This is a genomic window from Marimonas arenosa, assembly GCF_030848945.1.
In the GTDB taxonomy this organism is placed as follows: Bacteria; Pseudomonadota; Alphaproteobacteria; order Rhodobacterales; family Rhodobacteraceae; genus Marimonas; species Marimonas arenosa.
Genome location: NZ_JANHAX010000003.1, coordinates 565,903 through 656,426, shown reverse-complemented (window position 1 = coordinate 656,426; position 90,524 = coordinate 565,903). Strand labels below are relative to the sequence as shown.

82 protein-coding genes, 1 tRNA gene and 1 pseudogene (1 of these 84 running past the window's edge) are annotated in these 90,524 nt (G+C 62.9%); 43 read left to right on the top strand and 41 right to left on the bottom strand.

The features are described 5' to 3' along the window. Window positions 1–230: 230 nt before the first annotated feature. Complete coding sequence (gene mbfA, locus NO357_RS13355) at window positions 231–1,205, bottom strand: iron exporter MbfA (protein WP_306736172.1); 975 nt, start codon at window positions 1,203–1,205, stop codon at window positions 231–233. Window positions 1,206–1,355: 150 nt separating this feature from the next. Here mbfA and NO357_RS13350 point away from each other — a divergent pair, with 150 nt between their 5' ends. Beyond that, window positions 1,356–2,003 (top strand): TetR/AcrR family transcriptional regulator, encoded by a 648-nt coding sequence (locus tag NO357_RS13350; RefSeq protein WP_306736171.1) that lies wholly within the window; start codon window positions 1,356–1,358, stop codon window positions 2,001–2,003. 59 nt (window positions 2,004–2,062) lie between these two features. Here NO357_RS13350 and NO357_RS13345 read toward each other — a convergent pair whose 3' ends face one another. After that, window positions 2,063–3,043 (bottom strand): 4Fe-4S dicluster domain-containing protein, encoded by a 981-nt coding sequence (locus NO357_RS13345; RefSeq protein WP_306736169.1) that lies wholly within the window; start codon window positions 3,041–3,043, stop codon window positions 2,063–2,065. 48 nt (window positions 3,044–3,091) lie between these two features. Further along, complete coding sequence (locus tag NO357_RS13340; protein WP_306736168.1) at window positions 3,092–3,814, bottom strand: NYN domain-containing protein; 723 nt, start codon at window positions 3,812–3,814, stop codon at window positions 3,092–3,094. A 106-nt stretch (window positions 3,815–3,920) separates the two neighbouring features. Here NO357_RS13340 and NO357_RS13335 point away from each other — a divergent pair, with 106 nt between their 5' ends. Continuing rightward, entirely contained in the window at window positions 3,921–4,577 is a 657-nt protein-coding gene (locus NO357_RS13335) for a flavin reductase family protein (RefSeq protein WP_306736167.1), read from the top strand. A 94-nt stretch (window positions 4,578–4,671) separates the two neighbouring features. Here the strand turns inward: NO357_RS13335 and NO357_RS13330 are convergent, their stop codons facing one another. Then, complete coding sequence (locus NO357_RS13330) at window positions 4,672–5,163, bottom strand: phosphoglycerate mutase family protein (RefSeq protein WP_306736165.1); 492 nt, start codon at window positions 5,161–5,163, stop codon at window positions 4,672–4,674. 37 nt (window positions 5,164–5,200) lie between these two features. Beyond that, a complete protein-coding gene (locus tag NO357_RS13325) occupies window positions 5,201–6,313 on the bottom strand; it encodes an S-(hydroxymethyl)glutathione dehydrogenase/class III alcohol dehydrogenase (RefSeq protein WP_306736164.1) in 1,113 nt (370 codons plus the stop codon). A gap of 215 nt (window positions 6,314–6,528) precedes the next feature. Here NO357_RS13325 and NO357_RS13320 point away from each other — a divergent pair, with 215 nt between their 5' ends. Further along, window positions 6,529–8,040, top strand: coding sequence for a DUF1963 domain-containing protein (locus NO357_RS13320; protein ID WP_306736163.1), 1,512 nt, complete (start codon window positions 6,529–6,531; stop codon window positions 8,038–8,040). A 121-nt stretch (window positions 8,041–8,161) separates the two neighbouring features. Beyond that, on the top strand, window positions 8,162–8,446 hold the full coding sequence (locus NO357_RS13315) for an I78 family peptidase inhibitor (RefSeq protein WP_306736162.1): 285 nt from the start codon (window positions 8,162–8,164) through the stop codon (window positions 8,444–8,446). Window positions 8,447–8,459: 13 nt separating this feature from the next. Here NO357_RS13315 and NO357_RS13310 read toward each other — a convergent pair whose 3' ends face one another. Beyond that, window positions 8,460–8,924: a c-type cytochrome gene (locus NO357_RS13310; RefSeq protein WP_306736161.1), complete on the bottom strand. Its 465-nt coding sequence runs from the start codon at window positions 8,922–8,924 to the stop codon at window positions 8,460–8,462. Window positions 8,925–9,080: 156 nt separating this feature from the next. Here NO357_RS13310 and NO357_RS13305 point away from each other — a divergent pair, with 156 nt between their 5' ends. The 3 genes from NO357_RS13305 to NO357_RS13295 all read left to right on the top strand — a co-directional run bounded on the left by NO357_RS13305 (window position 9,081) and on the right by NO357_RS13295 (window position 12,391). Continuing rightward, window positions 9,081–9,821, top strand: a complete 741-nt coding sequence (locus tag NO357_RS13305; RefSeq protein ID WP_306736160.1) for a YqcI/YcgG family protein — start codon at window positions 9,081–9,083, stop codon at window positions 9,819–9,821. A 188-nt stretch (window positions 9,822–10,009) separates the two neighbouring features. Beyond that, on the top strand, window positions 10,010–11,662 hold the full coding sequence (locus NO357_RS13300; RefSeq protein ID WP_306736159.1) for a Y-family DNA polymerase: 1,653 nt from the start codon (window positions 10,010–10,012) through the stop codon (window positions 11,660–11,662). A gap of 387 nt (window positions 11,663–12,049) precedes the next feature. Continuing rightward, window positions 12,050–12,391 carry a DUF2794 domain-containing protein gene (locus tag NO357_RS13295; protein WP_306736158.1) on the top strand — a complete coding sequence of 114 codons (342 nt, stop codon included), beginning with the start codon at window positions 12,050–12,052 and terminating at the stop codon, window positions 12,389–12,391. Window positions 12,392–12,642: 251 nt separating this feature from the next. Here NO357_RS13295 and NO357_RS13290 read toward each other — a convergent pair whose 3' ends face one another. The 9 genes from NO357_RS13290 to NO357_RS13250 form a co-directional block, all read right to left on the bottom strand. Next, window positions 12,643–13,437 (bottom strand): hypothetical protein, encoded by a 795-nt coding sequence (locus NO357_RS13290; RefSeq protein WP_306736157.1) that lies wholly within the window; start codon window positions 13,435–13,437, stop codon window positions 12,643–12,645. Further along, a complete protein-coding gene (locus NO357_RS13285; RefSeq protein WP_306736156.1) occupies window positions 13,434–13,811 on the bottom strand; it encodes a hypothetical protein in 378 nt (125 codons plus the stop codon). Before NO357_RS13285 ends, NO357_RS13290 begins: the two co-directional genes overlap by 4 nt. 57 nt (window positions 13,812–13,868) lie before the next feature. Beyond that, window positions 13,869–14,840, bottom strand: coding sequence for a dynamin family protein (locus tag NO357_RS13280; RefSeq protein ID WP_306736155.1), 972 nt, complete (start codon window positions 14,838–14,840; stop codon window positions 13,869–13,871). Next, window positions 14,837–16,909 (bottom strand): dynamin family protein, encoded by a 2,073-nt coding sequence (locus tag NO357_RS13275; RefSeq protein WP_306736154.1) that lies wholly within the window; start codon window positions 16,907–16,909, stop codon window positions 14,837–14,839. The genes NO357_RS13280 and NO357_RS13275 overlap by 4 nt, the downstream gene beginning before the upstream one ends. Window positions 16,910–17,061: 152 nt before the next feature. Continuing rightward, window positions 17,062–18,333, bottom strand: a complete 1,272-nt coding sequence (locus tag NO357_RS13270; RefSeq protein WP_306736153.1) for a hypothetical protein — start codon at window positions 18,331–18,333, stop codon at window positions 17,062–17,064. Window positions 18,334–18,382: 49 nt separating this feature from the next. Next, window positions 18,383–19,288: a PP2C family protein-serine/threonine phosphatase gene (locus tag NO357_RS13265; protein WP_306736152.1), complete on the bottom strand. Its 906-nt coding sequence runs from the start codon at window positions 19,286–19,288 to the stop codon at window positions 18,383–18,385. Further along, entirely contained in the window at window positions 19,272–20,501 is a 1,230-nt protein-coding gene (locus NO357_RS13260; RefSeq protein WP_306736151.1) for an FHA domain-containing protein, read from the bottom strand. Before NO357_RS13260 ends, NO357_RS13265 begins: the two co-directional genes overlap by 17 nt. A 17-nt stretch (window positions 20,502–20,518) precedes the next feature. Next, window positions 20,519–21,871, bottom strand: coding sequence for a serine/threonine protein kinase (locus NO357_RS13255; RefSeq protein ID WP_306736150.1), 1,353 nt, complete (start codon window positions 21,869–21,871; stop codon window positions 20,519–20,521). A 246-nt stretch (window positions 21,872–22,117) separates the two neighbouring features. Next, window positions 22,118–22,194, bottom strand: a tRNA-Arg gene (locus tag NO357_RS13250). A gap of 170 nt (window positions 22,195–22,364) precedes the next feature. On the opposite strand from NO357_RS13250, the gene NO357_RS13245 reads away from it, so the two are divergent. From NO357_RS13245 to NO357_RS13220, 6 genes are all read left to right on the top strand, one after another. Continuing rightward, complete coding sequence (locus NO357_RS13245; protein WP_306736149.1) at window positions 22,365–23,390, top strand: LacI family DNA-binding transcriptional regulator; 1,026 nt, start codon at window positions 22,365–22,367, stop codon at window positions 23,388–23,390. A 97-nt stretch (window positions 23,391–23,487) separates the two neighbouring features. Then, the gene (locus NO357_RS13240) at window positions 23,488–24,354 is read left to right on the top strand and encodes a flagellar motor protein MotB (protein WP_306736148.1); all 867 of its coding nucleotides are present in this window, start codon (window positions 23,488–23,490) and stop codon (window positions 24,352–24,354) included. Between the two features lie 98 nt (window positions 24,355–24,452). Beyond that, window positions 24,453–25,754 carry a flagellar hook protein FlgE gene (locus tag NO357_RS13235; protein WP_306736147.1) on the top strand — a complete coding sequence of 434 codons (1,302 nt, stop codon included), beginning with the start codon at window positions 24,453–24,455 and terminating at the stop codon, window positions 25,752–25,754. Window positions 25,755–25,813: 59 nt separating this feature from the next. Beyond that, window positions 25,814–27,268 (top strand): flagellar hook-associated protein FlgK, encoded by a 1,455-nt coding sequence (flgK, locus tag NO357_RS13230; protein WP_306736146.1) that lies wholly within the window; start codon window positions 25,814–25,816, stop codon window positions 27,266–27,268. 3 nt (window positions 27,269–27,271) lie between these two features. Further along, complete coding sequence (locus NO357_RS13225; protein WP_306736145.1) at window positions 27,272–28,282, top strand: flagellin; 1,011 nt, start codon at window positions 27,272–27,274, stop codon at window positions 28,280–28,282. Beyond that, a complete protein-coding gene (locus NO357_RS13220) occupies window positions 28,279–29,388 on the top strand; it encodes a flagellar basal body P-ring protein FlgI (RefSeq protein WP_306736144.1) in 1,110 nt (369 codons plus the stop codon). Before NO357_RS13225 ends, NO357_RS13220 begins: the two co-directional genes overlap by 4 nt. A 98-nt stretch (window positions 29,389–29,486) precedes the next feature. Here NO357_RS13220 and NO357_RS13215 read toward each other — a convergent pair whose 3' ends face one another. Then, entirely contained in the window at window positions 29,487–30,083 is a 597-nt protein-coding gene (locus tag NO357_RS13215; RefSeq protein WP_306736143.1) for a DUF1285 domain-containing protein, read from the bottom strand. 69 nt (window positions 30,084–30,152) lie between these two features. Here NO357_RS13215 and NO357_RS13210 point away from each other — a divergent pair, with 69 nt between their 5' ends. From NO357_RS13210 to NO357_RS13175, 8 genes are all read left to right on the top strand, one after another. Next, window positions 30,153–31,160, top strand: coding sequence for an AAA family ATPase (locus NO357_RS13210; protein WP_306736142.1), 1,008 nt, complete (start codon window positions 30,153–30,155; stop codon window positions 31,158–31,160). Window positions 31,161–31,162: 2 nt separating this feature from the next. After that, window positions 31,163–32,053, top strand: coding sequence for a DUF58 domain-containing protein (locus NO357_RS13205; RefSeq protein WP_306736195.1), 891 nt, complete (start codon window positions 31,163–31,165; stop codon window positions 32,051–32,053). Further along, window positions 32,050–34,800, top strand: a complete 2,751-nt coding sequence (locus NO357_RS13200; protein ID WP_306736141.1) for a DUF4159 domain-containing protein — start codon at window positions 32,050–32,052, stop codon at window positions 34,798–34,800. Before NO357_RS13205 ends, NO357_RS13200 begins: the two co-directional genes overlap by 4 nt. Further along, window positions 34,797–36,848: a hypothetical protein gene (locus tag NO357_RS13195; RefSeq protein WP_306736140.1), complete on the top strand. Its 2,052-nt coding sequence runs from the start codon at window positions 34,797–34,799 to the stop codon at window positions 36,846–36,848. Before NO357_RS13200 ends, NO357_RS13195 begins: the two co-directional genes overlap by 4 nt. A gap of 176 nt (window positions 36,849–37,024) precedes the next feature. Further along, window positions 37,025–38,449, top strand: coding sequence for a circularly permuted type 2 ATP-grasp protein (locus NO357_RS13190; RefSeq protein ID WP_306736139.1), 1,425 nt, complete (start codon window positions 37,025–37,027; stop codon window positions 38,447–38,449). 4 nt (window positions 38,450–38,453) lie between these two features. Next, window positions 38,454–39,395 (top strand): alpha-E domain-containing protein, encoded by a 942-nt coding sequence (locus NO357_RS13185; RefSeq protein WP_306736138.1) that lies wholly within the window; start codon window positions 38,454–38,456, stop codon window positions 39,393–39,395. A gap of 3 nt (window positions 39,396–39,398) precedes the next feature. Next, window positions 39,399–40,196 carry a transglutaminase family protein gene (locus tag NO357_RS13180; RefSeq protein WP_306736137.1) on the top strand — a complete coding sequence of 266 codons (798 nt, stop codon included), beginning with the start codon at window positions 39,399–39,401 and terminating at the stop codon, window positions 40,194–40,196. A 7-nt stretch (window positions 40,197–40,203) separates the two neighbouring features. Then, window positions 40,204–40,935 carry a proteasome-type protease gene (locus NO357_RS13175; protein WP_306736136.1) on the top strand — a complete coding sequence of 244 codons (732 nt, stop codon included), beginning with the start codon at window positions 40,204–40,206 and terminating at the stop codon, window positions 40,933–40,935. Between the two features lie 8 nt (window positions 40,936–40,943). On the opposite strand, the gene ureG is transcribed toward NO357_RS13175, so the two are convergent. The 10 genes from ureG to NO357_RS13125 form a co-directional block, all read right to left on the bottom strand. Beyond that, the gene (gene ureG, locus NO357_RS13170) at window positions 40,944–41,555 is read right to left on the bottom strand and encodes an urease accessory protein UreG (RefSeq protein ID WP_306736135.1); all 612 of its coding nucleotides are present in this window, start codon (window positions 41,553–41,555) and stop codon (window positions 40,944–40,946) included. After that, window positions 41,552–42,199, bottom strand: a complete 648-nt coding sequence (locus tag NO357_RS13165) for an urease accessory protein UreF (RefSeq protein ID WP_306736134.1) — start codon at window positions 42,197–42,199, stop codon at window positions 41,552–41,554. Before NO357_RS13165 ends, ureG begins: the two co-directional genes overlap by 4 nt. Continuing rightward, complete coding sequence (locus NO357_RS13160; protein WP_306736133.1) at window positions 42,189–42,626, bottom strand: urease accessory protein UreE; 438 nt, start codon at window positions 42,624–42,626, stop codon at window positions 42,189–42,191. The genes NO357_RS13165 and NO357_RS13160 overlap by 11 nt, the downstream gene beginning before the upstream one ends. A gap of 10 nt (window positions 42,627–42,636) precedes the next feature. Then, on the bottom strand, window positions 42,637–44,346 hold the full coding sequence (gene ureC / locus NO357_RS13155; protein WP_306736132.1) for an urease subunit alpha: 1,710 nt from the start codon (window positions 44,344–44,346) through the stop codon (window positions 42,637–42,639). Between the two features lie 118 nt (window positions 44,347–44,464). Beyond that, window positions 44,465–45,295, bottom strand: a complete 831-nt coding sequence (locus NO357_RS13150) for a cyclase family protein (protein ID WP_306736131.1) — start codon at window positions 45,293–45,295, stop codon at window positions 44,465–44,467. A gap of 79 nt (window positions 45,296–45,374) precedes the next feature. Further along, window positions 45,375–45,683: an urease subunit beta gene (locus NO357_RS13145; protein WP_306736130.1), complete on the bottom strand. Its 309-nt coding sequence runs from the start codon at window positions 45,681–45,683 to the stop codon at window positions 45,375–45,377. Continuing rightward, a complete protein-coding gene (locus tag NO357_RS13140) occupies window positions 45,680–45,835 on the bottom strand; it encodes a hypothetical protein (protein WP_306736129.1) in 156 nt (51 codons plus the stop codon). The genes NO357_RS13145 and NO357_RS13140 overlap by 4 nt, the downstream gene beginning before the upstream one ends. 11 nt (window positions 45,836–45,846) lie before the next feature. After that, window positions 45,847–46,149: an urease subunit gamma gene (locus NO357_RS13135; RefSeq protein WP_306736128.1), complete on the bottom strand. Its 303-nt coding sequence runs from the start codon at window positions 46,147–46,149 to the stop codon at window positions 45,847–45,849. A gap of 1 nt (window position 46,150) precedes the next feature. Further along, window positions 46,151–47,098, bottom strand: a complete 948-nt coding sequence (locus NO357_RS13130; protein ID WP_306736127.1) for an urease accessory protein UreD — start codon at window positions 47,096–47,098, stop codon at window positions 46,151–46,153. A 318-nt stretch (window positions 47,099–47,416) separates the two neighbouring features. Continuing rightward, window positions 47,417–51,118, bottom strand: a complete 3,702-nt coding sequence (locus NO357_RS13125; RefSeq protein WP_306736126.1) for a choice-of-anchor O protein — start codon at window positions 51,116–51,118, stop codon at window positions 47,417–47,419. 332 nt (window positions 51,119–51,450) lie between these two features. Here NO357_RS13125 and NO357_RS13120 point away from each other — a divergent pair, with 332 nt between their 5' ends. The 11 genes from NO357_RS13120 to NO357_RS13070 all read left to right on the top strand — a co-directional run bounded on the left by NO357_RS13120 (window position 51,451) and on the right by NO357_RS13070 (window position 62,171). Next, window positions 51,451–53,166 carry a GspE/PulE family protein gene (locus NO357_RS13120; protein WP_306736125.1) on the top strand — a complete coding sequence of 572 codons (1,716 nt, stop codon included), beginning with the start codon at window positions 51,451–51,453 and terminating at the stop codon, window positions 53,164–53,166. Between the two features lie 4 nt (window positions 53,167–53,170). Beyond that, the gene (locus NO357_RS13115) at window positions 53,171–54,391 is read left to right on the top strand and encodes a type II secretion system F family protein (RefSeq protein ID WP_306736124.1); all 1,221 of its coding nucleotides are present in this window, start codon (window positions 53,171–53,173) and stop codon (window positions 54,389–54,391) included. Between the two features lie 32 nt (window positions 54,392–54,423). Further along, window positions 54,424–54,885, top strand: a complete 462-nt coding sequence (gene gspG, locus NO357_RS13110) for a type II secretion system major pseudopilin GspG (RefSeq protein ID WP_306736123.1) — start codon at window positions 54,424–54,426, stop codon at window positions 54,883–54,885. Further along, window positions 54,869–55,354, top strand: coding sequence for a GspH/FimT family pseudopilin (locus NO357_RS13105; RefSeq protein ID WP_306736122.1), 486 nt, complete (start codon window positions 54,869–54,871; stop codon window positions 55,352–55,354). The genes gspG and NO357_RS13105 overlap by 17 nt, the downstream gene beginning before the upstream one ends. After that, window positions 55,335–55,703 (top strand): PulJ/GspJ family protein, encoded by a 369-nt coding sequence (locus NO357_RS13100; protein WP_306736121.1) that lies wholly within the window; start codon window positions 55,335–55,337, stop codon window positions 55,701–55,703. Before NO357_RS13105 ends, NO357_RS13100 begins: the two co-directional genes overlap by 20 nt. Window position 55,704: 1 nt before the next feature. Next, complete coding sequence (locus NO357_RS13095; protein ID WP_306736120.1) at window positions 55,705–56,346, top strand: prepilin-type N-terminal cleavage/methylation domain-containing protein; 642 nt, start codon at window positions 55,705–55,707, stop codon at window positions 56,344–56,346. A gap of 81 nt (window positions 56,347–56,427) precedes the next feature. Next, entirely contained in the window at window positions 56,428–57,519 is a 1,092-nt protein-coding gene (locus NO357_RS13090) for a PilN domain-containing protein (RefSeq protein ID WP_306736119.1), read from the top strand. Continuing rightward, the gene (gene gspM, locus NO357_RS13085) at window positions 57,516–58,097 is read left to right on the top strand and encodes a type II secretion system protein GspM (protein ID WP_306736118.1); all 582 of its coding nucleotides are present in this window, start codon (window positions 57,516–57,518) and stop codon (window positions 58,095–58,097) included. Before NO357_RS13090 ends, gspM begins: the two co-directional genes overlap by 4 nt. Beyond that, window positions 58,094–58,600: a type II secretion system protein N gene (locus NO357_RS13080; RefSeq protein ID WP_306736117.1), complete on the top strand. Its 507-nt coding sequence runs from the start codon at window positions 58,094–58,096 to the stop codon at window positions 58,598–58,600. The genes gspM and NO357_RS13080 overlap by 4 nt, the downstream gene beginning before the upstream one ends. A gap of 345 nt (window positions 58,601–58,945) precedes the next feature. Then, the gene (gspD, locus tag NO357_RS13075; protein ID WP_306736116.1) at window positions 58,946–60,955 is read left to right on the top strand and encodes a type II secretion system secretin GspD; all 2,010 of its coding nucleotides are present in this window, start codon (window positions 58,946–58,948) and stop codon (window positions 60,953–60,955) included. Window positions 60,956–61,316: 361 nt separating this feature from the next. Next, window positions 61,317–62,171, top strand: a complete 855-nt coding sequence (locus NO357_RS13070) for a ComEA family DNA-binding protein (protein ID WP_306736115.1) — start codon at window positions 61,317–61,319, stop codon at window positions 62,169–62,171. Window positions 62,172–62,510: 339 nt separating this feature from the next. Here the strand turns inward: NO357_RS13070 and idi are convergent, their stop codons facing one another. Beyond that, window positions 62,511–63,029, bottom strand: a complete 519-nt coding sequence (idi, locus tag NO357_RS13065; RefSeq protein WP_306736194.1) for an isopentenyl-diphosphate Delta-isomerase — start codon at window positions 63,027–63,029, stop codon at window positions 62,511–62,513. A gap of 209 nt (window positions 63,030–63,238) precedes the next feature. Between idi and NO357_RS13060 the strand changes: the two genes are divergently transcribed. From NO357_RS13060 to NO357_RS13050, 3 genes are all read left to right on the top strand, one after another. Continuing rightward, the gene (locus NO357_RS13060) at window positions 63,239–63,946 is read left to right on the top strand and encodes a FadR/GntR family transcriptional regulator (protein WP_306736114.1); all 708 of its coding nucleotides are present in this window, start codon (window positions 63,239–63,241) and stop codon (window positions 63,944–63,946) included. Between the two features lie 202 nt (window positions 63,947–64,148). Continuing rightward, complete coding sequence (locus NO357_RS13055) at window positions 64,149–65,459, top strand: PQQ-dependent sugar dehydrogenase (protein ID WP_306736113.1); 1,311 nt, start codon at window positions 64,149–64,151, stop codon at window positions 65,457–65,459. A 101-nt stretch (window positions 65,460–65,560) separates the two neighbouring features. Continuing rightward, window positions 65,561–66,316, top strand: a complete 756-nt coding sequence (locus tag NO357_RS13050) for a c-type cytochrome (RefSeq protein WP_306736112.1) — start codon at window positions 65,561–65,563, stop codon at window positions 66,314–66,316. A gap of 82 nt (window positions 66,317–66,398) precedes the next feature. Here the strand turns inward: NO357_RS13050 and NO357_RS13045 are convergent, their stop codons facing one another. The 3 genes from NO357_RS13045 to NO357_RS13035 are packed head-to-tail and all read right to left on the bottom strand — an operon-like array spanning window position 66,399 to window position 68,684. Then, window positions 66,399–67,028 carry a TVP38/TMEM64 family protein gene (locus NO357_RS13045; RefSeq protein ID WP_306736111.1) on the bottom strand — a complete coding sequence of 210 codons (630 nt, stop codon included), beginning with the start codon at window positions 67,026–67,028 and terminating at the stop codon, window positions 66,399–66,401. 7 nt (window positions 67,029–67,035) lie between these two features. Continuing rightward, entirely contained in the window at window positions 67,036–67,959 is a 924-nt protein-coding gene (locus NO357_RS13040; RefSeq protein WP_306736110.1) for a TatD family hydrolase, read from the bottom strand. After that, window positions 67,956–68,684: an EboA domain-containing protein gene (locus NO357_RS13035; protein WP_512699423.1), complete on the bottom strand. Its 729-nt coding sequence runs from the start codon at window positions 68,682–68,684 to the stop codon at window positions 67,956–67,958. The genes NO357_RS13040 and NO357_RS13035 overlap by 4 nt, the downstream gene beginning before the upstream one ends. A 154-nt stretch (window positions 68,685–68,838) precedes the next feature. Between NO357_RS13035 and NO357_RS13030 the strand changes: the two genes are divergently transcribed. Both NO357_RS13030 and NO357_RS13025 read left to right on the top strand, forming a co-directional pair. Continuing rightward, window positions 68,839–70,155, top strand: coding sequence for a PQQ-dependent sugar dehydrogenase (locus NO357_RS13030; RefSeq protein ID WP_306736108.1), 1,317 nt, complete (start codon window positions 68,839–68,841; stop codon window positions 70,153–70,155). A 27-nt stretch (window positions 70,156–70,182) separates the two neighbouring features. Beyond that, window positions 70,183–71,568: an alkaline phosphatase family protein gene (locus NO357_RS13025; protein WP_306736107.1), complete on the top strand. Its 1,386-nt coding sequence runs from the start codon at window positions 70,183–70,185 to the stop codon at window positions 71,566–71,568. Between the two features lie 6 nt (window positions 71,569–71,574). On the opposite strand, the gene NO357_RS13020 is transcribed toward NO357_RS13025, so the two are convergent. From NO357_RS13020 to NO357_RS13010, 3 genes are read right to left on the bottom strand one after another with little or no spacing between them, the layout of a single operon-like run. Then, on the bottom strand, window positions 71,575–72,417 hold the full coding sequence (locus NO357_RS13020; RefSeq protein WP_306736106.1) for a UbiA family prenyltransferase: 843 nt from the start codon (window positions 72,415–72,417) through the stop codon (window positions 71,575–71,577). Then, on the bottom strand, window positions 72,414–73,601 hold the full coding sequence (gene eboE, locus NO357_RS13015) for a metabolite traffic protein EboE (RefSeq protein WP_306736105.1): 1,188 nt from the start codon (window positions 73,599–73,601) through the stop codon (window positions 72,414–72,416). Before eboE ends, NO357_RS13020 begins: the two co-directional genes overlap by 4 nt. Continuing rightward, complete coding sequence (locus NO357_RS13010; protein WP_306736104.1) at window positions 73,601–74,800, bottom strand: 3-dehydroquinate synthase; 1,200 nt, start codon at window positions 74,798–74,800, stop codon at window positions 73,601–73,603. Before NO357_RS13010 ends, eboE begins: the two co-directional genes overlap by 1 nt. A 108-nt stretch (window positions 74,801–74,908) precedes the next feature. Here NO357_RS13010 and NO357_RS13005 point away from each other — a divergent pair, with 108 nt between their 5' ends. Both NO357_RS13005 and NO357_RS13000 read left to right on the top strand, forming a co-directional pair. Next, a complete protein-coding gene (locus tag NO357_RS13005; RefSeq protein WP_306736103.1) occupies window positions 74,909–75,262 on the top strand; it encodes a transmembrane 220 family protein in 354 nt (117 codons plus the stop codon). A gap of 332 nt (window positions 75,263–75,594) precedes the next feature. Beyond that, a pseudogene (locus NO357_RS13000) lies at window positions 75,595–75,791 on the top strand (YgaP family membrane protein). 69 nt (window positions 75,792–75,860) lie between these two features. Here NO357_RS13000 and NO357_RS12995 read toward each other — a convergent pair. The 8 genes from NO357_RS12995 to NO357_RS12960 all read right to left on the bottom strand — a co-directional run bounded on the left by NO357_RS12995 (window position 75,861) and on the right by NO357_RS12960 (window position 85,926). Then, complete coding sequence (locus NO357_RS12995) at window positions 75,861–76,502, bottom strand: hypothetical protein (RefSeq protein ID WP_306736102.1); 642 nt, start codon at window positions 76,500–76,502, stop codon at window positions 75,861–75,863. 100 nt (window positions 76,503–76,602) lie between these two features. Next, the gene (locus NO357_RS12990; RefSeq protein WP_306736101.1) at window positions 76,603–77,454 is read right to left on the bottom strand and encodes a porin; all 852 of its coding nucleotides are present in this window, start codon (window positions 77,452–77,454) and stop codon (window positions 76,603–76,605) included. A gap of 108 nt (window positions 77,455–77,562) precedes the next feature. Next, the gene (locus NO357_RS12985) at window positions 77,563–78,402 is read right to left on the bottom strand and encodes a polyphosphate polymerase domain-containing protein (RefSeq protein ID WP_306736100.1); all 840 of its coding nucleotides are present in this window, start codon (window positions 78,400–78,402) and stop codon (window positions 77,563–77,565) included. 11 nt (window positions 78,403–78,413) lie between these two features. Then, a complete protein-coding gene (locus NO357_RS12980) occupies window positions 78,414–78,989 on the bottom strand; it encodes a DUF4956 domain-containing protein (protein WP_306736099.1) in 576 nt (191 codons plus the stop codon). 750 nt (window positions 78,990–79,739) lie between these two features. Next, the gene (locus tag NO357_RS12975; RefSeq protein ID WP_306736098.1) at window positions 79,740–80,870 is read right to left on the bottom strand and encodes a trypsin-like serine peptidase; all 1,131 of its coding nucleotides are present in this window, start codon (window positions 80,868–80,870) and stop codon (window positions 79,740–79,742) included. Between the two features lie 14 nt (window positions 80,871–80,884). Then, on the bottom strand, window positions 80,885–83,059 hold the full coding sequence (locus tag NO357_RS12970; protein WP_306736097.1) for a S8 family peptidase: 2,175 nt from the start codon (window positions 83,057–83,059) through the stop codon (window positions 80,885–80,887). A 28-nt stretch (window positions 83,060–83,087) separates the two neighbouring features. After that, complete coding sequence (locus tag NO357_RS12965) at window positions 83,088–84,314, bottom strand: matrixin family metalloprotease (RefSeq protein WP_306736095.1); 1,227 nt, start codon at window positions 84,312–84,314, stop codon at window positions 83,088–83,090. Between the two features lie 52 nt (window positions 84,315–84,366). Further along, window positions 84,367–85,926: an amidohydrolase family protein gene (locus NO357_RS12960; protein ID WP_306736094.1), complete on the bottom strand. Its 1,560-nt coding sequence runs from the start codon at window positions 85,924–85,926 to the stop codon at window positions 84,367–84,369. A gap of 1,016 nt (window positions 85,927–86,942) precedes the next feature. On the opposite strand from NO357_RS12960, the gene NO357_RS12955 reads away from it, so the two are divergent. The 4 genes in view from NO357_RS12955 to NO357_RS12940 are tightly spaced (at most 52 nt apart) and all read left to right on the top strand, a layout consistent with a single transcriptional unit that may run on beyond the window. Continuing rightward, entirely contained in the window at window positions 86,943–88,502 is a 1,560-nt protein-coding gene (locus tag NO357_RS12955; protein WP_306736093.1) for an ABC transporter substrate-binding protein, read from the top strand. A 52-nt stretch (window positions 88,503–88,554) separates the two neighbouring features. Next, window positions 88,555–89,523 carry an ABC transporter permease gene (locus NO357_RS12950; protein ID WP_306736092.1) on the top strand — a complete coding sequence of 323 codons (969 nt, stop codon included), beginning with the start codon at window positions 88,555–88,557 and terminating at the stop codon, window positions 89,521–89,523. A 2-nt stretch (window positions 89,524–89,525) separates the two neighbouring features. Continuing rightward, window positions 89,526–90,455, top strand: a complete 930-nt coding sequence (locus NO357_RS12945; protein ID WP_306736091.1) for an ABC transporter permease — start codon at window positions 89,526–89,528, stop codon at window positions 90,453–90,455. Continuing rightward, window positions 90,452–90,524: the start of a dipeptide ABC transporter ATP-binding protein gene (locus NO357_RS12940; RefSeq protein WP_306736090.1), read on the top strand. The gene runs 1,634 nt beyond the window's last position; only the first 73 of its 1,707 coding nucleotides appear in the window; it begins with the start codon at window positions 90,452–90,454; the stop codon falls past the right edge of the window. Before NO357_RS12945 ends, NO357_RS12940 begins: the two co-directional genes overlap by 4 nt.

The window sequence follows — 90,524 nt, the reverse complement described above, 5'->3', positions numbered from 1 at the left end:
CCAATTTCGCCGATCTCGCGGGCAGCCACATGACCCAGGTCGGCGCCGACGTGGTAATCGACGATCTGGCGGGCAACACCATCACGCTCCTCAACGTCAATATCGCCAATCTCGACGCAAACGACTTCATCTTCTGAGGCCACCGGTCGTCACCGCGGGGAAGCTTATGCACAAGGTGCAGGACAACCTCACGGACACGGATCACCGTGTCCCGCACGGCACCGGTCAGACTACCCGCTGCCGATCAGCGCTCCGGCGGCGAACACCAGCGCGCCGCCCAGGACCACCTGGAACGCCGCCCGGAAGAACGGCGTTTCCATGTATCTGTTCTGGATCCAGGCAATCGCCCAAAGCTCGATGAAAACGACGATGATCGCGGTAACCGTCGCCGTCCAGAAATCCGGGATCAGGTAAGGCAGCGCGTGGCCCAGCCCACCGACCATGGTCATGATACCGCTGGCAAAGCCGCGCTTGACCGGGCTGCCCCGGCCACTGAGTTCCCCGTCATCCGAAGCCGCCTCGGTGAACCCCATCGAAATCCCGGCCCCGACCGACGCGGCCAGACCGACAAGAAACGTCGTCCAGGTGTCCTGCGTGGCAAAGGCTGTGGCAAAGATCGGCGCCAGGGTCGAGACCGAGCCGTCCATCAGCCCCGCCAGCCCCGGCTGCACCCAGGTCAACAGGAACTGCCGGTGCGCGGTGCGCGCCTCCTCGGCTTTGGCGTCGTCGGTCAGGTGCTCCTGCTCCAGGCGCCCGGCGGTATACTGGTGACCGGCCTCGGCCGCCGCCAGATCGCCCAGAAGCTTGCGGGTGTCGGCATCCTGGCTGCGCTTGGCCGCGGTCAGATAGAACCGCTCGGCATCGCGCTCCATGCCCTCGGCCTCTTCGCGGATGCGCTCGATTCCGAGGTTCTCGACCAGCCACACCGGCCGCCGCGCGTAATACCCGGCCACATGCTCGCGGCGAATGAGCGGGATCACCTCGCCGAAGCGACGCCGGTGCAGCTCGATCAACCGCTGGCGGTGACCGTCCTCCTCCTTGGCCATGCCGTCGAATACCTTGGCCGTGTCGGGAAAGTCGGCCCGCAGCCGCTCGGCATACATCCGGTAGATCTGGGCATCGTCCTCTTCCGACGAGATCGCCAGCGCCAGGACTTCCTGTTCGCTCAGATCGGAAAACCGCCGTCTTTGAGTGATAAAGCGCATTGCTGCCCCCGGGAGTTTTTTCGTGCCCAAACCTAGGCCCGGGAAGAGCGGCAGACAAGACCGGGCGGGGGCGACATATTCTCCTTGCCGAAACTGAACCCGCGAGTTTAGTATCGGTCGGGTTCTTGTCCGGCCAATCCCGGAGACCCGATGTCCGCCACTGCCAAACCCGCCGCCTGCCCGTCCCCCGCGCCGCAGATCAACCGCACCGGCCGCAAGTTCGATCAGGTGGTCGAGGGCGCGCGACAGGTGTTCATGGCCGACGGGTTCGAAGGCGCCAGCGTCGACGATATTGCCCGCGCCGCCGGGGTCTCGAAAGCCACGCTCTATTCCTATTTCCCCGACAAGGCGCGGCTGTTTTCCGAGGTCGCCCGCAGCGAATGTGACCGCATGGCCGAGGCCGCCTGGCAGGAAATCGACACGTCCGCCCCGATCCGCCAGGTTCTGACCAGGATCGCCGTGCGGATCCTGACCTTTCTTTTGTCGGATTTCGCGCAGTCGATGTTCCGCATCTGCGTGTCCGAACGCGACCGCTTCCCCGAGATCGCCCGCGCCTTCTATGAAAGCGGCCCCGAGATGGGGCGCAAACAGCTCGAGGCGACCTTCCGCGATGCCGTCGCACGCGGCGAGCTTGCGATCGACAATCTCACCTTGGCCGCTGAACAGTTTTCCGACCTGACCAAGTCACGGCTGTGGCTGCGCGCGGTATTCGGGGTCCAGAGCGTGTTCTCGCAAGAGGAAATCGCCGAAGTGGCGGACGAGGCGGTCGACACTTTCCTCGCCCGCTACGGCGCCTGATCGAGCCTGCTCGGCCACCTGCGGGCAAACCGTTGATAGCGCCGCCCGCGATACTGCCGCTATCCGTCCTTCCGCGCCGCCCGCCGCGCCAGTTTGGCCGCCAAGCTCAAACCCACCCCCGGGCGCGACCACGGGCAGACCGCGATACAGATGCCGCAGCCGTGGGTCTCGTTGAAATAGGGCAGGCAGCGGTCGAAATCGACGTACCATTTCTCCACCCCCCGCACCCATTGCTTGTCCGGCGCAATCGCCTCCGGCGGGCAGGCGTCCTCACAGACCCGGCAGGCCATGCAGAATGCGTCGATCCCGAACGCGCGTCGCGGCGTCAGCGCGAAAGGCGCGTCTGTCAGCACCCCACTCAGCCGAAACGACGCGCCCAGCTCGGGGTTGATGATCGAGCCGTGCTTGCCCAGCTCGCCGAAGCCGCAGGCAATTGCCGGCGGGATCAGCGTAATCTCCCCCGCCATCGGTCCGGTCACCGGCTCGGCCTCCCAGCCCTGCGCCCGGATCCATCCCGCCACCGCCTTGGCCGCCCCTGCGGCCCGACCATATTGCCGGATCACCTCGGCCCCGGCCTCGACCTCGGGCGCGCGGGCGATCCCGGCATAGTCGTGCTGCACTCCCAGCACGATCAACCGGCTCTGCGCCACCTCGGCACCCTCGAACAGCCAAGCCGGATCCATCTCGGCCACGCCGGTCATCTCGCAGACCCCCGCCTCGACAAAGGACGCGAGGCCCGCCGTCCAATCCCCCGGCGCCCGCGCAGCCGGCGCGCCCGTCACCTCCGGCAGCGGCGCATCCAGGATCACCTGCCGCCCGGCCCGCGCGTCCTGCATCACCTCGCTCGGCGGGTTGGCGGTATAGAACCAGCGCTGCACGGCTCCATGCGGAATGTCGTCGGGATCCTTCGCCCAATATACCACTTCAGGCCGCCGGAATGCGCGCTCGCCCAACCCGTTGATGTCATTGCCCGAGAGTCCCGGATGCAGCGCCATCTGCTCGGGGCGCGGGGTAAAGGGGCGATGCGGATTGCGCTTCATGGTACCATGCTGGCATCATAGCCTGGCCCGAGGCAAGCCCATGCCGCGTCAATCGATCCGGCGCACTTCCAGCTGGTTGCCGGCTCCGCGCCGGGTCTCGAATATCTTCAGTTCCGCCACCAGGTCGCTCAGCTTTCGCTTGCCATAGGTGCGGGTATCGAAATCGGGATGGGCCGCCAGGATCATTTGGCCCAGCCGCCCCAGGCTGTACCAGTCCTCCTCCTGGTCGATGCCGTCCATCGCCTTGAGAATCAGACTGCGTGCCTCGTTGAGCTTTGGCCCCAGCATGGACTTGCCGCCGCGCCCGCCCATCTGCGCCGCCACCGCCTCGGCCCCTTCGAGGTTTTCCAGGAAGATGAACCGCTTGCAGGCCTTGCGAAACGCCTCAGGCGTTTTCTGTGCGCCGATGCCGAACACGTCGAGCCCCTGTTCGCGGATACGGCTGGCGAGCCGCGTGAAATCGCTGTCGGAGCTGACCAGCACGAAACCGTCGAACCGGCCGGAATGCATCAGGTCCATCGCGTCGATCACCAGCGCGATGTCGCTAGCATTCTTGCCCACCGTGTTGGCCGGCTGGTGATGCGGCACCAAGCCGAACTCGGCCTGCACCCTGTTCCAGCCGCTCATCTGCTGGCTGGAAAAGTCGCCATAAACCCGGCGCACGCTGGCCTCGCCCATCGCGGCAATCTCGTCAAAAATGGCATTCGTCCACTTCGGCGAAGTGTTGTCGGCATCGATCAGAACCGCCAGCAGCGGGGTGGGCTCGGCCATCGTCATTCCTTCTCTTTTCCCTAACCCTACGCTGCGTCCCACCGGACCGAAACCCCTTGTATCGTGCCATGCGGCTGTTCCACGCTCCGGTCAAAAGGAGGACCCCATGCACTACGCCCCGCAATCCGAACCCTGCCCACTGCCCTATTCTCCGTTCAAGTCCTGCACCGTGCCGCGCCCGATCGGCTGGCTCTCGACCGTCTCGGCCGACGGCGTGCCCAATCTCGCGCCCTATTCGCAGTGGCAGAACCTGACATTCGACCCGCCCCTGGTGATGTTCGCCGCAAACCAACTCTCGAACGGCGCGCGCAAACACACGGTGATCAACGCCGAACAAACCGGATGGTTCGTCTGGAACATGGCCACATACGACCTGCGCGAGGCGGTCAACATCTCAGCGATGGAACTGCCTCCCGAAGAGGACGAGTTCGACCGCGCCGGCGTCACTCGGGCCGACTGTATCGACGCCCCAGGTCCTCGCGTCGCCGAAAGCCCGGCACATTTCGAATGCCGCTACCTCTCCACTCACCGTCTGCGGGGACACTCAAGCCACGGCTGGGTCGACGTGGTCTATGGCGAGGTCATGCGCATCCATGTCGACGACGCAGTCCTCACCGCCGACGGCAAGATGGACATCCCCCGCATCCGGCCTCTCGCCCGGCTCGGCTACTATGATTATACCTCTGTCACCGAGGTCTTCGAGATGAAGATCCCCTCTGACAACCCTGCCACGCTGGTCGGGCTGGAAGGCAAATCGAGCTGAACCGGAGCGGCCGCGTGGTTTGCGGCGGGGCCGCAGTCGATACGCCGCGGCTCGAACGTGGGTTGTTCGCGACCGCGCACCGGAGCTGGGATGTTCACGGCAGCCTGAAACGCAAAACCTGAGGTGCATCCGACTCGAGCGCGGTGACCACGAACAGGCTCGTGAAATCCGATGCGCCGACATGAACCATATCGAAATGGCCGAGTTCGGTCAGGATCGACGGAATGGTCTCCGAGTGGCCCACGATCAGCACCACGCCGTCGGAATGGTCCTCGGACACGCGTCCGATCAGGCTCTGGATATCGTTCCTGTCGATCTCGACGGTGGGAACGCCCAGCGTTGCGCCAATGATGCCGCCGGTTTCGCGTGTGCGCCGGGCATCACTGGTGAAAACGGCCTCGATACCAGCATCCTTGAACATTCGCGCCCAGCTTGCCGCCTGTTCCCGCCCTTTGTCGGTAAGGGCGGGGTCGTCGCCCCCGGCTTTGTCTGCGTGGCGGATGACCAGAACGGCGTCCTGCGCCCGGGCGTCAACGGTTGCAAGCAACGCAAGCCCGGCCGCCAGTGCCATCGACACCACCTTCATGGCATTCGCCTTTAGACAAACCCAGGAGCGCGCGGCTTCAATACACCACCACCGAGCGGATCGACTCGCCGCGGTGCATCAGGTCGAAGCCCTTGTTGATGTCCTCCAGCCCCATCGTGTGAGTGATCATCGGGTCGATTTCGATCTTGCCGTCCATGTACCAGTCGACGATCTTCGGCACATCCGTCCGGCCGCGCGCCCCGCCGAAGGCGGTCCCGCGCCAGACCCGGCCGGTGACCAGTTGGAACGGCCGGGTCGAGATCTCGGCCCCCGCCGGCGCGACACCGATGATGATCGATTCGCCCCAACCCTTGTGGGCGCATTCCAGCGCCGTGCGCATCACGTCGACATTACCGGTGGCGTCGAAGGAATAATCCGCACCGCCGCCGGTCAGCTCGACCAGATGTCCGACCAGATCGCCTTTCACGTCCTTCGGATTGACGAAATCGGTCATCCCGAAATGCCGCGCCATCTGGGACTTGCTGTCATTGATGTCGACCCCGACGATCTGGTCGGCGCCGGCCAGCCGCAGCCCCTGGATTACGTTCAATCCGATGCCGCCCAGCCCGAACACCACGGCGCGGCAGCCGATTTCGGCCTTGGCGGTGTTGATCACCGCGCCGATGCCGGTGGTCACGCCGCAGCCGATATAGCAGATCTTGTCGAACGGCGCGTCCTTGCGCACCTTGGCCAGCGCGATCTCGGGCAGCACCGTGTGGTTCGAAAAGGTCGAGCAGCCCATGTAATGCAGAATCGGGGTGCCATCCAGCATCGAAAACCGCGAGGTCCCGTCCGGCATCAGCCCGGCGCCTTGGGTCGTGCGGATTGACTGGCACAGGTTGGTCTTGGGATTGAGGCAGTAGTCGCATTCGCGGCATTCCGGCGTGTAGAGCGGGATGACATGGTCGCCGGGCTCCAGCGACGTCACGCCCTCGCCCACCTCGAGCACCACGCCCGCACCCTCATGGCCCAGGATCGCCGGGAACAGCCCCTCGGGATCGGCGCCGCTGAGAGTAAACTCGTCGGTATGGCAGATACCGGTGGCCTTGATCTCGACCAGAACCTCGCCCGCTTTCGGGCCATCGAGGTTCACCTCCATGATTTCCAGTGGCTTTCCGGCCTCGAGGGCAACGGCGGCACGCGTGCGCATGGGGTTTCACTCCTCCCTTGTGTCTCGGGCCCGAGACTGCGGCAATTGCGCGCAAGTTTCAACTCAAACCCCGCCGCCGGCGCACGCGGGTCGGTTCAAAAGCACGGCAAATGCCACCACGCGGCCGCGTCCTGGCCGCAATTGCGCCGCGCCAACTTCGCCAACTCGCCCGCATCCAAACCGCCGATCCGAAACCAGGAGGCTCGGAGAAAACGATGACGGCCATTCCCGCCCCCCGATCCCGCAACGCGCTGCCGGTCATGCTGATCGGCCAACTTGTCTTCGGCTGCGGCCTCGCGGTCGAAGAACCCTGGCTCAGCTTTTTCGGTCTGGTGATCTTCCTCGGCACCTACATGTTGAGCTCGGCGCTGCGCGGCCCGGCCCGTATCATCGCCAACCACCCGGCCCGGCTGGACCGGCCCCGGCAACGGCACAGCCGTCCGACCGCACCGCCCGTAACCCCGCCGACCGAGGTCCCGCGCCAGGGTCTCCCGAATCCAGCCCCCACTCGTGGCGATGTCCCCACGGCGGCACTTGCAGGCCACCGTAAAGCCGCCTGTGCCGATGCAACCACCGTCAGGATCGGCCCGATCGTACCCTTGACGCACACTGGCCCGGCCGTTGGCTGGATCGGCGGCACACCACACCTGCCGGACCACGTCGATTGGCCCGTCATCGACGGCAAGCCGGCGCTTTTCGTCGCCCAGCTCGACTGCTCCCGCCTGCCGGCCGATCTCTGGGGCGGCCTCGGCCCGCGCTCGGGCTGGCTGGTGATCTTCCGCCCGGTGTCGGGGCGGGGCTCGCCGGCGGTTCTGCACACCGAGAAACCCGGCGTGGCGCGCCAGCCGCCCGAGCCGGCCGCCCCGCCCGACCTCACGCCGGTACGCGAAGACATCCTGGCACGCGTGACCGGCCAGCCCAGCACCATCCCGCGCTGGCCCGTCGCGCTGCACAGCGCCGCTGTCGAGCAGCCAGCCCGGACACCATCGCCTTTTACCGCAATCCCTGGCGGCCCGCGCCGACCGCAGCCCGATCTCGACAGGCTCGGACCTTCGGACAAACGTCTCCGACCGTTCGACTGGACATCGGCCATGATCCTGATCGAGGTCACCCTCTCGGCGCTCGACTGGGGGCACCGGGTGATCTCGGCGCTCGACACCTGCGAGCCCGGCGCGGACCCCGCCCGCGGCTTTCTCGCACGGCTCCACGGCGTGTCCGGCAGCGTCACCGCGCTCCGCACTGAACTGATCAGAGCCCGCGACAGCGGCCTGCCTTTCGGCCCCGATCTGTGCGACCTCATGTTCACAGCGCTCGACCGGCTGCAGATCGAAAGCGGCCCGGACCACGGTGGCACGTCCACCACCCCCGGCTTGCGACCGATTCTCGCGGATGACCAGATCAGGCGCGACTATCTGCACTGGCTCGATCGATATGCAGCGCGTCTCTACACCGAAAATCCGGCCGCGCTGCCCGCCGTCCCACGCGGCCTGTTCGAAACCTGGTGGGCCTGGCACGCCGATCGCGAATGCGGCTGGCTGGGCGGGACGCTGCCGCAAAATGTTACCAATGCGGGAATGGCCGCGAAACCGGTGGCGCTGCTGCACCTGCCCAGCAGCCGGCTGATGGGCTGGAAATTCGACCATCGCGGCTCGTTCGGTGTCTATCTCGATGCCGATGCCCTGGCCCATGGGGACGTTTCGTCGGCCTTCGGAACGGACCCATGCTAGACGTCGCATGAAAAGTGGCGCTGCGGCCAGCGCCGTTGTGATATGCCATGGTTTAAGCCCGTCGCGGATCACGGCCGTCTCGCTGCCCGCGACCGCCCGGCAACCGTTCAGGGACCTACCCATGCCGTCGACCCGCCGCGCCGTCCTCCGCAGCCTGCCCGCACTGTTGGCTCTTACCGCGTGCATGCCACCGGACACGCCTTCCGGGCGGCCCTCCGCCGATGCCTGCGGCGCGGCGCAGTACAACGGTCTGATCGGAGCACCCGTGGCGCAGGCCGATTTCTCGGGCCACGCCGCCGTGCGGATCATTCCGCCCGGAACCGCCGTGACCATGGACTACCGCCAGGATCGGCTGAATGTCGAAACCGACGGTGCCGGGATCATCACCCGCATCTACTGCGGCTGAACCCGGCTCAGGCCTATTTCTCGATTCGGTAAAGCTTGTGACAGCCGCCACAGCTCTGACCCAGCGCGCCCAACCCGTCCGCCAGCGCCTCCGGCGAACCGGTGTCGAGCGCCTCTGCCGCCGTCGCCATCGCCTCGGCGCGGGCGGCAAAACCCGCCCAATCGCTCCAGACCTCGGGTCGCGCCTCGGATTTCGGATCCGTCTCCTGCGCTTCGAAGGCGGGCGTGATCTCGCTGGCGTGGCGCACCAGCGCCGCCCGCGCCACGGCCGCCTTGGCCGGGTCGAAGGCGATCTCGCCCTTGACCATGCCACCGATCACCCCGGTCGCCTCCTTGATCTCGCCCATCAGCGCCATCCGCGCCTTGACGGCAGCGTTCTGCACCCCAGAATGCGCCAGCGATGCCCCGGCCAGAGCCCACACAAGCCCCACCGCGAGCCAGCCCGTGCGATGCCCGTTCTTCATGTCCCCATCCCGCATTGTCCCTCCTTACGCAGCCGTTGCCGTCATTTTCGCGCGTCAAGGTGGCGCCCGACCACCGTTGCGACAATTGAACTTTCCGTGACCGGTTGTTCTCCGGCGTCCCCGCCTTACATTGACCGGCACAGACGACTGCCCAGGCAGAGGGACGCCAAAATGCCGTTGATCGACCAATCCGATCCCGCCCGCTCGGGCTATGCCGGCCCCGACTGGCACCGCGAGGTGCTGGACGACCTCGCACGGTCCCTGACGCCGCCCTCCGACTTTCCCTGCACCTTTTCCCAGAATGCCTTCCGCCGCGAACTGATCCAGTTGATCTTCGTCGAAGACACCGGTTCCGACGCTCGGGCCAGGCTGCGCGCCGATCTCTCTGCCTATATCGCTCAGGCCCGGCAATGGAACGGCCAGGTCAACACGGCCCGCCCGCTTGTGGTGGCCTTCTCGCACGACGCCGTCCCGCCGACCGACCTGGCCGGCTATCACGAATTCGGCTGGCGCATGCTGCAGGACTGGCACGACAATGACCCGGCGCCCTGGCCCGAAGATGTCGCCCGCGACCCCGAAGAAGCCTTCTGGTCCATGTGCTTCGATGGCATGCAGCTCTTCGTCAACATGTCGGCTCCGGCCCATGTCAAACGCCGCAGCCGCAACCTCGGCCAGCACTTCCTGTTCATCGTCAACCCGCGCGAACGCTTTGACGTGGTCGCCGGCGAAACCCCTGACGGCGCGCGGGTGCGTGGGGTGATCCGCTCCCGGGCCGAAGCCTATGACGGCATGCCCCACGCCCCGGTGCTGGGCAAGTTTCTCAAGGGCGAACTGGAATGGCCGCAATACGCCCTGCCCGACGACAATCAGACTTTCCCCGAAACCTGCCCGTTGCACACGCGGGCCGGGTGACGTCGCAAAGCTTTTCGACAGGTTGTCCGCCGCCCGTTGATGCGCATTTGGAGACAGCTTTCAGTAGGCCTTCGGCAAACGGTGCGTGAATCGCCGATCCAAGTCGTATCAAAACGCCCTCCCCCTCGACTCCGCCCCCGACTCGCGGCAGAGTAAGAACAAATCACGAACATGTTGCCTGCCGCCCCATGCCCGCCCGCCGCATCCTCTCGCTCTGGTTTCCCGCCCTCGGCGCCGAACGGCTGATCCGCCGCGACCGGCTCGACCCCGCGGCACCCTTCGCGGTGGTGCGCGAGACCGGGCAGATGCAGGTGCTCTCGTCGCTGTCGCCGGCCGCCGTCGCGGACGGGCTGCGCCCCGGCCAGCCGCTGCGCGACGCCATGGCGATGTGCCCGGCCCTGCTGACCCGTCTGCGCAATGCCCCCGCCGAGGCGACGTTCCTGACCACGCTCAGGCGCTGGGCCACGCGCTTCTCGCCCTGGGTCGGCGAGGATGGCGAGGACGGGCTGATCCTCGATGTCACCGGCTGCACCCATCTCTTCGGCGGCGAAGCAGCGCTGCTCGCCAAGATCGAAGAGGACGCCACCGCCCTCGGCCTCACCGCCCGGACCGGTCTCGCCGATACCCGTGGCGGCGCCTGGGCGCTGGCACGGTTTGCCGGGCGCGACCCGGGACAGGCCCGCTCGGGCGATGCCATCGACCAGGAGGCCCGCGCCACCCGCTCGCGCGCCGCGCGCCGTCACTGGACCCGCGGCGGAACCGCCCCCAGCGCCCTGCCCCCCACTGCTCCGCAGGATCGCATCGCCCCGACCGGTCAGACCCACAGCGCGCTCGCTCCCCTGCCCGTTGCCGCCCTGCGGCTCGACCCCGAGACCACCCAGGCCCTCACCCGGCTGGGCCTGCGCCGCGTCGGCGATCTCATCGGGCAGCCCCGCGCCGGCCTCGCCCGGCGCTTCGGCAAGGGGCTGGTGCTGCGGCTCGACCAGGCGCTCGGCGCCGTGCCAGAACCCGTCACCCCGGCGCGCCCCGACACCCGATTCGCCACCCGGCTGTCGCTGCCCGAGCCGATCGGGCTCGAAGGCGACATCCTCGCCGGGCTCGACCGCCTGCTGCCCCGGCTCTGCACGATGCTCGACGACAAGGGCCGTGCCGCCCGCACCGTCCGGCTTCAGGCCTTCCTCACCGATGGCACCATGCAGGCCATCTCCGCCACCCTCGCCCGGCCCGGCACCGACCCCGACCGCCTCCGCCCACTGCTGGCGATGAAACTGCCCGAAATCGACCCGGGCTTCGGCATTGACATGCTGCGGCTCGAGGCGACCCACACCGAGGCCACGCCACGCACCCATGCCGGCTTCGTCCCCGCCGCCCGCCGCTCCGAGACCCGGCGCGACAGCGGCCAGGGGCTCGATGACCTGATCAGCCGCCTCGGCGCCCGGGTGGGGATGGAGGCGATCACCCGCCGCCACCCGGGCGACAGCCACCTGCCCGAGAAAAGTTCACAGGTGCTTTCAGCCGGCTGGTCCGCCCCCTGCGGGTCCTGGCCCGCGCGCACCACACCACCGCGCCCGCTGCTCTTGTGGCGACCCGAGCCGGTGATGGCGCCCGACACGCCCAACCCGGCCACCCGCTTCCGCTGGCGCGGACAGGATCATACCCTGGTCTCGGCCATCGGCCCGGAGCGCATCGCGCCGGAATGGTGGTTTGACGATCCCGACTGGCAGAGCGGCACCCGCGATTACTGGCAGGTGACGACCGCCCGCGGTGATCGCCTGTGGCTCTATTTCGCCCATGGCGCGGCGCTGTCGCCGGGATGGTTCTGTCAGGGAAGTTTCGCATGAGAACGCCCGAGGGGAACCGCGACGCAGACAGGGTCGGGCAACGCCGAAATTGGCCTGGAGCGGACATTGGCCGAGGTCAGGCTCAAGCCGCGCATCGACGGGCCGTGCCTTTACAATCCCCACTTTCTGCACCCGGCCTCGGCGTGGAAGGGGCGAAGACCGCCCAAACCGGTTCCGGAAACATCCGGCGCATCGTGACCGTCCGCACGCACCGTTAACCTGGAAACGGGTCAGATCTTACCCCACCGTGCGCCAGACAGACTGCCAGCCAAAGTGCCAGCCGGCTTGCCATACCGCCGCTGGGCGCTCCCATTAACCTGTTAACCCGCCGATGCGACGACTTAAGCAAAAGCTTGATTTCCCCCAAAAACGGCGCAAACTGTTGTTATGAACGTTCAGAATCCCACCCCCTTTCCCGGGGCGCAGTCTGCACAGGTATCCTTTCACCGCACCGAACTCAGCGTGATCCTGTCGCTGTATGGCCGCATGGTCGCCGCCGGCGAATGGCGCGACTACGGTATCTCCTGCCTGAAGGACGCCGCGATCTTCTCGGTGTTCCGCCGCACCGCCGAACATCCGCTCTATCGCATTGAAAAAAGGCCGAAACTGCGCAACCGGCAGGGGCAATACTGTGTCGTCGGCATGGACGGCCAGATCTTGCGCCGCGGCCATGATCTGCGGACCGTGCTGCGCGTGCTGGAACGCAAGCTGATCCGGCCGGTGGAATAGCGACGCCAGAAGACTTGCCGCACCGGGCCTTGACCGCACCTTGTGGCCAAAAACCTTTAACTTTTGCCCCTTACCTTCACTCGAACGCACAGCAGTGATCCCGCCAACGGGTTGTTCCGGTCGTTTTCGAATGGCACCCAGAACGACGAAACCGGCAGCCCGACACGCCCTGCCCGACCGAGCGCCAGGTCCACTTGTTCGGCCCGAAAACCCAGAAACGGATCTGAAAGGGCAGTGCGGCAGTCGTCAGATCAGGTACGGAAAGCCGCGTGCCAGGCATCCATCAACGCGGTGGTCTCGGAGGCATCGACCACACCGAGAACCAGCCCTTCACCTTCACGTGCCATCACGACTCGCAAACCGTCGCCATAGGGCAGAACCGTGAAGCTGGGCCTGGCCGACGTCTGCCGCAACGCAGCCGACGCCCCCTTGCCCGCGACGGCGCCGGCGAGTTCGCGGTCGATCACCCGCAGCGCTTCGAAATGGGCGGTCTCACCGTCTGTTTTCGGGGTCGCCTCGTCGCTCTCTCGGACCAGGAGTGTCGCGGCCCGAGCCTGCAGTTCGGCAAGGAACACCACCGCGTCGGCATGGGTCGCCGGTTGCTCTGCGGCCTCCAGCAGATCACGTGCCGAGCAGCTCGCCTCGCTGACCGAGAATCCCTCGGCCCGGCCCGTCAGGCGCAGACGTACCGGGGCGTCGCCGCTCTCCCAGATCGTCTGAAGCCGGCGAGCGAAAACCGCGGCGGCCTTGCCGGGCGCCGCATCACCTACCCCTTTTTGACCACCAGATTTAAGCTTCACCAGCCGCCGGTTGGAAAGTGTGAGAATGGCAATCTCGCGACCATCGCGAACCAGGGCGACCTTGCGCGGCAGCACGGTTTCGTCGATCTCGCGGGCGATCATGGCAATCAGATCCGCAAACGTGTTGGCCTCGGCCGCCACGTCGTCCCCGGCCGAATCGGCCGCCAGACGTTCGGCGATCTGGCGAAGGGGGGCATGGGCGTCGGGCTGTTTGGCCTTCCGGGGATGCGAGAGCTTCGCCATCATGAGCCCACCGCTAACTTGTGCAGCACGGCCGCGGCATCCACCGCCACGTCCTCAACAGAGGTGCCGGTCTCGCAAATGCAGCAGACAAAATCCGACGGGTTGTCGGTCGAGCGCACGATCACCCGCACATCCCGCGAGGTCATGACGACCACTTCGCGGCCAGCGGTTTCTGGGTCGGCATCGGCGGGACGAACCTTGTCGCTCAGACTAAAATTCTGCGCCGCCTGGACGCAGATCAAATCGAGGAATTCCTGCGGGTGCGTCTCGTCGGTACTGGTGCGCAAGATCAGGCGGGTCCCGAGATCGCCGAAAGCCGCCAGCCTGCAACCGGGGTGGTTTGCTCGCAGATCGTCAAGGCCCTGTGCGATCGTCATACACGCCCCCTCCCGGCCCAACGGCTGCAAGGCCCGCGATCTGGCTGCACATTGCCCCTAGCCATGCACCGACTCCTCCTGTGGCGGACGCTCCTGTCCATCTCCGTCGGCGCGGCGCACCCGGCGCGGCACGATCTGCGCCGATCCTCCGGCTGGGTCCGGCGCGCTGCTACCACTATCGGCCAAAGCCGCAGCAGACGTTTCCTCGTCCGACGCCGTCACCCGGACCGGCGCCCCGGCAGGGCCTTTGGCGGCGTCGCCCCGCGGTAGCTCTGGCCGCACATCCCAGGACATCTCATGCTTCGGCCGTGTCGCCACCGGCTTCATCAGGATCTCGACCAGGTGCTCGAGAAAGGCCGCTGTGCCGGCTTCCTGGCTCACGTCAAAATCATCACCAGCCTCGAACACCCGAAGCAGCGACACCGGATAGACGCCGGCGAACAGCCCATCGGTTTCCTTGCGCACGCGGGTCATTACCCGGTCGCGGTCGCGCTCGTTGCGGATTTTGTCGATCTGGGTGACCAACAAGATATTGTCGCCGGTGGTCTGGCCGGCGATCTGCTCCCAGATCGCCGCTTCCGACTGGCGCCAGGCCTGATTGGCATGGGTGCACCAGATCACCAGATCGACCTGATCGATCATGTTCAACCAGACATCAGCCGGCATGTTCGGATCCGACACCCCCGGCATGTCGATCAGGTCACAGAGTTCGAGAATGTCGGTTTCCCGGTGCAGCCGGATCAACGCTGTTTCCTCAATATCGACCGACGACAGATCGGCGAGGTCAAGCGGCGCTTCGTTGCCGTCATGATCCACGGTGAAAGCAGCACTTTCCCCATAGCTCGCCCAGACCGGCGGCAGCCGGGTGGCGGTAACCTTGACCGGAAACGGTTCTTCACCAAGCAGCATGTTCGACAACGTGCTCTTGCCGGCGCTGAATTCGCCCATCAGCGCGACCCGCGGTTTGCGTTTTGTTTTCGGGGTCACGGCCTCGGCCGGGGCTGCTTGGGTGCCTGTATCGTACATCATGCTGCGAATGCCCTCAGAGTTGTCAGTGCCCCGTCCAGAACCTCGCGCTGCCGGCTCTCGTCCTCGCCGGACAGTTCGGCCTTCAGGTCGCGGTCGGCGCTGGCGTTTTCAATCAGGTCGTAGAGAATGTTGCGGTACCCGTCGAACTCGGCCTGCAATTTTCCCATCAGCACAGCGCGGTTTTCCGCCGGCTGATCCTCTTTCATCTGGACCATGAACTGTTCGGTTTCCGATGCAATGAGCTGCTTGAACTGTTTGGCGAAAGCGGCATAGCCGCGCTTACGGCGCCACCAGTTCACCCACCAGCCATCGTTGAAATCCAGTGCGATGGTCTGGCCCAGCGCCACCGGCGGCGGGGTCTCGGGGACATCGGGAATGCCGATCTGGATCCCCTCGACGGCATCGCCAAATCCGCTCACCAACAACTCAGCGATATCACGGATGGCCTGTTCATAGAGTTTCTTGGCCGCGGTTTGCGAACGAGACCCCAACAGCGAATGCGCCGAACGCAACAGGATGCGCAGACCCGAAGGATCATACTCCCAGACCACATGTTCACCCCAGTCCTCAAGGTGCTTGATCAGCGAATGCGTAGCGCGGTCGACAAAGGTGGCATGGGCGCGGTCGGCCCGCTGCTGGTAGTCGACCATGAGCCGCTCCAGTTCGGCATCGAGCGCGGCAAGGCTCTTCTGTTCGACGCGATCGAACCCGGCGAGCAGTTCCTTTCCGCTGACCGGCGTGGCCGATTTCTGCGCGTGCAACCGGATCGATTTCGACGCCGCCTGACTGGTGGCGACGGTTACCGCCGCACTGGCGATCTCGGTCAGGCAAGGATCGCCGAGATGCACCACCGCCCGCTGTGAAATCGCGTTCAAAAGCGCCGGCACACCCGACAGGTCCCAGACCATGTTGGCCGGCGACTGGTCGCTACGACCCGGCGTGAGGTTGGCAGCGGCCCAGTCGAGCAGGGTCTTGGAATGATCCTCGGTCATCTCCTGCAATTCGCCGGTCAGGGCTTTGTTGGCCCAATAGGCGCTGCCGAAGACGATTTCGGTGTCATGTGGCCCGTGATGGTCCTTCAGGGTCTGGCGGATACTGTCTTCGATCTCGGCGATCTGGTTGGCCGGATCCGGCAGTTCGTCGATGCGGTTGACGAAGATGATCACGTCGCGCGAATTCAGGTTCGAGATCAGCCGGATCAGCCCCATATCGACCGAAGTCAGCGCCTGACCGGCCGACAGCACGACCACACATAGACGGCTGTCGCGCACCGCCTTGATGGTGATCTGCTCGCGCAGCAGGAAGGTGTCGTTCACGCCCGGCGTATCGCGCAGGCACATCCGGAACGGCACCGTCTGGCAATTGAGATAGAGATCGGCCGAACGGGTAATGTCGGCAAAGCGGCCTTGTTCATCGCCCGTGCCCGCGGCATCTGAACCCTCTTCGAGGTCAAAGTCGTCGCCGAGGCAGATGTAGCGCTCGAGCAGGTTCTTGTCGAAATAACCGTATTCGTGCTTTTGCCCCATGAGCAGTTCGAAATTCCGCCCCAGACGGGCGCGTGATTTCTCGCGGATCATTTCGACCTGGGCCTGCAGCTTCTGCAGCTCACTGTCGGCACCGGCGCGCCCCGCAAGCTCGCCCATGCGACCGCCCTTGGTGGTCAGCCGGTTCCATTCGTCCTCGGCCATGAACTGGAAGCGCGCGCCGGTCTCCTTGCGGCTGCGGCCCGGTTCGAGATGCAGCGAGGTCACCACCGAGGTCCACGGATTCACGTCGGCGGGAAGCAGATCGGCCCAACCGGCCATGGCATTGATCAGCGAGGTCTTGCCGGATTTGACTTGACCCAGGATCGTCACACTCGGCTCGAACTCGTCAAGTTGGTCCTTGAGACGCTTTACCGACCGCGCGGCGCCTTTCTCGGCCACCTGCGACAGCGAATCGAGCGCCTCGCCCAGTTGACGGGCGCGATCGGCAAACGCGGCCAGGTCGTCCATGCCGGCGCGCAGGTTCGTCGGCCGCGCCGAGGCCCTGATTTCAGTCGTGGGAACGATATCTGCTTCGATGTTCATTTCTTACCTTTGACCATGGCGTGGTTTTCCAAACCCTTCTGTCATCGTCCAGGACCGGGAACCGCCCGACACCAACACTGTTTGCTTCCACAATCTGGCACGACAATGTGTTAAGATTTTGGCCGCTTCGCGGAAGAAAAACTGTCGTCCGATCAGGCCGATTCTCGTATACTCAACTCCTTGCGCATCTGCAGTAAAAGCGTCACCGCATCGAGTGCCGCATCTTCGCCACGCTCGAGTTGAAACAGCATCAGCATCTCCTCGCCTTCCCGGGCGCTGTCCTGCGCCTGCTGCAAGGCTGGGTCGTCGGACAATGTCTCGTGCAGGTGCGACGACAGTGCGCCGATGGTTGCCGCGCAGCGCTCCAGCACCGCATCGGTATCAACCGCCGCCTCGCCGTCAATCTCGCGCAGGAGTTCCTTTCCACTGGCGGTGAGGATCTTCACCGCGCTATCGAGGATCAACTGTGTTCCGGCGGCCGGCTGCATCCCAACCTCTGCACCGGCCGACGGAGAGATCCCGGCGCCGTTCGCCCTCGCTTCGGCGGCGTCCGACGACACCTTGGCAGCCACCGAGGCGGCACCCGCCCGCGTCGGCCACTTGCCCTCGGTCAGTTGCGTCAGCAGCATCTGGGCCTGGTCGATATCGGCGGACCGCCCTGAAGCCACCTGGGCGGCGATTTCGTCGCACAGGCTCTTGCCACCGCTCGAACTCCAAAGTTGAGCGTCTGGTTCCTGCTGTGCGCTGAGCGCGCTCAGTGCCTGCAGCGTGGCGACCGGGTACATCCCCAGGAACTCCTCGCTCACGATCGGATCCAGCGTCTCGAGGGTCTCGGACAGCACGCCCCACATCATTTGCCGATCGGCACGGGTGATGACCAGGAAACTGTGATCCTTGATCTCGTCGGGCACGCTGGACCAGAGGAGTTGTTCGTTTTCACCGAAGGAATTCGTGCACCACAGCACCATATCGGCATCTTTGAGTGCCGCGGCGAGAATACGCTTGCTGATCTCCGGCGCCTGGCCGAGGCCAAGTTCGCGATAGCTCTGCCCTTGCAACGATGGTTGCGGCAGCATCTGCTGTGCCCGAATTACCCCGCGCGGCGGCGAAGCATCGACCAGCAGCCCGTCTCGTTCGACGGTCTTACCGTTCTCCAGTTCGAACAGAACCTGTTCCTCGGGTCCGAAGGTGACATCAAGCACCGGCACCCCGTCCGACCCCCCGATCACCTGGCGCTCCAGCATCATGTTGATCAGCGACGATTTTCCGCTACCCGGCAGGCCCGTCACCACGATACGGATCGGACGGCGAAGGTGATCGATCAGCCGCGCGCCCCAGTCCCGGAAATGCGGAGGCACTTCGCGTGTGCTGAGATACTCATCCAGTTGTGCGGCGATCTGCTCCAGGTCTTGTTGGCGTTCCACGGCTCACCTCGTGTTGGTCTTGTTGGTCTTGTTGGCCCCGGTCGTGTCGTCACCCCGTGGCACTGGCCCGGTTCGAGACCCGCGCCACGATCGTCACGTCTCCGTGATCCTGGCGCAGAACCTTGCGGCGCAGGCTGTCCTCAACCCCAACCGGAGCTGTTGTGCCGGGTCGGACAACACGGATGACGCAGAGCGAAACGTTGTCTTGATGGGGATCATCGGCATTTTCGATCGCTGTCATCAATGCGGCGGCGATCTCTTCGGCCGGGCGATGGCGCAACGGACGTAGGATACGCGCAAGATCCTCTTCGCCCAGCACCAGAAGCCCGTCACTGGCGGCGACCAGGATATCGCCCTCTGCCAGTTGGAAAGGCTTCGCCGGGCAATCGATCTGCGGAATCTCCTCGCCCACCAGCACCGATGTGAGGCTGTCCTGCTCGGGGTGGTTAAGCGCCTCGTCGCGCTCCATCAGCCCACTGGCCACAAGAAAGTCGATTTGCGAGCCGACCGCGTGATCCTCGTTGAGCCGTGACAGCACTCCATCCCGCATCAGGTAGAAAGGCGAATCGCCCACCGAAATCCAGAACAGGCGATCCTCGATAAGTACCGGGGCCAGCAGCGTGGCCCCCATCAGCTGATCGTCGGGGCGTTCCTGTGAATACAGCCCGACACAGTCGTTCGCACCGATCGCCGCATCGCGCAGAATCTCCCCGATCCGCGACTCCATCTCGGCAACGTCGCCGGATTGCAGCTTGAGTTCGCTGAACACCTCGGTAACGACGATCTTGCTGGCGACATCGCCGGCCGCATGACCGCCCATCCCGTCGGCGAGAACCGCGAACCCGACGCCGCTGCCCGAGGGGAAATCGGAAATCAATGCGTCTTCCTGGCGGTCTCGACGGCCCTGGCTGATCGCAGTGGCAGCGTCATAGCTGAACTTATCCATGGGCAGCATGACTGGGTTGGCCTTTCTGCCCCTCGGCCCAGGAAAACTCCGGACCGCACAGCGGCATGAAGCGCAGAGTGGTCTCACCGATCCGGATTGTGTCGCCGGCCGCCAGCGCCTGCGTGCTCAGCACCGGCATGTTGTTGCAGCGCACGAGATTCGCCTTGCCGCCGTGCCCGATGAAAAACGCGTTCTGCTCGGCGTCAAAAGCGATGGCAGCGTGGTTTTCGCGCGAAATCGAGTTGTCTCCAAAATCCAGCCGCACGGTCTGACTCTCGCCACGTCCGATCTGCGAGACACCGTTGAACAGGGTGAAAGCGGCACCGCGGCCCGGGCCTCCGATCACAACCAACCAGCCTACCGGGAACTGCGTGTAGCTCTCTTCCTCGTCGCCGGCGGATGCCCGGGCGAAGGGATCGGCCTCCTTTCCCATGCCGCTGTTGAACCCCAGAAGCCGTGTCTTGGCGCGGCCGGCACGGCCCTTGCCGCGGCCACCGGCCGGCGCGGGTACCTCGACCGCGGCGGATCCGCTGTCTTCTGCCTTTTCCGCCGGCTGGGACCCGGCCATCGGGCGGACGGCGCGCAGCACCGCCGCACCCGGAGCTTCCGCCTCCTGCGGCGCAACTGCAGCCGCAGCGGCCAGAGCCGCATCGGCGGGTTCATCGAACGGCTTCATCACCGGCACATCGGGGGTATCGTTTTCGTCGTCGACCTCGGCGGCCTCGACCATCGCCGGCTCGAAACCGGTCTCGAAACCGGTATTGTCGCCCTCGTCGCCTGGCTCGATGTCGCAGGCCTCGTCGTCACTGATCATTTCGGCCGGAGCATCGGACTCCGCAACCCACTCGTCGTCTTCTTCCGAGCAATCGTCCACGCCGTCGTGCGACCAGGCGTCTTCCTCGACCAGGTTCTCTTCGGTTTCGACGTCTCCGGTTTCGATTTCTTCGGCGTCGTCCGACATGATGAGGTCACCCTCATGCTCATGATCACCGGGGGCATCCTCGAGCGCAATCAGTTCGTCGAGTGAGTCTGCCTCGTCCTCGAGATCTCCAGTATCCGAATCGGAAGACCGGGTCTCGTCCATGATCCGATAGAAATCCTCGGCCTTGAAAGGGGTGCGCAAGTCGGACGCGACCTCGTCAGGCGCCTCGGCCCATTCTGCCTCTTCGGCGACAGCAGCATCGCTGCTTTTCTGCTCGATAAGGTCTCGGATGAATTTCATGCCTGGTCCTTTCAGGATTATACTGTTGTTGCCGAGTTGCGGGACCGGATCAGGGTCCCCGTCAGAAGCCGCCCGATCAGCGATTTCGGACGCACTTCATGTTCATCGCTCCGCTCGGAGACCTTCACTGCATCAAGCTTGGCCTTGGCCTTGAGAATTCGGTCTTGTTCACGCATCCAGGCATCGACGTCCTCGATCGGGTTTCCGAAGAGATCCACCGGTTGTTTCGGGCGCCTTGCCTTGGCCGCTGGAATAGAAGTGTCCTGTGATTTGACCTTCCGGCGCGGCTTGGTGCCGGTGGAGCTACTTGCCACGACGGTGTTGGTGTCTTCCACCAGCTTTGACAGAGCCTGGAGGTCAACCTCGGCCACCCTGGGAATGAACTTTTCGGCTCGCTTCGGCGAGGCTGCGAACGACTTTACCGGGCCCGCCGCTGCGGCCGAGTCCGGTTCGGACGCATCCAGTTGTTCGATCCATTCCGCTGCGCTCTGGATCCGGTCGCTTTTGTTTACCGACAATGCCTGGTCGATCAGCTTCAGGAACGCCGGATCAAAGGCCCAGTCACCCCCGGTCAGCGGAACGTAGGGGTCCCCGTGTCCGGCTTCGATCTCCTCGTGTCGCGACCAGCTGTCCGGCGGAGTTTCACCGGTGATCAGGTGATAGAAGGTCGCTGCCAGCGCATAGAGATCACTCGAGCTGTCCTGAGTCGCGTCCTCGATATAGAACTCGTGCGGCGAGTAGCCATCCTTCACCGCCAGCAGGAACGTCGCGGCCGTGAGAGACTGCTTCGTGTTCTCGCGGGCTGCGCCAAAGTCAATCAGCGTGAGGTGATTATCGCGGTCCAGCAGCAGGTTGTCGGGCGAGATATCACGGTGCAGGAACCCCATTTCGTGCAGGTGCGCCACCGCATCGAGCGTCTGGCGCAGGCAATGCTCCAACAAATCCGGCGTCAGACGCCCCGGCGTGATTTCAAGAATGTCGATCAGTTCTTCACCGTCGACAAAGTCCATCGCCATATATGCGGTATGGTTTTCCTCGAATACCTGATGCACGGCGACGATATTGGGGTGTTTCAATCGGGCCAGACGACGGGCCTCGGCGACGAAGTTCCAGACGATCTTCTGATAGGTGCTCTGCTGCGCCTCCGAGGCTGGCATCACCAGGAGCCCATCACGCACGCAAAGACCGTCGGGGAAACATTCCTTAACCACAACCTGACGCGCCAGGCTGTCGCGCGCCAGATAGGTCATCCCGAAGCCACCGATGGCGAGTTGGCTTTTGATTTCGTATTGGCCTTGCAGCAGCATGGCGCCATCAGGCAGTCCGCAGGCTGCTGCGCGATCATCTTGGTTTTCGTTTTTCTGCATCATGTCCTAAGTGCCCGCAAATCCGATCCGGAGCCGGAATACTCCTGAAGGAACAACTATTCAGCGGGTCGAGGGTTATGAGAAAATGTGGCTTCAAAATGGCCATTCCCAGCCGAGGTTTTGGCAACTCGGGCGGTTTTGCCGGATCGGCGGATGCCCGCGCAAACCGGCGCTCACCTGCGGCCGCTTTGCAACAGATGCCTCCGGGCATCCCAACGCGTCGTTGTGTGGCATCCGGCATTGACGAAATGGCGACCCCGGCAGGATTCGAACCTGCAACCTGCCCCTTAGGAGGGGGCTGCTCTATCCAGTTGAGCCACGGGGCCGCGTGCCGCATTCTTACCGTGGGAAATCGGGGATGTCATCGCCCTGTCGATTCTGATGCTGGGACCGCAATCCATCTGCCCGCCGCAGTCCGTGACCAAAAAGCGCGGCGCGCTTGAACAAAGCTCCTGCTTCGGGCTAACTGACTGCGAAACCAGCCGGGAAGCCGCCCTTGAACAAACCATCCAATCGCCCCCTGACCCTGCGCGACGTCTCCGAAGCTTCCGGTGTTTCCGAGATGACGGTCAGCCGGGTACTGCGCAACCGCGGCGACGTCTCCGCGGCGACCCGCCAGAAGGTGCTGCAGGCGGCCAAACGGCTGGGTTACGTGCCCAACAAGATCGCCGGCGCGCTGGCCAGCCAGCGGGTCAACCTGGTGGCGGTGATCATCCCGTCGATGTCGAACATGGTCTTCCCCGAGGTGATGACCGGGATCAGCCGCACGTTGGAAGACACCGAGCTGCAGCCGGTGGTCGGGATCACCGACTACCTTCCCGAAAAGGAAGAGAAGGTGCTTTACGAGATGCTCTCGTGGCGTCCGTCGGGCGTGATCATCGCCGGGCTCGAGCATTCCGACGCCAGCCGCGCCATGCTCAAGGCCAGCGGCATTCCGGTGGTCGAGATCATGGATACCGATGGCCAGCCGGTCGACAGCGTTGTCGGCATTTCGCATCGCACCGCCGGCCGGAAGATGGGCGAAGCAATCGCGGCGGCGGGTTACAGGCGTATCGCCTTTCTCGGCACCAAGATGCCGCTCGACCACCGCGCCCGCAAACGGTTCGAAGGGTTCACCCAAGCCTTGGCCAAGGCCGGAATCGAGGTGGCTGATCAGGAATTCTATTCCGGCGGTTCGGCGCTGGCCAAAGGTCGCGAGATGACCGAAACCGTGCTCAAGCGCACGCCGGATCTGGATTTCATCTACTATTCGAACGACATGATCGGCGCCGGTGGGCTGCTTTACCTGCTTGAAAAAGGCGTGCGCATTCCCGGAAAGATGGGGCTGGCCGGGTTCAACGGGGTCGAGCTGCTGCAAGGCCTGCCGATGCGTCTGGCCACGATGGATGCCTGTCGCTTCGAGATCGGCAGGAAGGCGGCCGAGATCATCCTGGCCCGCAGCCGCGAAGATAGCGGCGACACGTCGCCTGAACGGATCGAACTGACTCCGACCCTGTCGCGCGGCGATACGCTGCGCAGTTGAGCGTCCAGACTGCAAGATAGCAAAAACTCGCGCATTAAACCTCCGGTAACACCCGGCTGCTAATCCTTGCCCCGGGTGAGTAATCAAGGTGGTGGAGATGCGCGCGAAGAGCAATGCCGCGCCGGTCATCATCAAGAGGAAGAAAGTCATCAGCGGCGACGGGCATCATGGCGGTGCCTGGAAAGTCGCCTACGCCGACTTCGTAACGGCGATGATGGCCTTCTTTCTTCTGATGTGGCTGCTGAACGCGACAACTGAAAAGCAACGCAAGGGCGTGGCCGATTATTTCAGCCCGACCATTCCAATCAACCGCATCTCGGGCGGCGGCGACGGGGCGTTCGGCGGGGAAAGCGTGTTTTCGGAAATGACACTGCCGCAGAGCGGTACCGGCGCTACCAATCGCCAACCGACCGAAGCGAACCAGGCCCGCGGCGAACACGGACTGTCACAGCACGGGGCCGACGCCCGCGGCGAAAACTCCGCCGAGGCCAGCGAAAGTGACTTTGCCTTCGCCCGGATTGAGGAGGCGCTGGCGGGCCTCGGCGGCGAAAGCGCGGTGACCGACGAGATGTTCAAGCATATCGTTACCCGCGTCACCGACGAGGGCCTCGTGATCGAACTCTTCGATCTCGAAACCGTGCCGCTGTTCAAGCGCGACAGCGATACGCCCACCCGGGCGCTGCGCGATCTGAGCACGATGCTGGCGCGGATCATCCCGCTGGTCGAAAACAAGGTGGCGATCGGCGGTCATGCCCGGTCACGGCCGGTCGTAGTGGCGCAGAACCCCGTCTGGAAGCTGTCGTCGTCGCGCGCCGATGCCATGCGCGGGCTGCTCGAGACCAGCGGGCTCGCCACGGGCCGCGTCACCCGCGTCACCGGCCATGCTGACAATCAACCGGCCGTAACTAACCCGATGGCCGTGCGCAACAACCGGATCGAGATCGTCCTGCTGCGGAGCCCCTAACGAATGTCCAGAGGATTTTAGACGTTAGCGCGCTGTTAAGCGGCAACCTTTATGCCTCGTATCGAGACCTGAGGTCGATGCAGCAGAAAGGCGTATCCATGACGATTTCATCCTCGCTCAATGCCGGCGTGGCAGGCCTTGCCGCCAATGCCACCCGCCTGGCGACCATTTCCGACAACATCGCGAACTCGGCCACATTCGGATACAAACGGATCGAAGCCGATTTCCACTCGATGGTGATCTCCTCGACGGGCGGAACCTATTCCGCCGGCGGGGTGCGCACCACGACCCAGCGCCTCATTGACGAGCGCGGTGCGCTGGTAGCCACGTCGAACCCGACCGATCTGGCGGTGCGCGGCCGCGGAATGCTGCCCGTGACCTCGATCACCGAAGTCGAGGCCGGCAATGGCAACCCGCAGATGCTGCTGACCACCACTGGTTCGTTCCGCACCGACGATCAGGGCTATCTCGTCACTGAATCCGGCCTCGTGTTGATGGGCTGGCCGGCCCTGCCCGACGGCACGGTGCCCACTTTCCCGCGTGACACGTCGGACGGTCTGGAACCGGTTCAGATCAACGTCAACCAGTTTTCCGGCGAACCGACCACCCGGATCGACCTCGGGATCAACCTGCCCGCCACCGAAACCGAAGCCGGGGCGGCTGGCTCGGCATCGGAATTGTCGATCGAGTACTTCGACAATCTCGGTACGTCCGAAAACATCTCGATCGAGTTTACGCCGACCGTGCCAGGCACCGGCTCGTCGAACGAATGGACGATGGTGATCACCGATACCGCCACCCCCGGCGCCGTGATCGGCGAATACACGCTGACCTTCGATGATAGCCGGACCGCGGGCGGTACGCTCCTGTCGGTGGCGACCATCAGCGGCGGCGCCTACGATCCCGCTACCGGCTCCCTGATCGCAAACGTGGCGGGCGGCCCGATGGAGGTCAATATCGGCCTTCTGGGCGCCGCCGACGGTCTGACCCAGCTCAGCGACACCTTCGCGCCGGTCTCGATCAGCAAGGATGGTTATCCGGTTGGCAACATGACCTCGGTTGAGGTCGACCCCAACGGCTTCGTGCATGCCTTCTTTGATACCGGCATCACCCGCACGATCTATCAGATCCCGCTGGTCGATCTGCCCAATCCGAATGGGTTGGTCACGCTCGATCAACAAACCTATCTGCCTTCGCCCGAAAGCGGCTCTTATTTCCTGTGGAACGCAGGTGACGGGCCAACCGGCGACATCGTCGCCTTTGCGCGTGAGGAATCGACCACCGATGTTGCCGGTGAACTGACGGCAATGATCGAAACGCAACGCGCCTATTCGTCGAACGCCAAGGTCATCCAGACCGTCGACGAAATGTTGCAGGAAACCACCAACATCAAGCGCTAACCGGTGCCGGGGCCATAGAGGTCCCGCCGCCCTTCCCCCCCTGAGCAGAGGAAACTTCCATGAGTCTGTCCGGCGCCCTTTCGAACGCACTGTCGGGGCTCACCGCGGCCTCGCGCGCGGCACAGATCACCGCCTCGAACCTTTCCAATATCATGACCGAGGGTTATGGCCGGCGCGAGCTTGAAGTCAGCGCGCGCGTCATCGGCGGCCATGGTGGGGTGCAAGTGAACGGCATCCTCCGCCATGCCAATCCCGGCCTCATCGCCGAGCGCCGCATGGCCAGTTCGGATCAGGCCGGCAGCAGCCGGCTTGCCGATTTTTTCCAGCGTCTCGAAGCACTGGTCGGCACCCCGGTCGCGGGCGACTCGCTCTCCGCCCGTATAGCCGATTTCGAGGCAAGCCTCGTCCAGGCGACCAGTCGCCCGGACCTCGCCGGTAGGCTGAACCAGGTCTTTATGGACGCGACGGAGGTGGTGAAGACCTTCGCACGCGTCTCTGACGGTATCCAAACCCTGCGCGGCGAGGCTGATCGCGAAATCGGCGCCACGGTGGACCGGCTCAACACCACCCTCGGTCAGGTCCGCGATCTCAACATCCAGATTTCGCATGCCATGGTGAACGGCCGCGACACCTCGGCGATGCAAGATCAGCGCCAGATTCTGGTCGACGAAATTTCGGAGATCGTGCCGGTCAAGGAATTTCAGCGCGATCTCGGTGCGATCGCGCTTTTCACTCCGGGCGGTGCCATCCTGGTCGACGGTACGGCCGCCGAACTGAGCTTTAGCCCTACCAACGTGGTCGTGCCGCACATGACGCTGGCCGGCGGGCTGCTCTCCGGACTTGAAATCAACGGCGAACCGGTTTCCACGGCGCCCTCGGGCGGCCCGATCAGCGGCGGTCGGCTGGCCGCGCTGTTCCAGATCCGCGACGAACTGGCGCCCGAAACCCAGAGCCAATTGGACGCCGTGGCGCGCGACCTGGTCGAGCGCTTTCAGGATGCCGGGCTCGACGCCACCCGCGCGCCGGGCGATCCGGGGCTGTTTACCGACGGCGGACTGGCCTTTGCCGCCGCCAACGAGATGGGCCTTGCCGGCCGGCTTGAGATCAACGCCGCGGTCGATCCCGACGCCGGCGGCGCCACCTGGCGGCTGCGTGACGGGCTCGGCGCCGCGGTGCCCGGACCGGTGGGCAACTCGCAACTGCTCCAGGACATGCAAGCAGCGCTCAACGTGTTGCGCGTGCCGACCTCGGGCGATTTCGGAACCGGGGCGCAGTCCGCCACAAACTTGCAGGCCACCTTCCTGGGCGAGATCGGGTCGGCCCGCGAGGTCAGCGACCAGGCGGTCAGTTTCGCCGCCGCACGCTTTTCCGCTGTCAATACCGAGGTCCTCGAGGAAGGGGTCGATTCGGATCAGGAGATGCAGCGCCTGATGCTGATCGAACAGGCCTATGCCGCCAACGCGCGGATGATGGAAGTGGTCGACGACATGATGCAAGCCCTTATGAGGATCTGACGCATGCCCCTCTATTCGATAGGAGATCTCGCCAGCAGCTTCATCCTGCGCCGCCAGAACCTACGGCTCAATCAGGACCTCGCCAGGCTGAGTCAGGAACTGGCAAGCGGCACCGCCGCCGACATCCCGCGACACCTCGACGGCAACTATGCCTATCTTGGCGATATCGAACGCGGGCTGCGCGTCAACGAAGGCTTCGCCACCGCCGCGAAAGAGGCCGCGTTCGTCACCGGGGCCATGCAAACCGCGCTCGACCGGGTTCAGCACACAACGACCAAGCTGTCGGCCGACCTGGTAATGGCCGGCAAAACCTCCCTGCCAGAGGTGACCGAGACCGCCTCGAACGCCGCCCGCGGCGAGTTGGGGGCGCTTTTGTCGGCGCTCAACACAAATGTCGCGGGTCGGGCGCTGTTTTCCGGTATCGCCACCGATGCGCTCAGCTTTGCCTCGGCCGATACCTTCATCGCGGACCTGAAAATCGCCGTCGCCGGCGAGGTCACGCTGGGCGGCATTCTCACCGCCATCGACGACTGGTTCAACCTGCCCGGCGGCGGCTTCGAAACCGTGGGCTATCTCGGCTCGGACACCGACCTGCCACCCTTCCTCGTGGGTGAGGGCGAAACCGTCGATCTCGACCTGCGCGGTGACAGCCAGATCGTGCGCGACATGCTCAAACACACCACCATCGCCGCGCTGGCCTCGGACCCGGACCTGGCCTATCCCAGCTATCTTCAGGGCGAGCTGCTGGTCGCCGCCGGCGAGGGCATGATGACCGCCCAGGACGAACTAGCCCAGATCCGTGCCGATCTCGGATACGCCGAGGCCCGGATCGAGGAGAACCGCACCCGGTTGTCGACTGAAAGTACCGGCCTCGAGATGGCCCGCGGCGAGCTTTTGGGGGTCGATCTTTACGACACCGCCACACGGCTGGAAAACGTCCAGTTTCAACTCGAAGCGCTCTATACCGCCACCGCGCGGCTGTCGGGCTTGTCGCTTGTGGAGTATCTCAGATGATCCGCCGTCTCCGCGCCAGTCTCCTGTTTCTGCTATTGAGTCTGCCAATAGCCGCCAGCGCCAACAGCATCCGCATCAAGGACCTGGTCGAATTCGACGGGGTGCGCGGCAACGATCTGGTGGGATACGGCCTCGTCGTCGGGCTCAACGGCACCGGCGATGGCATTCGCAACGCGCCGTTTACCGAAGAGATCATGTCGAACATTCTCGAGCGCCTCGGGGTGAACGTCACCGGTGAACAGTTTCGCCCCAAGAACGTTGCCGCCGTCTTCGTCACCGCCAGCCTGCCACCCTTCGCCCGCGCGGGCGGCAAGATCGACGTCACGGTGTCGGCCATCGGCGATGCTAAAAGCCTGCTCGGCGGTACGCTGATCATGACTCCGTTGAACGCCGCCGACGGCCAGATCTATGCCGTGGCTCAAGGCACGGTGATCGCCGGCGGCGCCACCGCCGCGGGCGAGGCCGCGAGCGTGGTGCAGGGCGTGCCGACTGCCGGCGTGATACCTGCCGGTGCGCGTGTCGAACGCGAGATTGAGTTTGACCTCGGCTCGCTCAAGTCCCTTCGGCTCGCGCTGCGCGAGCCCGATTTCACCACTGCCGCGCGAATCGAACAGGCGATCAACAGCAATTTCGGACGCGGCGTGGCCTTGATGCTGGATCCCGGCACGGTGCGGCTCAGTGTTGGCGCCACCGGCATGCGGTCACCAGCCCACGCCCTAGGCCGGATCGAGAACATCCTGGTTACGCCCGAACGCAAAGCCCGCGTGGTGGTCGATCAGCGCTCCGGCACCATCGTGATGGGTGAGGGCGTGCGAATCTCTCGTGTTGCAGTCAGTCAAGGCGGACTTACCCTCCGCATCCGGGAAACCCCACTCGCGGTGCAGCCCAACCCGTTCGCCGAGGGCGAGACCGTGGTGGTACCGCGCACCCAGGCCGAGCTTGAGGAAGAGCCCGGCATCAGTTTGGCCGAAATCCGGCCCGGAACATCCTTGTCCGAGGTCATCGCCGGGCTCAACGCGCTGGGTGTTGCCCCGCGCGACATGATCGACATCCTCAAGAGCATCAAGGCCGCCGGCGCGCTGCATGCCGAATTCGTAGTGAACTGACCTGTCTGCAAGCACAAAACCGCTCGGATAACCTTGCACAGCAGTCGGTGAAGACGTCGCCGGGCGAAACCGAAATCGTCTACAGGTCCTGGGTCGGCTCAGCTTGCGCTCAACTCTGCCGAAGGAATGATTGGGAAAAATCGTCCACCCGACCACAACCCGAACCAGCTTTCGCCCTCAACCTCGTGATGGCTTCCTATATCAACCAGGCGGTAGAAACTCTTGCGGTCGATCAGCGCCTCGAGGCGGTCGCGCACCGTCACGTAGGGTGACGGCTCGCCGGTCTCGACATCACGCACCACCCGAATCGGGTGATCCGGCCCGGCGACGGTGAAATCGCCGACATTGGTCTGGAAGGTCAGTTTTTTCGACTGTCCCGTGCCGTCCACCTCGAAATCAACCGCCACGAAAGGCGCGTCGTCCACGGTTATTCCGACCTTCTCGGCCGGCGTCACCAGAAAGTAGTCGTCACCATCACGCCGCAGGATCGTCGAGAACAGTCGCACCAGTTCAGGCCGCCCAATCGGCGTACCGAGATAGAACCATGTCCCGTCCCGCGCGATCCGAATATCCAGGTCGCCACAGAACGGCGGGTTCCACAGATGCACCGGCGGCAATCCCTTGCCCTTCGCAGCCATCCGTGCCGCCGCCGCGATGCCCTCGGCCGTGGGCCTCACGTTCATTTGTCCGCTCATAGCTTTTTACATTCCTGCCAAGCGCGCTAAACTCGTGCATAAGCGTAACGCATCCCGAGGAGCATTGCCATGACCGAGCACGCGGACCTGGTGTCCGACATCGAAGCGCTGGAAGCGAAACTGGCCGGGGCCAAGGCCTCGATCACCCGCCGCTTCATCGGCCAGGAAACTGTTGTCGACCTGGCGCTGTCGGCTCTGCTGTGCGGCGGCCATGCCCTGTTGATCGGCCTGCCCGGCCTCGGCAAGACCCGTTTGGTCGAGACACTCTCGACCGTGATGGGACTTGACGCCAACCGGGTGCAGTTCACCCCCGATCTGATGCCGGCCGACATTCTGGGCTCGGAAGTGCTGGAAACCGGCGCAGACGGCAGCCGAACCTTCAAGTTCATTCCCGGGCCGATCTTCTGTCAGCTGCTGATGGCCGACGAGATCAACCGGGCCAGTCCGCGCACCCAGTCGGCACTGCTGCAGGCGATGCAGGAGCGTCAGGTCACCGTTGCCGGCCGGGACCGCCCGCTCGAGCCACCGTTCCACGTGCTCGCCACCCAAAACCCGATCGAACAGGAAGGCACCTACCCGCTCCCCGAGGCGCAGCTCGACCGCTTTCTTGTTCAGATCGACGTGCTTTATCCCGACCGCGACACTGAAAAGGACATCCTTCTTGCCACCACCGGCGTCGCCGAGGACGAAGCGCACAATGTCTTCTCACCGGCCGAACTGGTGGCCGCACAGACCTTGCTCAGGCGAATGCCGGTGGGCGACGCGGTGGTCGAACAGATCCTCGATCTGGTCCGCGCCTTCCGCCCCGAAGATCCAACCGCCAGCGAGACCGTGCGCAACTCGGTCGCCTGGGGACCGGGGCCGCGGGCGGCGCAGGCGCTGATGCTGACGGTGCGCGCCCGCGCGATGTTGCAGGGGCGGCTGGCCCCCAGCACCGACGACGTTCTGGCGATGGCCCGGCCAGTGCTGAGCCACCGCATGGCCTTGAACTTCGCCGCCCGAGCTCGCGGCGAACGCCTTACAGAGCTGATTGACACCACTGCCGACGCCGTACTCCGCCAGGAGGCTGCCGCGTGACCATGGCTCCCGCCGACACCGCGCCTTCGGCCACCTTGCGGGCCCGGGCCGAGGCCGAAGCGGCGTATTTCCCGCCGCTTCTCGCCCGCGCGGAACAGTTGGCAGGTGCCGTGCTGCTGGGCGAACACGGCCGCCGCCGCGCCGGACTAGGCGACGATTTCTGGCAATACCGGCCCGTCCGCCCCGGCGATTCGCGCCGTATGATCGACTGGCGCCGCTCGGCCCGCTCGGATGCGCAATTCGTGCGCGAGAAGGAATGGCAGATCGCCCAGAGCGTCCAGCTCTGGGTCGATCAGGCGGCCTCGATGCGCTTCGCCAGCACCACCAACCTGCCGCAAAAGGCCGACCGGGCCCGGCTGCTGGCCCTGTCCCTGTCGATCCTGCTGATCCGAGCCGGCGAACGCGTCGGCCTCACCGGCAGCACCCTGCCACCACAAAGCGGCGAGGTGCAGATCCGGCGTCTGGCTCAGAGCCTTTCCCACGATGACGTGGCCGATTATGCCGCCCCCGAGGCCCGCGGCATGCTGCCCCATGCCCGGGCGCTGTTCGCTTCGGATTTCCTCGGCGACATTGCCGCCGTCACTGCCGCTCTGACAAAGGCCGCAGACCGCGGCGTGCGCGGCGTACTGCTGCAGGTGCTCGACCCTAGCGAAGAGGGTTTTCCGTTCCGTGGCCGCACCATCTTCGAAAGCGTCGGTGGAACGTTGGCGCATGAAACCCTCAAGGCCGACGAACTTCGCGACCGGTATCTCGACCGCCTCGCCGCGCGCAAGGACCAGTTGACCGCACTCTGCGCCGCGACCGGCTGGCGCTATCTCTGCCATCACACCGAAGACAGCGCACAATCGGCGCTCTTGTGGCTTTACGCCGCCTTCGACGGAGGTACGGCATGACGCTCGGCCCCATCGCTTTCACCGCGCCCTGGCTGCTGACAGCGCTGATCGCACTGCCGATTCTTTGGCTCTTGCTGCGCGCCATTCCTCCCGCGCCGGTCAGAAAGTTTTTTCCCGGCGTGGTGCTTCTGCTGGGATTACGCGACGATGACAGCGTCTCTGACCGAACGCCATGGTGGCTGTTGCTGTTACGTATGGCCGCCGTAGCAGCGGTCATCCTCGGGCTTGCCGGGCCAGTGTTGAACCCCGAAGAACGCCGCGCCGCCGACCGTGGCCCGCTGCTGATCCTCCTGGATGCCAGCTGGGCCAGCGCGGACAGCTGGACCGCGCGGCTCGACATGGTGTCGAAACTGCTGAACGAGGCCGGACGCGACGGGCGCCCCGTCGCGATTTCGCGCCTGACCCAGCCCGAACCGCCTCTTTTCCAGTCGGCCGCCGCCTGGCAAAGCCGGCTTGCCGGTCTGACGCCGAATCCCTGGTCTCCGACACCTGCCATGCAGGGCGCCTTCGTTGCCCTTCTTGAAGACGGCGCACGGTTCGAAACCCTGTGGATGTCCGACGGTCTGGACCGTGTCGGCCGCGACGATCTGCTTGCCGCTCTGGAACGACATGGGCGCGTCTCGGTCTTCCAGGCGCCGGCTGCGGTCCTCGCCCTGGCCCCGGTCACGATCGAGGACGGCGCAGTGCAGGTCACGGCGCTGCGCAGCCGGAGCACGGGCCCGCAGGACATCCTGGTGCAAGCGCATGGCCGCGACCCGACGGGCACCGAACGGGTGTTGGCCGACCTGCCGCTGAGCTTCGCCGCGGACGAAGACGGCACCACCGGCACCCTGAACCTGCCGGCGGAACTGCGCGGGCGTCTCACCCGTTTCCGCATCGCCGGTCAGGACAGCGCCGGCGGTCTCGCCCTCACCGACGACAGCCTGCGCCGACGCGAAGTGGCGCTGGTCGCTGGCCTGGAGAACCGCGAAGGACTGGAACTGCTGTCGCCGCTGCACTACCTGCGCAGGGCGCTCGCCCCCAGCGCCGACCTGCTGGAAGGCACGCTCTCGGACGTGCTGCCGGCAAATCCCGACGTTGTTGTGCTGGCCGACATTGCCCAGCTGACCGCCGCCGAAGAGACCGCACTCAGTGAATGGACCGAAAAAGGCGGCCTGCTTCTGCGCTTTGCCGGGCCACGGCTGGCGGCCAGCGAAATCAGCCGGCGCGAGGAGCACCCACTCATGCCGGTGCGGCTGCGCGTCGGTGGCCGCAGCGTCGGCGGCGCGATGAGCTGGGGGGCGCCCAAGACATTGGCACCGTTTGAAAAGGACTCACCCTTTTTCGGCCTGCCCGTCCCCGATGAGGTCCGAGTCACAGCGCAAGTCATGGCCCAGCCCGACCCGACGCTTGCCGAACGCGTGATCGCCACGCTTTCGGACGGCACTCCGCTGGTCACCCGCAAGAAGCTGGGACAGGGCCAGGTCGTGCTGTTCCATGTCACCGCCAATGCCGAATGGTCGTCCCTGCCGCTGTCAGGGCTCTTCGTGTCGATGCTCGAAAGGCTGTCGGTTTCATCAGCCATAGCGGTGCCCTCGGCCGAAGACCTCGCTGGTACCACCTGGCATCCGGTGCGCGTGCTCGACGGTTTCGGCACGCTGAAAAGCGGTGACGATCTGCCCGGTGTCAGCGGCGAAGACCTCGCCGAGGCGGCGCTCGGCCCCATGTTGCAACCGGGTCTTTATACGAGCGAGGAACGACAGATCGCCCGCAACGTCCTGAGTCCGGACGACCGGCTCGCGCCAGCAGCCTGGCCGGTCCGGATCACCGTGAGCGGACTGGAAAAGGCGCAGGAAACCCCGCTTGGTGGCTGGCTGCTGGCCCTGGCGCTGGGGTTGATGACCCTCGATATCCTGGCGGCCCTGGCGCTGACCGGCCGGCTTGCCGGCGCCCGAACCGCCGTCATCGCCTGTGCCGCCCTGCTCACCATTCCGACCGAAAACCGCGCCGACGACATCACCGCCGTCGAAGCCACCGCCGAGGTCGTGCTTGCGCATGTGCTCACCGGCAACAAGCAGGTCGACGACACCGCCCACTCCGGTCTCTTCGGTTTGTCCGAGACGCTCTTTTTCCGTACCTCGGTCGAACCTGCCGAACCGATGAGCGTCGATCTCGAGCGCGACGAACTGGCCTTTTTTCCACTGCTCTACTGGCCTGTCACCCCGGACCAGAAACGTCCCTCGGACGCGGCCTATGAAAAGCTTAACCGCTATCTGCGTTCCGGCGGAATGATCCTGTTCGACACCCGCGACGGCGATGTCGCCGGGTTCGGCACCGCCTCGCCCAATGGGCGCAAGCTGCAGCAACTCGCCGCGCCGCTGGACATTCCCGCGCTCGAACCGGTGCCGTCCGACCATGTGCTGACTCGGGCCTTTTACCTCCTGCAGGATTTCCCCGGCCGCCATACCAGCCGCGATGTCTGGGTCGAAGCTGCCCCAGCGGATTCCGAGAAGATCGAAGGCATGCCGTTCCGCAATCTCAACGACAACGTCACCCCGGTGATTGTCGGCGGCAACGACTGGGCCGCCGCCTGGGCGATGGATCAGCGCGGCCAGCCGATTTTCCCTGTCGGTCGCGGGTTGGCAGGCGAGCGTCAGCGCGAACTGGCCTACCGCTTTGGCGTTAACCTTGTGATGCACGTGCTGACGGGCAATTACAAATCCGATCAGGTGCACGTCCCGGCACTGCTGGAAAGGCTGGGGCAATGAGCACGACCATCCTGTTCGATCCGCTTCTGCCGTGGCCGGTTCTCATGGCTTGTTTCGTGCTCGCCCTGGGTGGCGTTGCGCTGGCCCTGTGGCGCGGATTGTCGGGATGGGCGCTGCGCGCGCTCGGCGCCGCGGTGATCCTCGCCGCTCTGGCTGGCCCGGTCTGGCAGCAAGAAGATCGCGAGGACCTGCCGGACATCGCCCTGATGGTGGTTGATCGCAGCTCGAGCCAGCAGCTCGCCGAGCGCGCCGAGGCCACCGAGGCCGCGGCCGACGCCCTCGCAACCCGAATCGCCGCCCTACCCAATACCGAGTTGCGTCGTGTCGAGCTGCCCAACGGACAAGGTGATGCCGGCACGCTGGCCATGACCGCGCTGGCCAATGCCCTGGCCGAAGAACCGCGCGCGCGGATATCGGGGCTTTTCCTGATCTCCGACGGCCGCGTCCACGACATCGACAACGCCCCTGACCTGCCCGCGCCGCTGCACCTTCTTCTGACCGGCCAGCCCGAGGACTGGGACCGCCGCCTGATTGTCGAAAACGCGCCGGCCTATGCCATTCTGGGTGAGGAAATCACCCTCACGCTTCGCGTCGAGGATCAGGGCGCCGTGCCCGAAGGACTCGACCGCACAGAAATCGAAATCGCCGTCGACGGCGGTGCGCCGATGGCTTTCCAGATCCCCGTCGGCGAACCGGTCGACCTGCCTGTCACCCTGCCCCACGGCGGCCGCAACGTGCTGCAATTCACCGTGCCCATGGCGGAGGGCGAAATCACCGACCGCAACAACACTGCGCTGATCCAGATCAACGGTGTCCGCGACCGGCTGCGGGTGCTGCTGGTGTCGGGCGAACCACACCCGGGCGGCCGCACCTGGCGCAACCTGTTGAAATCCGACAGCTCGGTCGACCTCGTGCATTTCACCATCCTGCGCCCGCCCGAGAAGCAGGATGGCGTGCCGGTGAGCGAGCTGTCGCTGATCGCGTTTCCCACGCGCGAGCTTTTCCTCGAAAAGATCAACGATTTCGACCTGATCGTCTTCGACCGTTACAAACGTCGCGGTATCTTGCCCTCGCTCTATCTCGACAACGTGCGCGCCTATGCTGAAACTGGCGGCGCGATCCTCATTGCCGCAGGTCCCGATTTCGCCTCGGCCGACAGCCTCTACCGCTCACCGCTGGCCGAAATCCTGCCGGCCAGCCCCACCGCCCGGGTGATCGAACAGGGTTTCCGCCCCGAGATCACCGAGCTCGGCCAGCGTCACCCGGTGACCGCCGGGCTACGCGCACCTGAGGGCCAGGAGGACTGGGGGCGCTGGATGCGCCAGATCGAGGTCACGGAACAGGCCGGCAACGTGGTCATGTCGGGCCATGACGGCAGCCCGCTCTTGATGCTTGATAGGGTCGGTGAGGGCCGGGTGGCGCTCCTGGCCTCGGATCATGCCTGGCTCTGGAGCCGCGGTTTCGAAGGTGGCGGGCCGCAGCTCGAACTGCTTAGGCGGCTGGCACATTGGATGATGAAGGAACCCGAGCTCGAGGAAGAAGCGCTTTGGGCCGAGCCCACCGGCCAAACCCTACGTATTATCCGCCGGTCGCTGACGCAGGATGTTGGCACCGTCACAATCACCTCGCCCACGGGCGAGACAGCTGAACTCCCACTCGCCGAAACCGACCCCGGCCGCTTTGAAGTGCTCCACGAAGGCGACGAGATCGGGCTCTACCGGCTCAAGAATGGCGACAAGGAAGCGGTCGTGGGCCTGGGTCCCGCGGCTCCGCGCGAATTCGTGGAAACCGTCGCCAGCAGCGCCCTGCTTGACCCGGTGATAGCACAGATGCGCGGCGGCGTGGCCCAGCTGCACCAAGGCATACCCAACCTGCGCCAGGTCCGTGTTGGCCGCCCTGCTGCAGGCCGCGGCTGGCTCGGCCTCACGCCACGCGGCGCCTTCGAAACCAAGGGCGTGTCGCGAACCCCGCTCCTGCCGGCTTGGCTGGTCCTGCTTCTCGCCTCGGCGCTCTTCATCGGCGCCTGGCTACGCGAGGGTCGCCGCTGAATGCGCCGCGGCCCCCGATGCCGGAGTGTCAAATCAGCGTGGAGTTGCTGCATATCTGGACGCCGCGGTGCAAATTTGGGCGGCGTTCCGATCGCCCACACGATCAATACCGAACTTGAATGGTCTTCGCCCACGGGCCATGCTGTTCTTGGGCGGATCAGAGCGGGACGATAGCTATGACCACAACGGACATATTCGATGAGATGTGGGGCACGGACGGCGCGCTGCGCGAGCCCTATCGTGACTTCCATTCCTGGTTCGACCAGGAAGACCCCGCCCGCCTGCGCGCCAAACAGCGCGACGCCGACGAGCTGTTCCGCCTCACCGGCATCACCTTCAACGTCTATGGCAAGGCCGAGGCCGAAGAAAGGCTCATTCCATTCGACATCATTCCCAGGATCATTTCGGGCGCCGAGTGGTATCGCCTGTCGCGCGGCATCGAACAACGGGTTCGCGCCATCAACGCCTTCCTCCACGACATCTACCACAAGCAAGAGATCGTGAAGGCCGGACGTATCCCGGAAAAGATGATCAGCCACAACGACGCCTTCCTGCCGCACATGATCGGGGTCGAACCCCCGGGCGGCGTCTATACCCACATCGTCGGCATCGACCTTGTGCGCACCGGCCCGGGCGAATTTTTTGTGCTCGAAGACAACGCCCGCACGCCGTCGGGCGTCAGCTACATGCTGGAAAACCGCGAGACCATGCTCCAGATGTTCCCGGAGCTGTTCTCGCAAAATCGGGTGCAGTCGGTGCAGAACTACCCGGCCAACCTGCGCCGCTCCCTGGCCGCCTGCGCGCCTGAGAGCGCTTCCGGCGACCCCGTCGTCGCTGTGCTCACACCCGGGATCTACAACTCGGCCTATTTCGAACATGCCTTCCTGGCCGACCAGATGGGGGTTGAGCTGGTCGAAGGTCACGACCTGCGGGTCGTCGACGGTCGCGTCGCCATGCGCACCACCTGTGGCTACAAACCGATCGATGTACTTTACCGGCGGGTCGACGACGATTTCCTCGATCCGCTCAACTTCAACCCCGAAAGCGCGCTGGGCGTGCCCGGCATCATGGATGTTTACCGTGCCGGCAACATCACCGTCGCCAACGCCCCCGGCACCGGCATCGCCGATGACAAGGCGATCTACAGCTATATGCCCGAGATCGTCGAATTCTATACCGGCGAGAGGCCGCTTCTCAAGAACGTGCAGACCTGGCGCTGTTCCGAGCCCGAGGCGCTCGCCTATGTGCTCGACAATCTCGAGGAACTGGTGGTCAAGGAAGTCCACGGCTCGGGCGGCTACGGCATGCTGATCGGCCCGACCGCCAGCAAGAAGGACATCGCTGCCTTCCGTCGCAAACTCAACGCACGGCCCGGAAACTACATCGCCCAGCCGACACTTAGCCTGTCGACCGTCCCGATCTTTTCGCGCGCAGGGCTCAGCCCACGGCATGTCGATCTGCGTCCTTTCGTGCTCGTCAGCCCGGGAAAAATCCATGTCACGCCCGGAGGGCTGACACGCGTGGCGCTGAAGAAGGGGTCTTTGGTGGTGAACTCATCGCAGGGTGGTGGCACCAAGGACACCTGGGTGCTGGAGGACTGACGTCATGCTGGGGAAAACCGCCAACGGCCTCTTCTGGATGTCCCGCTATCTCGAGCGGGCCGAGAACACCGCCCGTCTGATCGAAACCGGGCAGAGGATCGGCCTCACTCGCCTCGGCAATTCCGACGAGGAATGGGTCTCGGTCCTGCAATCGGCCGGGGCTTTGACGGGCTTTCAGGCCTCGCATAACACCGTCACCAAGGATGCCGCCTTGAACTGGCTGTTGCGTGACCGCGACAACTCCTCGTCGATCCAGTCCTGCATCTCTGCCGCCCGGCAGAACGCCCGGCTGGTGCGCACGGCAATCACCGGCGAGGTCTGGGAGGCGATCAACGCCACCTACATGATGTCAAAGGACACGCTGGGACGAAAGGTGATCGAACGCGATCTGCCAGCGGTGTTGCGCACGATCCGGCAAAACACTGCCCTGGTCCGCGGCATGGTGAACGGCACGATGCTGCGCAACGACATCTACGATTTCCTGCGCATCGGCACTTTCCTGGAACGTGCCGACAATACGGCCCGCATTCTCGACGTGAAATATTACGTCCTGCTGCCATCGGTCAGCGCGGTCGGCAGTTCGATCGACAACGTGCAATGGGAAAGCATCCTGCGCTCGGTCTCGGCCCGGGGCGGCTTCCGCATGGAATACGGCGCCGAAGGGGGCCCGCAGGAAATCGCCCATTTCCTGATTTTCGACAAGCGCATGCCCCGCAGCCTGGCCTTCTGCGTCAGCAAGCTGAAGGACAACCTGCGCTATCTCAATGCTCGTGTGTCGAAACCCTGTGACTCACAAAAATTGGTGGCACATATCGAAACCAATTACCTGTCCCACGACATCGCGGAGGTGTTCGACTATGGCCTGCACGAATTCATCCAGAAAACGCTGTCTCTGCTGGCCGACCTCGCCCGACAGATCGAACAGGATTTCCGCTTCTATGAGTGACGCATGCAGCTGAAAATAAAACATACGACGCGCTACAGCTTCGAAGAGCCTGTAACCTACGCTCTCCAGCAACTGCGCAAGACCCCGAAGAATTCGCACCAGCAGCATGTGCTCGACTGGCGCACCAACATCACCGGCGGACGAAAGGAACTCAGCTTCGAAGACCACCATCATAACGTCGTCGAGTTGATCAGCATCGATCGCAACGCCACGGCGCTCGAGCTTGTCTCGGAAGGCACAGTCGAACTCACCGATACGCATGGCGTCGTCGGTCGTCATCGCGGGCCGGCGCCACTCTGGCTCTATGCTAAGCCCACACCGCGGACCGAGGCCCGCGCTGGCGTCCGCGAGTTGGTGCACGGGCTCGACACGACTTCGATACTCGACATGCTCCATGATATCTCGGTCCGGATCGGTGAGGCCATCAGCTACGAGGTCGGCACCTCCCAACCCAACTGGACCGCAGAAGACGCCATCGAAGCCGGCCGCGGGGTCTGCCAGGATCACGCCCATGTCTTCATCGCCTGCGCCCGCAAAATGGGCATCCCGGCGCGCTATGTGTCGGGCTACCTGATGCTGAACGACCGGATCGCGCAGGAGGCCATGCACGCCTGGGTCGAGGCCCATGTCGAAGGCCTGGGCTGGGTCGGCTTCGACGTGTCAAATGGTATTTCTCCCGACGCCCGCTACGTGCGCGTCGCAACAGGGCTGGACTATTCTGATGCCGCGCCTGTATCTGGCACCCGGATCGGTGGCGCGGGCGAGCTGCTCGAGGTCCAGATCGACGTAGCGCAGCAATGAGGCGTGGATGACATACTGCGTGGGAATGATGCTTGATGCGGGGTTGGTCTTCATGTCAGACACCCGCACCAATGCCGGGCTGGACAACATTTCGACCTTCAAGAAAATGACCACGTGGGAACACAAGGGCGACCGCGTACTCACCCTCTTGTCCTCGGGCAACCTGGCGACCACTCAGGCCGTGGTCAGCCTGCTTGATGAGCGCACCAAGTCACGAGAAGAGCGCGAACCCTCGCTGCTGGCGGTGCCCTCGATGTTCCAGGCGGCAAGGCTCGTCGCCGACACCCTACGCGAGGTGATCGACGAGCACCGCGAGGCTGGTCAGCAGGCCGACAGCGCCTTTCAGGCCACGTTGATCCTCGGTGGCCAGATCGCCGGCGGCCCGCCACGGATGTTCCTGATCTATCCCGAAGGCAATTTCATCGAGGCCGGGCGCGACACACCATTCTTCCAGGTCGGCGAAACCAAGTATGGCCGTCCGATCCTGGTGCGCGCCTATGACCCGAAGATGAGCTTCGAGACCGCGATGAAGCTGCTGCTCGTCAGCTTCGACTCGACGGTCAAGGCCAACCTCTCGGTCGGAGCACCCTTTGACTTCCATCTCTACGAGAACGACTCGCTCTGCATCGGCCCTAACGGTCGGGTCGAAGGCGACGACGCCTACTTCCAGACCATCGCAAAAGGCTGGGGCGACGCGCTGAAAGAAGCGCTCGACAGCCTTCCAGACTTCCACCTCTGACTCAGCCGTCAGACGGCCCCGATCTCCGTGATCAACGCCTTGATATCGTTCACGCCTTCGCGCGCGCGCAGGTTGGAGAAGACGAAAGGCTTGCCGCCACGCATCCGCTCCGAGTCGCGCCGCATTACTTCCAGATCGGCTCCGACATACGGCGCCAGGTCGGTCTTGTTGATGATCAGGATATCCGAACGAGTGATTGCCGGGCCGCCCTTGCGCGGGATCTCTTCACCCGCAGCGACGTCAATCACATAAATCGTCAGATCCGCCAGTTCCGGGCTGAACGTGGCCGACAGGTTGTCGCCGCCGGATTCGATGAACACAACCTCGACCTCGGGATGACGCGCCTCCATTTCGGCCACGGCGGCAAGGTTGATCGAGGCATCCTCGCGGATCGCCGTGTGCGGGCAACCCCCGGTTTCCACCCCGATGATCCGGTCGAGCGGCAGCACCTGCATCCGCATCAATGCCTCGGCATCTTCCTGCGTGTAAATGTCGTTGGTGATCACGCCCACCGAACGGCTGTCGCGGAACGCCTCGCAGAGTGCCGCCGTCAGCGTGGTCTTGCCGGCGCCCACGGGGCCGCCGATCCCGATGCGCAGGGGGCCGTTCGGACTCGTCATGTGCGGAATATCCTCGAATACTGGGTCTCATGTTTCATCGACGCGATGTCCGACAGGAAGGCGCTGCCGGACAGCCGTTCCAGATCGCCGTCGTTTGTCTCGTCGGCCACGTCCGCGCAAAGGGGGGTCAAACGGCGCAGCATCGCCTGCGCCGCGGTCTGCCCCACCGGCAACAGGCGCTGCCCTGCCGCGATCAGATTGGACAGGAAGGCTTGCAGGTAAATCGTCGCTGTCAGCTTCAACGGGATCTCTTCTGACCGCGCTGCACGGCCCAGCGCCACCGGATAGGTCAACCCCTGCAAATCCGCCGCCCACACTGCCGCCGTGACGGCGCAGAACGCTGCCCCCATCTGCTCGGTCTCCAGCAGCCGCTCTCGCGACGCCGCAAAGGCCCGTGCGGTGGCGTCGATCTCGGCGAGGTCTTGGTCGGTTGCGGCATGAAAAGCCGCCGCAAGGAGCAGCGCATCCGACCGCCCCGTACCATGCAAAAGGACGTCCTCCAGCCAGTGTTCCAGCGCCTCGCCATCACGCACCCACCCCCGATCCACCGCCGCCTCCAGCCCATGGCTGTAGGCGAAGGCACCCACCGGATAGGCGGGCGACAGCCATTGGCTGAGTGTCAGAAAGCCGATGCTAGTGGGCATGGGAGTGGGTGCGTCCATGGCCATACGCCCCGCCCTCGGGCGTGAAGGGCTCGCACACCATACGCAACCCGGCACCCAGTTTTTCCAGCATTTCCTGGATCACGTGGTCACGCTGGATCAGCAGGCGCCCGGACTCGATCTGGCAGGGCATGTGCCGGTTGCCGATATGCCAGGCCAGCCGCGTCAGGTCACCGGTCACCTCCAGCAGGTCCTCTTCGGCCGGCACAACCGAGATCAGCCGCCCGTCTTCAAGTGCAAGTGCATCGCCAGAACCAAGCGACGTGGTGCGTTCGAGATCGACCACAAAGCGCTCTCCGCTCACCGCGGTCAGGACCTTGCGGCGGAGAAATCGCTCGTCATAGGTCAGCCGGACACGGTCATCGCCGTAGTGACTGTGTTTCACACTGCGAGCAGTTGGTAAGCTCATTCGGTCCCCCTCAGAACAGGAAGTAGCGTTGTGCCATCGGCAACTCCTGTGCCGGCTGGCAGGTCAAAAGCTCGCCATCGGCGCGCACCTCATAGGTCTCGGGATTGACCTCGATCTGCGGTGTCGCGTCGTTCAGGATCAGGTCGGCCTTGCCGATGCTGCGGGTGTTCTTCACCGCCAGCGTCCGCTTGGCCAACCCCAGCGCATCGCCGATACCGGCGTCCTGCGCCGCGGCCGAGACAAAGGTTACCGCCGAATGCTCGACCGAACGGCCATAGGCACCGAACATCGGTCGGGAATAGACCGGCTGCGGTGTTGGGATCGAAGCGTTGGGGTCACCCATCTGCGCCATCGCAATGCTGCCGCCAATCAGAACCATCTCGGGCTTTACCCCGAAAAACGCGGGGTTCCACAACACCAGGTCGGCGCGCTTGCCTTCCTCGATGGATCCGATTTCATGCGCCATGCCATGCGCGATCGCCGGGTTGATCGTGTACTTGGCGATATAGCGGCGGACCCGGAAATTGTCGTTGTCGCCCTGCTCCTCGGTCAACCGGCCCCGTTGTTTCTTCATCTTGTCCGCGGTCTGCCAGGTGCGGATCAGCACCTCGCCCACCCGACCCATGGCCTGACTATCGCTGGCGATGATCGAAAACGCCCCCATGTCGTGCAGGATGTCCTCGGCGGCGATGGTTTCGCGCCGGATGCGGCTTTCCGCAAAAGCGACGTCCTCGGGGATTGACTTGTCGAGATGGTGGCAGACCATCAGCATGTCGAGATGCTCCTCGACGGTGTTGACCGTGAAAGGCCGCGTCGGGTTGGTCGAGGACGGCAGCACATGCGCCTCGCCACAGATCTTGATGATATCCGGGGCGTGGCCTCCACCGGCACCCTCTGTATGAAAGGCATGGATCGTCCGGCCCTTCATCGCTTTCACCGTGTTCTCGACAAAGCCGCTCTCGTTCAACGTATCGGTGTGAATCATCACTTGAACATCGAGAGCATCGGCCACCGACAGACAGCAATCAATAGCGCCGGGGGTGGTCCCCCAGTCCTCATGCAATTTCAGGGCGCAGGCCCCGCCAAGTACCTGTTCCTCCAACGCGGCGGGCAGTGAGGCATTGCCCTTGCCGGAAAAAGCGAGGTTCATGGAAAAGGCATCTGCGGCCTGCAGCATCCGCCCGATATGCCAGGGCCCCGGCGTGCAGGTAGTGGCAAGCGTGCCATGCGCCGGCCCGGTGCCTCCGCCCAACATCGTGGTGAGGCCAGAGTGCAGAGCATCCTCGATCTGCTGCGGACAAATGAAGTGGATGTGGCTGTCGAACCCCCCGGCAGTCAGGATGCGGCCTTCGCCGGCAATTGCCTCGGTCCCAGGCCCGATGACGATATCGACGCCGGGCTGGGTGTCGGGGTTGCCGGCCTTGCCGATCTTGGCGATCCGCCCGTCCTTCAGCCCGACATCGGCCTTGTAGATGCCGCTGTGATCGACGATTAGCGCGTTGGTGATCACCGTATCGACCGCGCCCTCGGCCCGCGTCGCCTGACTTTGACCCATGCCGTCGCGGATCACTTTGCCGCCGCCGAATTTCACTTCCTCACCATAGGTGGTGAGGTCCCGCTCGACCTCGATGATCAGATCGGTGTCAGCCAAACGGAGCCTGTCGCCCACGGTGGGGCCGAACATCGCTGCATAGTCAGCGCGGGGAAGAGTGGCGGGCATCTGTTTCTGCTCTCCGAACGGGTTTCCAAATCCTGCGGGACGGTTCGTCGTCCCGGGCAAGAACCAGCGCATCCGCGCTGGCCCAAAGTTTTTCTACAGGCTCGACAAAGCCTGCATGTCACACCATCGCGAAGAGGCGGGCCGGCCCACCGGTGCCGCCGCCGACTTTCGGCGCGCCGACAACCAGCGTCGCCCCGGCAGCCGGCACATCGTCGAGCCCCGCGATACACTCGATCCCATAACGCCCCGCCGGCAGCCAGGCATAGTGTGTGGCGAAATCCTGACTTGGCCCGTGATCAAGCGAAAGCGTGTCGACCGCGATCGCCGCCGCCTTGGTCTCCTCCAGCAGCATCTTTGTTGCCTCGACGTGGAAACCGGGGAAATGCAGACCCCCGGGACGCGCCGGATCTGCGCCTCGGAACTCCGGCCCGCCGGTCTTGGCCGCCCAGCCCGAGTTCATCGCCACGCAGGCGCCATCGGGGATCGGCCCGTTGGTGGCGATCCAGGCTTTGAGGTCATCTGGTGTCAGCCGCGTGTCCCGGTCCTCGGCCGCCCGCGCACGGATATCGACCACGCAAAGCGGGCAGACAAGGTTCTCGACCGGGATCTCGTCGACCGACGTTCCGTCTTCCGAGAAATGCAGGGGGGCATCGAGATGCGTGCCGGTATGCTCGTTGAGCGACAGGTTGTAGAGGTTGTAGCCATCCTTGGCGAAATCAAACGCCTTGTCATAGCCGATCCCTGGCACGCCCCCGAAGGTCGGAAACTCGGTATCGAGCGTATGGGTCATGTCATGCACGGTCCCGTGGCCCGCGGCCATCGCAGGCGTGGTGGATCCCAGCCCCGCCCCCATCGCCGTGGCTGCCGCGCCAACGGCGCCGGCGGTCAAGAAAGAACGCCGCGACAGCATCTTGTCCTTCACCGCGTTCATCACGCAAATATCGCACATCTTTTCAAACTCCCTTTGGTCTTGTTTTCCGCCGGTGAAACGCATCGCCCCGGCTAAAACAATCCTAGCACGATTCCTGTCAATCGAGCGCGCCCATGACCTGCTGGTTGAACCCGAACACCCGACGCGCGCCCCCAATTGGGATCAGTCGCACCTCGCGCCGTTGACCCGGCTCAAACCGCACCGCCGTCCCCGCCGCGATGTCGAGCCGCATACCGCGGGCCGCCTCGCGGTCGAATGCCAGCCCCGCATTGGCCTCGGCAAAATGGTAATGCGACCCCACCTGCACCGGCCGGTCGCCGGTGTTGGCCACCATCAACGTGATCGCCTCCCGGCCTGCATTCAGGATGATCTCACCGGCTGCGGGGAAAACTTCTCCCGGGATCACCGGCGCACCACATGGGCCAGCATGCCGCCAAGAAAAATGACGAACAACGCGATCAGCATGATCGACGGTGCTGCCTCCTGTGGGTGCAGATGCGCCCCGGAATGGGCCAGGGCCGGGCTGGCAAAGAGAACGAGAGGAAGAGCATATTTCATGACAAAACTCCTCAACGGATAGGGTTGTGAACAGTGACGAGCTTGGTGCCGTCGGGAAAGGTGGCCTCGACCTGGACCTCGTGAATCATCTCGGGCACGCCTTCCATGCATTGATCGCGGCCGATCACCTTGGCGCCGGCCTCCATCATGTCGGCCACCGACCGGCCGTCGCGGGCGCCCTCGACCACTGCGTCGGTGATAAGCGCGATTGCCTCGGGATGGTTGAGCTTGACGCCTCGCGCCAGCCGCCGGCGCGCAACGTCGGCCGCCATCGCGACGAGCAGCTTGTCCTTTTCTCTCGGGGTCAGGTTCATTTCAGATCATCCAGCATCTCGGAAGCGGAGTTTTCGTCAGTCGAACCAGGATCGGGATCAGCATCTGGCGCAGCGCAAAACTGTCCTGGGCCAGCGCCCGCAGGAACAACAGATCCGCACCAATCAGGCTGACCCCGGCGGTTTCGGGCAGCATGGCACGCAGCGGCCCCAGATATGCCTCGGCGTCCGGCGCCACGTACACTACGGATACCATCGCGCCGGATCCTGCCGCGATTGCGGCGCGCTCCAGATGCGCCGCGATGTTTCCATGCAGCGCAATCGCGTCGAGAAACAGCTTCTCGCCGCCGCGTCGGACCTCGATTCGGTCCAAGAACGTGCCGCAAGTCAGCGTTTCACCCATCGCACCGCGGCCGAAGACCAAGATTTCAGAAACCAGCAGCCGGGACGACGCGGCCATCTCGACCGCCAGCGACCGATCTAGCGCACAGCCAGCGAACAGGATCGTCTCCTGCGGCAGCCAGTTGAACGCGACGTCCTCACCCAGCAGCAACGACGACCGGATCACGCCGGTTTCGCCCGGCTGCGCGGCATAAGCCCGCTCGGCCGCCTGGGTCGTCAATGTCATCGCGGTGCCCGACTGCGCCTCGATATCGACCGCGAACCGGTCGCCGCCGGTCACCCCGCCGGCCGTGTTGAGCAGAACCGCCTCAATCTCCGGCCCGGTCCTCCGTGGAAACAGAAGCTTCGAAGACCCTGCCTGACGTAGCGTGTCGATCGCCGTCCGCGGTCCGTCGCGTTTGACCGACAGGTGGACATGGCCGTGGGCACGGGGCTGAAGCTCGGAATCGGGCCGTGGGGATATCCTGACCGTGGCGTTGATGGGTCTCGTCCTGCAAAATGGGTTCGCCGTCGATTTCACCACGCCGTCGCCGCTAATGTCAGCCCAGACCGCCGCAGCATGCGCCTCAGCTAAAAAATGTATGTCCAATGCCTGTTTTTCATGCAGTCGCGCTCGCGTCTGCCCAAGAAATCACCGGGGCGCGCAGGCCAGCGAATCGCACAGACCAATTCTCGTTCAGTTTCAGGGGGGGCGTCCGCCCGGGCTGTGTCGGACCCGACGCCGGCTAGGCTGATCCAGGCGCTGAGCATGAAGTGTTGACCCTGCCGCGATCCCAAAAACTTTCATATCAAATGCAGTTCTGCGGTCGGGCTCAAGAAAAGGACAAAGCGGAAAAACAGATGGGCCGCCCGAAGGCGGCCCATCCAGTATTTTTCGGCAATCATTGTCTTGCCGTTGGAGCAGAACTCATTGCTCCGGCTGGTTCGTGCCAGGCAGGGTCCAGCTGTTGTCCGACGAGATGTAGTCGTCGATCCACCAGATCCGGCGAGCCATGGCATCCGACTCGACGATTTCTTCACCGTCTTCACCGAACACCCACTGGGTCCAGGTCGCATAGAGCTTGCTACCATCGGTCTTGGCTTCAAGGTCGCCTTCGCTCGAGTGCGTGTCACCGCCAGCATTCGCGCGGTCGAACTCGTTGCAGAAGCCGCTGCCTTCGACCACGGTACCGATGATACCATCGTCCTCGTGCGGATCAGACGGATAGCAGAGCGTCGCGTCCGCACTTGCGGAGTCGGTCTCGGCCCAGACAACGTAGTCGTCACCAAAGCTTTCCGCACGGCTGTAGAACAGATCGAGCGGTTCCGCTTCGCCAACTTGCACGGTGCTGTTGTCGCCGGTCTCGAAGACCATGAAGTAACGCGACGGATCACGCACTTCAGCAACGCCGGTCGACGGATCCAGGCAGGTCATCACACTGGTGTCAATCGTCAGATCGGTGTCGTCGACACATGCGTCAGGATCGATAGCCGCAGCACTCGGGGCATAGCGCGGGTCAAGCGTGGTCACGCGCATACGGCTATGCTGCGTCACGTTGCGTGCTTGCTCCGCAATCCCGGCACCGTACTCGTAACACACCGTCGGCTCGTCTGCCTGCGGTACCTGGGTCACCTCCGAACGATAGTTCTCGCAGGTAACCGTACCGTCGCCAACATAGAGCTCGCCGTCGCTCGCGGTGAAGGACGCCGGAGTCGTTGTCCAGGTATCACCACCATCGAACGAACGCCGCACATACAGGTCGTAGCGGTCGTTGCCCTTGGCGTTGAGACGCCAGTTCGGCGACCAGGCGTACAGGAACATTGCAAAGTCCCCATCCAGGTAGCCGCGGTGCCCCTTGGACACGTCAAGCGGGTTGTACCAGCTCTGGTCCTTGAGGTTGGCGAACTCGTCGGTCCGATCGTCTGTGTCACAGGTCACGGCCGTGAAGTCACCCACGCTCTGCACGCCATCCGACGGGCACTGGTGCCAGGTCAGGATCTTGGTGGTGTTACCTTCGCCCTGGATATAGCCCTGAAGAATCGGGCCGCCCAGGCTTTGCGGGAACACGAGCTGACCAAAGGTCGACGATGCGAAATCGACTGTCGGGCAGTCATCCGCAGCGTTGGTCGCGCTGTCCAGGCAGGTATCCGGAATGACGCCAGACAAGTTGGTTGCAGGCGCCAGGCAGACCCCGTCAGGATAGTACGGGTTAGGCTCATCGAATTCAGCCCAGCCTCCGGACCCACCGACCTCTTCGCATTCCATGTTGGTGAACGCGTAGGGGTTGTCGTCGAGGCCTTCAGTGTAGTCCTCGGCATCGATCAGGATCCGGCGGAACATCGTGTCGGCCGGGCCACCCTGCCGCATCGCACCCTGTTTCCAGGACGACATGACGAGCGTACCGGTGTCTCCGACGCCAGTGTCCGCACCAAGACCTTTGCCGATCCCCTGCACCAGCAGGCTCGAACGCCGTGCGATCTCGGTATTGTAGAGATCATAGTTATAGGCGCCGAAGTCCCACATATCGACGGTGTTCAGAACCGGATAGAACTCACCGGTCCGCCAGTCGACTTCAGGCTGGTTGAGCAGGTTGCCCTGATTGACCAGGTTCTGCACCAGGCCGTTTTCATGTGCTGACGTCGCGGAAGTCTGCGGGTCGCCCATGTCGAAGCTGAAGTACCACTGGTTCTTGCCGATATCGGCGCTGCAATCTGGATCGTAGGCAGGATCATCTGCACGTACCGCTTCGCACGCCGTGCCGTCCGGCAGGAATGCGAACCGGCCGAGGCCTTTCGATTCCTCGGTTGCAACCACGACCCAAGCGCTGTCGGTCACGCCGTCACCGTCCGAGTCGTAGCCCTGCAGCGATGTGCGGGCCCGTGTCGAGGCGGTGTTGGCAAGGTTCGGCAGTCCGTCTTCGTTGACGCAGATCAGGCCTTCGGCACCGGATTGGCCTTGCGGCACAAGCGCGGTATCCTGACAGAAGTCCTGAAGACCGTAAGCTGCAGCCACATCATAGTTGCAGTAGCTGAAGACCTTGTTTTCCGAAGGCGTTTGGCCCGGACCGTATTCGTCGGCCTGACACTTGTCGTTGTTGGTCAGACGCATCGGAACCGCCCAAGGCACATAAACCTGCGGCCGTCCGGTAACCAGGAGGTCATGGTCGGCCATTGCGACAGGTTCACCTGCCGGATCGTCCGGGTTTTCGACCAGGTCGGCATGTTCCCATGGCAGGAAGCTGTACCAGACGTCGGTCTTGCTGTGCGCAACCGCGCCGCTCCAGCCTTCGCCCGGGCCTAAGCCCTGACCGGGACGCAGCCCGTCGGGGTCTTCTTGCCAGGTCATCGCGAAGCCGGCATCCTTGACCGCCCTCAACTCGACCCGGTTGGGATCGCGCCGGCCAGACGTCAGCCGCTCGGGCTTGGTCCAGACCATGTGCGTGGCTTCGACTTCCGTCGTGCGCGGATCGTCTCCGGCCCGCAGCACGCCGCGCGCCGTCCACAGACAGCCATACGGCACTTCGCCAGCCTGCGGATAGCCTTCGTCGGCGAAGTTGATCGACCTTTGTTGCCCAGCAACGCCGAACAGATCGGTCAGGTAGAGGTCGGCGTTGATATCGACGCCGAGATACGCCGAAAGCGCGTCCCGCCGCTCGAGAAGTTCAGGCTTCAGACCCTCGTCGTCGCCGTCCCACGCCATCGAATAGGTCGGTTGGCCTTGTTGGCAGAACCGGCTGGTCCAGGCCACCATGGCCTTGTTACCGGCAGTGGCATGCACGATGTTGTAAACACCACCGGGATATTCGGCGATGTCGAGACCGATACACTGCGTGGTCGAATCGTCACCGTAGTCCACAGTAATCGGGGCGCTGGTCTCGCCATCCGCAACCGCCGCGACGCGGCAGGGTGCAGAGTCGACACTCACGTTCCGCTTGGCCGAGAACTCGCTGTCTTTCTTCGCCAGCGTCTTGAACAGAACCTCGCCGGTGTCGAAGTTGATGATCTCAACCTGCTCGAGCCGATCAGCTTCCCCCTCGACCTTCAGTTTGCCGAAGTTCTTGTTGTGATCGCGCCAGACGGCTTCATCGATCTCGACGCTCAGGGTGGACCCGTGATGATCATCGTCATCGCCACCGTCGTCATCGTGACCGCTGCCTTCCCCGCCACCACCAAGGGTGAAGGACGTCAGGTCGGCTGATTGTGAGAGGTTGGTGGTTTTCCACGTCTCGCCATCGTCGAGGCTGACCCCGGCAAAGGCGTCCATGAAGCTGTGCGCGAAAGCTGTGTGCTCCACGCCAACCGCCGGCCCGTACATGAACACGTTGACCAGCGGTTTTGCCTGCTCGAGAGTCTCGACCAGGTTCTCATCGATATCGTAGTACTCGACCGGCTCCTGCAGGCCGCTGGCCCGCTGCGTCGGCACGAAGAACTTCAGCACATCCGTGTAAGCATGTTCCGCCTCCGCGATGTGCCCCCCGAAAACGTCTTCAGGTAGCACAGTCAGCTGATTGTCGATATTACCGCCAGTCAGCCGCTTGAGTACCTTGTCGCCATCATCGGCGTAGATTGGTATGCTCGTCCCCAGCAGCAACGCTGCTGTGGTACAGAGCAGTAATGTTTTACGTCTCATTTCATTCCTCCGTCGCGAACAATCGAAAACAGTTGGAGTAACTGTTTACTAAATGAAGACAATCACGCTTGCGATTTGCGGTATCGTCTTGATGAATCACATAGAATTCTCCCTTGCTTTGCTAATCTATCATGTTTTTCGAATGTCAGGTTTGACTCAGATCAATCGCTTCCGACCGGCACCTCATTTAAATAACCTTGTTACGTCAGAGCCACTGGTCTGCCGATTCGGAGAACTTGCGGGAAACACGTTTTGTTTTCCACTTAAAGAGGAAGCGCCGGGCCGTCACTATCGATCTAGGAGGCTCGTCGCGCGAGAGGATTGGCACCGTCATGTCTATGACAGTCAGGAACATTGATGACGTCCAGAAAGAACTCGGCGAAGCGCTGATCGCGTCGGGCAAGCTGGATCGCAGCGGCCTCGACCGCGCGATGCGGTTGCTCGACCAGACGACGGGCCACCATCTTCCCGACCTGCTGACCAAGCTGGGCCTGGTGCAGGAACGTGACCTCGCCGCCGCAATTGCCCGCCAACTCGGGCTCCGCCTGATCGCGTCGTCAGACATCCCGCAACAACCGCTCGAGATCGAGCACCTCAGCCCAAGGTTCCTGAAAACCCGCCGCATGCTGCCAATCGCGGACACACCCGATGGCCACTTCGTGGCCATGGCCGATCCGTTGGACAGCTTTTCGATCGAAGCGTTCTCGCTGGCGACGGAACGGCCCGTTGTTGTCGGGGTCGCCGAGCCGGCGCTTATAGAGAGTGCGATCGAGCGGCTCTATTCCGACCAAATCGGCGACGTTGCGGCGCAGACGACACCGGACACGGACAGCGAGGATATCGATGTCGAACGCCTGAGAGACCTCGCCAGCGAAGCACCCGTGGTGCAGTTGGTGAACTCACTTGTCGCCCGCGCGGTCGAGGCCCGTGCGTCGGATATCCATTTCGAGTCCTACGAACACGAGTTCCGCGTCCGCTACCGCATCGATGGGGTGCTGCAAGAACCGACACAGCTGCCCGAGCGGCTCCGCCCCGCGGTGATTTCTCGCCTGAAAATCATGGCCCGCCTCGACATTGCCGAACACCGGCTGCCCCAAGACGGGCGCGTAAAGACGGTTGTGCGCGGAAAACCCGTCGACATCCGTGTCTCGACATTGCCGGTGATGTACGGCGAATCGGTCGTCCTGCGCCTTCTCGACCGGGATGCCGTGGCGCTGGATTTCGACAAACTCGGCGTCCAGGCACCAGCCCGCGACCGGCTCGACGAAATCCTTCAGGTGCCACACGGCATCTTCGTCGTCACCGGACCGACCGGCAGCGGCAAGACGACAACGCTCTACGCCGCGCTCAGCGCGATCAACGAAGAGGGCAAGAAGCTGGTAACAGTTGAGGACCCGGTCGAATACCAATTGGAAGGGGTCAATCAGGTACCGGTGAAACCCTCGATCGGGCTGACCTTCGCGAATGTCCTGCGCTCGATCCTGAGACAGGATCCCGACATCATCATGGTCGGTGAAATCCGTGACGGAGACACCGCGCGCATCGCCGCGCAGGCGGCGCTGACCGGGCACCTGGTGCTGTCGACGCTGCACACCAACGACGCCGCCAGCGCGATCACCCGCTTTCTCGATATGGGCATCGAGGATTACCTTCTGACCTCAACGCTTGAGGGCGTTGCCGCGCAGCGGCTGGTGCGACGGCTTTGCCCGTCCTGCCGCGAGCCCTATGCCGCGTTGCCCGAGGTTATCGAACAGTTCGGCTTGCGGCGCTTTTCCGGCAACGGCGAAAGCGGAGAGGTCACCCTGTACAAGGCGCGCGGCTGCGACGAATGCCGCGGCCAAGGCTATCTGGGCCGGATCATGCTGGTCGAGGTGTTGACGATGAGCGATCATATCCGCAGCCTGATCCTGCGCCATGCCGAAGCCCAGGAACTGCACCGGGCCGCGGTTGCCGAAGGGATGCGCACGATGTTCGAAGATGGCCTGGCCAAGGTCGTCCAAGGCGTGACCACCCTGGAAGAAGTCATCCGGTCGACCGGGAAAGGATGAACCCTTGGCGGAGTTCGAGTACAAGGCACTCGCACGCAGCGGTGAGGTCGTCACCGGCCAGATCAGCTCGGACTCGCGTCAGGGTGCGATTGACGTCTTGCGACGTCGTGGCATGGCGCCGTTGCAGGTCATGGACGGCACGACAACGCGAAAAAGCTGGCTGTCACGGCTCGACCTGCGACGCCGGCGCAAGGCCGGCGACAAGGATCTCATGCTGTTCACCCGCGAATTCGCCATCCTGCTGCGCGCTGGGCTGCCGGTTGACCGCGCGTTGTCCATGCTCGATCGGATTCTGGAAGAAGGTCCGATGCGGGGTGTGCCAGGTGAGCTGCTGAAAGCCATCCAGAGCGGAAGTTCGCTTGCGGCGGGGCTGCAATCCCGGCCTGAGACTTTCCCAGCCTTCTACGTCGGCATGATCAAAGCCGGCGAGACAGGCGGAGTTTTGGTCGAGGTGCTGAACCGTCTCAGCACCATGCTCGAGCGGCGCGAGGCCTTGAAAGCCAGCGTCCGCTCTGCGCTGACCTATCCTTTGCTCGTGCTGATCCTGACCGGCCTGTCGCTGGTCGTGCTTCTGGTCTACGTCGTGCCGGAGTTTCGGCCGATGTTTGAAGAGACCGGCGTCGCCCCCCCGCTGCCGACACGCGTGGTTCTCGCGGTTTCGGACGCGGTGACCGAGTGGGGGTGGTTGCTGCTTGCCGGCCTCCTGGCGATTTTGCTCGCGATCCGGAGCTTGGGTCTGCGTGCGGATACGTCACGACGTTTTGATGCGTGGCTGCTTCGCGTGCCGGTGATCGGCGGCATCCTGCGCCGGATCGAAACTGCCCGCTTCTGCCGCAGCCTCGGGACTTTGCGTGCAAATGGCGTTGTCCTGGTCGAAGCCGTCGGCATCTCGGCGGGAACGCTTCAGAACCGCGCCTTTGCCGACGCCGTTCGTCAGATTTCCGGGCCGTTGTCGCGCGGCGAGGGACTCGCTGCGCCGATGCGGAAAACCGGACTTTTCCCGCCGCTGGCGCTTCAGCTTATCGAGGTCGGTGAGGAAAGCGGGGAATTGCACCAGATGCTGCTGCAGGTTGCCGACATCCATGACACCGAGGTAGAGCGAGAAGTCCAAAAGGCTCTTGCGCTGCTTGCACCGGCTGTCACTGTTCTGCTCGGCCTCATCATCGCGTTCATCGTCGGCTCCATGCTTGGCGCGATCCTCGGCTCCTACGAACTTGCGGTGTGAACGGGCCGGGACGAAACCAGAAAGGGAACGCGATGTCCGAGACTGACGAAGATATGCGCAGCTGTGATCGTACCGAACAGCGGAACCGGGAGCACGGCATGACGCTGGTCGAGCTTCTGGTGGTGCTGCTGATTCTGTCGATGATCGCGGCATTCGCAGTGCCCCAGGCCGTCAAGTACCTCGGCGGCGCGCGCAGCGATGCCGCAGCCGTGCAGATCGACAGGCTGGGCTCGATCCTCGATCTCTATGCGCTCGAGGTCGGCCGTTATCCAACCACCGACGAGGGCCTGCAGGCACTCGTGGAAGCGCCGCAAGGTGCATCGGAGCGCTGGAATGGACCGTACCTGCGAAAAGCCGACGCGCTGACCGATCCCTGGGGGCGTCCCTACGAGTATCGTGCGCCCGGAGAGCATGGACCGTTTGACCTCTACAGTCTCGGCGCCGATGGTGCCGAAGGCGGCGAAGGCGAAAATGCCGATGTCACGAGCTGGTGACGGAAAAGGCGCAAACCGGCGCGGGGCCGACGGGTTCACTCTGATCGAGCTTCTGGTCGTGATGACGCTGATGGCGCTCGTCGCGGCGCTGGCGACTCCGATGCTCGGCCGGGTGGTGCCCGGACTTGAGGTCAAGGCCGCAGCTCAAGACCTCGGCGGAGAACTACGCCGCGCCCGCAGCGTCGCCCTGCGGGACAACCGCGAAGCCACGGTGCTGATCGATGTTGCCGCCGGCAGCTATCGCGGTGCGGGCGAGGCGCGCGACGCAGAGCTGCCAAGCGGCGTGACCGTCGAGTTGGTGATGGCCCGTCGCGAACGGATCGACGATGACCGCGGGCGCATTCGGTTTTATCCTGACGGCACCTCGACGGGCGGACGCATCATTTTGGCCCGCGGGTCGGCACGCTACGAACTCGAGGTCGACTGGTTCGACGGCATGGTGAGGATGCATGAAACCGACGCGCGATAGCGGGTTCACCCTGATCGAGGTGCTGGTCGCCTTCGCCATTCTCGCGGTGACGTTTGGAGCCGTCTCAGGCGCGCTGTCCACCGGGATGACGCACGAGATTGCAGCCGAGCGCACCACGACGCGCGTGCTCGAGATGCGCTCGATTTTCGATCGGATCGGAACCGATATCCCACTTGCCGAAGGAACGTTCGAAGGCCGCCTGACAACCGGCGAGAGCTGGTCCATGACCGTCACCCGCCTCCCTGCCTACGGGCAAATACCGCCATTTTCGGCGTATGACGTTGTCCTTACGGTGCAGGGCGACAACGGTTCGGTGCTGTCGTTCCGTTCGATAGAATTGGGAGGCTAGCATGGTGCATCCCGACAATCGTTCAACCAGGCGCGACGATGTTGGCGAGGCGGGCTTTACCCTCGTCGAGGTACTCGTGTCCCTGACCCTTCTCGCGCTGATGTCGACGATAATGCTTGGAGGCTTCCAATTCGGCGCGCGAAGCTGGGACCGGGTCTCGACCGTGTCCGCAGAGCGCGACCGTGTCTACGCAACGCATGCGTTCCTGCGTCAGAGACTGGGCTCGCTTTCTCTCCCGAGCGGGCTGGCGCGCGAGGTAGATGAGACAACCCTTCCCATTGTCGGCAACGAAACCATGGTAAGCTTTCTGGCGTCGTGGCAGACGGGCCCCGTCGTCTCGGGGCTCTACCTGTTTCGGCTCTGGCACGATGACAGCGACGGCGGCAGGCTGATGCTGAGTTGGCAACAGCTGGTTGGCACCGAGACGGGTGGCGGCGAGGGGACTCGCGGCGAGCGGGTCCTGTTGGATGGCGTCGCGCAGCTACAGCTCGGCTATTTCGGGACCACGCGCGAAGCTCCGGGCGGTCTGTGGGCCAGCAACTGGGATACCCGGGCGGGCGGGCTGCGCCTGCTGAAACTGGAGGTCCAATTTTCCGATCCTCGCCGGCATTGGCCTGTTTTGATGGTTGCGCCCGGGATGTGATCCATGAACATGCCTCCGGAACCGAATGGCACGCCGGTGCAAAAGCCGTATGATGGCGATAAGTTGAGACGCGTTTGAAAGATGCTGGCAGAATTACAGGACATCACCCGCCGTTTTCTTTCGTGGTGGGGCAAGGAGCTTCGCGGGTGCCTCCCGCGCGGCCTGGCAGCGACTTTTTTCGGCTCCGAGGATGTGCTGGAGGTCGAAATCAGGCCCGACGAACTTTCGCTTGGCTTGCGCGACGATGGCACATTCGAGGAGCTGGGCACGGTCCCGATCGGTGCCGGCGATGTCGACAGTGCCGCAGCCGCAACGCGCAAACTGCTCGGGAGGCGTGCGTCGGCCCGGTCCGTGACCATTCGTCTGCCGCACAAACTGGCACTTGGGACTATCGTGGAGCTCCCGGTTGAGGCCGCCGACAATCTTGAGGAAGCACTTACTTTCGAACTCGACTCGTTCACCCCCTTCCCCACGGGTGAGGCATTGTTCGACTTTACGGTCTTGAATTCCGATGAGGAGTTGGAACGCTTGCGGATCGGGCTCTTGGTTGCCCGGCGACGTGATGTCGACAAGGCATTGGACTGGGCGCGCAGAATCGGCGTCCGGCCGGACCGCATAGCCGGACCGACCTCGGAAGAGCCAGCGCTTGATGCGTTTAACCTGCTGCCGCGCGCCGAACGCCGGCAACGAAGCCGATTTGTGCCACGCGCGGCGGCGGCTCTGGCGATTACAGCCTTGTCGTTTGCCGCCGCGACACAATTTGTCTGGTTCGATCGAAAGTCCGGCGAAATCGCGCGGTTGCAGGCGCTGGAAGAAGACCTGCGCGCCAAGGCGGGCGCCGCCGGAAAACTTCGTGACCGCGTGATCTACCTAACGGATCTCTCGCGACAGCTCACCGAAAAGAAAACCGGCGAGCCGATGGCAATCGCATTGCTCGACGAACTTTCCCGTGTCCTGCCTGAGAGCGATTGGCTGAGCAGTTGGTCGATCAACGGAAAGACGTTGAAGGCTTCCGGCTACTCCGCTGACCCGGCGGTGACCTTGCGGCTGATCGAGAGTTCTGACCTCCTCTCAGGCGCCCAATTCACCTCACCGCTGACCATAGACCCGCAACTCGGCAAAGAACGTTTCAACCTCGAAGCGACCGTGATTACGGAGCGGCAGCAGCAATGAGCGGTTTTACGCGCATATTGAACCGCCTGCTCGCGCTGATCTTGCTGGCAGGAGTCGCGGCAGTCTTGCTGTTTGCCGTCGTGTTACCCCTGCTGGACTGGCGGCGAGACACGCAGGACGAGCTTGCGCATACCCGCGATATGGTTAATCGGCTGCAACGGTCGAGCACGTCTCGCGACGACTACGAGGCGCAGATCGAGGCGCTTGCGCAGAAGATCGGCGAGAGCGACCTCTATATCCGCGGCGAGACAGAACCCTTAGCGGCGGCCGCGATACAGGAACACATCAAGGCCATCATCGCCAGCCACGGTGGCGGGCTGCGCAGCATGCAAAGCCTCGAATCCGAGGAAGAGGGCGACGTCATCCGTATCAGGGTCAGGATTGTGATGAACAGTTCACACGTGGAGTTTGTGAACGTGCTGCACGCGCTGGAAACCAGCGCGCCGTATCTCTTCGTCGACGCCCTTGAAGTTGCCACCTCGGCGGGTGGACGCGGGGCGTTGAAAAACGGCGGAGAAACCAAACTCGCGGTCGATCTCGTAGTCTATGGCTACCTTTTGCCAGAGGTGTCCGGATGACAGGGGCGCCGCGCGGTCTTGCTTTGCTCTTCGTGGCGGTTTTGGCAACGGCAGGTGCCGGCGTGGGCCTTTACCGCGAGTTGAGCCGCACCCCGTTGGAAAACCAAGCCTTACCCGGACCAGATGGCGAGCCTGAAGTTCAGGGGCTCAGCGACATTCTAAAGTATGATCCGCCGCCGCTCGCAGCATTCAACGCGGTTCTCGAGAAACCACTGTTCTCTCCCACTCGCCAGCCACCCGAGACAGTCGAGGACGACAGTACCCCGCCGGCAGAGGATCGCAGCGTGACATCTCCGCAACGGTTACGCGCAAAACTACTGGGAGTGGTGGTTTCCGAGTCCAGGCACCTGGCGATCCTCGAGGTTCCAAGCGAGCCGACTGTGGTCTACGTCTCAAAGGGTGAAGAGTTGCTTGGATGGACGCTGAAAGAATTGGGTCCTGATACAGTGGAATTCGAACGAAACGGAGAGACCGTAACACTCACACTGGAGTATGTGCCTTGATTGAATCCTCAAGTGAGCGTGGGTTAGGCCTCCGTGTCGTATAAGTGCTTTGATGCAACATGATGGCGCCTGAGTTTTGTCTCTGGGTTAGGCCCCTCCCGTTCTCCGTGGACACAACCGCACGGACCTGTTAGTGTTTTTAAAAGCGGAAGCGCCAAAAGAGCGCTCGTGCTAAGAGGCAGTCGAGTTGGTTAGATGGATAATGTCCGAAATCGGGTAGAGTCGGCCTGCATTCGCGTGCGGACAGCACTGATTTGCTCCGCCGTAGCACTGGGCCTCGCAGGCTGTGAGGAAATCGACAAGAAGTATGGTCCTCGAAGTCTGAAAGCTCCAAAGCCGATCTCGATGTCCGAGCCCGCGAACCCCGCAGCGGGTTTCAGAGGCGCCGGCATCGTGCGCGGTCGTGACGGGGCAACCCGCGACGCGCTCGTTCAGGGTGTGTTTGACTACGGCCGCGGCTTCGACGGGCAGAGTGCACGGCGTCAGTTGCAGGTCGCGACCGACGCGACGGGCGAGATGGTGACCCTGAATTTCGCCGAGGTCAGCATACGCGAAGTCGTCGACGCCGTGCTTGGCCAGACCCTCCAGGTACCTTACGTTTTAGATGAACGGGTCAGCGGAACGGTTACTGCAAGAACCACCGAGGCAATCCCGCGGTCGAACGTTATTCCCGTGTTGGAAAACATTCTGGCACTTCACGGCGCGGCATTGGTCAAGGATGCCGAGGTCTACAACGTGGTGCCGCGCGAGGCGGTGCCAAATCTGCCCAAAAGAGTGGTCACAGCAGGCAACGGCCCGCTCAGCCGGGGGGCCGGCGTCTATGTGATTCCGCTCGAACACGCGCCTGTCACATCGGTGGCTGAGGTCGTGGCAGGTCAGGTGGGGCAAGGAAGCCAGCTGGCCTCGGACAAGGACCGCAACATTTTGATCTTCACCGGGCCGGCAAGCGAAGCCCAGGTGATCGCCGAACTGGCCTCGATCTTGGACGTGGATGCACTCGAAGGTAAATCCTTCGCGCTGTTCCCAATCCAGACTGCCAGTGCCGAGAACATCGCCGGTGAGCTCCAGACCATGTTTGCGAACGAGGGCGAGTCGGTGCGCTTTCTTCCGATCAATCGGCTGAACGCGGTTCTGGCGGTCTCCCGCCGGCCAGCCACGCTGCGCCGCGTTGGAAAATGGGTCCGAAATCTCGATAAGGCCGACACACGAGCCGGTCAGCAAACCTTCGTGTACTATGCAAAGAACAGCCGCGCGGCAGAACTGGCAACCGTGCTCTCGGGAGCGTTCGACGTTTCCCCCTCAGGTGGAAATTCCCGATCGGGACAGACGCCCGTCGCGCCGGGGCTAGAGGCCGATCAATTGGTTACACCGGTCTCCGCCTCCGCCGAGGGCGATGACGCCGCCGGGGACGGCACGCCGCAACCGCAAAACCTTGCCGCTGCGACCACCGCGCCCGCGCGGTCCATCGGTTCTGGCGACAGCAACTCCGGCATCCGGATCGTGGCGGACGACTCGCGCAACGCGCTCGTCATCATGGCCAATGCCGAACAGATTTCACTGATCCGGGAGGTTCTGAACCGGATCGACGTGATGCCGTTGCAGGTTCTGATCGAGGCGACGATCGCCGAGGTCACGCTGAATGACGATCTGAGGTACGGCGTGCAATGGGCCCTCTCGGAGGGCAATTTTGCTCTCAACTGGGTCAATGCCTCAACCGGCGTGGTCGCCTCGGCCTTCCCGGGGTCGAACCTGGCCTACAACAAGGGCAATGCCCAAGCGGTTCTCAGCGCCTTGTCCGACGTCACCCAGGTCGAAGTGGTGTCCTCGCCGCAGCTCATGGTGCTCGACAACCAGTCGGCAAAGCTTCAAATCGGCGATCAGGTCCCCGTGCTGACGCAGAGCGCCGTATCTATCACCGATCCCGACGCCGTTGTCGTGAACTCGGTCCAGTACGTCGATACCGGCGTGATCTTCGAAGTGACCCCCAGGGTCAACGCAAGTGGTCTCGTGACTCTCGACATCCTGCAGGAGGTAAGCGACCCGGCCGCCACCCCGAATTCCGGCATCCAGTCGCCTACAATCCAGCAGCGTCGAATTCGAAGCACCGTCGCCGTCCAGAGCGGGTCGACCGTGGCCTTGGGCGGGTTGATCCGGGAACGGTCTTCGCGCGGAAAACGTGGCGTTCCGATGCTGATGGACGTTCCTGCTCTGGGCAACCTGTTCAAGACGAAGTCGAGAAGAGGCGATCGCACCGAACTCCTGGTATTGATTACGCCGCGGGTGATCCGCAATCCGGTCCAGGCTTGGGAAGTGGCGCATGAGCTCCGCGAACGCGTGAGCCTTTTGCGAGATTAGAAGAAAGGGTAAGTCAGCTGAAATGACCCGCTGCACCGGGTGCGCACCAGCGCACTTGTACCCGAAAAAGTCGCCGTCCTTCTATCAATCCAGGCAGCCCCTGACCCAAGTCGGCCAAGAGCCGCAGGCGTCCTGCGAAAATGCCGAGAAAGCCGCCGATGAAAGGCGCGGCGATCAGGAGGAAATTGAGCTTCCCATTTGAATCCGCTATTTTCACCGGGAGTTGTGTGGAAGCTCGCAGGCGACACCTTGGTCACCTTCGCCGGAGCAGCGACACCGGAGACCAAGTGTAGTGCCAGAGATGGATCCCAGCCCGCGGAGTGTCCGAGCCGGCGCAGGCCAACGCGGACTGGCGCTCGTGATGGTGCTTTGGGCCGCTGTGATCCTTGCCCTGATAGCTGGAAGCGTGACGCAGATTTCCCGGGGCGATCTCCGTCTCGCCCGAAATATTGCCGAGGCGACGGAAGCCGAACTCGCTGCAAATAGTGCGCTTCGGCGCGCCTTTTACGAGGTCGCTGCCGGGAGTATAGGTGGATGGCGCACGGACGGGGCCGTCTACGGCTGGCGGTTTGGACAGTCGGAAGTCCGGGTTTCGATAACGGATGAGCTCGGCCGGATCGACATAAACTTTGCGTCCACCGACTTGCTGACGGATCTGTTTGAGGCTGCCGGAGCGCGGTATCCGGAGGCCCTCGCCGAAGCGGTGGACGCCTTTCGGAAACAGCGCCGGGCCCAAACACTCCGGGCCGGGGTCTCGCCATCCGCCGACATACTGACCGAGCTGGGTCTCGGTGTCCCCTTCACGAGCACAGAGGACCTCCAGAACGTGGCGGGGATCAGCCAGGCCCTGGTCCAGCGTTTGCGCCCGTCGATCACGGTCTACAGCGGTCGAGCATTACCGGTCATCGCCGCCGCGCCGCCCCTGGTTCGCGCCGCCGTGAACGCAGCGGACATCTCGACATCAGCGATGCCAAACACATATCTGGAGGTGCCGGCTGAGGGTCTGACCGAGGCCCCAACCCTCCTGAGCGCACCCCCGGGACCGGGCACGCGCGGGTCCGGTGTCTATCGGATCCAGGCAGAGGCCCTGACCGCCGGCGGTTCCCATTTCGCCCGAGAGGCCGTTGTCGCTCTGAGAAGCAAACGCCAAAAAGTGCCCTACGATGTCCGTCTCTGGCGCCGCGGCGCGCGACTACATTTCCCGCATTCCCAGTAAAGCCGGAAATCGTCGGCTTTGGCTGATCAGCCCGATCGCAAAGCTCCCAAAAAATAGCCCGCCTTGATTCATTGTCCAGAGCCGCCGTCCCGGCAATGTAGGCCCAGTTTGGGCCTGGCAACGTCTCCACCTCTGGAAACAGAGGACTCCTCGCGGGCGTCAGGTGGCGATCGTGTTGCACGGCTTGAAACAACTGAATTTCCAGACCGATCTTCATCAGTCTGACCTTCAAAACAACAAGAGGGCTTCTGACCGTCCGCGTTCAGGTTAAGGAAGAGCGCCTTGTCCATCCGGGGCGACCGGCTCGGCCACGATTGGCTACAGGTTTGAATCCTGACCCTATGCCTTAAGGATCAGGTCCAGATGGCGTTGAAGGTAAATCTTCAGCCAAGGCGTGAAGATCTCGGGCTGAACCGAAATTTCCGCGGTCAACTCGTCCAGACCGACCCATCGGACATCCATCACTTCGGAGGGGTTTGGCGTGATGTCTATGGCCTCTGTGACGTCTCCCCGAAAAACACTGACGACCTCATGCTCGGTCAATCCCGCCCCGACGTCGGCCCGGTATTCCACCGTGCCGCAGCTCTTGAGGTCAAGCTCGTCGATTCCAAGTTCCTCTTTCAATCGGCGCACCGCGCAAACATGGGACGCTTCTTCCCAGAACGGATGCGTACAGCAGGAATTCGCCCAAAGACCTGGTGTATGATATTTGGTCAGCGCACGCCGTTGGATCAGCGTTTGGTCACCGCGCATGACAAAGACCGAGACGGCCTTATGCCGCAACCCGAGGCGATGTGTTTCCAGCTTGTCAAATGGGGTCAGCCTATTGTCGATCCAGGCGGGAATAAGAGAATCCATCGTCATTTCTGATGTCATTCGGGAGGGTCGTGCAAGAGAAATCCTGCGGGCGACGTAGCTTCTCCGCTTGGCGGTAACGCTGCCGTGGACGCCATTTCAAGCCGTGCAAGACACGCTCACCGCTCCGGGCCCCCGAATACTGATTGTCATTGGGCGCACATTCGGCAATTCTTGATGGTGATACGCATGTTCCAAGGAGGAGAGCAAAGTTGCCGACCTTTGGCGCATCTCAAACTGAGCGGATTGCTGGCGGGCTCTACAATGATATCCTCGCCGGGATTTTGCTCGGTGAATACCCGCCGCAATCTGCGCTACCGGCCGAGAACCGACTGGCCAGCGACTATGGTATTTCACGTGCCGTTGTCCGATCCGCACTGGACCGTCTGAAACGATCCGGTGTCGTCGAATCCCGCCAAGGCTCGGGCACGGTCGTGTCCGAGTTTGACCCGCAGACCCTCGCTCAACTCAATCGCGATGCGCAGTTGCCCGAGTTGAGAGACTGTTTCGAATGCCGCGCGGGCGTTGAGCCTGAAATCGCCGCGATCGTCGCTGCCAATTTGTCCAGGTCGGCTCGCGACTTTTTGGAGGATCAACGCCAGTCCCTCAAAGAAGATGACGAGGGCACGGAATATGAACGTTCCGTCAGCGACGCCCAATTCCATATCTGTCTGGCGGACTTCTCCCGGAACTCGTTTTTTGTCTCGATTATGAACCAGTTGCGACCGCATATGTTGTTTGCCATGAACATCACAAAGACCCTGACGAAGCGCGCGCATGACAACCACGTCAACCTTTCACGGCATGAACACCTTGATGTCATTGACGCGGTTCTGGACCAAGATTCGGAGGCCGCCCGCAAGGCCATGCGCACGCATATCGAGCGCGGCGCGCAGAGAATCTTCGCGGATGAAACCTGAAATTGACGTTACGTCACCTTTGTAGGGGCGGATCAAAATCGCCCGCCACAAGCCGGCAAGCCTTTGAAATTAAGTTATTTTTTGTTGATTTTTCAGATTTGGCGCAAAATTTGTTTCCAAAAACAAATAGGCGCTGCTGGGATGGTGATTATTCTGGGAGCGGTAACAACCAAAAAAATCGCTAAGAACAGGGAGAATAGGAATGGCTTTGAAAAGTTCGTTTTTGATGGGGTTAGCCCTAAGTGCCACGATGGTCGTTGGCGCCCCGACGACGGCACAGGCCGTCGACATCAAGCTTGAGCCCTATGTGACGGGCATCAACACGCCGCTGGCGATGGTTCAACCCGCGGGCGATGATCGGAAGTTCGTGATCGAGCAGTTCGGCAAAGTTCGCGTGATCGACGCCGATGGCAACCTGCTTCCGACACCGTTCCTCGACATCCGCAACAAGATCGTCACTCAATGGCACGACTTCGACGAACGCGGCCTGCTGGGCATCGCGTTCCATCCCGATTTTGCCAACAACGGCAAGTTTTATGTTGCCTACTCGACCACCACAAACTTCCAGGGTGATCTGGCCAAGCTGTTCTGGTGGGATCACACCAATACGGTCGAGGAGTACACCGTTTCGGCCGACGATCCGAACGTGGCCGACATGCATTCAGGCCGGATCATTTCCGAAATCGACTGGCCGCAGTTCAACCACAACGGACACTGGATTGGCTTTGGACCGGATGGAATGCTCTATATTTCCACAGGTGACGGCGGCTATGCCAACGACTGGGGCATCGGCCACAACGTGACCGAAGGCAACGGCCAGGATCTCAGCGTTCTGCACGGTAAGATTCTGCGGATCGACGTCAATGGCTCGTCTGACGGCAAGAACTATGCGATCCCGGCGGACAACCCGTTCGTGGACAATGACGAAGCGGCACCGGAAATCTATGCCTATGGTCTCCGCAATCCGTGGCGCTGCAGCTTTGACATGGGCGGCGAAAATCGCCTGTTCTGTGCCGACGTGCAGCAAAACAGCTTCGAGGAAGTCGATATCATTGCGGCTGGTGACAACATGGGTTGGCGCAAGAAGGAAGCAACGCATTGCTTCAACTATCAGGCGCCCGACGACCACCCGGCCGATTGCGATCAGGCGGGTATGGTCGATCCGATCATGGAGTACCCGAACTGCACCGCCCAGCCGGATGGCTGTAAGGGGATTTCGGTCACCGGTGGTTATGTCTATCGCGGCAGCCACGCTGACTGGGATGGCAAGTACATCTTCGGTGACTGGTCCAAGAGCTTTGCCACCATGGACGGTCAGATCTTTATCGGCACCGAAGCTGACGACGGCACGTGGTCGATGGAAGTCGCCAACGTGACCAACATGGACGGCAGCAAGCCCTACGTTCTGGCCTTTGCCCAGGATGCTGATGGGGAGGTATACGCCCTGACCTCGATCACCACCGGCCCGAACGGCACGCTGGACACGATCTACAAGATCGTTCCCGCCAACTAAGGCGCGGCACACAAAAACGATCGGCGCCGCGAGCTTCTGGCTTGCGGCGCCGGACTGTTACAAGGCTCGAAGAACCGAAAACAACATATTGAGGATCACACATGCTCAAGGCGTTGCCTTTTTTCTTTTCTGTCGCACTCCTGCTGGCAGGAGTATCTGCAGGGCAGGCTCAGGATGCTGACGCGGGCGAAGCGGTATTCAAGAAATGCAAGTCTTGCCATCAGATTGGCGCCGGGGCCAAACACCGGTCCGGCCCGATTCTGACCGGCGTCGTCGGCAGGGCAGCGGCATCTGCGGAAGGTTACAAGTACCGCAAGGATATCCTTGCCGCGTCCGACAAGGGCCTGGTCTGGGATGAGGCATATTTGTCTGAATACCTCGACAACCCGACCGATTTTCTGCGGCGCTATCTGGACAACCCCAAGGCCCGTTCGGCGATGTCGTACAAGCTGAAAAACGAGCAGGACCGGCGCGACGTTATCGCCTATCTCGCCTCGGTGCCGACTGGTCAGCCGGAGGCTTCGGCCAGTGAAGAGACAACGGATGCGCCGGCGGCCCCCAAGAAGAGCATTGAAGAGGTGATCGCGGCTCAAACCTTCTCCGAGGAGTTCTTGGCGAGTGCCGAGAATTTCGAAGCGGGCAAGGAAATCTGGTTTGACCAATGCACCCATTGCCACGGCTACAAGGCCTATCCCGGCAAGGCACCGAAATTGAAACCCGCCAAATACACCCCTGAGTTCGTATTCAAACGTGTCTACAAGGGTTTCAAGAAGATGCCGGCGTGGCACGAGGTCTATTCGGTCGACGAGATACGGCAGATCGTGGCCTATGTGAAAGCCCCCGGATTTTCGCCGTAATGTTCAGAACGGGCTGAAAACGTATTCCGAAGCTCCACAAGACCAGGCAGGTTCGGGCGTTCTCCTGATCGTCGAACGCCCGTTACCCTGGCTGCAAAAACGGTCTCACGAAGAGCCATAGAACCAGCGGGGCTGCCGCCGAGAGCACCATCATCGTCAAAGGCCGGTCAGACCCCAGATACCCGGCGGTCGCAAAGATCAATCCAAGAGGAACGGCGCCGCAAATAAGCGCCACGACATAGCGCCGGACCGGCATGGCCGTGAGGCCCGCCAGAAAGCTGATCGTTTCGGGTAACACCGGCAGCCAGCGCGACCCGGCGACAATCCAGCCGCCCCATTGGTCAAACAGGTATCTGGCCTGCTCAAATCCTTCAGCGCCCGCCAGCATTCGCGCTGTGTCCGGTTTGATCATCCGGCAAATGCCATATCCCAGCAATCCCGCCAGGACCGATCCCGAAACCGAAAGGGCACCGCCGATCCAGGGCCCATAGATAACCCCCAGGGCGGCCATTACGGCTGTGGCTGGAATCGGCAGCGCGATATCCGACGCAATCAGGAGGATTCCCGCCGCCCAGGCCCAGCCGCCAAAGCTGCGCATCCAACCCGCCGCGCCTTGTTCCGATAGCGCGGTTTCGAGGGCACCGCCCCAGATCGCAAACGGAATGATTGTGAACGAGAGCAACAGCAACACGAGTAAGAAAAGGCGCAGCATGCTGGCGTTATTCGATCAGCAATTGCCCTGCCCGCCGTTCACCCGGGGCCTCGATATGGGGTTCGCGACCGCCCCGCAGGACCGAATTGCCTTCGTAAACGGTACGCTGGTCGATCGGCGGCGGATTGAGCCAGTCTTCTTCCTTCATCTGGCCGGATTGGCCATAAGCGTCCAGCGCGTTCTGATAGCAGACCTTGCGCACGGTTTCTTCCGGTACGCCGCTTTCCAACGCCAGTTTCGCGGTTTTGGCCACGCCCAGGCTGTCGGAAATCCCCCAATCGCAGGCGCTGTCGACGATGATGCGCTCGCCGCCATATTGCTTGAGCAACTCCACCATCCGGGCGTTGCCCATCTTGGTCGAAGGGTAAATCGAGAACCCGGCCCAATAGCCGCGCTGCAAGGTTTCGGCGACGGTTTCTTCGTTGTTGTGATCGATGATCACCATCGACGGATCAACACCCATCTCCTCGCACACATCCATCGACAGCGATGTGCCGCGTTTCTTGTCGCGATGCGGCGTGTGGACCATGACCGGAAGATGCAGCTCTTTCGCCAATTCAAGCTGCAGGCGGAAGTATTTGTCCTCCAGCGGGGTCTGCTCGTCATACCCGATCTCGCCGATGGCCACGACGCCCTCTTTCAAGGCGAAACGCGGCAGCCATTCCATGACGCCCTCGGCCAGCTCCTCGTTGTTGGCCTCTTTCGAATTCAGGCCGACCGTACAGTAATGGCGGATGCCGAACTGCCCGGCCCGGAATCTTTCCCAGCCAACGATGGACGACAGATAGTCGACATAAGTGCCGACAAAGGTGCGGGGCTGGCCCAGCCAGAAGGCCGGTTCGATCAGGGCCACGACCCCGGCGGCGGCCATCGCCTCGTAGTCATCGGTGGTGCGCGAGATCATGTGCGCATGCGGGTCAATCAACATCATTGCAGTGCCTCCTCGGTCAGCTTGCCTTCGGCAATCGCGGTCTCAAGCGTCGCCTTGATGGCCGGATCGTTGCGGAACGGTCCTACTGAAATCCAGTGCTCATCGGCCAGCGGCCGCCCGGCGGCCCATCGCTCCTGGGCAAAGTCGACCAGGATACGGGCAAGCTCGGGATTGGCGCGCTCCTTCAGCCCGATGATGGGCGACAGGCGGCTGCCAACGAACAGCGCCTTCAGGATCATGTGATTCCAGCGGTGTTCATCGAAATGATCGCGCGGATAGGGGTTTTGATGGGAAATGGCTTCGAACACCGCCTTGATGTTCGAGCGCAAGCCTTCGCCGACTTCGAAATGCAGCGTCTCGGGTTCGGGATAGAGTGGCAGACCGCGATAAAGTGCGATCAGCTCGGCCATATCCGCGGTCCGGCGCAGGTCTTTGAACCGTTCGGCAAACGGGCGGTTTTTAGCACAACTGAGCAAGGCCAGAACGCGCGCTGCGCCATCGATGCTCCATCCTGCGGGCGACCATCCCGGATGCGCGGCATCTGCCTCGGCCAGGTCCTCGTCCGTTAATACGAGATCGGCCTTCCCAAGCCGTCGCGGGGCAAGCCCCAGAAAAATGTGCAAGTCACGCTCTGACCCACCTTTTTCAATCGTTTCAAGACTTTGCGCAACCCACGCCGCCTCATCCCCAACCTGTTCCAAAACCCAACGCCTCAACAATTCCACTGGTGTTTGAGACACGTTTCTTCCTCCCTGAAACTGTTGTTCTCATCTTACACGGACGGCCACCGATTATGCCAGCCTTTCGGAGGTGCGGTCCTTGATTGTTAACGTCTGATCAAGCTCCTACACTACCCACGATCACATGAGGAAAAGGTACATGCCTGTCTTGCGCTTCGTCCTAGCATTCGTCTGTGTTGCCGCTTTCGGCCAGCACACGGCGGCGCTTGATCTGCGCCAGATCGCGTCGGGCCTGACGGCCCCGATCGGGCTGGCCGATCCCGATGACGGTTCGGGTGAGCTGTATGTGCTGGAACAACACGGGCTGGTGCAGGTCTTGACCGACACGGGATTGCGCGACCGTCCCCTGCTGGACCTCAGCGAGCGCCTGATTGCGCTGGATGACGGCTTTGAAGAACGTGGCTTGCTGGGACTGGCCCTGCACCCGGAGTTTTCAAGCAATGGTCGCCTCTATGTCAGCTATTCCGCCCCGCTTCGCCCGTCCGCTCCGACAGGATGGAATTACACCCGACGCGTTTCGGAACTGACATTGGCGCCTGGCGCCGAACAGATCGACCTTTCCAGCGAACGCGTGCTACTCGAACTCGACTGGCCCAGCCGCAAGCACAATGGCGGCGGGCTGTCTTTCACGCCAGACGGTTATCTTCTGATCGGGCTGGGTGACGGCGGCGGCGCGCATGGTGTCGGGCCCGCTGTGATCTGGTCGGCTTTCGATGTGCCTGCCGATCAACTGTACTGGGATCGCTTGGCGCAGGATGTCACCTCTCTCTTTGGATCGATCCTGCGAATTGATGTCGACAAGGGGTTCCCCGGTTACGGCACGCCGCCGACCAATCCCTTTGTCGGCAAACCGGGGCGCGATGAAATCTACGCCTGGGGGTTTCGCAACCCCTATCGCTTGGGCGTCGACCCGGACACCGGCGCCATTCTTGTCACGGCGGTTGCCGAAACCTTGTGGGAATCGGTCTATATGATCACCGGCGCGGGCAACTTTGGCTGGCCATTGCGTGAGGGGACGCATTGCATCGACCGGACCCGGCCCCGCGATCCGCCCGAGCACTGCTCCCGGTACGGCCCCAACGGGTATCGCATCGAGGATCCGGTGATCGAGTATCCCAACATGCAGGTCGCGCATCCCGGAACCAATGTCGACGCAACCGGTATCGGTACGGCCGTGGTCGGTGCCCGCCTGTATCGCGGCAAGGCAATTCCCGAACTGGAAGGAAAGCTGATCTTTGCGGATTGGAGCGCCGATTTCATGGCGCCCTCGGGCCAGCTTTTCGTGGCCCAGCCGGCGCCGAAATTCGGAGACGTCTGGCCTTTCGAATACCTTGCCGGGCTTGAAACCCGTATCGTCAGCCTTGATACCGATGCGGCGGGCGAGCTTTACGTGCTGACCAATGACCAGCTTGGCCCCTATGGCTCGACCGGAAAGATTTTCAAACTTGTTCCCTGATCCAACCAGCCCCCGCGAGGCGCCTTGATGCAAAAAACGCTTGTAATCCTTGTCGTCGGTCTGGCCCCGCATCTGGTGGGGCCGCACACGCCAAATCTGGCAAGGCTGGCACAACGCGGCGGGCTGCGCCCGCTGAATACCGTCACCCCGGCGGTGACCTGCACGGCACAATCGACGCTGCTCACCGGGTTGCCCCCTTCGGGTCACGGGGCGGTGGCCAATGGCTGGTATTTCCGTGACCTGTCAGAGATTCTGCTCTGGCGGCAACCCAACCAACTTGTTGCGGGTGAAAAGATCTGGGATGCGGGTAAGGCGCGCAACCCGGACTTCACCTGCGCCAAGATGTTCTGGTGGTACAACATGTATTCGACCGCCGATTGGTCTGCCACGCCGCGCCCGATGTACCCCGCCGACGGCCGGAAGATCCCCGATCACTATGCCCATCCGGCTGAACTGCACGACGAGCTTGACGCCAAGCTTGGTCAATTTCCTTTGTTCAAGTTCTGGGGCCCGGTGGCCGATATCACCTCGTCGGAGTGGATCGCAAAGTCGACGCTTCACGTGATGGAAACCCGCGATCCGACGCTGACGCTGACATATCTTCCGCATCTCGATTACAACCTGCAGCGGCTTGGCCCCGATCTGGAGCACCCCCGCCTGCAGCAGGACCTGCGCGAGATCGACGATCTGTGCGGCGAATTGATCGAATTTGCCGACAACACCGGGCGCCGCGTCGTGGTGGTCTCCGAATACGGGATCACCCAGGCCACCGACGCCATCCACATCAACCGCGCCTTGCGCGAGGCCGGGCTGTTGGCGGTACGGCCCGAGGAATTCGGACGTGAAATCCTTGATGCCGGGGCGTCCGAGGCCTTCGCCATGGCCGACCACCAGATCGCCCATATCTACGTCAAGAACCCCGACCGTATCGCCGAGGTTTCGCGTCTTGTGGCCGGTCTTGATGGTGTTGAAAGCGTCTGGGACGAGGAAGGCAAGCGGGCCAACGGGCTGGATCATCCGCGCTCGGGTGAACTGGTTGCCGTCAGCGAAGCGGATCGTTGGTTCAGCTATTACTACTGGCTGGACGACGACAAGGCGCCCGATTTTGCGCGCACCGTCGATATCCACCGCAAGCCCGGCTATGACCCGGTCGAGCTGTTTGTCGATCCCGAAATCCGCTTCCCGATGCTGGCAACGGGGTGGAAGCTGGCCAAGCGGAAACTGGGACAGCGTCAGTTGATGGACGTGATTTCGCTGAAGGATACCAAGCTGGTCAAAGGCACCCATGGGCGGCTCACAGATAACCCCGACCATGGCCCGCTGGTGATCTCGTCAGAGGCCGGCCTGCTGCCTGAAGGGGCGGTTGACGCGACCGATTTCAAGGCGCTGGTTCTGGATCACGTCTTTCGCTGATCGGCTTCAGGTGCCCGACACGACGCGCTGCAGGTAAAGCGTCAGGGCAAACCCGGCCACGGCCAGCAAGGCCAGAGCCGTGTATCCGGCGCCGGCGATCAGCGTGGCATCGTAAAGCGACATGCCAGCGATCATGGTGACGACGGCCTTTGGCACGTCGCCCTTGGCGCGCCGGAACAGTAACCGCAGGGCCAGCAATACCACCGCCAACAGCCCGGCCCAGATCAGCAGCGCCACAATGTCAGCGGATGTTTGCGTCAGCGCATAGATCACCGGCAGCGCCAGAACAGCCAGCGGCCAGGCCCGGTCGAGCCGGTCATAGGCTTCCTGCTTGGCGGCATAGGTCAACCCGGCGGTATAGGCCAGAAGACCAAGCGCGCCCAGAATGACCCACCCGGTGACTGCGCCCACCGCCAGTGCGGCCAAGACATAACAGAAAAACCGCGTGCCGCCCATGATGACGGGGCTCAGGACCGTGCGCTTGTGAAGCCAGTCATAAAGGACTACCAGCGCCGCCAGGCAAAGCCCCGCCAATCCGGCCGCGACGCCCATCGCAAAGGCCAGCACAATCCCAAGACCCAGCATTGCAAAACCGCCGGCAAAGACCGTCCCCACCGCAACTTCGCCCATGGGGATCGGCCGGTTGGCCTTTTCCCGGGCGTCGATCTCGGCGTCGAAAGCATCGTTCAGCCACATGCCGCCGACGTAAAACAGCGTCAGAGCCACGGCGACGATCACAATCGTCCCAAACGATGGCAGTCCCGCCAAAACCGCCCCGGCAATGGCGTTGGTCCAGACGGTGGGCAGATTGGACACCCGTCCGAGCTTGAGAAATGTCTGATATGTCATCCCGTGATCCGATCCAAAACCCATTTTATCTCGCGGCTGATGTCCTGATCGACCGTCTCTCCCCGAAGCTCACGTGGCAGCACATCCCATGTGTACGTTTCGATTTCCAAGTGCGGCGAGATGGGATTTTTTCGATGCAGCGTCAGGAGCTCATCAAGAAAATCGCGGGTCGAGGAAAATGCGCCAAGATCGCGAATGAAGACCGGCACATGAAAATGGACGCGCCATTCCTCGCCATCCGCGGCATCACCCAGGGCAAGCGCCTCGGGCAGATCGACGGTGCTTTCTAAACCGCTTGCCGTGCGGCGGATCACCTGATGCAGATAGGTCGGCTCATCGAATGCGGCCAGTGCGGCGCGTTGTTCAGGCCCGACCGACGCCACCCGCAGTGCCGCGCTGAGTTGCAGTTTATGCACCGGTATTCCGGCCTGCCGCAGGGCCGCGATACTGCCCGCCGGGTTTTCGTACTCGACCGCCGCATGGCAGACGTCATAGCACAGCCCAAGATGACGCGGCAGGGCTTCAGCAGCTTGCGCAGGTGTTGTTCCGGTAAGTTCGGCCAGCCGCGAAACCGCCTCCTGGCTGAACAGGTAGTCGCGAAAATAGTCGACCGTTTCGGCAATTGTTTCCAGGAAACAGAACGGCTCGGGCTCGATCGCCAGTGCGACCGTCACCCTGGTCCGTTCCTGCAACCTGACCAGATGTGCCACCGATTGCAGGTAGTTCTCGGCCATCAGCGCCTCGGCCCCGGCGCCAAGCGGCTTGAACGTGCCCGGCACCGTGCTGAGGCTGACAAACTCGCCCGCCGGGACAAGCTCGGCCATCAGGTCCGCCAGGTCATTCGTATATTGCACACGCGTGTCGCTGCGCCAATCCGGCTGGTACACCTCTTCCTTCACCCGCGTCCCATGGAACCGGCCATAGGGAAACCCGTTGACGGTGATGCCGCGCAACCCGTTGTCATCCAGGATCGCCCTGAGTTCGCGGCGTTTGGCGGGATCGGCCAGTTCATCCAGCGCTTCACCGGAGAACCGCAATCCGATGGCAAATGGTGCATCGGGCGACACCGCGGCCTTTACAGCAGCCGCCGGACCAGTCAGTGCCGCTTTGACCTCGCTGAACGTCTGGGTTGGGTGAATATTAAGGCAATAGGTCAGATGACCCAGCGATCCAGGCAATTGCATCAGGTCGGGTTCCGCGCCTTTAGCCAATCCATCGCCTGCCGCACCAGATCACCGTCCATCTCGTGAACTTCGTGCCCGTGGCCCAACCCTTTCAGAAGGGTGATCGTCAACTCGCCGCCAAGATGCTCCTGAAATTCCTGCAACCCGGTCAGAATTGAAAGCCTGCCATCGGCGTCGCGGCTTTCCAGCGCCGGGTGCCAGATTCGCAGGCCGAGGTTTTCAAGCAGCACGACGATGCGCTCATCATCGCCCTCGGGCAACAGGCCTGCCAGCACCGAATAGCGCGCGTCCAGGGCGATACCAATGGCCACCGCTTCGCCGTGGCGGACATGGTGATTGGTCATCGCCTCGAGCTTGTGCGCCGACCAATGGCCAAAATCCAGCGGCCGCGCGGAGCCCATTTCGAAGGGGTCGCCGCCATGAGCAATCTGATGCATGTGCAGCTCAGCCGAGCGGCGCACCATATATTCCTCGGCCTGTGGCGCAAAGGTCGCCAGATCATCGACATTCTTTTCCAGCCAGTCATAGAACTCGGGGTCCCGGATCAGGGCCACTTTCACCGCTTCGGAAACTCCGGCGATGCGTTCGCGGACCGGCAAACGGTCGAGGAAATCAAAGTCGTTCAGAACAGCCCAGGGCGGCGCAAACGTGCCCACATAGTTTTTGACACCCTTGAAGTTCACGGCATTCTTTACACCCACTCCGCTGTCGTTCTGCGAAAGAACCGTGGTTGGAAGGCGAATGTGCCGCAGCCCTCTGTGCGATGTTGCCGCCGCCAGGCCGACCGCATCCAGAACAGCGCCGCCACCGATCGCGATGACATAGGAATGCCGGTCAATCGCATGGGTGTGAATAGCGGACTGAACCCGCTCGACATGGGCAAGGTCCTTTTTGACAATCTCCCCGCCAGGGACGGTCATGGGCTGATCTATCAGCGTGAGTTTGCCTTGATGGACGTCGAAATAGCGTCTTATCCTCGCGTCAAGCTCGGGGCCGGCCAGCCCCTCGTCAACGACGAAAAAACAGCGGTGGTTTTTGTCGCGCTCTTCTCGCGCGACCATCTGATAAAAAAGCGAATTACCGGGGTCGAACACATCACGCAGAAAAGCGACCGGGTATTCATAGGGAACCGAAAACCGTTGCCAGTGCACCTTGTTCATCTGATCAGGCGCCGCGGTATCGATGGTTTTCAGACGCATGGTGATCCCTCCTGCCGGCGCCGGTGCCATGACGGACTTGTTGACGCAGGGTAAAACAGGAGCCTAGGATGCACACGGTTTTTTCTCAACCCCGAAGCGAGGCATCCGATGAGAGTCATTTCCGCGGTATTCTGCATTCTGATGGTGTTGTTTGCAGCAGTTCAATACAATGATCCGGACGCACTATTCTGGGGCGTGATATATGGTGTCGCCGCGATTTGGTGCGGTCTCGCGGCGTTTCGTCCCGCATCCGTGTCTGGGGCGGCAAAGACGTTGCTCGTGGTCTGCCTTGCCATCGCCGTATTCGGAGTCGTGTGGTTCTGGCCGCAAACGCCCGGGTTCTGGCGGCAAGAGGTCTGGTGGAACACCGAAACCGCACGCGAGGGGATGGGCATGGCGATTACCCTGGCCGCCCTTGGGGTGGCTTGGTTGGCCGTGAGAAGGGGCTCCGCACAAGCTTGACTGCTCCCGGCGACGTGAGCCTTGTCGACCCAGGTCGACCATGCTGAGAAATAACCGGAAGTTTCCGGCTCCAAGTGGCAGAAGGTTGGGCGGCAGAGCAAATTCCATGTCGGCACGACGCATGACAGCCTTGCCGCCGAAAACGTATCGGGCCGAGCCTTTGTCAGCCGCCTGGCCGATTTCGAGGCGCAGGGGTTGGTAGCGGCCAACTGACGGTCGCGGACCGGCACAGCCTCGAGTGGATTGCCGAAGATTCTCGGCGACAGTGCCACCGGCAGGCTGCGTGCAGCATGTGAAAATGCGCCTATCGCGCACCCTCTCAGAGGCACTAAATGACTCGCAACGAAGGATACTTCGACCGGATTCTGCGTATCGTCCTGGGCCTTGTGTTGATCGCGCTGGTTTTGTAGGCCCGGCAACGCCTTGGGGCTGGGTCGGGCTTGTCCCGCTGGTAATCGGCCTGATCGGCTCTTGTCCGCTCTATGCCGTTCTGGGTATCCGCACATGCCTTTTGTCCAAGGACTCGTGACCGGGGGTCAGCCAAAAAAATGTGGCCGGCCCGGGCAGTGCTGCCCGGGCCGATTGTGTCTGGCGCCGCTCAATCCGCGGCGAAGCAATAGAAATAGCCGTTGCCGCCGGTCGAACGAAGCGCCTCAGCCCCGCAGCCCCGGCTGTCATGCGCCGCGTTCCACGAGGTGTTGCCGCCGCCATGCCGGTCGTGGTGGCCAACGGTTGCTGAGCCTTCGCCGTTCGAGGTCCAGTTCGAGCAGGTCTTGTCACCCTCCTGCCACGGGAAATAGGCGGTGCCGTCGGCCATCGACCCGGTCAGAATATCGTGCTCGTTTGGATTGTCGCCCCGGCCCTTGATCCGGTTGCCGTTTTCATCGACCGCAGTGCGGGCCACGATATTGGGAAACAGGTGCAGCTGATCGAGATCGACGGCGATCAACTCGCCGTTGGCGTTGTACCACGGCCCGGTTCCGATGCGTGAACGTGCCGAGATGCCCCGTTTACCCTCTTCCTGCGTGCTGAGATAGGCCCGCCAAGTCCGGCCGGTCGACCCTGCCGCTTCGGCCAGCTTGGCGCAATGCGCATCGGCCCCCTCCAGCCCCCCCAGATTGGCACCATCGCCCATGCCGACGGATGTCACGAAAAAGCCCATTGGCGGATCCTCGGCCACGGCGGGCGAGGCCAGCGCGCCCAGTGCGGCGCAAATGGTAAGTGTCAAAAGATGTTTCATGGTTTCCTCCCTTGGCTGCAGTAACAAAACGCGGTTCAGCGTCGGTTTTTCATTGCTCATAACACAGCGGTCGCCCTGACTCCGCTCGCGGCCTGTGTCATCAAAACTCGAAACGCACCCCGAAATCAGCTGTAACGTTCCCCATGTCCGAGGCGATACCCGTCTCCAAAAAGGCGCTGCTGCCCAGATCATGGGCAATCCCCACGCCATATTGCTCTCGCCCATTGTCCACCGAAGCCGAAGCCAGAAGCGACGTTGTCTCCGACCCCTCCCACAGTGCCGAGGCGCCAAAGACATTCCCCGCCTGCTCACGGGCGGAAAACAGGCTCGCCTCACCCCACTCGAAGCGATGACGATAGACAAGCACGACAAGGTCATCATCTGCCGCCCGATCCGACACCTGATACCCGATCGCGAGCCCTCCCGGCCCGGCGAAATATGCGACATGACCAGCAGTGCGCCGCACGCCCCCTGTATTCGAATGCGATAGCGAAACTTGCACCTGCCCCTGCGAATAGCGCACGGCGACGCCGTTTCTGCCCGGTCCGGTATTGTCATACTCGTCGAAATCGGCCCGCAGCGCAGCGGTCTGACCGGTCAGATCGGTTAGGCCCGGTTCGACTCCGGAAAGCCCCGGCATCGAATCTATCGCGCCCGCGACGTTGCCCAATTGCAGGCGCAGGGGACCCGAACGCAGGCCAAACCTCGCCCCGTTGAAAGTGGCCAGCCCCCCGTTGTCGGCCTGCACCCGAAGACGAAAAGACAGCTCTATTCCGTTGTCGGTCTGAGTTTCCCCGTCCAGCGTCAATCGCAGTCGCGAGGTGGTGTTCGTTTTGTCCGTCGCGTCGTCGTAAAGGGCGCCGAACCAGCCATAACCGTCAAAGCGAAGGTCTGCCATGGCAGGCGCGGCCAGACTCCCGCCGATCACGACGGCCAGGAACGTTTTCTTCATCTTTTCGCCCCGTTTCCCCCGGTCTGATTGCTCCGTGCCGGGATGGCCCGCCCAGTGTATTCCGCGCGGGCGGTGTGGGGATCAGACCAAAGTCTGAGGTATTCCTGCCTACACCGCGCGGGCCAGCGCATGGGGTTGCACAGCAAGCGCGGTCCCTTCGATCAGGCGCAACCGCCGCATCGTCGGCATGAAACGGTTCCAGCGTGTCACGGCACCCAAAGCGGCCATGCCAATGCAGTATTTCGAACATTTCTTGGTCGGCCGGGCATGTACGGCACGCAGCACTTTGTCGGCAAAGCCACGCCCGAGCGCCGATTTCGTCTCGACGATGAAAACGTCCTTCGGGGCGTCCAGCATCTTGCCCGTGTTGCGAAAACTCAGCTTGCCATCGATCGTCATCCGCTCACCGCCCCGTTTCGCCACGAGCGTGATCCGCTGATACTGGATATCCAGTGAGGGACGCAGATCATAGTCGAACGCCTTGCCATAGTGGCCGGAATAGATGCCGGCGGCAAAAGCATGCGCCTCGGGCGTCAACGCACCCAGTTGGGCCGGATTATAAGGCTGTCGGTTCTTGATCGTCATTCCCCGCAGGCCTTTGACCTTGACTTCGAGAAAACACAGCCCGGCATCGGAATAACGCCGCACGCGCACCTTGAAGCCTTTGCGCAGCCCCTGGTGATGTTCGTAATAGGCGCTGCAATCGGGATCGTCGAAATAGCGCGTGTCATAGGTAAAAGCGCGGCGGTCCTCGATTTCGAGGATATCGAACTCGTCCATAAGCGCGGGCAGGATGCTTTCCAGTTCCCAGCGGTCGACCACGTATTTGTTGTCGATGCGCGACATCATCTCGGCCTTGCCGTTGAGCTCATCGAGGGAAATCGAGGCGAAGCCGCCAGTCAGCCAGCGCAGTTCGCTGTCCTGGCAATAGAGTTTCATCATGTTCATCGGACGGCTCCTCAGCTGCGGTAAAAGACGTTGATGCGCGCCATGTCGTTGACGTAGTTCAACTCGACAATCTGGAAGGTCATCACATCGACCCCAAGCCGGTCGGACAGCATACGGCGCGTCTTTTCAGAGTCCGACAGGATCTCGGGGTCGATGGCGTCCAGCGTCAGCTTGGCTCCGTGAGCGGATTTGAGCATGCTGGGATGATCCAGCACCCAGGCTGCAAGCAGGACGAAGGCGGTGATCAGGAAGACCATCAAAAGGCTGGTGCCCACGACCGAACAGATCACGGCGATGGCGATGGCGCCGAAGAAATAGGCGATCTCGATCTTCTCGATCTGTTCCGAGCGCAAGCTGAACAGCGCCAGGATCGCGAACAGGCCGAACCCGGCAGCGACCGAGAACTCGACGCTGGACAGGATGGTCAGCACGGCAAAGGCGAAGATGTTGAACATCGAGGCGGTCGTGGCCAGTTCGCGGTCACGATAACGGCGGTAAAACAAACCGAAGATCAGTATGCTCATCGCGGCAACATCGATCATGAACCTGGCGATCAGCTCCGCCACCGGAGCGAGGTATTCAAACATGGAGTGCCTTTCCCTTATTGTGTCCGATGGGGTAAACGGGCTGGCCGTGTTACAAACCTGTCATGTCACTGTCACAAATTACCGCGACCTGAGCCGGTCCGAGGTCGGTCGGTTTCTAGGACCAACGTCCGAAGCGTTTTCGGGACAATGTCCGAGGCCCTCCGGAAACAAGTGATTGGGGAAGGGTGACACCGGCTAAAGGGGGCCGTGTGTCTATGCTCGAAATTCTCGGGGAACAAACATCCCCGCTTGTCGTTGCTTGCCTTGGCATGCGCTACGTTGGCTATTGCTTTCTGGTAACGAGAGACGGTTGTCGCAAAGTGCGGCAATTCGACTAAACGGCGCTGCGCCAGCCCTAAGGAACAACTGATCTGGTCAGAAAGCGACCAGAAACGAGACCTTCATGGCTTCCCTGATCGATAACGCATCCGGAAAAAACCACGATGAAAAGATGATTTCATGTTGCGGAAAAGTGAACGTCAATTTGAGTTTTCACAATCACATCCTCGACAAATCCACGAAGCCGGATCGACCATATCGGCACAAGACAGATCGGGCGCAGTAGACGGGAAATCTGGAATCCCCAATCAGCGCAAACCTGGATGCCCGGTTCGGCAGTTTCTAACGCGGTACCGCACCTGATTTCTTCAAGCGTTAGCGCCGCACAGGACATTCTGCACTTGCATTCTTGGCGCCCGCTGAAGTCCAGCGAGAAATGACGATGTCGCGACACCGCTTTCCGTCCTCTTGTTATTGGTCGGCACCGGTGGTGTCAGAGGCCGAATTGCCTTGTTGCGGGGCGTCTGCCCCAAGCGTTTCCAGCCAGGCGGCAATCAGGTCCGCGTGCACTGCCCGGTTGGTTTCCCACGCCTCGCCATCCTGAAAGCCAAAATGGTGAAGCCCGACCAATGCGCCATGCGCATCGAACACGGGCGCGCCGGAAGAACCGCCGGCCGTGTCGCAAGTATGAGTGAAATCGGTCGCTTGCGCCCGGCCATCGACCCGGATCTCGCCGGCCGCGCAATCGAGGATCGATATCTGCTTGGGCTGCGAACCGGGATGCTGGACAATGACCATCGGGGTTGCGACGCTCGCGGCGTTCGCGGCAACGCTTATTTGGCCAAAATCCGGCCCCGGCGCACGATCCAGCTTCACCACGCTGGCATCGAGCGCCACGTTCAGAAACCGCTCTTCGACCTGTTTGCAGCCGACCTGAGGGCCGATCTGCAACTGTCCGCCGGCATCGAACTCGAAGCCGAAGACCGCCGTCATCGTGCGGCAGGTCTCGGCATTGTTAATGCAATGCTCGTTGGTCAGCAACAGATCCGGCCCGATCAGAAAGCCCGAACAGGTCCGCGCAAAACCGCCCTGAATGAAGGACAGGAAAGCCACCGGCGCGCCGAGCCCGCGCAGGTTTTCCGGCACGGCTGCGGCGTTGATCGGGGTCAGCTGGTTCTCGCCATAGACCGAATAGGGGGTGACCTTGCTGCTCTGCATCGCGATGCTGTCGATGACAAGCACGCTCTCAACCGCAACCGCGGCATCCGCGATCAGCGCCATCCGCACCCGGCCAAAGGGCATTAGCTGCGTCCACAGCCCTTCCGCGCCGATTGTCTCCAGCGCGATCTCGGCCTGCTGACCCAGCGCGCCGACCAGCAGCAGCCGGGCGCCGGGCGGAAAGGCTGGCCCCTCGACCCGCAGCAGAAGCCGGATATAGTCCGACCCCGCCACGCTGATCTCGTCGGTCCAGAGCACGCCGTCCCCGTCACTGCGAACCTGCGCATCGATCCGGATGTCGCGCGCCTCGACCTGGCCATCGACAAAAGCCTCCAGCACCGGCGCATCCTGGGCGGCAAGCGATGATGCCACAAGGGCCAGCATGACGGCCAGCGCTCTCATTCGTCGAACAGCGGCGAGGTGTAGTCGCGGATGTCCCGGAAGTGGAAGTCCACGACGGTCGAGCTGCCATCTTCATTTCGCGTCAGCACCTCGATCGGCGCTGACAAGGTGCGCACGAGGCACGAGGGATCGCGCTCCAGCACCCCGTAACGCCCGCCCAGTTCGTCGCCGATATGGCGGAACAGGAAATGGCGCTGCTTGGCGCTGTTCCAGCCAAGCCGCCGCACGTTGTACCACTTCTGGAACTGCTGGTTCCGGTGCGGCGTGCGGCAAACGAATTCCGACGGCGCCTCCAGTACCTGCCCCACGACCCTGCGCCCGTCGAACAGCTCGAACTGCGCGTCGCGCACGTTGATCGCGCGCTCCACGTTCAGCCGCCCGTCGCGCAACGCGGCCGACAGACCCGGAAAGAAATCCGCCGTATAGCTCAGCCGGTCCTTGACGATCTTCGGCGCCAGCTGCGCACCGGCCAATTCGTCGCCGTAAATAAATTCGCCCGCAGCAAAGATCAGCGAGGCCGCCGCCGTCACCTGCGGCGCGGCAAACGATGTGCCCTTCTGCCGGGCAAAGCTGTTGCCGGTGACCGTGGTCAGCACGTTTTCCGCCGGCGCGCCGATGTCGAACTTCGGATTGCTGTTCGACCCGGCCGACTGGCTGTGCCACAGGCCCGGGCGGTCCATCTCGCTGTCTAGGCCCACCACCGTTATGACATTGTCCAGGTGGTTCAGGCAGGCCGGCAAGATCGGGCAATTGCCTTCGGACAACTCAAGCCTTTCGTTGCCCGCCGCGGCCACGAACAGCAGGCGACTGCCATGAATGTCCATCGCCTGCTCCATTTCGGTGGGATTGGCCAGCAAGGGCCGAACGCCAAAGCTCAGATTGGCGACGCGTACATCCTGAGGCACATCGATCTGAATCTGCCGGATCAGCGAGAGGATCTGCTGATCGGCCGCCGAATTGCGGTCCAGCGCCATCATCCAGAGCCGCGCATTGGGGTTCAGCCCGACCGTGCCCTTGCCGTTCTGCGGCGACGCGATGACCCCGGCCACCGCCGCCGCGTGATCCGCGTCGCTCATTGCAGCCTGATTGATCTGGTCGCAGCCGTTGATCTCTCCGTTCATCGGTGGGGCGATCTCGGTCCCGTCGGGAGAGTGCAGCACCGGCAGATCGCAATGCCCCGAGGACAAGGGCGCGTCGATCACCACGACATCCACGGGCCGCCCGTAGCTTTCGTCGAGATCCTTCATATCCGCAAAGGGATGATGGATGATCCGGAAAAGGTCGACCTGTTCCCCGACAAAGGGCTCGTCCCGCACGCCTTTCATCTGGATCGCCCCCAGCGGCTGCAGGTTCTCCTTGATTGTCTGCAAGGTCAGATCAGCCGGCGATTGTCGCGTCAGCACCCTGTTCCAGTCCTGAGAATAGGACCCGGCTGCGTTGAAGTCGCGCGGCGTATCCGAAGCCGCGGTATCGGCCCCGCGCAACGCCTGCAGACTTTCGAACAGTTGCGACGTGGTATCGGGCCGCAGCGACAGCGTGGTTTCCAGCTGCAGTCGGGGCACGGTGACCGTGACGCTGCCCGACGGTGCTTTCAGGATACGTGGGTTGAAGCGCGCCACCACCTGTTCGCAGGTCATCTTCCAGGCCGAACAGTCCATGCCCGGCTCGGGCGTGAACGCGTCCGATGTCCAGCCGGCCGGCGCCGGAACGCGGGTCAGCGTGGTTACGGACCGGAACTCGTAATCCGGGATCGTCACCTCCTCTCCGCCCTGCAGGCGCCAGGCGCCCCGGCTGCTCTTGAACCCGCCGACATGGGCCACGGGGTCATTCAGCTCCCGGCTCGACACCGGCACGCGCACGCGGCGGCACAGGTCGGGATTCAGATCACAAAGCATTGCATCCAGCGTCATCGGGAAATGCGCCCCATGCATCACGCCCTGATCGCGCAACAGGTCCTCCACATAAGGCGGCGGCGTGCCGATCTCCTCCTGGCGCACAGTGAGATTGCCGGAATTGTACAGCGTCAGATAAAGCTGTTCGATCTCGACCGCCAACTCAATCGCATTGGTCGCGCGCGAACGCCACACGACCGAGGTTTCCGGCACCGCGATCTCTGCCGCAACCGATGTCGCCGCCAAGATCGCGGCCAGGGTCAGTGCTTTGCAATCCATGATCTGATCTCCTGTCCTGGCTCCCCACTCAAGGCTGCGTGGATGTCACCGTGACGCTGAATTCTCCGGCCTCGTAGCCATGCACCGCCACCGAGACGAGCGAGCGCCCCGCAGGCACTTCGAAATCGCAGGTCTCGTCGGCGCCGGCAGTGTAGGGCCGGCAATCATAGCTCGACACCAGCGCCGGCCCGTCCAGTTTGACATAGAGGTCCGGATCGCCGCTGCCGGTCATTTCCGCGCGGAACCGCGATCCCGGCACGACCGGCGCCTGCATCACCATCTGCATCGCGCCCTGGGCGATCTGGAACGGCCCGAAGCTTTCGATGACGGGCACCGGTGCGCCACCGGCAGGCATGCAGATCGACGTGTCGATCTGGAACCCGGTCGCCGCGCCGTAAAGGCAGGCGACCCCGCTCTTGTCCATGGCCGTCAACGTCAGGGACCAGTCGCCCATCCCGTTGCATTGCGGATAATGCATGACCGAGAAGGCGTCGTAATCCGTCACCCCGCGCCAGTCGCTATCTTCGAAACAGACCCCGGCCTCGGGGCGGGTGTGTTCGTGCCGACCGCCGACAGTATGGCCCAGCTCGTGCCGCAGGATGCCGCGCAGGGTCAGGTTGCCGTTCGGGTCCAGCTGGAAGGACGATGGGTCGATCACCACGCTGCGGTCCGATCGCGGATCGTTAGGAAAGAAGGCCGCAGCCAGGAACTGCCCGCCCGCGTTGACCGGGCGCACGTCGAACATCACCCGGTCGTTGCCGTTGTTACAGTCATCATCCTCCGCCGCGACGTAGATGAAGTCGATGTCCGCGACGGCTTCCCAGGCGGCAATGGCGGCTTGCATGTCCCCCACCACCAGCGCGTGACGGCTGCCGAAGGCATGGCTCACGCAATAGGTCAGCCGGTGCCTGTCGGCAACGCTCCAGATCTGGTCCAGCCCGCCGACACTCATCACGGTGAATTCCGGCGTTCCGTCTTCGCCCTGCGGCGGTTCGCTGCGCACGTTCTGTTCCCAGAATTCGCGTAACAGCTTTTCGTTGCGGATCGGCGTATCGCCGTTGACGTAATACTTGCCGGTTTCCTCGACATAGAGCGTCTGGTCCCGGAACGCCTCGAAGCTCAACTCGGCCGAGGCCTCCCGCGCCGCGCGGGCAAGGCGCTCCAACTCGCGCGCGCCCTCTGCGGGGTCGACGGGCTGCGCCAAGGCCGGCGCCGCAAGGGCGATGCAGAAAACAAGAGGAACAAGGCGTTTCATGGCAGTCAAATCCTTCTGTGCTTGTTGAAAAACGGTGGTGCGAAACCTCGTGTCACTGGTTGAATATGTCCTGGTAGATGGGATGCTCGGCATAAACGAAGGCCATCCGCCTGCGCTGCTTGCCCTCACGGTCCAGCCCCAGGTAACGCGCGGCATTGCCGCCCATCACCTTCTCGGTCTGCGCCTCGTCCAGCCCCAGCTCAGCCAGCGCGGCAAGCACCCCGGCAAGGTAGGCTGGGTGCCCCGGTTCGCGCCCAAGCATTGACCAATCCGACCCGTACATCATTCGCTCGCCCATCAGCGGCGAGCGATTCAGCAGCGCGCGGGTCCGTGCCAGCACCCGCGCCCGCTCGTCGCCCTCGGTTTGGCTCGCCTCGGACCAGTAGCCGAGGTCGAAATAGAGATTTGGGAACTCCCCAACCATCTCGGCCAGGGTTTCTTCCCAATCCCCCTGCGAGGTGAACTGCCCGCGCGGCGCGGTCTCGTCGAAGCCGCCGAAATGGGCCAGGTTCAGCTGCAGATCTGCGAACCGCGGATCACGCATCAAAACCTGCCAGCCCGCCGGATCGGCAAAGCGGCCCGTATTCGGTCCCGCCGCGATCGAATTGTTAGCATGGGCCTTCAGGGGCACCTCGTGCTCGATGCACCACAGGTACAGGGCCTCCAGTTCGCGATCGAGCGCTGCTGCCCCTCCGCGCGGCTTACGCGGCACCCAGTCCAGTTTGCCGTCGTTGCCGATCGGACGGAACCCCATCGGCGGGTACAGCTTGACCCCAAGAAAACCCAGCTCCAGAACTGCGCGCTTCACATTGCGCAGCGGGTCCAACTGCGGGTCGTCCTCACGCTCCAACGCCGCGCGCAGCGGGCAGAAGGGTGCGAAAGGCAACACCAACGCATCGGTGTAACGGCGCACAATCGCCGCAACCAGCTCGATCTGGTCCTCGACCGGGGTCACCGTCTCCTCGGTCATGAACCAAGCGCCGAAATCCACCAGCGAGGGCGAGAAGATCCGGATCAGGCCCGGCCCGCCGTAAAGCCGGTCCAGCTCGGCCAGGATATCCAGCCTCGGCCGCGTCAGAAGCCCAGCCCAGCGGATCGTTTGCATGAAGGGTGAGCGGTGGACATAGTCCCGCTCCTCACCCACCGCCAGCTTATCGGCCCGGCTGGTCTGATAGATGCGGTCGGCCAGCGCCGTCCCCTGGGCCTGCGGTGTCTGCAACCCGCTGCGCAGCTCCGGCGCGCCGACCTCGACGGCGATGCGATCGAGAATGGCTTTCTCGGCTGGTCCGGATGTACTCAGCCCCGCCGTCGCGCGCCCGGTCTCTCCGGCAAACCGGGCGATCCCGGCGGCTACGTTCTCCTGGTCCCGCGCCCGGATAGTTTCCGGCGGGATCGGCGACACCTGCCCGCCCATATCATCCAGCTCCGCACGCGCTGTTGGCGTGTTGATCAGCAGGATGAATTTCAGCAGCTTCAGGAAGGCGTCCGACACTATATCCTGATCCACCGGCGTGTGCGGGTCCCGGATGATCGTCTGCTTTAGGAAGCCGACCACGGGCACGTCGCGCCCATTGAAGAAATGCGTATGGATGTCGATTGCCGTACGGCTCACCTCCGGCTGAAAAAAGCGCCGTAAACGGCCGCAGCCCGACAGACCTGTGGCCGTGAAGGTCCCCGCCAGTCCTACGATAAGATCGCGTCGTCCAATCATGCCGCCGCTTTCCTTGTTTTTTTGACGCCAGCCAGCGCCGCGCCTCAAAGGCGCCGGCTGTTCAGGTCACTCAAGCAACCAGCGCGGACCGTATTGGTTTCTCGATCGAGGCGATGGTCGAGGTGTCGGGCATCCGCAGAAATGGAAATAGGATCACGAGAAATGCTCCTTCTTCACGTCAAGACTAGCAAAAAGAATCATCGCCAAATCGATTCTACCATAGCATGAATGACCTTCGGGCGCCCGCGCGAAGATAGACACCGCGGGAAATCCAAAGCTTTTTGCGCACCTTGGCGTCGCTGCAGAATGGATTGACGCCAGGTTTGGTGAAGCTGCACCGCGGCAATCACCTCGCCGGTGAGCGGTCAGGTTGGGCCAGCCTCTCATTGGCATTGCCAGCTTTTTTCGGGTCGCACCCGCTTGAGCATCGCGGAACACCCGGTCGATTGGGCTCAGAGCCGTAATGCGCCGTCGCCGACGCCAATTGGCGCGTATTTGAATCACCTGCTTAGGCTCCTGGCGGTCAGGCGATATTTCAGCATCTGTCCTGGCATCCTCCGAGGAGCCGATGTTGCGGACGACCCATGGCCGCCGTCCATCATCTATGTCCGATGCTGCGGCGCGGCCCGTCAGAGGAAACATTCGCTGCACGCGCAGAATCTGGCGCCTGGTGGAGGTCTCCATCGCGAGACAAGCAAGGAGCCTGGCCACACCGAGCAGTACCGTGGCGTGGTCGCAGCTCGGATCTTTGCCGGGGCACAGACAACATTCCACGCGAGGCAAGTTCGACAGGAACTTGGAAAACCTGTGGGAAAAAGTCGGGTTTCCTCTTTACGGCTTTCTTTGCTGTAGTAAGGTCGGGTCAAGAGCGCGATGCCGGTCACGGCGCGACGCTCGCTTACAACAAGGAGAATGAAATGCAATTCAAGAAAATGATTGCCGTCTCGATAGCTGCGCTGATGGTCACCGGCCCTGCAACGGCCGAAAACGTCCTGCGTTGGACCAGCCAGGGTGACGCGCTCACCATGGACCCACACTCGCAGAACGAAGGCCCAACGATCGCGATGAACGGCCAGATCTATGAATCGCTGGTCACCCGCGACGCCGATCTCGTGCTGCAGCCCGAGCTGGCAGAAAGCTGGGAAGCCGGCCCCGATGGCTGGACCTTCAAGCTGCGCCAGGGCGTGAAATTCCATGACGGATCGGATTTCACCGCCGAGGACGTGGTGTTTTCCTTTGAACGCGCCAATCACGAGGCCTCGGACTACAAGGAGCAGGCCAAGAACGTCACCAGCGTCGAGGTGATCGACGATCATACCGTCAAGCTGATGACCGATGGCCCCAACCCGATCCTGCCAAACCAGCTGACCTCGATCTACATGATGGACAAGGGTTGGGCCGAGGCCAATAACGTGACCGCGCCGCAGGACTTCAAGGCCAAGGAAGAAACCTTTGCCGTGCGCAACGCCAACGGCACCGGCCCGTTCACACTGGTCAGCCGCGCGCCCGACGAGATGACGGTGCTCGCCCGTAACCCCAACTGGTGGGGCGAAGGCAAGTTCCCCGGCAATATCGACAAGATCGAGTACCGCCCGATCACCAATGCCGCCACCCGCGTCGCGGCGCTGTTGTCAGGAGAGGTCGATTTCGTGCTTGATCCGCCGCTGCAGGACCTCAAACGTATCGAGGGTGCCGATGGGCTTAGCGTAAAAACGGTGGCGCAGATCCGCTCGATCTTCTTTGGCATGGACCAGGGCGTCGACAAGTTGCGTACCTCTGATGTGGACGGCAACCCGTTCAAGGACACGCGGGTGCGCGAGGCCTTCAACCTTGCCATCGACAAGGACGCAATCCAGCGTGTCGTGATGGAGGGCCTGTCCTTCCCGACCGGCATGATCACCCCGCCGGGCGTGCTGGGCAATACGCCGGAAAACGACCCGTCCTACGGCTTCGACCCGGCAAAAGCCAAGGCGCTTCTGGCCGAGGCGGGATACCCGGACGGGTTCTCGATCCGGCTCGATTGCCCGAACAACCGCTACAACAACGACGAGAAGATCTGTCAGGCGGCGGTGGCGATGCTGGCCAAGATCGGCGTCAAGGTGAATCTCGACGCGATCCCGAAAGCACAGCACTTCCCCAAGATCCAGAACCGGGAATCCGACTTCTACATGCTGGGCTGGGGCGTGCCGACACTGGACAGCCACTATGTGTTCTCGTACCTCCTGGACGGAGAGGGGTCGTGGAACGCGACGGGCTACAACAACCCCCGCGTGAACGAGATCACCAAGGCGATCACCACGGAAATCGATATCGAAAAGCGCACCGCCATGATTGATGAGGCCTGGGAACAGGTGAAGGCGGATATGCCCTATGTGCCGATCCACCACCAGGTTCTGGCCTGGGGGATCGCCGACAATGTCGACATCCAGATCGCGGCGGATGACGCCTTCCGGCCGCGCTTTGCAGTCATGAAATAAGCAAAACCCCGGGGCGGGCCTTGGTCCCGCCCCGGGTCTGACCGGGGCTTTCATGCTATTCTTCATCCTCAAGCGGCTTGCACAGTCTGTGCTTGTGATGGCCATCGTTTCGGCGGTCAGTTTCTCGCTGTTCAACTTTGTCGGCGACCCGGTCAACAACATGGTCGGCCAGGATGCCACGCGCGAACAGCGCATCGAGATCCGTCAGCAGCTGGGCCTCGATGATCCGATCCTGACCCAGTACACGCGGTTCCTCGGAAACATGATGCGCGGCGATTTCGGCCTCAGTTACCGGATCAAACGACCGGTGGACGAATTGATACTCGAACGTCTTCCAGCAACGTTGGAACTGGTTTTCGTCAGTGCGATCATTGCTTTGTTCGTCGGGATCACTCTGGGCATCTACACCGGAATTCGGCGAAAATCCTGGATCAGCCGGTCGATCCTGTCGGTCTCGCTTGTCGGGGTCAGCCTGCCGACTTTCATAATCGGTATCGCGCTGATCTATGTTTTCGCCGTTCACCTCCGCTGGTTGCCTTCGTCCGGACGCAGCGGCACCATCGAATTCGGCTGGTGGAAAACCTCGCTTCTGACCGTGGATGGCTGGCGCGCGATCATTCTGCCAGCGATCACCCTGTCGCTGTTCCAGCTCACCCTGATCCTGCGGCTGGTGCGGGCCGAGATGCTCGAGGTGATGCAGACCGATTTCATCAAGTTCGCCCGGGCGCGGGGCCTGTCGGAACGCGCCATCAACTTTCGCCACGCGCTGCGCAACACCCTTGTGCCGGTGATCACCATCATCGGGCTGAATATCGGCGGATTGATCGCCTTTTCGGTGATCACCGAAACGGTGTTCCAGTGGCCCGGAACCGGGCTGATGTTCATTCAGGCGGTCGATTTCGTCGATGTGCCGATCATGGCGGCCTATCTGGTGTTCGTCGCGCTGCTTTTCGTTCTGATCAACCTGATCGTCGACATTCTCTATTTCATCGTCGATCCGCGCATCCGGCTGGGGGAGTGACGATGCAACAAGACCGCCCGATGACCCGCTGGGAGCGGTTCAAGGACAACGACATCGTCTGGTCCTTCCTGCATTCGCCCGGTGCCATCGTTGCTGCGACGATCACGCTAATCGCCATTCTGGCCTGTGTGTTCGCACCGCTGATCGCGCCGTTCGACCCGTTCGATCCGGCGCAAATCTCGCTCTGGGACGGCAAGCTGCCTCCGGCCTGGATTGACGGCGGGCAGCCGCAATACCTGCTTGGCACCGACAACCAGGGCCGCGACATGCTGTCAACAATCCTCTATGGTGGTCGGTTGTCGATCCTCGTCGGGCTGGCGGCAGTCTGTCTTGGCATGGTGCTGGGTGTGACACTGGGTGTGATCTCGGGCTATGTCGGCGGGGTGACAGACGCGGTGATCATGCGTATCGCAGACGTACAGCTGACCATTCCCGGCATCCTTTTGGCCATCCTGATCAACGGGATCGGACGCGCTGCCCTGCCGCTGGAGCTGCGCGAAGAATTCGCCATTTACGTGGTCATCATCGCCATCGGCCTGACCGACTGGCCGCAGTTCGCCCGCGTGACGCGCGGGGCGACGATGGTCGAGGCCAACAAGGAATATGTTCAGGCCGCCCGCATCATCGGCTTGCCCGGTTGGATGATCATGCTGCGCCATATCCTGCCCAACACGCTGCGCCCGGTCTTGGTGATTGCCACCATCGGCCTGGCGCTGGCGATCATCGCCGAGGCGACCCTGTCCTTCCTCGGCCAAGGCATTCCGCCGACCACCCCGTCGCTGGGCACGCTGATCCGGGTGGGTAACGAATACCTGTTCTCGGGGCTGTGGTGGATCACCTTCTTCCCGGCCATCGCACTGGTGGTGCTTGTCTTTGCCGTCAACCTTCTGGGCGATTGGATGCGCGACGCGCTCAATCCGAAACTACGATGACAGACCTTCTGCAAATCAGCGGCCTCGATGTCGATTTCCCCACCCGTCGCGGCACGGTTCATGCCGCGC

Excerpts from the sequence above, each read along its gene's own strand:
- gspD (WP_306736116.1), top strand. The coding sequence starts at position 58,946 with ATGTCCGAGCCCGCGAACCCCGCAGCGGGTTTCAGAGGCGCCGGCATC.
- NO357_RS13160 (WP_306736133.1), bottom strand. The coding sequence starts at position 42,626 with ATGAGCTTACCAACTGCTCGCAGTGTGAAACACAGTCACTACGGCGAT.
- NO357_RS13325 (WP_306736164.1), bottom strand. The coding sequence starts at position 6,313 with ATGCGCACGCGTGCCGCCGTTGCCCTCGAGGCCGGAAAGCCACTGGAA.
- NO357_RS13140 (WP_306736129.1), bottom strand. The coding sequence starts at position 45,835 with ATGAAATATGCTCTTCCTCTCGTTCTCTTTGCCAGCCCGGCCCTGGCC.
- NO357_RS12990 (WP_306736101.1), bottom strand. The coding sequence starts at position 77,454 with ATGAAGAAAACGTTCCTGGCCGTCGTGATCGGCGGGAGTCTGGCCGCG.
- NO357_RS13215 (WP_306736143.1), bottom strand. The coding sequence starts at position 30,083 with ATGAGCGGACAAATGAACGTGAGGCCCACGGCCGAGGGCATCGCGGCG.
- NO357_RS12995 (WP_306736102.1), bottom strand. The coding sequence starts at position 76,502 with ATGAAACATCTTTTGACACTTACCATTTGCGCCGCACTGGGCGCGCTG.
- NO357_RS13050 (WP_306736112.1), top strand. The coding sequence starts at position 65,561 with ATGCTCAAGGCGTTGCCTTTTTTCTTTTCTGTCGCACTCCTGCTGGCA.
- NO357_RS13030 (WP_306736108.1), top strand. The coding sequence starts at position 68,839 with ATGCCTGTCTTGCGCTTCGTCCTAGCATTCGTCTGTGTTGCCGCTTTC.
- NO357_RS13195 (WP_306736140.1), top strand. The coding sequence starts at position 34,797 with ATGAGCACGACCATCCTGTTCGATCCGCTTCTGCCGTGGCCGGTTCTC.
- NO357_RS13280 (WP_306736155.1), bottom strand. The coding sequence starts at position 14,840 with ATGATGTACGATACAGGCACCCAAGCAGCCCCGGCCGAGGCCGTGACC.
- NO357_RS13055 (WP_306736113.1), top strand. The coding sequence starts at position 64,149 with ATGGCTTTGAAAAGTTCGTTTTTGATGGGGTTAGCCCTAAGTGCCACG.
- NO357_RS13275 (WP_306736154.1), bottom strand. The coding sequence starts at position 16,909 with ATGAACATCGAAGCAGATATCGTTCCCACGACTGAAATCAGGGCCTCG.
- NO357_RS13240 (WP_306736148.1), top strand. The coding sequence starts at position 23,488 with ATGCGCGCGAAGAGCAATGCCGCGCCGGTCATCATCAAGAGGAAGAAA.
- NO357_RS13330 (WP_306736165.1), bottom strand. The coding sequence starts at position 5,163 with ATGAAGGTGGTGTCGATGGCACTGGCGGCCGGGCTTGCGTTGCTTGCA.
- NO357_RS12955 (WP_306736093.1), top strand. The coding sequence starts at position 86,943 with ATGCAATTCAAGAAAATGATTGCCGTCTCGATAGCTGCGCTGATGGTC.
- ureC (WP_306736132.1), bottom strand. The coding sequence starts at position 44,346 with ATGCCCGCCACTCTTCCCCGCGCTGACTATGCAGCGATGTTCGGCCCC.
- NO357_RS12965 (WP_306736095.1), bottom strand. The coding sequence starts at position 84,314 with ATGAAACGCCTTGTTCCTCTTGTTTTCTGCATCGCCCTTGCGGCGCCG.
- NO357_RS13180 (WP_306736137.1), top strand. The coding sequence starts at position 39,399 with ATGCAGCTGAAAATAAAACATACGACGCGCTACAGCTTCGAAGAGCCT.
- NO357_RS13255 (WP_306736150.1), bottom strand. The coding sequence starts at position 21,871 with ATGATGCAGAAAAACGAAAACCAAGATGATCGCGCAGCAGCCTGCGGA.
- NO357_RS13290 (WP_306736157.1), bottom strand. The coding sequence starts at position 13,437 with ATGATGGCGAAGCTCTCGCATCCCCGGAAGGCCAAACAGCCCGACGCC.
- NO357_RS13175 (WP_306736136.1), top strand. The coding sequence starts at position 40,204 with ATGACATACTGCGTGGGAATGATGCTTGATGCGGGGTTGGTCTTCATG.
- NO357_RS13090 (WP_306736119.1), top strand. The coding sequence starts at position 56,428 with ATGCTGGCAGAATTACAGGACATCACCCGCCGTTTTCTTTCGTGGTGG.
- NO357_RS13150 (WP_306736131.1), bottom strand. The coding sequence starts at position 45,295 with ATGTGCGATATTTGCGTGATGAACGCGGTGAAGGACAAGATGCTGTCG.
- NO357_RS13135 (WP_306736128.1), bottom strand. The coding sequence starts at position 46,149 with ATGAACCTGACCCCGAGAGAAAAGGACAAGCTGCTCGTCGCGATGGCG.
- NO357_RS12975 (WP_306736098.1), bottom strand. The coding sequence starts at position 80,870 with ATGCTGGCCCTTGTGGCATCATCGCTTGCCGCCCAGGATGCGCCGGTG.
- NO357_RS13350 (WP_306736171.1), top strand. The coding sequence starts at position 1,356 with ATGTCCGCCACTGCCAAACCCGCCGCCTGCCCGTCCCCCGCGCCGCAG.
- NO357_RS12985 (WP_306736100.1), bottom strand. The coding sequence starts at position 78,402 with ATGAACATGATGAAACTCTATTGCCAGGACAGCGAACTGCGCTGGCTG.
- NO357_RS13020 (WP_306736106.1), bottom strand. The coding sequence starts at position 72,417 with ATGACATATCAGACATTTCTCAAGCTCGGACGGGTGTCCAATCTGCCC.
- NO357_RS12980 (WP_306736099.1), bottom strand. The coding sequence starts at position 78,989 with ATGTTTGAATACCTCGCTCCGGTGGCGGAGCTGATCGCCAGGTTCATG.
- NO357_RS13070 (WP_306736115.1), top strand. The coding sequence starts at position 61,317 with ATGGTGCTTTGGGCCGCTGTGATCCTTGCCCTGATAGCTGGAAGCGTG.
- NO357_RS13205 (WP_306736195.1), top strand. The coding sequence starts at position 31,163 with ATGGCTCCCGCCGACACCGCGCCTTCGGCCACCTTGCGGGCCCGGGCC.
- NO357_RS13345 (WP_306736169.1), bottom strand. The coding sequence starts at position 3,043 with ATGAAGCGCAATCCGCATCGCCCCTTTACCCCGCGCCCCGAGCAGATG.
- NO357_RS13040 (WP_306736110.1), bottom strand. The coding sequence starts at position 67,959 with ATGATGTTGATTGACCCGCATGCGCACATGATCTCGCGCACCACCGAT.
- idi (WP_306736194.1), bottom strand. The coding sequence starts at position 63,029 with ATGGATTCTCTTATTCCCGCCTGGATCGACAATAGGCTGACCCCATTT.
- NO357_RS13185 (WP_306736138.1), top strand. The coding sequence starts at position 38,454 with ATGCTGGGGAAAACCGCCAACGGCCTCTTCTGGATGTCCCGCTATCTC.
- eboE (WP_306736105.1), bottom strand. The coding sequence starts at position 73,601 with ATGCAATTGCCTGGATCGCTGGGTCATCTGACCTATTGCCTTAATATT.
- NO357_RS13265 (WP_306736152.1), bottom strand. The coding sequence starts at position 19,288 with ATGCTGCCCATGGATAAGTTCAGCTATGACGCTGCCACTGCGATCAGC.
- NO357_RS12950 (WP_306736092.1), top strand. The coding sequence starts at position 88,555 with ATGCTATTCTTCATCCTCAAGCGGCTTGCACAGTCTGTGCTTGTGATG.
- NO357_RS13305 (WP_306736160.1), top strand. The coding sequence starts at position 9,081 with ATGCCGTTGATCGACCAATCCGATCCCGCCCGCTCGGGCTATGCCGGC.
- NO357_RS13190 (WP_306736139.1), top strand. The coding sequence starts at position 37,025 with ATGACCACAACGGACATATTCGATGAGATGTGGGGCACGGACGGCGCG.
- NO357_RS13005 (WP_306736103.1), top strand. The coding sequence starts at position 74,909 with ATGAGAGTCATTTCCGCGGTATTCTGCATTCTGATGGTGTTGTTTGCA.
- NO357_RS13100 (WP_306736121.1), top strand. The coding sequence starts at position 55,335 with ATGAAACCGACGCGCGATAGCGGGTTCACCCTGATCGAGGTGCTGGTC.
- NO357_RS13335 (WP_306736167.1), top strand. The coding sequence starts at position 3,921 with ATGCACTACGCCCCGCAATCCGAACCCTGCCCACTGCCCTATTCTCCG.
- NO357_RS13310 (WP_306736161.1), bottom strand. The coding sequence starts at position 8,924 with ATGCGGGATGGGGACATGAAGAACGGGCATCGCACGGGCTGGCTCGCG.
- NO357_RS13045 (WP_306736111.1), bottom strand. The coding sequence starts at position 67,028 with ATGCTGCGCCTTTTCTTACTCGTGTTGCTGTTGCTCTCGTTCACAATC.
- NO357_RS13225 (WP_306736145.1), top strand. The coding sequence starts at position 27,272 with ATGCCCCTCTATTCGATAGGAGATCTCGCCAGCAGCTTCATCCTGCGC.
- NO357_RS13125 (WP_306736126.1), bottom strand. The coding sequence starts at position 51,118 with ATGAGACGTAAAACATTACTGCTCTGTACCACAGCAGCGTTGCTGCTG.
- flgK (WP_306736146.1), top strand. The coding sequence starts at position 25,814 with ATGAGTCTGTCCGGCGCCCTTTCGAACGCACTGTCGGGGCTCACCGCG.
- NO357_RS12945 (WP_306736091.1), top strand. The coding sequence starts at position 89,526 with ATGCAACAAGACCGCCCGATGACCCGCTGGGAGCGGTTCAAGGACAAC.
- NO357_RS12970 (WP_306736097.1), bottom strand. The coding sequence starts at position 83,059 with ATGGATTGCAAAGCACTGACCCTGGCCGCGATCTTGGCGGCGACATCG.
- NO357_RS13285 (WP_306736156.1), bottom strand. The coding sequence starts at position 13,811 with ATGACGATCGCACAGGGCCTTGACGATCTGCGAGCAAACCACCCCGGT.
- NO357_RS13295 (WP_306736158.1), top strand. The coding sequence starts at position 12,050 with ATGAACGTTCAGAATCCCACCCCCTTTCCCGGGGCGCAGTCTGCACAG.
- NO357_RS13095 (WP_306736120.1), top strand. The coding sequence starts at position 55,705 with ATGGTGCATCCCGACAATCGTTCAACCAGGCGCGACGATGTTGGCGAG.
- NO357_RS13220 (WP_306736144.1), top strand. The coding sequence starts at position 28,279 with ATGATCCGCCGTCTCCGCGCCAGTCTCCTGTTTCTGCTATTGAGTCTG.
- NO357_RS13320 (WP_306736163.1), top strand. The coding sequence starts at position 6,529 with ATGACGGCCATTCCCGCCCCCCGATCCCGCAACGCGCTGCCGGTCATG.
- gspM (WP_306736118.1), top strand. The coding sequence starts at position 57,516 with ATGAGCGGTTTTACGCGCATATTGAACCGCCTGCTCGCGCTGATCTTG.
- ureG (WP_306736135.1), bottom strand. The coding sequence starts at position 41,555 with ATGACGAGTCCGAACGGCCCCCTGCGCATCGGGATCGGCGGCCCCGTG.
- NO357_RS13025 (WP_306736107.1), top strand. The coding sequence starts at position 70,183 with ATGCAAAAAACGCTTGTAATCCTTGTCGTCGGTCTGGCCCCGCATCTG.
- NO357_RS13010 (WP_306736104.1), bottom strand. The coding sequence starts at position 74,800 with ATGCGTCTGAAAACCATCGATACCGCGGCGCCTGATCAGATGAACAAG.
- NO357_RS13340 (WP_306736168.1), bottom strand. The coding sequence starts at position 3,814 with ATGGCCGAGCCCACCCCGCTGCTGGCGGTTCTGATCGATGCCGACAAC.
- NO357_RS13200 (WP_306736141.1), top strand. The coding sequence starts at position 32,050 with ATGACGCTCGGCCCCATCGCTTTCACCGCGCCCTGGCTGCTGACAGCG.
- mbfA (WP_306736172.1), bottom strand. The coding sequence starts at position 1,205 with ATGCGCTTTATCACTCAAAGACGGCGGTTTTCCGATCTGAGCGAACAG.
- NO357_RS13080 (WP_306736117.1), top strand. The coding sequence starts at position 58,094 with ATGACAGGGGCGCCGCGCGGTCTTGCTTTGCTCTTCGTGGCGGTTTTG.
- NO357_RS13105 (WP_306736122.1), top strand. The coding sequence starts at position 54,869 with ATGTCACGAGCTGGTGACGGAAAAGGCGCAAACCGGCGCGGGGCCGAC.
- NO357_RS13315 (WP_306736162.1), top strand. The coding sequence starts at position 8,162 with ATGCCGTCGACCCGCCGCGCCGTCCTCCGCAGCCTGCCCGCACTGTTG.
- gspG (WP_306736123.1), top strand. The coding sequence starts at position 54,424 with ATGTCCGAGACTGACGAAGATATGCGCAGCTGTGATCGTACCGAACAG.
- NO357_RS13260 (WP_306736151.1), bottom strand. The coding sequence starts at position 20,501 with ATGAAATTCATCCGAGACCTTATCGAGCAGAAAAGCAGCGATGCTGCT.
- NO357_RS13235 (WP_306736147.1), top strand. The coding sequence starts at position 24,453 with ATGACGATTTCATCCTCGCTCAATGCCGGCGTGGCAGGCCTTGCCGCC.
- NO357_RS13120 (WP_306736125.1), top strand. The coding sequence starts at position 51,451 with ATGTCTATGACAGTCAGGAACATTGATGACGTCCAGAAAGAACTCGGC.
- NO357_RS13210 (WP_306736142.1), top strand. The coding sequence starts at position 30,153 with ATGACCGAGCACGCGGACCTGGTGTCCGACATCGAAGCGCTGGAAGCG.
- NO357_RS13165 (WP_306736134.1), bottom strand. The coding sequence starts at position 42,199 with ATGCCCACTAGCATCGGCTTTCTGACACTCAGCCAATGGCTGTCGCCC.
- NO357_RS13300 (WP_306736159.1), top strand. The coding sequence starts at position 10,010 with ATGCCCGCCCGCCGCATCCTCTCGCTCTGGTTTCCCGCCCTCGGCGCC.